This is a genomic window from Pseudoalteromonas sp. M8 (assembly GCF_018141365.1).
Lineage (GTDB): Bacteria > Pseudomonadota > Gammaproteobacteria > Enterobacterales > Alteromonadaceae > Pseudoalteromonas.
This window is the reverse complement of sequence record NZ_CP047240.1, coordinates 3,097,699-3,213,041: the sequence shown is the minus strand read 5'-3', so window position 1 is coordinate 3,213,041 and position 115,343 is coordinate 3,097,699. Positions and strand designations below refer to the sequence as shown.

Below are 115,343 nucleotides of genomic sequence, written 5' to 3'. Positions count from 1 at the left end.
TCATGCGTTTCGATGTGTTGAAAATCTCCATAACTGACTAAATGAGCATTTGAGTTATATTCTTTATCAATATCAAAATGTTGATTTTGATACCATAAGGTGAAAAGTAAAGCGACTGAACAAGTAACCGCGCTCCACTGCCAAGTTTCTATACGACCCAAATAATGATGGGCAAAGCTAACTAGTCGCACCTTGATGCGAGTAGCCAAAGTTAACGGTTTTTCCTGCTTGTTAGCTTGGTAAGCCGCTTTTAACTTGGCGTCAAATTTGTCTAAATTACTCATGATCTTCACCCACTTGAGACTTTAGAGTCTCTTTTGCGTATCTAATTCGAGTTTTTACAGTCTCTTGTGTGGCCCCTACAATTTGTGCTATTTCAGCTAAGCTGAACCCTTCTAACTGTAAGCTTAGCGCCTCTTTTTGTAATAAAGGAAGTGTAGCAATTTGCTGGTATAGCCACTGTTCCTCCGATGTTTTTGTGAACTCATTGGAGTTGGTCATACCTACTTTACTATCTGTCAACTCAGAGAGTTTACCTGACGCCCTGATTGAATCGATTAGCAAGTTACGTGCAATGTGAAACAAGTAAGCCTTGGGGTGACCCTGTTGTCGATAAGCGCTTTTCTTTTCGATGACTTTTAGCCATGTTTTTTGACATATATCTTCTGCCGACGCCGCCTGTGTTTGTGTTTTTAGAAAGTGAAATAAATCACCTTGATAGCGCTCAATGACTTGCTCTAGGTATTTTACTTTACCCGTCGTCGCATATTCATAAAGCGGATCTTCTACGTTGCTGGTGGCGCGAGCACGCCACATTTTCAAGCTACTCAGCATAGGCAATCCTAAGTATCAAGGGTCAACAGACCCTAATATCAATAAGCTAAATTAACCTGAGCTTCGGATAATTAATGCCTTTCTAGCAGCCAGTTTTAGCGCTAACTGCGTTGAATTCACTTCCAATAGCCAGCTATTGGTGCATAAATTCGCCTTGTTATCCCTAAAACTGTCAGGCTAGATAAGGGGATAATTTAATGTGGTATTAAAAACAATGAGTTAGCTCATTCCTTATCCAAACCTCAGGTTAAATTAAGAAGTTTACTTCGTGACTCAGCGACTCAAATTGATTACGTATCAATGGCTGTTATTGTTCCAGTGTAAACTCTAATACAACGCGCTGAGCGTATTGCGGCTGCGGCTTTCCATCAACAATAAGTGGTCTATACTTCCATTTCCTGAGTGCTCTGACAGCAGCCTGATCAAATACTCTTTTAGGCTCCGCATTCGTCACTTTAACATCAATCACTTCGCCTTGTGGAGAAATGGCAAACTCCATTTCTACCCAGCCTTCCACTCCATCTCTAGCAGCCGCGGGCGGATAGTTAGGGTTGCTTCTAACAAGTGGAGTCGCTTGCCCATCGGTGGAGAATTGCAGCGTCATTGTGTTAGTAAACTTACCTAAATCTACGCTAGGTGTCTCGCTACTAATTTGTAGATTATCTCCTGTATCAACGATATTTTCAGTCGGTCTAACTGGGGCCGTTATTGGTTTTGGTGGTTCTGGCATTACCCTTTTTTCTTCGACTGGAGAGTCCTCTCTATCCGTTGCAATAGTAAGATCAAATACTTCTATGTCGACAATGGGGGAGTGAGTTCCTGAGAAACTAAGTTTTGCATAAAGCCAAAGGTGGCAAAAGTAATAATAACTGCGCCAACAAGCGATAGTGCGAGTTTTGGAATTCCTAAATTAGGCTGTTGAAGAGTGGCTAATGTCGTCATGATTTTATCCCTGTTATATTGTTTTCGTATATAAAACGTTTGGGTAACTGAAACGGGGTGAAAGTTTTTAGATTTTTTTTGATATGTATCTTGGTTTGGCTACAGGCCATGGATTACAATGCACGAAGAGCAGAGCACATTATTTAATTTTTCGTGATCATAGGTAGTTATGAAGTTAGTTGAGATCAATAAAGCGCGTTATCGCAAACATTTAAATCAAGTAATTATTGCTTGCGTTGTGGCGCTAGCACTCGGTAGTTTAGGGATTGCTCAGTTATTGATCCAATTACTTCCTGATGTAGATGGTAGCCATTTTCATTGGAATCTAACTGGTGTAGTAGTGACCTGCATCGTCATTGGGCTCGTGCTCAAAAAGCATAAAGCGCATCCCTTTATGACTGAAGTCAGTTATGTGTGGGACTTAAAGCAATCATTGAACAAAATCACCCGTAAAATGGCGAAGTTAAAACAGGCAGCGCAGCAGGGGGATGTAGATGCGATGACGGCGATTCAGTATAGCTATGCGGGATCTCGTCAGCTATGGCAATTGGATGACAACACCATAACGATGGATGATTTGGCGATGTGGCAAGCAGAGCTGGATTCACTGGCTAGCAAGTATCAAGTTGAAATAAAAGCAGAAAACTATAAAGAAACGATATTGAAACAGTACTAACAAAGCGGCTTGTTTCGGCGTTAAACTTTTTCACAATTTTTAATGTGACACTAATGTGTCAGAACGGTAATATAACAGTCAAATTTTCTATTAAAGGAACAATTTGAACTGTGCTATTGCGTCATCGATTTCACCAGTTCGGCTGGTTGGTTCTTATCAACTCTCTTTGCTCAATCTTAATTACCATAAATGTTGTAAATACCGATCTTGATGAATGAGTACTTAGGGGTCAAAAACACACCTGAAGATTATAGTACGGGTTATAACTTAACCGGAACAGTTAAAAAGAGAAACTGGCTATTACTCAGTAGCTACAATAAATATGCGATTGTGAGTAAGCAGCAAATTGTTGAAGTCTCGCCCATGGGAACTTATGAGATGCTCGATGAAACTAACCAGCCAGCTGAGCAAGAGCCAAACTTTGAATATATTCAAGAGGCAATGCAGCAGATAAGCCACTTTCAGTAGATAAAAGAGGATTAGGTGTGCTGGCGGACTGTCGTGCTAACTTGAGCGGTATAACTAAGCGCTTAACGAGTAAAATTGAAAGGCGTTTTTCTTGTCTTTTTTAACCGTATACATGGCGACATCGGCACATTCGATTAATTGGCTTAGCTCAACCGCGTCTCTTGGGTAGCTTGCAATACCTATGCTCGCACCAACTCGCAGTGGAAGTAATTTCCCTTCTGACGTTTGCCAAATCATCTCGGTGTTTATCGCCCCTAACAGGTTTTCAGCGATGCGCTGCAATTTTTCATTTTTAGCGCAGTGCAAGGCAATCAAAAACTCATCACCTCCCCAACGACAAACCACGTCTTGTTCTCTCACCTGAGCACTAATTTGAGTGGCGATGTGTTTTAACATAGCGTCACCGGCGTTATGGCCATAAATATCATTGATTGGTTTAAACTCATCTAAATCAATAATAAATAAGCTAAACGGAGTTTCGTTATCTAACCACTCGTTGATCTTGATTTCAGTACCATGGCGATTGTAGAGGCCTGTTAGCTTATCGCGGTTAGCCTTTTTATTGAGTTCTTGAAACACAGTTTTTCTAAGCGTGATATCTGATAAAAACACCTGTAAATAGAATTGCCCGCTACTTTCCACTCTAAGCATGATGACACTCAGCCAAACAGGTTGTTCGGTCATGGGGTTAATAAACTCAAACTCTGACTGAGTTGGCTGGTTAAGCTCCAAGGTATGCTCCGTAAAGGTGTAGAGAATATCCGGAGTTTTGCAGTAGCGACCAAAACTTTCGGGAAAATATTCATCAAGGTCAATTGCCATGCCTGCCAGCAAATCACAAGCGGCATCATTAGCTAAGATCACTTCACCTTTGTCTTTTACCAGTAGGGTGGGAGAAGAGGAGCGCTCAAACATCAGCCTAAAGCGCTTCTCAAGTATTTCAATATCAGCTCGCAGTTGGCGCTCTTGCTCGAACATGGAAGCGGTTTTAGCAATAAGTTGATTGGTATTGCTCGCAATATCACCAATTTCACTTGATTCATGCCCCCTAGGCACGACTAAATCCAATGGTGTTCCAGGAATAACCCTAGCAATTTGACTACTTAAGTTACTCAGGGGTTTTGTAACTATAAAATGTGTAACAACGGTGAAGATGACTAAGATTGGAATGATGACAACCAACAAAGTTTGAACACTTGAACGGGCGATATCTCTAGCACTTTGCTCGATAAAAACGGAATTTGGTTGAATATAGATCTCACCAACAATTTCACTCAATAAAAACGGATGATTAAGCGAAATAATGGTCGCATTTTGCGATTTAAATCCTACACTTTGAGCGAGCCACTTATCCTCACTTTTTATTGCGGCCGAAGAGATAACGTCGTTACTGACTAGGCCATTAATAACTTCTACAGCAAGGTCTTTGTCATTGAGATAAGTGGCAATAGAGGAAGACGACGACACGGTTTGGCCAATTTGCCCAATAATAGTATTAGAACGCCGAAGTTCACGCTCAACAATATGGTCGTGATATAACTTAGCGTAAAGCATTGAAAAAATAAAAGTCGAGACAACAAGCACGAGTGCTAGCCGCACGATCAGCCCATATTTAGTCATCGATTTGATAAATTACCTTCACATCACCCGTCACAAAGTCTGCTGGAACATAGCCGATTGCATTTGGCGTATTTCTGATATTTTCAAGTATAGTCGACGGTGAGGAAAATGACTGTGGGGGAGAAACTTTGCCGCTGAACTTTATTCTTGACCAATAAGCATTGATTTGGCTTTCATTGCGTCCTGTCAGTGCCAAGAAAAAAGGACCTCTTAAAGGGTGTGATTTTTCGTAGTCATAGGTCACGGCCATATCGCCGTTGGGAAAGGCAACGTATTTTCCCATGTACATGTCGATGAGTTGGCGCTGCGATATTGACTCGATGGGGTTGTCTTTGTTAACTATGACGGCAATATCAGCTGTTGCTGAAATTGGGTAAGAAATCAGGAAGAAAACAGCAGTAAGTAACCTTTTCATCAGAACACCCAATTAAAGCTAAGTGTGAAGGTGTTAAAAGAAAGGTCGGGATCACTAAATTGCTCAGTATCGTGAAGGTAAAAAGCGCTGGGCAAATGGTCCGCTGATGTATGCTTCCAATTGAACTTTAGTGCTAACGTCGGGCTCAATTCGCGTCGCCACGTTAGTGAGGTGCTATGCTGATCCAGTTGATAAAAACCAGAGTGCATGGAAGCAGCTTCGTATATTTGTATTAATTCAGGTAATGGGACGAGCGGACCGGGTTCTACACTTGGCTCATTATCGGACTTGGCAACTGAGTAGGTGAAAGACAAAGTGTTTAAATCGAAGCGCTTGCCTAGTGTGATATAAGCTGCTTTTAGGCGGTTGAGCACGCTGGAATTTGAATCCGTCAGCGATAATTCACTTTGTACCAACCACTTCGAATCATCATATCTCATACTGAGCGCGCTATAGGTGAAGCGCTTGTCGATAATATAAAGAGAGTCGATAAGCTCATTTTTGGTTGGCCAAACTTGTAGAGGAACTTGCGCGAGAGCCTCACGTAACTGCTTTTGCTGTTCATGCTCATTAGCTGCTTTTGTTGTTGTATAGTTGGCTCTAAACAGCCAATTTAACGTTTCGTACTGTACCGCTACACCCAAGATAGATTTAAGTTCTACATTCCAAAAAAACTTATAATCGCTGTAGATAGGCGATTCGGAGCGGCCCCAATATGCTTTGATGCTGGCGATGCCCTGATCAAGCGGTGCGCGATACTGCAAGTCAACGCCATCTAGGTTTTGGTGAGGAATAATAGAATAAAACTCGACAGGCGGATGTTCCATATCCATTGAATAGCCAATATCCCGATATTCAGTCATCAAAAATAGGTCTAACCCGGTGCGTCCGGCACGAAATTGCCAGTTCGAATTTAGATTGTAGCGTAGAAAAGCCAGTTTTATTGCATTGTTGACTCGGTCATCGTGTTGCTCTTTTAATAGCAGTTGCCCAACAAACTCTACATTATCATTTGCATGCCACTCTGCCTGTAGGCCCAAAGACGAAAATGAAAAGTCGAGCTCATCTTTTTCCACACCGTGCGGATGTGAGATGGATTCTCTGATTTTGGCGGTATAGGAGTCTGTTTTAACCGCCTTGAGCGTAGCAAAGCCACTGAAATCAATGTCAGAGCCGTAGCTGAATGTGGTTAAAAATAGTAGGCAGATAAAAACAGAGCGCATGAGTTATAAATGTTTTCGCTTTCCTTTTTATATAGCCTAGTTCGAATTTTGACATTTACCAATGCGATGTCCGCCTTGGCCTTGTATAATGAACTTAGAGACACCATATCCCATGTATGGTAGCATATTGTTATATTATCACATTAGGCAAGATTAAGACGTGGCAGAAGTAAGAGCGAGAGTCGGGCTGAATGTAGGGCAGCATAGTAATATCCCTGCAGAAATAGTTTCTTTTTCAGGGCTAAAAGATGGCCAAGAACATGTTGCGCTGGTATTTAATAGCGCAGACAGTCAGCAGCAAATTCCCCTAATTCGTATGCACTCTGAGTGCTTAACCGGCGATGTCTTTCATTCTTCTCGTTGTGATTGTGGCGAACAGTTAAATGAATGTATTGAGGCGATGCATAAACAAGGCGGCATTTTGTTATATTTGCGCCAAGAAGGTCGTGGCATTGGCTTGTACAATAAAATCGATGCTTATGTATTGCAATCACAAGGGATGAACACCTACGAGGCAAACAACCACCTCGGCTTTGAAGATGACTTAAGAGATTTCTCTGATGCCGTGTTGATGCTTCAGGCGCTAGGGTTAAACCACGTTAAGTTAATGACGAATAATCCAAGAAAGCTGAAGGCGTTGAGAAATGCGGGTATTACTGTCGATGAGGTAGTTGGCACTCAGGCGCATGTTAAGGCTGGGGTTTCTGGTAATGAACAGTATCTAAAAACCAAGATCCAACACGGTGCCCACATGCTGGATATCAAAAAGATATCAAAAGCGGATTAGCCGAAGCGTATATGCTTACTACAACAAGCCGACTAGATAAGTGCTTCGGTTGGCTTGTCATATCAAACATACTATTCTCATTACAACTCTCTCAAACTTAAGATGTCCAACATAGGTTATGGTAACCGTCAGTATTTGTTTAAAATATGCTAAAAAGCGCTGACAAATCCGCTTTTCATGCCTTTTCACTCGACGCGGTAATCAGTATAATCAAAGACGTTATAGCTTAAATTAAGTGGACTATGTCGACACCAATTAGAACATTCAAAGCAAGCATGGGCGTGCAGTGGCTAAAAGCCGGGTGGGCAATTTTCAAAACCCAGCCTATGACTTTCATGTTGATGTATATTTTCATGGCGGTAGTAAGTCTATTGCCCCTGTTCGCACCTATTTTTCATATCATCGCTGCCTTGTCTGGTCCTTTCTTAAGCGCTGGCTTCTACCTTGCAGTTATCAATAAACAGATCAATAAACCAATAAAGTTAGCTGATATTTTTGAGCCTTTTGCAGCAAAAGGCCGCCGATTACACTTGTTCCGAGTTGGTATTTATCAAATGGCAGGTGCGCTGTTGCTGACTATGGTTGCCGGTGTGCTATTCAGTGATGTGGCGACTGCGCTGGAGAGTGTTGGCCCAAATACCGAGCCGAATGAACTTATCGGACTTATCGCGAGCAATATTAGTTTTGCCGAAGTTGCCGTATTTGTGATTGCACAATCGGTCATTATGATGGCCTTCGCTTTTGTCGTGCCACAGGTGTTTTTCCAAGGTGAAAAACGTATTTTTCACGCGATGAAGTGCTCGCTTGCCGCTTTTTATCATAATATGGCCGCGCTGAGTATTTACGGCCTGGTCGTCGCAGCGTTTATCGTTGCGTCTATACCGCTGTCGATGATCCCGGCGATTATTATCATGCCGGTCGCCATGATAGGCTTTTTTGTTTCTTTTCAAGCGATGTTTATGCCAATTATCGTTGAAAAGAAGGAAAATGATGAAAATACTAACATCTCTCAGTCTGACTCAGGACGCTTTGACGCCTGATGGATGAACAAGAAGTTAAAAAGCTAAAAAACTATGCGGTTTGGTTATTGTCGAGACAAGAGTACTCTGAGTCTGGATTGACGCAAAAGCTACTGCAAAAAGGGGCTACAGCGGCAGTCGCGGAGCAATTGGTATCTTGGCTAAAGTCGCTCGATTACGTTAATGACGACCGCTATGCAGAGAGCTTTTTAAACCGTCAGATTGCAAAAGGACTTGGAGAAAAGCGTGTATTAATGGATGCAGGGCAAAAGGGTGTGAGCCGAGAGACTTTGCATACGCTAATCGCTGAGCGCGAAATTGATTGGTACATGCAAGCCGCAAAAACCTATGAAAAAAAGTACGGTCTTTGCGCACAACCGATAGAATATAAAGAAAAAACTAAGCGCGTACGTTACATGAGTTATCGTGGTTTTAGTTTTGATGAAATAGATTTTGCAATTGAAGCTGCAATGACTGCAGCAGAGCAAGAAGAAATAAAGGGTGAATGATCACATGCAGCATATGACTACCGCACAAATCAGGCAAAGCTTCTTAGATTTCTTTGCTAAACAACAGCACCAAGTGGTGCCTTCAAGCTCGTTAATTCCGGGTAATGATGCCACCTTACTGTTCACCAACGCTGGTATGGTGCAGTTTAAAGATGCCTTCTTGGGTGCGGAAAAACGCCCTTATACGCGAGCAACCAGTTCACAGCGCTGTGTTCGTGCTGGTGGTAAACATAATGACCTTGAAAACGTAGGTTATACCGCAAGGCACCACACTTTCTTCGAAATGCTAGGTAACTTTAGCTTTGGTGACTATTTTAAAACCGACGCAATAAAATTTGCTTGGGGTTTCCTTACGGATGTGATCAAGCTGCCAAAAGAAAAGCTACTAGTTACTATTTATCATGAAGACGACGAAGCATTTGATATCTGGTCAAAACAAGTTGGTGTTCCAGAAGACAGGATCATCCGTATTGCGACGGCGGATAACTTTTGGTCAATGGGCGACACGGGTCCTTGCGGTCCTTGCTCTGAAATCTTTTATGACCACGGCGAGCACATTTGGGGGGGACCTCCGGGCTCACCAGAAGAAGACGGCGATCGCTTCATTGAGATCTGGAACTTAGTATTCATGCAGTACAACCGTCATGCAGACGGCACAATGGAGCCGCTGCCAATGCAGTCGGTTGATACCGGCATGGGTCTTGAACGTATCTCGGCTATTATGCAAGGTGTGCACTCAAACTATGAGATTGACCTGTTCCAAGCGCTGATTAAAGCAGCTGCAAAAGTAACAGATGCACAAGATTTAGAAGATAAATCACTACGTGTGGTTGCTGACCACATTCGTTCGTGTGCGTTCCTTATTGCTGACGGCGTCATGCCATCGAATGAAGGTCGTGGTTACGTGCTACGTCGTATCATTCGTCGTGCAGTTCGTCACGGCAATAAACTCGGTGCAAAAGGGGCATTCTTCTATAAGTTAGTTGCCGCACTTGCTGAGCAAATGGGTGAAGCTTACCCAGAATTAGTGAAGCAACAAGCGATTATCGAAAAAGTACTACGTATTGAAGAAGATCAGTTTGGTAAAACACTAGACCGTGGTTTGACTATCCTAGAAGACAGCCTTGGAGGTATTGAAGGCGACGTTATTCCAGGCGATCTAGTGTTCAAACTGTATGACACTTACGGCTTCCCTGCAGACTTAACGGCAGATGTGGCGCGTGAGCGTTTTATGACGATTGACGAGCGTGGCTTCCAAGCATGCATGGAAGAACAGCGTAAAAAAGCACAAGCGGCTGGCAAGTTCGGTGCAGATTACAACGAGCGCTTGAAGTCTGATAAAAATACTGACTTCAAAGGCTATGATGCTGAGCACTATACCGGCACTGTGGTTGAAATCTTTAAAGACGGTCAACATACCAATACGTTAGAAGATGGTGAACAAGGTGTGGTTATCCTTGACCGCACGCCTTTCTATGCTGAGTCAGGCGGCCAAGTTGGTGATACGGGTGTACTAAAAGTGGCTAACGGCGAGTTTGTGGTTACTGACACGCAAAAGCTAGGTAATGCATTTGCACACCATGGTCATGTGGTTGGCCGTATTGGTGTTAACGATAAAGCCGATGCGCGTATTGACGCTGAGCGTCGCGAGCGAGTGAAGAAAAACCATACTGCAACGCACTTGGTGCACAAAGCACTGCGCGATTTGTTGGGTGACCATGTTACTCAAAAAGGTTCATTGGTACTGCCGGATCGTCTTCGTTTCGACTTTTCACATTTTGAAGGCGTCACTAAAGCGCAGTTGCAGCAGGTAGAAGATGCAGTGAACGCAGAGATCCGTCGTAACTTTGCTCTGCAAACTGAGTTGATGGATATCGATGCTGCCAAAGATAAAGGTGCGATGGCGCTCTTTGGTGAAAAGTACGATGATGAAGTTCGAGTCGTTTCAATTGGTGGGTACTCAATCGAGCTTTGTGGTGGTACACACGTGAAGCGCGCTGGTGATATTGGTCTCTTCAAGATTGTATCAGAAGGCGGTATCGCAGCGGGTGTTCGTCGTATCGAAGCGGTAACAGGTGCTGATGCTATCGCTTATGTTAATGAGCAAGAGCAAGTGCTTTCTGAAATTGCGGCTTTGGTTAAGGGTGATACCTCATCAGTGCTAGAAAAAGTATCTGCGCTACTTGAAAAGTCAAAAGGCCTTGAAAAGCAAGTTGCTCAACTAAATGACAAACTAGCAAGTGCTGCGGGTGCAACGCTACTTGACTCTGTAACCGAAGTGAATGGGATTAAATTACTCGTAGCGAACGTTGCAGGAGCTGAGTCTAAAGCACTACGTGGCATGGTCGATGACCTGAAGAACAAGATTGGCTCAGGTGTCATCGCGCTAGGTGTAGCAAATGGCGATAAAGTAAGCCTAATCGCTGGCGTAACGAAAGACTTAGTTGGTCAGGTAAAAGCAGGTGAGCTAGTTAATCACATGGCTTCTCAAGTCGGTGGTAAAGGTGGCGGTCGTCCTGATATGGCGCAAGCTGGTGGTTCACAACCAGAAAACCTAGACGCAGCACTAAACAGTGTTCCAACTTGGTTAAATGAAGTAACGCAGTAATCAGCAAGTGGCGCTGATTGTACAAAAGTTTGGCGGCACCTCGGTAGGTTCGGTAGAGCGTATTGAGGCGGTTGCCGAACACGTTATCAAAACACAACAACAAGGCCACCAAGTGGTGGTCGTGTTGTCTGCAATGTCAGGCGAGACAAATCGTCTCATTTCCCTTGCCCAACAAATCGATGCACGTCCGAGTTCTCGTGAGCTAGATGTATTGATCACCACCGGCGAACAAGTTTCTATTGCGTTATTGGCGATGGCCATCATTAAGCGTGGGCATTCTGCCGTGAGCTTACTTGCCGATCAGGTTGGTATTAAAACCGATAACATGTTCTCTAAAGCGCGGATCACAGAAATAGACACGACCCGCTTAAAGCAAGAGCTTGAGCATAACCGAATAACCATTATTGCCGGATTTCAAGGGCGCGATGAAGAAGGCAATATCACCACGTTGGGGCGTGGTGGTACAGATACCTCAGCAGTTGAAATCGCAGGGGCTTTGCAAGCAGACGAATGTCAGATATATACTGATGTCGATGGCGTTTATACTACCGATCCGCGCATAGAGCCAAATGCAAGGCGTTTATCACATATTACTTTTCCTGAGATGTTGGAGCTGGCCAGTGTGGGCGCTAAAGTTTTGCAGATCCGTTCGGTTGAAGCGGCTGGTCGATATAATGTACCACTGCGTGTACTTTCTTCGTTTTCTCCTGACAACGGCACCTTAATTAGCTATGAGGAAGGTAAGATGAAAAATACTAAAGTGGTCTCTGGGGTAGCGAGTGTCAAAGACGAAGCGCTTATCTTAGTTAACAATGTAGATGCAAAACCTAGTAATCTTGCCAATATACTTTCTCTTCTTGGTGAGCATAATATCGAAGTCGATATGATTAACCATTTGAACCACAGTGAGAAAAAAATAGACTATGCTTTTACTGTGCACACAAATGATTGTATTCTGGCGGAAGAAGTTTTAGCGCAACATGCACAAAATTTAGGTGGCGCAACCGTAGAGGTTAATGCTAACGTGGCAAAAATCTCAGCGGTTGGCATCGGGATGAAATCTCATTCAGGTGTTGCTGGTCTCTTTTTTATGGCATTGGCCGAAGAAAATATTCACACTCTATTAGTATCTACATCAGAGATAAAAATCTCGGCACTGGTAGAAGAAAAATATTTAGAGCTAGCTGTACGGGCTTTACATGCCAAATTCGAATTGGAAAGTACTGAGTAAAAGAAGTTTTTGCTTACTTTTCTAGGAACTTTTATTTAAAATGGATTTGACGCGGAATCTTTTAAATTTTGGAATAACAGGAGCAAGAGAATGCTAATACTAACTCGTCGAGTAGGTGAAACCCTGATGATTGGTGATGAAGTGACTGTAACAGTACTAGGTGTTAAAGGTAACCAAGTACGTATTGGTGTAAATGCGCCTAAAGATGTTTCAGTTCACCGTGAAGAAATTTACATGCGAATTCAGGCTGAGAAATCTAGCCCGGGCAATATGTAATTGACCAAATATTGAATTACGATGTTAGTTAACCTAGTTTGACTGGCATAAAAAAACCCCGCCACTGCGGGGTTTCTTATTTCTGGCTTTGCCCAGACAAAAAAGCAATCGCTTCTTCGTTAAGTCCAGATTTACTGATATAGCTCGGTTTGTTTTGGTGAAATACCAAAAAACCTCTACTCGTTTCAACGAGTTTATCTAAGTCGTCAAATGGGTAAGAAAATTCGGCATGTGTCGCTTTGGTGCTAATACCAGTTTTAGTGATTGAAACTTTGACGACATTGCCAGCAGCGCGAGAATACGACTGCCTTATCACCCACCAAGCTTTACGATAGTAGAAAGCGACGCATTCAACCACAGCCAATAGAATAAGAAAGTTCCCAACGTAGTGCTCCTGCAAACCGTAAATAGCAAACAGCCCCAGTGCAATTAGCAGTACAAGCAAGCCATATTTCGGTTTAACAGCAAGTCCATTGGCTTCAGATTCTTCAAAACACTCTCGATAATAGGCTTTATCTAACTTAAATTGGCTTTGAAAAGATAAATTTTCATTTTGTTCAAGGGAGGGCATAGACGTTCGTTGTGGCAAAAATTTCCCCTTATTATACCCATCTATATTGAAAAAGCTGTAATGCGAATAAATTGTTTGCAGTTCCCTTTTACTATATCCAGCGAAATACGCGTTATACAGCGTAACGTTTACGTAAACGTTAACTTTTGGTCAGTCCAATTTACAATTTATCTTGCGTAATCAAAAATCCATTCTATATTCATTAAAATCACTGTATTAGTCGGCGCTATTTTGAATATTTTTCATATTTATTACGTTGGTTTTCCATATTTATTAGTGATTTCAAAGCTAACTTACTGATTGTTTATAAGTTAAGTGTTTTGGTAATACCAATTTACAATGCACTTTACAGTGGAACATTTTTTGTTATAAGGTGAATAAATATCTACAAAAAGTGAAGGTTTATACCAGTTCGTTAACATCGAACAGGAAAACCAAACAGCAAGTAAGGGGTAAAAATGGATATTGGAGCGCAGCTACTGCAAGCAGGAAATCTCATGCTGACCGGTATGGTTGGTGTTTTTGTTTTTCTGTCCATTTTGATTTTTGCGATGCGACTGTTGGCCAACTTTGCTGCTCAATTTAAAGAAGTAGAGCCAAGTACCACAAGATCAAAAACAACTAGAGCAACATCGTCACAGGGTGTGCCACAGGCACATATTGCAGCCATTAGCGCTGCCGTTGTAGCCTACAGAAAAAACAATTAATAGGGGTTTTGCATGTCACAGTTAAAGCTAACCGAATTAGTGCTGCGCGATGCGCATCAGTCATTACTCGCCACCAGAATGCGCTTGGAAGATATGCTTCCTATCGCTGAGAAGCTCGACAATATGGGCTACTGGTCTGTTGAATCATGGGGGGAGCAACCTTCGACTCGTGTATTCGCTATTTAGGCGAAGATCCATGGGAGCGGATCCGTGCACTGAAAGCTGCAATGCCAAAAACCAAACAGCAAATGCTACTGCGTGGTCAGAATCTATTGGGCTATCGTCATTATGCTGATGATGTTGTCGAAAAGTTTGTTGAACGTGCCCACCATAACGGGGTAGATGTATTTAGAATATTCGATGCAATGAACGACGTGCGCAACTTAGAAACGGCTATTAAAGCGGCCATCAAAGTGGGCGCGCATGCGCAGGGCACGATTTCGTACACCGTAAGCCCTGTTCATACGCTGGAAATGTGGCTCACGCAGGCCAAGCAGCTCGAAGACTTAGGCTGTCATTCCATTTGTATCAAGGACATGGCTGGATTACTGAAACCCTATGATGCCGAAAAGTTAATCTCTGGGCTTAAAGCGTCCGTCTCTATTCCTATCGCAATGCAGTGCCATGCAACCACAGGGCTCAGTACTGCAACTTATCAAAAAGCCATAGATGCGGGTATCGATATGCTCGATACGGCGATTTCTTCGATGAGTATGACCTATGGCCATAGTGCAACAGAAACTATCGCGGCGATTGTGGAAGGTACAGAACGTGATACAGGGCTTGATTTACTGGAGCTAGAAGAGATCGCAGCCTATTTCCGTGAGGTGAGAAAGAAATATGCAGCTTTTGAGGGTAGCTTAAAAGGAGTAGATGGTCGTATTCTATCTGCACAAGTGCCTGGTGGCATGTTAACCAATATGGAAAATCAACTGCGAGAGCAAGGTGCAGGTGACAAGCTTGACGCGGTACTAAAAGAAATTCCAAGTGTGCGTAAAGAACTTGGCTACTTACCGCTCGTAACACCAACCTCACAGATAGTCGGGACGCAAGCGGTATTAAACGTACTTACCGGTGAGCGTTACAAGTCTATAACCAAAGAAACAGCTGGCGTGCTGAAAGGCGAATATGGAGCGACACCAGCGCAAGTCGACCAAGCTTTGCAACAACGAGTGCTTGAAGGCGCAGAGCCTATTACCTGCCGTCCTGCAGACTTAATTGAACCTGAGCTGGATAGTTTACAAAGCGAACTAGTCGCGACGGCAAAAGAGGAACAAATTACCTTAGCCGACGAGGTTATTGATGATGTGCTTACCTATGCATTATTCCCGCAGATTGGCCTTAAATTCCTGAAAAACCGCAACAACCCAGATGCGTTTGAGCCAAAACCGACGCTTGTTGAAAGCCAACAACAAAAAGCTGCAGCGGCGCCTGCTAAAACCAAGTCATCAGCTACTGAGCGTTACAGCGTAAAAGTGGATGGCAAAGTATACGATGTAGTGGTTGCGCCGGGAGGTGAGTTACAAGAAGTACAAGTCAAAGACAGTGAGCTCATTCCGCAATCAACTTCGGTGAGCTCCAGTGAAACTTTGAATGCCCCACTTGCCGGCAACATCTTTAAGCTTATGGTGCGCGCAGGAGATGAGGTGCAAGAAGGCGATGTAGTACTCATCATGGAAGCCATGAAAATGGAAACCGAGGTGCGTGCAACACACAGCGGCCAAGTCGCAGAACTACTCGTCTCTGAAGGCGATTCTGTCAGTGCTGGCGATGCCATCATGTCTTTAGCATAAGGATGTCGTGATGGAAGGGTTACTTAATTTATGGCAAGCAACAGGGCTTGCCAACTTCACCGTGCCTGCACTTTGCATGATGGCAGTGGGCTGCGGACTTTTGTATCTTGCGATCGCTAAAGGCTTTGAGCCGTTGCTATTAGTGCCTATTGGCTTTGGTGCCATACTCACGAATATTCCTGTCGCTGGGCTTGCCGATCCTGGTGGGCTCTTATACTACGTGTATTACATTGGTATCGACAGCGGAGTATTCCCCTTGTTGATCTTTATGGGGGTGGGTGCGATGACGGACTTTAGTGCACTGATAGCCAACCCCAAGATGCTGTTGCTTGGTGCCGCGGCGCAGTTTGGGATTTTTGCCACTTTGTTTGGGGCTATTTTGCTGAACTATATTCCGGGCTTTGAATTTACCCTGCAAGACGCTTCAGCAATCGCCATTATTGGCGGTGCAGATGGACCAACTGCGATATTTCTCGCGTCTAAGCTTGCACCAGAGTTACTAGGGGCAATTGCGGTGGCTGCCTATTCGTATATGGCGTTAGTGCCAATTATTCAACCACCAATCATGAAAGCACTCACGACGCAAGAAGAGCGTCAGATTGCGATGCCGCAGCTGCGCCATGTATCAAAAACCGAGAAAATCCTCTTTCCTCTGGCGGTACTGGGCCTAACGATACTGTTTTTACCTGCAGCAACACCTTTGGTTGGTATGTTTTGCTTGGGTAACTTGATGAAAGAGTGCGGTGTAGTAGACCGCTTGAGTAAAACGGCGCAAAACGAGTTGATTAATATCACCACTATTTTCCTCGGACTGGCGGTGGGTTCAAAGCTGGCCGCTGATCAATTCTTAACGGTTGAGACGTTGGGGATTTTAGCGCTAGGCGCTGTGGCTTTCGGAATTGGTACTGCAGCAGGTGTATTAATGGCTAAGGCGATGAATAGATTTAGCGATAGTCCCATTAATCCGCTAGTTGGCGCTGCTGGGGTATCTGCAGTCCCGATGGCTGCGCGTGTGGTCAATAAGGTTGGCCTTGAAAGTAATCCGCATAATTTCTTGCTGATGCATGCGATGGGCCCCAATGTAGCGGGTGTATTAGGCAGTGCGGTTGCTGCTGGTATTTTGCTTGCACTGGTAGGCTAATTTACACTTCTCCAACCATTTGCGTGGCGATTTTAGGTTGCCGCGCATTTTTATTTCTGGACTTTATATTCTTGAACTTGATAGTCTTTCGTCACTTTTAATTAACACGAACAACTTCAGATGAAGTTTTTAGCTCCTTTCTTATTTTTGTTACCCTGTGTGACAGTTGCAACGGAAACATCGACTTTAGTGGTAACACCGATAGCAGAGCATGTTTATAAACATGAATCTTCGCTACACGTTGAACCTTGGGGGTTAGTGGCAGGCTCTGGGCTGATTGTGGTCGACGGTCAAGATGCTTACATTGTTGATACACCTTGGACCGAGCAAGACACAGAAGCACTGCTATTGTGGGCCGAGGACCGCAAGCTCAATATTAAAGGGGCGGTGGTCACGCATTATCATCAAGATGCAAGCGGTGGCCTAGCGGTATTAAATAAACATCAGATCCCAACCTATGCATCAGCCCAAACTAACCATCTATTAGCCCAAAAACACAGCGCTATCGCGTCACATAATTTGCCGCAAGCCTCAGCAGCGATAAAGTCAGGTGTCGTTGAAACCTATTACCCAGGTGCAGGACACTCGAAAGATAATATTGTCGTGTGGCTGCCACAATCTAAGATTTTATTCGCAGGATGCTTTGTGAAAAGTGTGGTGAGTAAAAATTTAGGTAACTTGGAGGATGCTTCGGTTGATGAGTGGCAAGCGTCTATACACAAGGTATTGAGCCGATATCCGGAAGCAAACATGGTTATTCCAGGGCATGGTAAAGAAGGGGATTTATCTTTGTTGCACCATACCGTTAAGCTAATCAAAATCGAGCAATCAAAAGGTAAATAAAGGACTGACATGAAATTTATTCCATTTCGTAATTTACGCTGTCCGGGTTTAGAAACTGCGCTGTGGTATTGTCGCTTGTTGTTTTTAACGGGCGTAGCCTTGATAGTGCTTGGGGTTATCAAAGAGGGGATTGCAATCTATCATTGGCTAATCGCCATGATAGAGAATGGCGACGCGCCAATAAAAGCAGCCTATATCTATGACTTAGATTTGCTTTCCCACCCAAACTTTCATTTGATCATTGTTGGAGTGGTGAAGATCTACTTCTCCTGTGGCCTCGCGATTAAACTAAAAACAATGTCCCACGAGCAGGCGTTACAAAAATAACGAATACCACGTAAAGGAGTCTCATAGAGGAGTTTCTCAGAGAAATTTCTTAGACCCTTTTACGCGGCAGAGCTACTATTTAAAAATTAATACTCCAGCTGTCCGCCATTTTGGATAAAGGCGACATATTCGTTCCAAACATCTTCAACACTTCGGCCCAAGATATGTTGAAATGCAGCATCAAATGACCAGGTATAGTTACCCATATCTTTCGCCGCTTTATTAAACTTGTAGATAAACTCAGAGTCGTGCTGTTGTTTGACGTAATGTAAGAAAAACCCAGTTGTGGTGTAGCCACTAAGCCAGCGTTTAGCGTTGATGATATCTGGTGAGCGTGACTTATGAAAACCAGCACCGATCCGCACGGCATCAGCTAGACCTTCGGTGTATGCCCAGTTTGCCTTGCCATCACCATAGCTGTCATGAGTCAGCGGCGAGTTATTGTAACCATGGGTGACTTCGTGGAATAAAATGCCGTCGATTTCATCACGGATCACGGCATCGTTGTTATTATTATCGCGATAAATACGTTCTAAGTGCGCGGTGCTAACGACGATAGTCATCTCACCCGAACCGTCTTGCCCCATCTTATAGGCAACGAAATCCTTACCCCAATGATCTTTGGCTCTCAACTCAAACTGCAATTTTCTAAAACGCTGGGATTCACTGGCGTCGCGGTATAGCACTTTTGCTACATCCACACAGCGTTCGGCCATGTGTGCAGCTGGGTTTGGTATGATCCGTTTAAATAATGCCGAGCCTTGTGTTTCAGGGTTTACATCAACAAAGTTTACTTCCGGACGTTGCCACGTGTCGTTTGGTGGTGTGCTATCGCTACTGACGGCTAATTCATAATTGGCGCTTTGGAAACCGTATACAGAAACATAAACCGGCGCATTTGAGCTTATATCGCAGCGCTCGTTGGAGCTGGCATCATTGATACTTTGGCAGTCATAACTTGTGGTGGTCGGTTGGCTATTTGCTTTTAGGTATAGATCTGCATCACCGCTGCCAGTCAAGGTTGCTGTGATAGGAGCTGAGCTTGTAAATGGCCCAAAATGTGCCCATTGGCCAGGGGTAACGCTGCCATTTTGGTTAAATGGCAAGGTTGTACCACCGTTTGCCGGAGCACCGATAAATTCGATTTCTGCAAGCTGTAATAAATTGGCACCTTGCGTTGCGGTGACATTTAAGCGCACAAAGCGGTACGCTTGATTGGTACTGACATTGAACTGCTTAGTTTGATGTCTCGAAGCAAAACTTTGATTGTTTTGCGAATCTATAGTAAACCACACTTGACCGTCTTGAGAGCCTTGAAGCGTCCAATTTTTGGGATCTCTTTGTGGCGCATCGTTCGCAGAAGTGAGGGTGTAAGCTGTTAAATTCACCGCTTCGCTAAACGCATAACTTATCCAACCGGAAGCTGAAAAAGTAAGCCACTTGCTGTAGTGGTTATTATCAAATGCGTTGACTTTACCTTCATAGGGTTGGTTTTCTCCTGAAACGCTGATAGCAGCGGCATTGGCAGTTGTCAGATCGCTGTTTGCGTGCGCCGAGCTTAAGCCTAGGCTCACTAAAGCGGCTGCTATAAAAGAACGTTGGAATCGCGTTTTAGCTATAGTGATGTTCATGTTGACCTCTTTTGTATCGTTCCACTTTTTGCAGAAAGATATTGTTGGTGTTGTATCCATGGTTATTTTTATTTTGGTGTCCAAATAAGTTTGGAACGGTTTAATTGTTGTTGCTTTTATGTGCGTTTGTCAAATGGAAATTTACTTTAATTTAACGATAAGGGTGAAATTGTTGCTTCTCATTTAGGCTGAATTACGCTGCGAAGGCTAGCACTATCAGGCTTTACAGGGCGTGATGTTAGGGAATGTTATTTATTTTGAACTGTGTTTTGTTGGGGCGTGTTTGATTGATTTTTCGGGACTTTTTTTTTATTTGTAGTATCCTGGACAGCATTTTGTTTGCGCTGTTTCTTTTTTAATCGCTTTCGCTCTGCTTTAGTTACGTGTTTTGCCACCCATTTGGCAATCTTTTGCATGAGCATTGGAGGGAAGTCATGACCCATCCCATTGACCAGTTTTAGTTTGGATTTGCGAATAGTCGCGGCGGTTTGCTGGCCAGCGGCCGCGGGGAAAATAGGGTCGTCGGTACCATGGATCACAAGTGTAGGCGTTTTGATCTTTTCTAGCGTGTGCTTGCGACATTGGCTTGCGACAATCGCCGCAAGCTGACGCTTAAATCCTTGCGGGTTATGCGCGCGTTCAATACTGTGTTTGGCTTGTTGATGTAGCGTCCCTTCGTCTTGAGGGTAGGCAGGACTGCCGATCAGCTGGTTGAGTTTTATATTGTATTGAATGGCAGATTGGTGGCAGTCTGACTTTGGCCGTGCTTTTGCCAGTTGCAGCATGACTTTTACATTTGCTGCGGTAAACTTGGGATACGCTGAGGTTGACATAATTGAGGTCAAACTTACCACTTTCTTTTTATGCTTAGCAGCAACGATTTGTGCAATCATCCCGCCCATAGAAGCACCAACAAGGTGGGCGCGTTTAATCTTAAGTCCTGCCATCAAAGCAACAACATCTTCGGCCATATCTTCTAGGGTATAGGGAACAGAAGCGCGAATGGGAAGTTTTTTGCTCAGCATGGTTTTTATCACACTTGGTGAACCTAGATGATCCAAGTGGCTCGACAATCCCGTGTCGCGATTATCAAAACGGATCACCCGAAAACCTTTATTGACTAGCCCAAAGTACAATTCATCTGGCCAAATCGTCATTTGTGCCCCAAGACCCATTATCAAAATAATAACGGGGGCGTGATGCGCTCCCTCGTCCTGATAATGTATGCTGATCCCGGTTGCAATCTCGATATCGGTCATTGTCGCGAATGTTTAGCTTGACTTGAAAGGACTGCATTTAAGTATAGAGCGTAGGTATGAACTTAACTTTAAAATAGCAGTCAAAAAAGACGAAAATTTATTGCTAAAAGCCATTGCGCTTTAAAACATTTAGGTTAATATTCGCGCTTGTTGATGGTCTGAAATTATGCATCAACACTATCAATTTATATGATTCTTATTTGGAGTAAGTCATGACTAAAAAAAGCAAACTTCACCATGCTCATCAGCGTGGTGAAATTAAAGACAACGCATTAAAAGCGTTGGTAACCAGCCCGTTGTTTAAGGCGAAAGTTGAAAAAAGCAAAAAAGGCAAAGGTAGTTATCAACGGAGCGTAAAGCACAAAGGCCAAGAGCCTTACCTTAAGGCAGCCTAAGCTTTAAGATAAGGTTTTTTGCTGATACATTTGCTTGTCAGCTTGTGCGATTAAATCGCTGATATCTGTTATCGGGTGTTGGGAAAATGCTCGCCCGACACTACCTTGAATTGCTACTTTTTGTTTCCCATGACTAAATTGCAAGGTATTGAGTTGTTGTTGCAGCTGTTGTGCTTTTTCTTCTGCAGACTGTGTGTCGTCAAATAAGCACAGGGCTGCAAACTCATCGCCACCTAGGCGTCCTACAATATCTTGTTTTCTGATACTTGATGACAAAAACGTCGCAACATGGGCAAGCGCCTTATCTCCAGCATCGTGACCAAATTGGTCATTAATCAACTTAAACTTATCTAAGTCAATGTAAAATAATGCCAAAACACCACCACGTTTATTAAATTGCTCGACTAGCACGTTGGCTTGTTTGTACCAGCCTCGACGGTTAAAAATGGCGCACAATTGATCATAATTTGCTTCATTTTCAGCTTGTTGCTTTTGCTGTCTGAGTCGTCCAATGCGTTTAGATACCGCAACGGCAAGCAGTAAAGACTCAATGGCAAACGCAAAAATAAGTGCATACCGCTGCATAAATGGGCTATATCCCACTAACAGCACGCGAAATACCATACCGACTAATACTAGGCTCAGTGCCGCAAAAACCAAACTTGCTTCGCCAATTTTACGCTTGGTTTGAAGAGCAGATAGCACAAAGATAGTGGCGACAATAACGAGGGTGATATAGGCCATAATTTGGCTTAATAAGTAGGACAATTGTGCTTGTTGAGTGGGAATTTTAAGTATGCTCAGGAGCATCACGATACCCGCGGCACTTTTAAGTAACAACACGAGTTTTGGCCACTGTTTGTCAACAAGTAGGATACTCAACATAAACCAGGTTGCCGAAACCACAGTGAGACCAATACTAAGTAAATATGCGTGTTTGAGTAATGGCTTATACTGAGATGAAACAAAAAGATTTAATTGCCCTTCTTGGAATAATACAAATCCACAAAGGCAGAAGATATAAGCGCCGTAAAGCCTAAATATAGGATCATTGAGGCGACTACCCATGATCAATACATAGCAAATCAAGGTAAAACAAAGGCCATAAAATGCGCCCATGACTAGGCTGCTTTTTTGACTTTCCCAAATAAATTTCCCCATGCTCATCAGCCTAAATCTTGGCGTATGAATTTGCATAGAATCCAAGCTTAAGGTTGCTGTGTACTTACCTTTTGGAATGATAAATGCGGGTTGTGAGAACTTAACGGGCAAAGGGGCGTTGACTCGCCACTGATAGTGATTAAGGCCAACATCTACAAATGAAAAAACGCTGTCTTCATGTAAATTGCAGGCTATCGAGACGGTATTGTTGCCGCGTTCAATTTTGCTATAAGACGTGGTATTGATAGTAAGCAAAATTGAGTCATCGTGAGCGGTCGTGAGCGAGCAATTGTCATCAAGCGCAAAAATTGAGGGGCTAAACAAAAATACGGCGCCGTAAATAACAGCGAGTAGGAGCGTAAGCTTCCCACTAAAGTTGCTATGTATTTTGACGCCATTCAACCTAGACTGCAGCACAACCAAAACCTAAGGTTATTGTTGTGGTTAATGTAACAAACTTGTACGTAACTTAGCCAGTGTAAAATCCCTTTAACCAGTGACTTTTTATATTCTATCGAACAAGAAGCTAAACCAGGCAAAAAACAAGCAAAAGCTACTTAATCCAAATGCTAGGGTTCGTAACCGTAAATTGCTGCCTAGCACGTGCTCGTAGCTGTGCCAATATCTTGCTGCGACAAACACGGTGCTAAGCACAAACCAAAATTGTCCCGTCATTTGCTCAATATGCAAAAGTATCAGTAATGCGATAAATAACACCGGTTGCTGAAACTGGCTGTCATAGCTATTACCTAATAATCTTATGCGCTCGGGGAAGGCGTGTTTTTCAACATAGCGAATATCTTGAAGTGCAATATCACCATTTTTGACTGCGCGAATTCTACTCGTTGCGGTTAAAAGAAATAATAGCAGCGTTAGGCTAAGCAAAAATAAAACCGGAATATGGATCCACATAGTAAAGCTCCTGAATTTGAAAGAGGTTTTACTTTAACTAGATTGATTGCTAACTTATCGTGTCAATAATGACTAATTTTGGTTTGATATTGCCATGAAGGTGATTTTGCTTTGTCCTGAACATGTGTTTGCGAGCGCATTAACTGGCGTGATTGATATATTGAACGTGGCAAACAAAGTCGCTGGTAAGGCGGTGTTTTGCTGGCAGACGGTTGCGCTTTCAGGGCAAAAGTCGGTGATGAGTAGTCAGGGTTTAGAATTTGTTTGTCATGCTGAATTTAGCGCATTGGCTGATGCTGATGTCGTTATCTGGCTCGGCAGTCACTTTTCATCAGAGCCTTTGTTGTGGCAACAATGCCAACAAGTCAAAGCACAATTAAACAAGCATGGTATTGAATTTCATCCCACGACTTATCAACTTGCCGGATGTTGCGGTACCGCATTTTTAGCCACAGCAGGATTGTTGGATAAAAAACAATTTACGTGTAGCTGGTGGCTTACGCCTTTTTTTACACGATATTATCCCGTTTTAAAGCCCAACAGCCAAAAGGTAACAGAGCAAAGCGGTATGGTGTATACCGCGGGCGCAGCTCATAGTTACTTGCACTTGATGCTGCGGTTTATTACCGACGTGCTGGGTTCAGAAGTGGCAAAAACAATCGCCGCGTGGCTGGCGATACCAAACGAGCAAGCGAGTCAAAATGAGTTTGTGCAGCTCAGTGGCTTTTTACAACATAGAGATGCGCAATTGCTTAAGGCACAGTATCATATCAGCGATAATCTCGATGTTTCGCATAGCTTACAGAGCCTTGCGAAACATGCTTGTATGTCAGAGCGTACGTTAATTCGACGCTTTAAACAGCACACGAGTATGACGCCTTTTGAGTACGTGCGACTTGCGCGACTCGTTCGCACCAAACAGCTATTGCATAGCACTAATATGAGTGTGGAGCAGATAGCCAATCAGGTTGGCTACCAAGACAGTCAGGCTTTAGCGAAGCAATACAAAAAGCACTATAACCAATCGCTTAATCGAGTGAGAGGGTAGTCATAGTGGGTGTTAACCTTTCTCTTTGTGCAATAAATAACATCGGCTGTTATCGCTATAGTCAACTGCAAAACATGACTACTACAGGAAACCAAACTACGGAAATACTAACTTGGACATGTATTGTATGTTTACTTGTAAAGTTTCTCTGTTGCTTCTTTAAGTCCTGAATGGGGTAAAAATTGATCTGTGATTGTTAGAATCGAGTGCAGATTATTTTTTAATTTATCAAGCTCTATGTTACCTGGCTGAATAGCCGTTTGTAATAAATGAATGGCCATGTCAGCTAATAGAATACGCTGTTTTTCTAGCCATTCCTCATCGCCTTTGGTAGCGGGATTGCCAAGGTAGCTACTTTCTACCAAACTATGCAAATCCCAGCTAGTTTTGATTAACTTATTCCTTTCAATATCATTCACTGCCGACCTTCCGAAATATATAGATATAATGACTCCCACACTGTGCTAGCCTTCTCTTTTTCGTGGGTTAGCTTAATACAAAGCGAGGCCATAATTAATTTGTTAAATAACTAAACAGCTGAGGCTAGCATGAACGAACATAACATACTTTATATCTGAATTAATACACTAAAACATACAACGCAGTAGCATGTATTGAAGGCTATAGCGGAGCATAATTTGTATCTTTTGCTAGAGCACTATGCTTTAAAATTGCCATCTAAAAACGAGTTCGTTATTTTGAATGTAACTATCCTGATATTATTTGGGTCAGGCAATCACCACTAACTTCTACACATCCAAGGGTTGAGGAAACCAAACAATGTCAGCTACAAATTATGGTGGATGTCTGCGTTTAAATTCATTGCATATCGACTTATGATTTTCGGGTGTGATGAAGGGGGGAAATAAGTTGTCTGTTAGCTGTCCACAAAGCCATCAGAAACATAGTTGCTTGCAAGCACCACAAGAATTTATCAGCGCCTTGTATCTCCCTCATCACACCCGAAAGTAAATTGCCAATGAGTCATTTCAACGCATGGATGCGTGAAAAGCGGTGACAGGGCCAAGGATGGCCCTTACACCGCGGTGACGTTCATATTGGTAATTTACTTGAGGAGTCAGTGTGATGTTGGGAGTGCCTTTTCTTTTGCGCAACGATTCTTTGGGCATCAAAGAAAAGTAAGTCGTAGCCCATGGATGGGCGTCGAAATCCGTCAGGAGGACGGGCTGACTTTACGGTAAATTTCGAGCTACCAGTCGTTAGCAACATAAACCTCCATGTTTAATATCAAAGCGCATCCATGCGCTCCTCGTTCATTCTTTTTAAACGACGAAAAAGAACGAACCAAGAAAACGTCGCCCCAGCATCACACTTAATCCTCAAACCCTAAGCCGACATAGTGCAACCGTCTTGTAAGGTACGTCCCTGTGCCTGACAAGACTTGGCCGACATCCTGTCGGCACATTGCATATCGACTTATGATTTTCGGGTGTGATGGAGGGGGAATACGTTGCTTGTGAGATCTTCTACGATTTTTATGATTAAGTTGCTTTAAAGCATTGCAAAAACTATCAGCGTAGCCTCCTAACTCACAGTGTAAATAGTTTTGTGGGAGGCGGTTCACCCGCCGAGAAGTTATGCTTTTGTGGTGAGATAGAGAGGGTACAGTGTGATGTTGGGAGTGCCTTTTCTTTTGAGCAACGATTCTTTGGACATCAAAGAATCGTAAGTCGTGGCACTTGGATGGGCGTTGAAACCTGTCATCAGAGCATAGAGGTTCTACTTACTACAGCTTGTGAATACAAAAGCAAAAAAACCAGATAGAAATCTGGTTTTTTACACTTTTGCTGATTGCTTACGACAGTCTTGGCTCTTGGGAGTCGTTTGATTTTGCTGAGCATATCATCATGGTCAGTACCGCGCCGCAACATATCGCCCATGCGATATAGATTAAGCCTTCGAAATTATCGTAAATAAATGTCCATGATTTTAGGTTGAAGTATGACCACGCTATATTTTCTACTAGCCCCAGTAAGTAAATTAAGGAGGTGTACATGTATATCCAATGGAAAAGTCCATCAAAGTAGGTTAATTCAATATCATTAGATTTAGAAATTAACCGGGATAGCTGGACTCTAAAAATCATTACAATGAAAGCTATAACACTTAATAAAAGCTGTGTACCATAGACAACTGTGCCTTGCAGTAATTTATTCTCATCAGGTAGAACATAACTAATTATACCGCCCTCAAAAATCACATAACTAATTCCGGTACAGATAAGGATAAAGCTAGAGATATGAAGCACATTAATATTTTTGGCGTAAAAACCATATACCGTACTAACTACCAGTAGAGAAAGATAAAGAGGCATTACAATACGCGGATCCCACAATTGTATGTAGAAAAATGCTATTGTGGCAGTGCTAAGTAACACTAAGTTTGAAAGTTTCATTACTCATCCTTAAGAATTAATAGCTGGGTTATCGGATGCAGTGGTAGTTTCAACACTTTGTTCTCTCGGTGGTTTATAGGCACCAGTACCAGCAGTCACGACGAGACACATTTCTGATGTGAGACAATTTGCATATTTTTTCACGATTTGTCCATTTCTATTTGTATCACGCTGCGTCCTAGGGGGTTTAAAAGCAGTATTGCCGCCCGCAACCGAAGAGCATATACCAGTAGAAAGTTGACTTGTATTGTGGTTATCCATCTTTTCTCTGGGGGGATTATGCGTGCGGAAGCTATAAATAGAATCACAGTGTATTGATTTGGTACTACCTTTATTGAACAAAGACTTGGAGAATAAAAAGCATTGTATTAAGCCCAGAAAATTTACCTTTTTCATTAGTCATCATCCTGTATTTTTGTTTTTTCAGAGCCATTCATCGTACTACTCAGCTCTTTGATCTGATTAAGTAAAGATTTAGCGTCTATTTTGCAGAACATAAACCACTGAAAAAGTTGCTTTGATCTTATATCGCTTACGTCTAGCTCATAGTTACTAATGGTTTTACGATCGCATCCAAGCTTTTTTGCCATCTGTTCTTGCGAGATACCGGCCTTTCTTCTCATTGCTTTTAAATCATCGCCATTAATCACGTCCTTTTCCTTTTTTCTATGATGCGGAGACTTTTGCGCATCTAATTAAACATAATGTTAACAATAAAGTTGAAACATTAAAACAGAAAATGAACATGCTAAGTTTACTAAAAATTGATGAAGTTGTAGTCACAGCCGTGCCGGGCTATGGGTTACACGATATTTCTAAATATACCAAAGGTCAACAGGTGGTTTACATAAAACATGTTTTTGTATCCAAAATACATTCGCTAGTGAAACCAAATATAACTGCGGAAGAAATAGACTTTTTGCGTAGGCTCGATCAGGCACATCAACACTGTTACTTTTTAGTTTATGTAAAGAGCAAAACTACAGGGCGATATGATTCTGCCTTTTTTATGGATGACGCTGAGGCTATAAAGGGACTTGAAGTGATCGAGGTAGAACCACGCTTGAAGAATTTAGATACTATCTCACAAGTGATTAGAAACGTTTTACTGTAAAAAGTAGCTGTCTCCTCTTCGTTTTTAATTCTAGTCGGGTATAAGGTAGTCGTATTTTGCTCAATATCGCTTGTCAGTTAAAGTCCATATCACTTTGTCTAAATAGTAAGAGCAGTGATGAGAAGTGGGCATTGGAGGAATATTTTCCTCCATTCAGTCAGTTCAACTTGGTTAGCTTGACGCGAGGCAACGGGCACTTGGGGTTTCACCGGGTTCGATGATATTAATATTGACCTCTTTTAAGTCGCCAATTATGGGTTTTAAAGCTTTATCAAAACGATTTGCTGCGGCTTCGATTTTTTCGGCATAGTCGTCAATGGCATCAAAATTAGCAGCGTGACTTTCAATTACTGCCTCAATTTGCTTGGCCTTTTCTTCTTGTTTTGCCAGTAGCGCTTTATTGATCACAAGTCGATCGTCGTCTTCTTGTATGGCCTCTTTACTAATGACTTCCATTTCTTTGCTGAGCAGTGCGAGCTTGTCTTCAATATCTTTCATTGGTAACTCAGAAGCTGACATATTAAGCTCTGCCGCTTTGAGTGCTTTGTATGCGGCCACCTGTTCGGCGTCCATGGTGTGTTTGATTATTGGGTTACAGTCTTGGTAAGCGATAAGCCGGTAGCTGCCTTGTGTTTGCGGCTCGGTTGTATTTGCATTGGAGTAGCCAATGCAGGCACTCAAAGCCAGTGTTACCGAAATAATGAGTATTGATTTTGTGGTTTTCATAAGCACCTCGAAGGAATAAGTCTGATTTACAAAATTAGTCGCGGTGCAGTTTGAAAAGGTTGGTGTTAGATGCGCAAGTATTAGTAACAAAATATGAATCGGGCAGTGAGCTTAGAATGAGTTGCTACTTTTATCAGGCGCTTGGCATTGGTGCTGTGCAATTTCTTCGGCGTATTTGGCCTTAACTAGTTCAACGTAATGGTTGAGGTTTTTATCAGGACTTACGGTAAAGGTCAGCTCACTTTTATGTATCGCGGTGATACGGTCCAAGCGAAATTCACGGTAATCACTGCGGAGCTGACAAAATGCGACCAGCGTCCACTTTCCACCCCAATAAACCAATCCGAGAGGCTCGATAATACGCTGGGTTTGTTGCTTTGCAACGTCTTGATATTCAAGTTGTACACACTGCTTAGCCGCAATGGCGAGCCTGAGTGTAGCGCTAAAGGATTGTTGTTGTGGTCCGTGTTTAAAACTCGAAACCAAATAAGGGGAGTGGTCATGCTGTTGTTTGAGGTGAGCGGGTAGCACGGCCTCTATTTTGGCAATGGCTGCTTTTGCATGTGCGCTTAGTTCGGGATCCGTCCATGCTCCAACCATTTTACTGCCAAGTAATAATGCGGTGAGTTCATCATAGCTAAACATCATAGGGGGCAGTGGGTAGTCACCAATAATATAGCCGACACCTGCTTCCCCCTCAATTGGCACGCCAGAACTTTGTAAGTCCTGAATATCGCGATAAATCGTACGCTCAGATACCGTAAAGTGATCGGCCAATGACTTAGCGGTAACCGCTAATCGTCGACCCTTGAGCAGATCCACTAACTGAAAGAGACGTTCTGATTTATGCACGAATTTTCCTTGTTATTCAAATCTCAGATTGATTAACCGCTACATGGGGTTTGAGAGAGCACATTACTGTGACTAATGGTGACACTCTCGCTGTCTATGTATTGCGTTAATCTTTGGCATACTTCGGTTGTTGGGAATTGTGCCGAAACCGCTTTAGCATGCTCCATCGATTGCCAATAAATAATATCTAAATACTCGTCAGTCTGACTGTCTTTAGTCAACGAACGATATAGTAACCCAGGTTGCTGTTCAACCCACTCGGTAAAAGCTGGGTTTACACCCATAATGTCACTCTCTGTAGCACCAAGAGCCAATTTAAATTTTACAATCTCTACGACATTTTGTTGCATGGTCTTTCTCCTTTTTGAGTTCAAAAAGAGTAAACCACGATGTTGTGTCAGGGAGTGTCAGTAGTGTTTAAATATACAGTGCATTTTATATCTAGATCTGTATTAGGATTTAGGGTACTGCAATTGGCAGGATTAACCGTGTAAAGGATAAGGAAATGAAATTAAGTACAAGCATATTTGCAACCAGTTTGGTTGCATCCGCTATCTGCGCTTCCCATGTTTTTGCAAAGGATACAAATGACAGCGATGTCAAAAGGCTGCATGTCTTGGCAAAGCAAGTCGCATCACAAAGCGTCAGTGGGTCGTATACTTTTGCTATCAACTGTCATACTAACCCCAGCTTACTGAAACGTGCCGTTGAGCAAGTAAGTTGGCCTGTCGATGAAATTACCTTTGCTATTCAAGGACAATGTCAGGGCCCAATTAAGATCACGAGATCTGGTATCACCATTACTGGGTCTGATAATACCCAAGATGTTATCTCTGGGGCGCTAAGCGGCGTGCAGCCGACCATATTAGTGGAGTCTGGCTCGGCTAAGCTCAATAACTTAGGGCTTGTCAGCACCGCTCAGCAAAGTAGCATAACGGTAACGGCGCAGGGAATGGCAAGATTGGATAATGTCGCGACTCAAGTGCAAGGCACTGAGCCTGAATACCACTATATCGTGACAGATAATAGTAATCTTTACTTAAGTAATCTAAACCAAGCCAAAGTGAAAATAGCAGGGGGCGCTTTTGCTGAATTTGTAGCCGGAAATCAGGCGATGACAGCATATGTGTTTGACACCGCCAATGCTAGAAGTACCCAAGGGAACCAGTTCGACGCAGTACAAGTTGCTGGAAATGGCTACTTTTTAGCAGATGGGCAGTCGCATATAAACCTATTAATGATCTGGAGTAAAGGCGCCGCCGAAATCGACCAGCAAAGTAGTGTTGGTGAACTGATGATGGGCGGCCAAACCTTGTTTGCTGCTTATAGAAACTCGACCTTGTCAGGGCCTTACAGCTTCTTTGGGAACGTGGTTTTTGAGTTGGAGCACTCCTCTGCGACAAATTGGGTAACGCAAGAAAGGCCGCACTCGCTGTTTTCTGGTAATAATGCCGTCGTGAATGGCGAGCTATTTCCAAGTTGGAGTTGGCAAGGACAGGCACCACAACCTGAGTGACCTGAGCTTCAAAACAATGAGTTAGCGTATTTCTTATTCAAACCTCAGGTTGAGTAATTTATGCTACTACGCCGCTTGGTATTATGCTTTACTACTAAGCGGCAACGATTAACCTAAAGGCAGAAGAATAAGATGGATCATCAACAAGTACATGACTACTTGCTTGCAAAACCCTATACCAGCGTAAGTCAGCCTTTTGGTGAAGGCGTTGATGTATATAAAGTGAAAGACAAAATGTTCGCGACGTTGGCGCTTGGTAAAATGGGCAAAAAAGATGACGAGCATCCCCATTGGCGCGTAAATCTCAAATGCGATCCTGATGAAGCGCAAGCGCTGCGAGACATTTTTAGTGCGGTGTTACCGGGTTATCACATGAATAAAAAGCTGTGGAACACGGTGGTGCTCGATGGCTCCATTCCTACAGGAGAACTTGAGCGGATGATGGATAACTCATTTCGCCTTGTAGTCGAAAAAATGCCGAAAAAGCAGCAGGGGATTATCCTTGCGCAGCATCAATAGATGCACAAACGACTTGGTACACGGCGTTCACTTTAGGCTCTGTGAGCGCTTGATTTGCCACAACAAAATTTACGGGGAGCGAAAAGTCTAGCAAACTAGACAAGGCAACTTCTGCTCCTTGATCTGCAATGGCGTTGGCTTCAATAAAACTCACGCCGAGCCCTGCCTTAACTAAAGCCAAGCGGGAGCGCTCATCCGCAGCATTAATATTTACCGCGTTTACTTCGCTTAGCTGTTGATCAAGTTGCTTATCAAAAGGGCAGCCTTTTCCCATACGTATCCACGTCATCTGTGCCAATTCGGCTTTATGTGATGGCACAGGCCAAGATGCAGGATAAGCGGTGGTAACTGCAACTTCTGTGAGCGGTACAGCGCTAAAATGTGCAGGTACTTCGCCATAAATAACCCCACCATCAAGTAGCCCATCACTGAGTTTGTCGACGATGACACCACTTGAGAGTAATTCCAGCGAAAAAGAAAGACTTGGAAAGTGCTGGTTGAGGGTTTTTATCAGTGTGCCAAGTTCGCTCGAGGTGCCGATAGGGTGGTTCAAGCCAAGTCTGAACTCGCCTGTGAGCAGTGTTTTGGTTTGCGCTGCGGTGTGCATTAAATCATTTGCACTTGCAAGCGTTAACTTAGCTTTGTCTAGCAAGATCTTACCTTGTTCTGTGAGCTGCATCCCTTTACTCGAACGGTGAAACAACACGGTATTGAGTTCTTCCTCAAGCGCTTTGATATGGGCGCTGATAGCAGGTGGTGTGGTGTACAGTCGTTTCGCTGCTGCCGTTAGATTTTGGGCCTCTGCAACTGCAACAAACGACCTTAAATGGTAAAACTCCATTGCACTAAACTCAATTACGTATTGAATACCACCAGTTTAAATGAGCTTGCTGTGATTGCCTATTCTGAAATGATGAACATCGCCTTCAAAAAATATGAATTCATTAACGCCTATCAAGTGCGTAACGTAGTTGACCTCGGGTGAGGTTAAATAACCTGAGCTAGCTCATTCCTTATCCAAACCTCAGGTTAAATAATTATCCGCAGCTCAGATTATTTAGGACCCAAGGTATTTAAATAGGAGTTAAAAGATGAAAGTAGAAGTATCACAGTATTTTGCAATGAAGCTGGCTTGCGAAACGGATTGTGCTGATGTTTATCAGGCGATGTTAACGGGGCAGCAGGATTTTGTGCTATTTGATGTCAGGTCGAATGAAGCCTTTGCTAAAAGTCATGCTCAAGGCGCAGTCAATATGCCAAGCGCAGACATAAGCGAACTGACGATGGCTAAGTATGACAAGGTCACACCAATCGTGGTTTATTGTTGGGGTCCTGGGTGTAATGGCGCGACAAAGGCCGCGTATAAGCTTGCAAAATTGGGCTATCAAGTAAAAGAGATGATAGGTGGAATTCATTACTGGGAGGATTTTGAGCGTTACCCCGTTAATCGCCGAGTGTCTCAGGCACAAAGTTGATGTAGGTGCATTTTTCTTTATCTCATGATTATACTGTTATTCATTCACGGCACATTTATCAATGTGTAAAGTGAGTGAATAACGATAATAACAAGGGAAATATCATGTCGAAACTATTGTACTGCGCCATATTTTGCTCGTCTTTGCTAAGTCAGACATCCTTCGCCACTGACTCGGCCCAACATCAAGTTCAACAAGTTGCACAAAATCTTTTACCTAGAGTTCAGTTAGAAGGCCAAAAATATAAACCTGTAGATTTGCAGACGCGTCTTCAAGAAACGCATTTGCCGGGCTTAAGCCTTGCCGTGATCAAAGATGGTAAAGTGGTGTGGGCTGAGGGTTTTGGCATTGCAGATAAAAAGCAAAATCGAAAAGTGACTACTGAAACGCTGTTTCAGGCAGGGTCAATTAGTAAGCCAGTTGCTGCGCTTGCGGTATTAAAGTTAGCGCAAGATGGTAAAGTCGATTTAGATGCTGACGTTAATCAATATCTCACTTCTTGGAAAGTACCAACGAACGAATTTACCAAAGCCAATCCTGTTACTTTGAGACAGTTAATGACTCACACCTCGGGGCTCACTCAACATGGTTTTCCGGGCTACGTGCGTGGTAGTAAAATTCCAACTGACGTTGAAGTCTTAATGGGTAAAGGCAATACCGACTTAGTGACGGTTGACACTTTGCCAGGTAAAGCTTGGCGCTATTCTGGCGGTGGTTACACGGTAATGGAATTGCTCGTGGCAGATGTGACAAAAATGCCATTTGAAGAGTATGTCCAGCAGGCAATTTTAACTCCGCTAGGGATGCACAATAGTACCTATGCGCAACCATTACCGAAAACGCTATGGTCAAAAGCCAGTGCTGCGTTTGACGATAAAGGCGAGCAAGTTGAAGGGGACTGGCATGTTTATCCAGAACAAGCCGCGGCTGGCCTTTGGACCACTCCGGTGGATCTCGCTAAATATATTATGGCCGTACAACAAGCGTATGCAGGCAATACCGTGGGGCCCATCACACCAGAGCTGGCGAAGCAAATGCTTGAAGTTCATCATGACGTATGGGGTTTGGGACCAGAGCTTGAACAGCGAGAGCAAGGGCTTGTTTTCACCCATGGTGGTAAAAATAAAGGCTTTAGCAATCGTTTTGAAGCATTTGTGGAAAAAGATGAGGGTATGGTGTTGATGTCCAATGGCGACTCAGCGAGTACCGTATTTGGTGAGCTTCGCATTGCCATCAGCGAACATTACGGCTGGAATTTTATACGCAGTAAAAAGATAACCGCGATTACATTACCTGAGGCACGCGCAAAGCAATTGGAAGGTCTGTATGCTTATGAGAAAGATCATCAGTTTAAAATGAAAATCACCCGAGAGGGGACGCGATTTAACGTCTTAGATATGGCCCGGGATAACCTGATGGCGTTTGTTGCCACAGAGGAAGACACCTTGATTGAGCTTGAAGGGGGCGCAGATGTCACCATTGAAACGAATGATAAAGGTGAGATCATCGCGGTGATTTGGCGTGGCCTATATCGTTTTGAGCGGATTTAATCGGAAACTTCACTTCAACGAGTAGTCTGTCTCTGGTATTGGTATAAAATCCACCAAGCGTTTATGTACCGTTTTGACTGGTTAGATAGCAGCCAAAGAACAGGTGTCCAGCGGGGAGCAGCCCTTTCTGGCAACCTTGCTATCGAGTTGGTATTGGGTAACACGGCGACAGTTTACTCTATTTTCTGGTGCTCTATGGATTGCTGCCTTATGTGCTCAACCAACTGCGGAAAAAAGGTTTGAAATCCAGATTCAAGCTGGTGGTAGTGCTCTTTTATATCCACTTCAGTGCCTGAGAATTGGTTTTGAAAACGAATACGTTTTGCGATGTTATCGAGTGCATGACCCACACCAGCTACGGATTCATAGGTGGCAAACCAATCATTTTGTGTCATTGCGCTAACGACTCGTTGCATGTGCGCAGGCATGATGTGCAAGTGATCGTGCAGCAATGAAAAGCTCTGACGTTTAAAGTCATCAAGCGAGGTGCTGTGATATTGCTGCCAGTGCTTAATCAAAAAGTGGTCATATAACACATCCAGTGCAATGCCTGCAAAGCGGCGACGCGCGGGCGAAAAAAGTTGTTTAGCAGATTTTGTTATCGTGTGGCTATCAGTAAATTTATCGACTTGCATATGTGTTTGTAGACCAAGTTGCACAGGTTTGGGCAGTACTTGTATATTCACGCCTTTTTGAAAGTCACCGAGCAAGTTGCCAAAGTGCGATGCGGCAGTTGGTTTGGCAAAGTACAAATGCGCCAAATAATTCACAGAAACATCCCCCCCAATAATTCACTCTAAAACAGAGTATCGCATTTGTCCGCACATACAAATACCAGCATATATGAATAACCATTTAATTCAGGAAGGAGAAACATAGCTTAGGCTATGCTTGTCTCCATTACTCAGAACATCAGGGGAAGTGTGATGGCGCTAACGGCTGAATTGAAGCAAAAGACCAAGCGATTAGTAGAATCAAAAAATATGCTCAAAGGGATCACGGTTGCCTCTTTTTTAGAGTCAACCATCGTGCCTATTCCGCTTGAAGCTGTGATGGTGCCGCTAATGCAGGCAAGGCGAGAAAAACTATGGCTAATTGCGCTAATGGCGACGGTTGGATGTGTGATTGGTGCCTTATTTGGTTATGCGTTGGGGTACTATTTATTTGATGCAGTGGGGGATTCCGCTATTGAGCTGCTGTCGAGCCAGTCTCAGTTTGAGCAAGTGAAAGCGCAGATGCAAAGTCAGGGATTTTGGTTTGTGTTGACCTTAGGTATTGCGCCAGTACCTTTTCAGATTGCCATGTTAGCAGCTGGCGCCACAAAGTTTTCACTATTACAATTTCTAATTGCAACCTGTATTGCCCGTTCACTACGTTATTTTGGCTTGGCGGCGGTCGTTTACTTTGCTGGTGATCAGGCTGAAAAGCTAATTAAACAACATAAAATAAAAGCCGTTATTCTCACAACGGCAATTGTGCTGCTCGCATGGTGGATAACTAGTCGCTAGTAGGGCCTAGTATTTTCTATACAAAAATTTTGATTCATTTTGTGAGCGTGCAAAAGCGAGTAAATCATCGCTCAGTGTTAGTGGCTCAGACACCAGCATTTGATACTGTTGATAAAAGTTAAGAGGGGCTCCGGCGCGCTCAAATAATGCGAGGGCTGCTTTACCTTGCCGAGCATACTCTCTGTAATCTTTGGACTTATTCAGCAGTTGAATATAAGCAAGGTAAAAAAGCTCAAACTCAGCATGTCTTGCAGAGCCTGTCTGCTTTAACATGAGATCAATGTTGTACAGCAGCTCACTTTGGTGCTGCATTGTCTCAATTAATTTATTTTGATCTTGGCGGATCATTGAGGCTACTACTCGTTCTTCAAAGTTATTCAGTTGCTCTGTCACTGTGTGATGAAGCTGTATAAATTGCTCCGCATGTATGGTACTTAATTGCTGCTGAAGGTTGCGCAAAAGCAAACTTTCCTGCTTACCTAGTTGTTCAATTTGAGATTCAGCCACCGTCAGTACAGTTTGGTAGACTGCATTGTGCTTTTTACCTTCAGGAATAGCTGCAATCTGCTTTCGAATCGCTTGAATATGAGCGTTGATCAGCGACAATTTTTGATTGACGTCGATTATGTTCCATTCACTAGGAGGTTGGTTAAAGAAGCTCGTGAGTGCAATTTCATGCCGGTTTGATGCAGAATGTAACTTTACCAATGTATCAATCAGCTCGGTCAGAGGGTAGTCGGCAGATAAGGTGCGCAGCAACGTATCCGCTTGTAGTGAATTGTTAAGTGCTTTTGATTGCGCGGCTTTTATCTGAGCCGTAACGATATCAGCGTTTTCATAAGCAATTTGTGCGTCTAGTAGTAAAGCTGAGGCATTTTGTGTTTCTTGATATAAGCTTTGCCATGTGGCGCTGTCGTATTCACTGAGTGTCTTGAGCGCCTGTGCTTGTGCTTCTATGTCTCTTTGCTGTTGAGCTTGTGTGAGTGCTTGCTCGGTTTTTGTTATTTCGACCGGTGTACAAGCCACAAGTGTTGCGAAACAGAGAGGAGGGAATAGTTGCTTCATATCGTTATTGTTTTGTATTCCTTTTGTCTAACGTTAGCATCATCACTGCAATGGGGCAATATTCCTATATTGGGTATACATTTCGATATTTGCCCACACTTGCATTGTTCAATGGTTGTCTGATCTGCATTTTGCTGGCTGTCGCTGAGTAATAACCCTGCTTATAAAAGTGAAGTGCATTGTCTTGCCAATCCAGCTCGAGAAATTGACAGACTTCCTTCATCACAGCCTGAGGCATTTCTACCAGCGATTCATAATTCACAAATTTAATTTGAGTCGGATGTTTTTGTGCGGCATCTTGCAAAAACGCATAAGTATTATCATACATAGCTTGAATATCTTGCATCCGGTATGAGTAGCCATGAAAGGGGCTATTCGTTTGATATAATTGACGGAAGTTTGCGATACAAGTATCTGTTCTGTCTCGTTTCATCACGACAAATTTCGCGCGTGGAAACGCCTTTGCAAGCAAATCGATAAAGAAAAAATGAAATGGTTGTTTGTCTATAAAACGTTGAGCACCAGCAATGGACTGCGCGGTGAAGAGACGGTATTGCCCAATGGCGTTAGCCTCTTTATAGGCGTGGCTGATATATTGAATATTACTGTTGTAGTCACGAGAAAACCTAAGTGCTTGGGGCAATACACTGGTTTCTCCCAGCGGTTGTAGCGACAATTGCGCTAAGATCTGCTCCATTAAACTGGTGCCTGAGCGTGGTAGCCCAATGATAAATACAGGTGCAAGCGTTTGCTCTGGAGCAAAATCAATAGGCTTGTCTAGAAGTTTGCCAAGTGCTTGAAAATAGCCAGTCATTTGTTTAGATGAATAGGAAACCTCGGTACTTATCGCTTGTTTACTGGCCACAAAGCTTTGCCATGCCTTGGGATAATTTTCCTGCTTTTCGTATTCGAGCGCCTGCGCATGGTAAAGCCGTTGTAATGCAAGAGGCGCAGTTTGCGCTGTTATTTCAGTTGCTAACTGAGTGATGCGAGTCGGTGCTAATTCTACAGGAGTAAGCTCTGAGTAGGCTAACTGGCACTTTGCATTACTTGGGTTTGTTTGCACTAAAGAGGCAAGCAGCGTCCGCGCTTGTGCTAATTCACCAGACATCTTTAAATGCATTGCATAGTTGAGCGCGATTTCAGGACAGTGTGGTGAGCGTGTATAGGCATGGCTAAAATGCCAGCCAGCGTCAGTATATTGATTTAATCTCAGTAATATATTTGCGAGAGTATCGTGCTCAGATCCCGACAACTGTGTGTTACCTAGCAAATGCAGAATATAGCGCTTTGCCACTAATGGTGCTTGGGTAAAAAGCGCAAGTTTGGCAGCACTTAGGGAGTAAAGTGCGCAGGGAAATAAACTTAGGCACTTGTCGTAAATTTTTAGTGCTTTGCTGAGGTTACCGAGAGCGATATTCAATTCGGCCAATAAGGCGTACGCGTGGTGATCGTTGGCATTGGTATTAATGCGAGCGACTAATGCGTGATGCGCCGCTTGAAATTGGCGTTGTTGAATATAGCTTTGGATCTGATTGTATGATGTCATCGCAACGTATAGAGAGTGAAGGTAACTTCACTCTCTATTTTAGTTTTTTGCTGATTATAACTCAAACTGGTAGTTAAGCTTGACCCCAACGGTACGAGGTGTTGTGACATAGTGTCCGTACACTCGTTGCTGCTCTGGCAAGGCTTTGTTTAACGCCGCGAATTTAGCTTCACCAGCCCAAGACTTGTCGCGTCTTACCGAGGTGAAAGCAAATTTGTCAAACAGGTTGTCGACATAAAAAGTGACGGCCCATTGCTCGCTTGAAAGCTTCGCACTGAGGTTAGACAAGGCAAATCCTGATAATATCTCTCCGTCAGCTTTGAGTCCGACTTTCGTGTATACGTCACTCTGTGCGGTTACTCCATAATTAACGTTAAGCATTTTGTTGTCGAACACTTCCTGCTCGTAGCTTAAACCGAATGAGAACTGCTGTTTTGGCGCGCCAGGTAGGCGGTCACCATCTGTACCGTCATAGTACGGCTGGTAAAGCGCGATTTCTTCAGCGCTATAGTCACCTTCCTTGAATACCGCAAACAGGGCTGGTGCATCATCAGTGAGCTGTGCTTTTGCATAAGAATAGGTTGCATACACCGTCCACTGGTCGTTCAACATAGCCCGGGTTGACAACTCAATCCCACTAGAGTTCGCAGAGCCAGCATTAGAGGTAATGATCTCTTGGCCGTTTACCGTCACGGATGAGATCTGTGCATCTTCCCAATCAACACTGAATAGTGCGGCATTAAAATGTAGCTTGTTATTTAGCCATGTAGACTTTAATCCCAGCTCATAGTTAGTGGTGGTATCTGGTTTATAGCTAAGCTCATGCGGCAGTGCACAGATGATCTGTTGCTCAGGTAGTGTTTCTGGACAGGACTCCAAACCGTTGCCACCGCCTAACCTAAATCCTTCACTGACAGTGAAGTACGTCAGCAGTCCATCTTGCCAAGTGTAATTGGCATTAAACTTAAACAAACTACCATTGTCTTTGGCACTGACTTGTTCAAATGAAATTTGTTCGAGGCTTGGCAGGCCCCCAGAATAGAGCGGGGTTTCTGCAGCTGACTCAGTTTTAACATCATAGCGATAGAAACGAGCGCCCACTGTGATATTAAAATCATCTGAAAATGCGTAGCCGATTTCGCCAAACAATGCAGACTCTTTGCTGGTGGCATTGGTAAGTGCAATATACTCAAGGTCTTGCTCAATATTGTCGATTTCATCGCCCCAAAACTCCGTAAGTCCTGGCGTGTACTCTCTATCGTCCGAGCTAATTTCTTGTTTACTGTAATATACCCCAGCAATCCAATTTAGCGCGTCATCCCCTTTAGAGACTAAACGGATCTCTTGGGTAAAAGTGTCTTGATCTGTGGTGTCTTTGGTCAACGCGGTGAAACTAGGAAAATCCGCATAACCCGGCCAAATATCATAAAGTAGATCGGTTTGATCTCGTTGGCCTTGTTGTTCTTTACTTGACCAACCGGATGCCGAAACTAAATCAGCAAACTCTAAATCGGCGTTGATTTCAAGGCTAAGCAGGTCGTCTTCTTGTTCGTTAGGTTCAAGCACGCGGTAGGCTGACTCGTATGGTTTGATCGTATCGGCAAGCGGGTGCTGTGCCGCAAGGCTTTGATATTGTGAAATTGAGTTAGCGCCATTTTCTTGCTTCTGGTGAAAATAGTTCAGCGTGGTATCGATATTCTCACTCACCAACCAACGTAGAGAAACCCGTGTGGTCGTAATGGTCTCATCATTTGCATCCGCAACTGCGTTGATGTTTGCTTTTACATCCTCAGCATTGGACCAATCAGGAGCTGGGTTTGAAACGCCAGCTTGCTTAACCACATACCTGTAATCCATAAAACCGGGGTTGTGATAGCGGTTAATACTTGCACGAACGGCTAATTCATCCATCACTACAGGCATATTGAAGACAGCACCCACTTCATGACCATGGCTGTCACTATCATTGATACTGAATAAATCACCACTTAGTTTACCCTCAATAACGTCAAGCACTGGCGCTTTAAGCATGGTTCTAATCGCACCACCTAGCGTGCCTGCGCCGTAAAGCGTACCTTGTGGGCCAATCAAGACTTCAACACGTTCGATATCGGTTAGTCGCAAATCCACATTGATTGGGATTTCGCCGAGGTAAGTTGCCACGGTTCCCGAGTCAGAGGCACGTTCTGACGAATTAGTATTCAAACCACGAACAATAATAGGTGAACCTTCACGGCCACCTTGTTCTGTGATTGTCAAACCTGGGACCCATCTTGCTACGTCTTCAAGGTCGCCAATATTTTGGTCGCTCATTACATCGCTGTCGACGGCGGTAATGTTTAATGGCGCTTCTTGAACTGTGCCTGCGCGTCGAGTTGCTGTTACTTGAATTCGCTCATTGACTTTTCTTGAGCCTTACTTTCTTCTGCTTGTGATTGATTAACAACAAAAAAACTCGAACTAACAGCTAGTGCGACTAAGCTTGGATGGAGCTTACTCATAAATGGTGGAACCTCAAATTTAGAATTAAACGTGACGAAATTTCAATATTTATAAATGGGTAAGTATGCAGTAGCACATTTAGTCCCGAGTTTAGAGAAAATTTCATACAGCTGGCGGTAAATAGACGGGCAATACTTTGTATTTACTTTAGGTATTTAACCACCCTGAAACTGCGGCGCATGCTAACATGTTTATTCGTGTTTTGTGAATAATTATTTTGATTTTTTGAAATGGTTATTTCTTTATGGAAGACGGCTATTTGCGAAAATTTTTAAATAGCTTAGAGTATTAGCTCCGTATACTTCTTTTATACATCGATAATATTAAGGAAAAACAATGAAAAAGCTGATGTTTGCATTGTTGGCATCTTGTTCGTTACTCGGTTGCTCTGACAGTGAAGTTGGTGATGTATCTCTTGGTCTATTTACGCTCAAAGATATAAAACTAGACTCTATGGTTGACCCTGTTGTAACGGGCGTGACCTGCCATGTCGCGAGTGTTGAAGATAACTTGAGTTTTTCGGACCCTAGCGATAGCTCTATTTCTTGTCGTCAAACGAGCGAAATAACACCGGCAATGCTAGCAAATATAGACAAAAGCGATTCTGGTGAAGTGGTGTTCAAAAAATCAAAAAGTGTGTTTTTAAAGCAATGAAAGTGAGAAGGATCTTTGATGCAAAAAACCAAACTTTAATGTACTTAGCCTATACCACCAAGGAAACCTCTGGCAGTTTTAAGCATAGCTTATCAACTGTGCCACTATGGGGAACTCAGGCTTATCAAGGCGATAAAACCAATTAACTCGAATGTTCGCTAGCACATAAACCCACACGCTTCGATAATTGCATTTAATGAGTTATTTTTTGTTTGAATTAAACCTTTTTGCTCACGATTTCGACTAAGCTTAGTAGTGATAATGTTAGGAGAAATCGTGATGTTAAAAACACGCTTTTTAGGGAAAACGGTCAATATTGCATTTGCAGTGATGACTGTATTGTTTGTTATTTTAACGTTAACAACTGATGCACATAGCATCTCATCTCAAGCTGCTCAGGTTGAGATGTTTAGCCAAGACGAGGTAATCTCTGAATCCAAATCTAAGTAAATTTGGGCCGTGATTTATCTTGTTTTGCTGATTAATGTCATTCGAAACGATGAAAATATAATATAAATATTGCGCTCGGCTCAGTCTCTGTCGCGCGTGGTGTTAAGTACATAAATTTGCATGAATTTTTTATGACATACATTCATGCTTCACTTACGCGCTGTATAGTGTATAAACTCTAAACCGCCATCTCTGACGCTTCTCATTAATAGTCTTAGCTAGGCTGCCAGCAAAATTGTAATTAATTTGTTGCGTTCTCCTCAGTCTGCATTAGCTTTAATTAGGGACTAAGAAAAAAGCAGCGCAGTTTGCAATCGGATATTTGCAAGTTTCTGTTTTAAAAAAACTCGAATTTTAGCTGACGCACTCTCTATTCGTCTGACTAAAACGCTTACAAACAAGGAAGAAATATGGCACGCCAATTTGATAACTTTTATAGTCATGGGGCAATTAGCTTTAGTGACTTTGTTAATTGTGTTTCTAGCTTATATACAGGTCCAGCTTGCTTGGATGACAGTACATTGAGGCTGCTGGCTGAAATGTTGTATCGGCTATCGCAAAATAAGCAATTTCTCGCGGCACAAGTTGCGGGTAGTAGTAATTACCAACATCATGCGCGAGGGATGGTGGACAATGATGATCTATATGTACTTTATGAAAATAAACGACCATTTTTTAAAGTATGTGCACAGATTTGGCATCCAACGCCAAAGCAGGGAACTCAGCGCTGCTTTATTCCACAAGTGCGGGACTACAATTTTACGGCATTGACGACCTGTTATTTTGGCCCCGGTTGTGGCAGCAAGCTCTATCAATATGAATATAGAAAGGACTTACAGCAAGGCGATCACTGTGATTTGCAGTTTGGGCAGTTTTATCAATTTACCCCTGAATCTGTACTCTTTACCGAAGCATCGAGAGATGTCATAGCCCAAGCTTTACCCAAAAGTTTGAGTATCACCATCAGCTTACAGTTAGAGCAAAGGCCACATGCTTGCTTTGTGTTTGACAAGTCATCTGGTCGCGTGCAGCGCGTTATCGTTGAGTTACCGTCGCAATGCGCTAATACGCCAAAGCCCCTAGTGCTCGAAAGCTAAGCTAGTTTGTTGGAAAAAGCTCGGAAAAGTCAATTAATTTGCAATTTTCCGTCTTTTATAGCTGTAACAAAAACGCAAATATGTTACTTGTAGTTGCATCTATGAGAATAGCGTGAGCACTTTATTGCAGTCTCATATTCTTAATAAAGTGCTTATATCCATTTGCTTTTTCAAATTGGTATGACTATTCCATCAGCAGCCAGATCTGCACTGGTATTTTAGCTTTGACAACAACCTTAATGGAGCGGCGTAATAATGAATAAAATAAGCTTGGTAGCACTCTCTGTTGTGCTAGGTTTGAGCGGATGTGCTCAAGACAAGCCAACAACAGAAACTACATCTGTTGCTAAAACCACTGAATCAACTCTCTCTCGTGCAGAAATCGACAAAGTCGTAGAACAGTACACCAAGCAGTTTATTAACCACGAACCCGCACTTGCCACTTCGCTCAAATTATCAAGCAGTGAATATGGTCACTACGCCAATAGACTGCCAGATTACTCGGTTGTCGGTATGCAGGCGCTACAGGTGGATATGAACGCAGCCGCAGATAAATTAAAACAATTACAATCGGGCGTGGCGAACTCTGATGACTTGTTGCACCTTAAAGTAAATGAAGTTATTGCCCGTTATTATGCCGGCGATAAAGGCTTCTCAGCAGGTTATATTGATACTTGGGGCGGACACCTGCCATACATTGTTAACCAGTTGTCTGGCCCATTGTTGGATATTCCTAATGTGCTAAAAGATCAGCATGGAATTGAAAGTGAGCAAGATGCAAAAGACTATGTTGCGCGCCTAAATGCCTTTGTTGAAGTCACGAAGCAAGTTGCAAGCAAGGTAAAAGCGGATGCCAATAAAGGCGTAATTTTACCAAAAGTATTATTTCCAAACACGCTAGGTTATTTAGATAACTTCACGGCGCCAAGTGGTACAGAACATCCTTTGGTTGCGTCGTTTAAAGATAAACTTGCGAATATTGATGGTATTACGAATAAAACCGCCGCTGATTATGTTGCACAGGCAACACAAATAGTTGAGCAAAAGCTTTATCCTGAGTTTAAAAATGTGTCTGCGATTATGCACGCGCTAGAGAGCAAAGCGCCTGAAAATGTCGGTATTTGGGCCCAACCAAATGGCGAATCTTTCTACCAGCATGAAATCACCTATTTGGCAGATTCTGATATGAGCGCGGAAGAGATCCACCAAATTGGCCTTGCTGAGGTGGAGCGTATTTCAAAGCGTATGGACGAAATCCTTAAGCAAAATGGCTATTCACAAGGTACTGTTGGTGAGCGGATGAAGCAGCTTAATGAAGAGTCGAGATTTTTATATGCAGATTCTGACGAAGGTCGTGAAGCGTTATTATCGTTCTTGCGTGGTGAAATAGGGACAATTTTACAAAAAGCGCCAGATTATTTTTCTACAATTCCACCGCAACCTGTTGAAGTTAAACGTATACCAAAGGCCGTGGAAGCAGGTGCGCCAGGTGGTTACTACAACGGTCCATCGCTTGATGGCAGTCGCCCAGGGGTATTTTCAATCAACCTAAAAGACATGAAAGCAGTACCAAGCTTTGGGATGAAAACCTTAACGTATCATGAGGCGGTTCCTGGTCACCACTTCCAAATTGCGCTTAATATGTTGCAAACAGAAATCGGTTTGATGCGTCAAAATGCCTCATTTAATGGTTATGTTGAGGGCTGGGCGCTGTATTCAGAGCTATTGGCATACGAAATGGGGATGTATAAGGACGACCCATTTGGAGACTTAGGTCGTCTGCAAGCTGAGGCATATCGTGCGGCTCGATTGGTGGTTGATACGGGCCTACATTATAAAAAGTGGACACGCGACCAAGCGATCACGTATTTTGCTGATGCAACTGGTACGGCGATGAGCGATGTGGTATCGGCTATCGACCGTTATATCGCTTGGCCAGGACAAGCGCTTGGTTATAAGTTAGGTATGCTTAAATTGGTTGAACTTAGAGAGCATGCTAAACAGCAACTGGGCGATAAGTTTGATATTAAAGCATTCCACGACGTGGTGTTGCTAAAGGGCGCAAGGCCAATGGCGCTTGTTGAAGAAGATATCAAGACTTGGATTAATTCTCTGAAGTCGTAAATACACTTTTCGGCTTGAAGTCAGTGAACGATGCTGGCTTCAAGTTGACGTTATTTAAAAAACCTTATAACACTCGTTCATACTAACCGTACTTAAACTCACTATCATAATTTGCAATTCGGCTTTGCCACGGCATTTTCAATAATTTCTTTGCTGCGATGTATATCTTTCTTTTTCAGCTCAAGTCCTGCTTCATCTTCATTTTTGATCGGTTGATAAGCGAGTTTTGCATAAAGCGCAAAGTGATCTGACCCTATGTTGTTGAGCCTTTTAATATCGATCACTGTGAAATGGTGACTCGAAAACAAATGATCCAGCGGCCAACGTGCAAACGGGTACTGTGCATGAAAAGTGTTAAACATGCCTCGGCCAACTCTCGGATCAAGAAGCCCACTTATTTTCCTAAATAATCTCGTGGTTGGTGACCAAGCAACATCATTGAGATCGCCAGTGACAATGGTGGGCAGTGGCTCATTTATGACGCGTTTGGCGACAACCACCAATTCCGCATCTCGCTCAATTGCCGTTTCGTTTTCGGTGGGGCTTGGCGGTGCCGGATGCAAAAAATGGGTTTGGAGCATGATATGGGGAGCGATCCTGAGTTTTGCATGTATCGAAGGTACGCCTTCTTCAACGATATACTCACATTTTGCCTCGTCTAGCGGGTAGCGAGAATAAACGTGCATGCCGTATAAATTGGATTGTGGACATTTAACGCTGTAGGGCAGTATGTCCAGCAATGAGTCTAATTGTTGCTCCCATATCTCATCACTTTCTAACGTGACTAAAATATCAGGTTGATGTACCCGGACTTGCTCCAGCAGCAAATTAAACTGTCGATTGGTTTGCAGTACATTGGCGGTGATCAAACTAATTGTGTGAGTATTGGTTGTCGCTTTTTTTACCTCGACAGGCCAAAGCGGGGTGTAGGGTAAAATCCACCACAGTTGAAAACTTAAACAACCTAATAGAGAAATGGCAGCAAGCGTGGCTACACTTTGAAGATTAAGATAGAAAATGGACAGCAGTAGCGTAAATGCGGTAATAACAACGAGCTGAAGCCGCGGGAACTCCATTGCTCTCACACTCCAATGCGGATGTTTAGCAAGTGGCAATAGCGTAGCTAGTAGGATAAAACCACACAGCGCGACGATAACCCAAGTCATGAAATTCCTCAGCAAATAGATGAATTTAAGAAGTATATTTCATGTTAGCTGAAATCGCTGTGAATAGCATCGGGTCTAGGCGCTTGCCTAAACCCGATACTTGTCAGGGATATCTATACCAAATAAGTCGAGATTAGTTTTGGTACGGAGTGTTTTCCGCAAAATATTCATGGCTGTCAGCATTTTGAATTGCTTGACTTGGATTTGAGTTTGCTAAGTTTTTCGCACCAGATTGGCCATAAACGATGTCATCTGTACCTGCAACGGCATTAAAGTGACTTAGCTCATGAACAATCGTGCCTGCGCGTGAATCCGTACCTAGCTCATTTGCGCTCCAAAATGCGCGACATAGATATACTTTGTATGGTTGATTTGGGTATACATAAGCAAAGTATGATTTGTTACAACTACAGTCAAAAGTGAGATCTTGGTTGTCGATTGCATCATTGATTGCGTTGAAGTTGGATTTCACGGTTGCATAGCGGCTGCTTGTCGCTGCGCCAAACCAAGTTTGATAACGCGTAGACGGGTTGCTCGCTGAGTGGCTATTTAAGTAAGCAACAGAGTCATTAGTAATTTGGTCCGCAGCATTCAGTGCTGACAAAATACTGGTTTTTTCACTGTTACTACAACGACCTGTAAAACAAGTGCCATCAGTACAGTCTGCTGCACCGGCGACTGGTTTTGCGTTAACTTGGAGGTTACCTTTGCTTAATGCTACACCTTCAAGCCAAAGATTGACCGAATTTGAGCTGAGTTCTGCTACATCGGCACGCATCATCGATTGCTGCCCCATCGTTCTTGTAGTCATGCTAGGGATTTCTTTTTTACCGAAAAGGTCAAATGATTCAACATCATAACTAATTTCGTAGTTACCTGGCTGGCTAAGATCATAAAGGCCCGAAAGCTCAAATGATTTAGTGAGCGTTTCGCCAGACTTTAGCTTGATAAAGTCAGCTTCGGTAGGAGCTGGGCGTTTGTAGTGAGGGCCAAAGAAATTAACTTCTTTACCATCACGCGTAATTTTAAAAATATGCTCTTCTTCGAGATCTGTATACCAGCTTAAGATTTTTTGGTTACCTTTACCCTGATTGGTGATGTTTAGCGTCGCAATAACATCGCCATTGCTTTTTGTGTCGACATCAACGCTTACCGCTAGGTCTTTATTCATTGCTTGAGCATTCAGTGATGCGGTTACGGCTGCTGCGAGTAACCCTGTAGATAGTGTGCGTGATAGTAGCTTCATTATTTCTTCCTGTTGAGGTTGCTACAGTCTCTCGGCTGGCAGGTACAAAACCAGTTGTGAGGACTGAGTTTACTTGTTGTCATTTCGTTATTTTTAAAGGTGAATTCACTCTTCACTTTTAATTAACAATAATATATTCTATGTTTCAAGCAGAATTTTCACAATAGAGCTAAAAAGTTTACATTAAAAAATTACCAATAATTTCAAATAACTGTAATGTTATTGAAAAGTATGGATAAATTTAATACAAAACTGGGGAGCGGGTAGTTGTGAATTTATTGTTTCATTCACATTGATTTACATTGTGGTGTTTGAAATGGTATTCCAACCGAAGTTGGAGTGGCACTGATGTTATCTAGTTAGCCATTATCAGTGCCAAACTGGGTCTTAGATTTCGGTAATGATATCGTCGATAGCAAAGCGAGATTTAGGTAATTTAGCATTAAAATCACCTTCGTCTCGATAGCCCAACGCGACAATGGCAAGGGCATCAAAGCCTTGCTCAGTTAACCCAAGTTCATTGCTGAGAATTTCAGCGTCAAAACCCTCAATGGGTACAGAGTCTATACCGAGTAGTGCAGTGCTTAGCAAAAATTGCCCAAGATTTAAGTAAACTTGCTTGCCAGTCCATGCTTTGATTGCTTCATCGCTGGTTTGATTTAAGCCGACAAAATAGCGACGGCCATTATTCATTTGTGCTTCTACTTCAGAGCCTTTTTCAAATCGGCCGTCGGCACTTTCTTTGGCAAGCACTTTATCTAAATGTGCATCATCTATATTTTGTTTTGCAGCAAATACAACAACATGTGATGCGTTAAGTACTTTGGCTTCATTAAATTTGTAATTCTCTTGTGTGCTTTTAGCCACCTGAGTTTTGCCTGTCTCAGTACTTGCGATGACGAAATGCCATGGCTGAACGTTGGTACTAGATGGGCTCAGCCTTAGTACTTGCTTAAGTAGCTCAATATCTGAATCACTAATTTTTTTATTAGGATCAAAGGCTTTTGTGGAATAACGATTGTGAATTGCATCGCGTAATGTGTACATAACAGACTCCTAAAATTGCTTTCAAGAGATAATAGGGTTTTACATAATCAATAAAAAGATGATAATGAGTTAAATAGTTTCAAAAATTTTTTGAAAATGAATACACAAGATTTAATCGTCGTGATGAAAACGGCTCAGCTTGGCAATATTAGTGCGGCGGCTGCGCAGTTAGATATGCAAGTTGCCACGGCGAGCGCTGCGATAAAGCGAGTGGAAAAGCACCTTGGCTTTCAACTTTTTGTGCGTTCTACGCGTAGCTTAAGGCTATCAAAGCAAGGTGAAACCTATTTGCCAATTTGCGAGCAGGCACTTGCGCTTTTGGCTGATGGCAAAAAGCAGGTGCTCGATAACGACAACGAAATTGACGGTGAGCTAAGGTTAACCGCTCCGTCAGATTTTGGCCGTAATATTCTCCTTCCTTGGCTAGACGAATTACTTGATGAATACCCCAAACTTGCCCTGAAGCTTATTCTTAATGATCACAATCTCGACTTTTATCGTGACGGTGTTGATATCGCGCTGCGCTATGGTGCGCCTGAAGACAGTAGCTTCTACGGCTTTAAAATTTGTGATGTGCCATTACTGCTTTGTGCCTCTACGGAATACTTAGAAAAACAAGGCACGCCAAAGGATCACGAGGAATTAAGCGAGCACCAAGGGCTATTCTTTTTGATCAGAGGCAGTAAGTTTGATACGTGGAAACTGACGAAAAATGAGCAAACTTACAAAGTGGTGCTTAAAGGGCGTAGAACCAGTAATGATGCGGATGTGGTAAAGCGCTGGTGTGCGCAAGGAGCGGGTATTTCATTGCGATCCGCGATAGACGTAGCAGACCAAATAGAACAAGGTGTGGTGCAAAGTATATTAAATGACTATCGCGTTGAATGTAAGCCGCTGTGGTTGATCTGCCCGTCAAAGCAAATGATCAACCCAAGTGTGAGAGTGCTGCGCGATAAACTAAGAAAGTACTGCCAAGCGCTTGTAGAAAAGGCCGAGCGGTATAAATAGCTCTAGGATTTGGCAGAGTCCGTATTTTTTAGCTTGTCGGGTAAGTGGGTTGGATAACCAAACAGCGCCAACCATTTGCCTTTTAAAGTGTTTGCTTGTGAAAAGCGGTGGAACATATGACGCCACTGAGCAAAGTTAACATCTAAAGGGGTCTGCTTTGGTGCCGCACCTCTTATTCCATAACAAATTGGTATGTCTTCACGCTCCTCGATAAAGGTGCCAAAAAGCTTATCCCAAATGATCAGCACCCCGGCAAAGTTTTTATCTATATAGTCAGGATTACTGGCGTGATGGACTCTGTGGTGGGAAGGCGTATTAAAAATTCGCTCTACCATCCCTAATCGATTAACCGTTTGTGTATGAACAAAAAATTGAAAAGCTAAGTTGATTGCGACGATGGTAAATACCAAGGTCGGGGTAAATCCAAGAAGTATCATAGGCAGCCAGAACAGCCACATACCGACAATTGGGTATAGCAAGCTTTGGCGAAATGCAGTGGTAAAGTTCATGTTGTTAGAACTGTGATGGACCACATGTGCACTCCAAAGCCAGTGAATACAATGTGATGCGCGGTGAAACCAGTAATACAAAAAATCTTGCAAGATAAACCCAAAGAGCAAAGTGAAGGTATTTAATTCGATTGTGAATAAGGCAAATTGATGGAGCCAGTAAAAGAGCGGCATCAGTACAAGTAAAGCCAACGCGTCGCTGCCTTGATGTAGCAACGCAAGTAGGGCATTGAGTAATGAATCTCGCCAATCATAGTGTTCGTGGTGCTTGATATACTCCCAGGCAACACAAAGTAAAAAGACGGGACTGAGTGCCAGTAAAATTAGCGATACATCAATCATATATAGCTCCTTCTTTAGCCATAGCTTTGGTACTTTATATGCACTAGCGTAACGGGTTAGCCATTGACAATCCTGCCAAACTGCGCCAACAATTTGTCCAAATACGACAAAAGGAACTGCAATGCACTCCACTTCGTTTGTATATTTTTATAGTGCGTGGGTCTATCTTCATGATTATTTTACCGATGACAAGAGACTGCAAGGCGAGTTTGCTGAGCTGGTAGCGTCACGGCCTGAACGTGTAACACTCGTTGAGTACGAGCGGTTGCTTGAGGTAGGGCAGGAGTTAAGCGGCGATCCCTTAATTGGTTTTGAACTGGGTAAAGCCATTCAGTTGCATGACTATGGGGCGCTTGGCTACTTGGTCGAAACCAGTAAAGACTTGCAGCAGGCTATAGCCTCATTATTGCATTACGACGCAATTGTCGCCGATATTGGCCTCGCCGTATTCACAAGTGATAGTGACAATGCCAAGTTAACTTGGCAACCAAAAACCCCGCTGGGTAAGCAAGCCATTTTGCGTAATATGACCGCTTGGGTGAGCGCTGCAAGGCAGCTTTTGCGTTCAACTTTATCGCCTAACCAACTCCAGCTTAGCTTTAGCGTGTGTGGCCTAGAATTACAGCGTTTGCAAAGTTGGTTTGGCTGCCCCGTATCACAAAACTGCCCTGAAAATACGCTGTCGTTTCCGTTAGATTTTCTTACCATGCCAGTCGCTACCGTCGACAGCCTAATGCACGAACATATTGAGCAAGCGGTTGCCAAAAGCGTATCAGCGCTTTGTGATAATCATGATTTAAAAACGCGTGTTGCCAATTTACTGGCGGCAAAGCACTCACTGACTGGAGTCAACCAAGCAAGTATGGCTAAGGCATTAAACATGAGTGTGCGTTCGATGCAGCGTAAGCTAAAAGCACAACACACCAGCTTTAGAACCTTACTCGACCAAGAGCGAAAGCATAGATTTGAACAACTCATCGACAACACCAGATTGCTCGATATTGTAGACGCACTCGGTTTTACAGAGCAAAGTGCGCTCAATAAAGTTTGTTTAAAATGGTATGGGAAGCCACCGTCAAAGCTAAAGTGAAGAACCGAAGGTAGGTAAGTTTTGGTTTGTTAGTCAAATTCCCAGCTTCGGTGCAAATACAGGGCGGGATCGAACTTTAAATTGACGAGTATTGGGGTTTTATGATCTGATTGCGCATCGCAATTTTTTAGGCCGTTACAATGAGCATCATCACGCACTTAGAGTGGATTGAAGATCCTAGAACCGATGTAAATATCAAACATAATCTTGTCGACGTCTTGTTTTTAACTTTGAGTGCCGTGCTTAGTGGCGCTGATGGATGGAAATCAATTCAAGAATTTGGTGAGTTGCAACTGGATTGGTTAAGGCAGCATCGTCCTTTTGAAAATGGCATTCCAAAACGTCATTGTATTACTAATATAATCAGGGCATTAGTACAGATTCTTTACTCAAGGCACTGTTAAATTGGATTAATTCTCGTCGTGAAGAAGCTCAAAAGCCACACATTGCGATTGATGGGAAAGTACTTAGAGGTTGCTGGAAAGACAATGTGTACAATGCGCTAAATGTGGTTAGTGCATTTGATGTTGATAATGGCCTAGCCTTGTATCAACAAGCTGCGCAAAAGAAGGGCCAAGAAGGTCAAATTGCCCGTGATATCATTGACATATTAGCGTGTAAAGGTTGCATTGTGACGCTTGATGCTCTGCATTGCCAAACGAAAACGTTGGAGACGATTGTAAAGAATAAGGGCGACTTTATTATCCAAGTCAAAGCCAATCAGCGTAATTTACACAATGCTATCGCTGAGCACTTTAAAGCTCACTTATGACAGCATGGGCTCACACGAAGAAGCACAAAGCAATGGTAATGCCCATAGCCGAGTTGAAAGTCGTCTAGTTATGCAGCTACCGATTAAATTATCACAGAAACTCAAAGAGAAATGGCCTCATGTCAAAATGGTGATTGAGGTTGCAAGAGGTCGTAAATTAGGCGACAAAACCAGTTATACCTCCCACTTCTATGTCAGTTCATTGGCGGTAGAGCCAGAGTTAGTGGCAAAAGCAATACGCGAACATTGGCACATAGAGAATCGGCTTCACTGGGTATTAGATGTTGTTTTCGAAGAAGATAAGTTAAAGGTATCAGACCCCGACGGGGCGGCACACATCGCTTTGTTCAACAGGGTATGCTTAAACATAATTAGGCAACATCAAGGTAAAAAAGACAGTTTAGCAGCGAAAAGAAGAGGAGCAGCTTGGAACGGTGATTTTAGGACGGAGTTACTCTTTGGTTAATCTATAAGCAAAGTGGAATCCCACCCTGTCTTTTGAATACACAAACTTTAGGTGGGTGTCAGCACAAACTGTATTATTATATTTTTATTGACAGCGACTCAGATAAGAGGTACAAATTTATTAGTTGAATTCCTACTTAACTATTGATAGAAATGTTTATTAATGCACAGGTAAATTTTGATACAAACTTTGATTATTTAATTGATGAAATATATAAAGAAAAAGAAATTGGATTATTAATAGAAAGAAGTAACCAAGGTGGTTGGCACTCTGAATACAAACTTCATCTTTCAAAAAACAAAGCATTCATGAGTATATCGAAAGAAATATCTGAGATATCAAATTTCATATTAAAGAATAAGAAAAAAGTTAATCATACACTTGAATTAAAACAAATGTGGGCAAACATAAACAAAAGTGGTGATTGGAATTCTCCTCACAATCATTTAGATTCTAAAAATGAGAATGCTAAACCAGGATGGTCTGGAGTTCTTTATCTCAATATTGAAGAGTCTAAGATGGATTCTGGTGGTGATTTAATATTATTTTTTATAAATGAAAAAAACATCGTTGATAGATACTTCCATAAACCAAAGCAAAACCAAATGATACTCTTTTCTTCTGACACTCTTCACATGGTTACACCAAATAAGTCGAATGAAGACCGAATATCGATTGCTTTTAATCTAGTTTGAGAATTTTAAAATGGGAAATACTGCTAAAAGACCTATTCTAGATGAGATTTTAAATTACGAACATGATGATCTAGTTATTCGAATGGAAAATAAGTACAATCTAAGCCACTTAGAATCCTTGAGGATTTTTGGTTTGTTAAAAAAATTTTTATGGCTTTGCAATGAATCGAACTTTGATAAAGAAATGGAACATGTAGATATCATCATAGATGAGCCATTAACCATGATTGATGAATACTGGCACAACTTTATACTTTACACGAAAGATTATGAATCATTTTGTAAAAAATATTTTGGATACTTTTTACATCATAGTCCCACCTCTGAGTCTGATAAAGAAAAGTTCAAAGCGGAACATAAAAACCTAAGTGATTCAGATAGTAGGAATAAAATAATTGAAGAAAGAAGAAAAGTATACACGTATGTATACAAAAAATTAGGGGAAGAAACCTTTAAAGATTTTTACTTTGAATTACCAAAAAAGTACGTAAATAGATTGTAACCATAAAATTAAACACAAAACAAAAGGAGATTTAACAATGAAAAAAGACGTCAACGTAGAAGAAAAGAAAACCCAAGAAGATAAAATTGCTTCTAAAATTGAACTTGTTGAAGAAGCTTTACTAAGAAATGTTAATGGTTCTGGTAAGGAAGTGTGCACGAAAAGTTGTGCAGCAAAGAAAGGTCAAGAGTTATGCGGTGCAGGAGGTTGGGAATAACAATTAATAAAAAGACTAAAATTTAGTTGACATTTGCCATTTTAGTTAAAATCATAATTTAAAGTTAACTAAGGTGGCATTTCCTATAGAACAGGGTAAGAGCATACTTTGGTAACTAGTCGCCCCTGAAATCAATTTAATTTATTGAATTGTAACTCCCCCAAAAAATGAAACAGTTCATAAGTAGAATTTTCCATTAACTAAAATAGGAAAATTTACTATGAGAAAAAGCAAGTTCACCGAAACCCAAATTGTCAGCATGATCAAGGAAGCTGAGTCAGGTATTCCTGTACCAGGAATCTGCCGTAAACATGGCATCGGCCAAAGTACGTTTTATAAATAAGTTTGTGCTTATAAGTTTGTGCTGACACCCACCTAAAGTTTGTGTATTCAAATACAGTTTGTGCTGACACCCACCTACATATTGACGTATTCTAAAAATGCCACTTAAGTTTTAATACTGAAATGTAGTGATAGGTGTCATCTTTTAGCCCTGTTCATAATCAATTCGTTTTATGTCGCAACCGAAAAAGCATAAAATCAGTTATTGAGGCTATAGTCTCGTATTATCTAGCTAATTTACCAATGCTTTTTTCGATCAATATAATACTTCATTGTCGAAAAAACATATGCCATTAAAAAAAATGCAGGTGTGGCAAAGATATCAGGTTTTACAACCCAAGTTAAGAAACCAAGAGATAAGCACAGAAACTCCATACTTAACACCTGCTTTCTTGCTTTTACACCCCAGAAAAACCATCGTATAAAAAGTGATTCTGATTTCCATAACTCTGAATTTTTGTCTATCACTATAATTTCCTCTTTTAATTTAGAAATATCTATTTCAAAAACAGAGGCGAGTGATTTTAGAGATTCAAGACTTGCTCTGTTGCCGCTTTCAATTCGTTGAATTGTTCTGGTACTTAAACCAGACATCATTGCAAGTTGCTCCTGAGACCAATTCCGTTTCTCTCGTAATTTTTTAACTATCATAAAATATCCTCTCCATCTGTGAGGAAAACTTAACTTAAAAACACTATTGGCGGCTACGAAATACACCCGACAGTGGCACGACAGTCTACAATTTAGCTACATGACGCTCAACAGCGTAAAATAAATCGCTGACACCCACTACTAATTTGCACCTTCCTAAGATACCGCCTACGCTTTAACTCTGCACTCAAAGGATTGAGGAAACCAAACTATGGCTACTGCCCGTAAAAAACAAATCAGTTTAACCGACACCAAATACTACCACTGTATCTCCCGCTGTGTAAGGCGCGCCTTTTTATGCGGTGAAGATAGATTTACTGGAAAATCATATGAGCACCGCCGTGATTGGGTTGAAGAAAAGCTCCTGATGCTGGGCTCCGTGTTTTGCATTGATATCTGTGCTTATGCCGTGATGAGTAATCACACCCACATTGTTTTATATGTTGATGATAAAAAGGCTAAGTGTCTGTCGGATAAAGCGATTGTGATACGGTGGCACAAGCTGTTTAAAGGCAATTGGATAACCCATAAGCTCGTTGAGGGAGAACCACTCAATGAATCGGAACAATTGATATTCGATGAGCATGTCGCCAAGTACAGGGAAAGGCTCGCAGATATTAGCTGGTTTATGCGAGTGCTTAACGAAGACATCGCCCGCCGAGCAAATAAAGAAGATAATTGTACAGGCCGTTTTTGGGAAGGACGATTCAAATCCCAAGCATTACTGGACGAGGCAGCACTGGCTGCTTGTTTGGCATATGTAGACCTAAACCCCATTAGAGCCAAAATCGCCGCAACGCCTGAAACCTCAGACTACACCAGCATCAAAAAGCGCATCGACCACGCTAAGCTGGGCAAACAACCAAAAAGCCTACTACGCTTTGCTGGTAGCCCGCGAAAACATATGCCTAAAGGCCTACCTTTTGAACTCAAGTCCTATATTGAATTAGTTGAGCTCACGGGCAAATGCATTCGAGTCGATAAACGCGGGTATATCAATGAAGCACAACCGATTCTTACTCGACTCAATATAGAACCTGAGAACTGGATAAAACTCACTACGCAGTTTTCTCGGGTATTCCACGGTGCTGTTGGTCGAGAACGGACAATAACCGCTTACTGTGAAACACTGCAAAAAAGACGGCGGACAAACCTAACAAACTGCGAGCGTTTGTTGGCTTAGCAAAACTCACATTCTCAACGCTAGAATTTCTTATTTCTGTATTTACAGCGCTTTGTCGTGCACGATAACTCGGTTTTGATGTAGAGATACGCTTGGGCGCTAAAAATTAGCCTATCTATAAACGTTTTTGACCAAAGTGATTGAAGTAATTTTATACCTTTTTACCTAAGTTTATTCAGCGTTGATACAAATAGTAGTGGGTGTCATCGATTCCTGTCATCGATTCCTGTGATCGATTCCTGTGGATGTCATCGATTTCCTAATCGATTTCTCTTGATCATCGATTCCATTAAACGAACCATATTGGTGAAAAAAGAACGTAACTATTCGAAGTCATATGAGCAACAATACTATAATTGATATTTTCGGTTTTAAGTCTAATGAACCCTAAAATAAGGCTATAAATTAAAAGGACTATGAGCGGCAATATCTGTTGGTTTTGGAAATGAAATAGTGTAAATAAAATACTAGGAATCCCTACAGCTCCAACAGAACCGAGCGTCGTACTAATCAACTTTTTAAATAACCACCCTCTAAATATAAACTCTTCCATTATAGGGGCAATAATGCAAATAGCAAATGCAGTTAAAGTAGCCTTCTCATATGAGTCGATGAATTCTCTAACTTCAAGTGAAAAGCCATCAATAGGAATATTATTGAAACTGAAAAAAACATCAAAAGAAAATTCCAAAAGCGCTGTAAAAATTATCACATATAAAATATAAGTTGACTTTACTTTGTTAAATTTTAAATAGGATAATGTTTCGTGAATGCTTTTACAGCCAGCGGCATATATTAGTAATGGAAAAAATAATATTGGAGATAAAATCGATGTCCAAAGCGCTATCATCACCTCTATCTGAGGATCTTTTGTTTCATAAATGTTCAGTCCATTTATAGCTAAGATAACAGATACAATAAAACTAAATAGTACAGAAGGTGCAAAACTTAATGCGATACACCACCCAAATATAGAGAAATCTAAGTTAGATTTCTCATGATACACGCCTTCAACCACAATAGCCCCTCTATTTCAAGCCTGAAATAGTTAAATCAACCAGCATTTTTATATATCTAAAAGTTACAAATTCGATTAAATGGACGAATGAAATTTGAAATTATATAGTATAATAGATGTGTTTTTAACAACTAAATAAGAGGCGGTTGAAACTTTACAGGCACCTATAAACTTATAAGGTGTTAAGGTAATTTATAACATTAAATATTTTTAAAATCGCTCCAGTTAGTTAAGTTTAACTATTCAATTAAGATTGTGGAGCGATCACTGTTATTAAGATTAATTAACTAAAATTAAGGTCTCCACCCTCCGGCACCATACCTATCTCCTCCTGCTCCGCCGTCCGATTCAAGAGCTAACCAACGTAACAGTTTAACAAGCCTACTACCACCATTTATTTGTTTAATTTCATTTGCTTTTAATTCACACATAATGTTATACTCCGTTTATCCGGCCTTGCTTTCTTTTTAGAAAAGAGTGTCGGGTGATTAGTTTGCTCAATATCTCATGATAATGAGCTGTTAATTAGGCTGGCTTTAGCTATCTCGCTAAAGTTGACTAAAGTCAGCCGTTTTATTTTCTAACAAGGCTGTTCGATATTGCCTAAATAGAAAAATCTTTTTATTTCGGTTCTTCTAAGTAAGGTATTAACTCACTCTTCCTTTTAGGCTATAAATGGGTTCTAACAACCACTCAATTAAAGCCCCATGCTCTTACATGGTACCAGCTTAAAATGTCACTTTACTTTTTGTTTATATGCTTGCATTTGCTACTTTGTTAATCTTACTCTTATTTTTTGTGTTATTTCTGCGACTGCAAGCTTTCACATTATATTTTTCTTCCGCGAGTATAGAGCCATTTACATTAATCTAGTCAATTCCAGTCGGGGACTCGCTGTGTACGAGTCCTAAGATGCGACTTGATAAAACTACCATAAAAATTCACAAGAACAAAAATCAATAAAATAAAATTTATCACATTATATCATAGTGTTAGTTGTGTTTGTTATAGAGCAATAACAACTAGATTTGCCAATCATAATAATTATTTTCAGGTATGTAGCCGACAGGGTGGGATTCCACTTCAGTTTTCAGTTTGTGCTAGTTCTAGTTTGTGTTGACACCCACCTAAAGTTTGTGTATTCAAAAGATGACAGCTTCAACTTTGAAGTGCCTTCCCTGTATCGGTGAAAATATGGGATGGGTATTATCTGTTCGCTCTCTTTTTAAACCTAAATTTACCGGCAACGTTATGTTGAAAGTCGAATAGTAGTGATTATTCTTCTTTAATCATGTTAAACCACTAGTCCTTTTTATGCTTTGCTTCTTCAGAGCAATATGATTCTTGATGCGTACTTTCTACGCAATGACAAAACCAGCTTTCAAAACGTTTGAGATAATAAGCTCCTCCGAATCCATCGTTCTTATCATAAACAATGTAATCAGTGCCGCCACCTCTAAGGTACTTCTCTCCGGTGCCAACATATTCCCAATAGGTTAAGGAAGTGAATAAATAATTGTCATTAACCAAAAAACCAAGAAAATTAGGAGTATGTTCATAAAGGTAAGTTTTGATCGTGACGTGTTTCATTCCCTCGGCTTGCAACCTTTGCTTGGTAAATTCTATTTCCTTTAATACTGATTGGACTACAGAATATCTTTCCGTACCACCATCGATTGAGCCGACTTGTTGCGGCGCTAATAAAGCTATCTCTATGACTATTTGCTTTTTACTCAACAGACACATCTCTGAGCTTGGATCTAAAAATCTGGCAATTACAGTACTCCAGCCATGTCTTCCTGCGACACCGATATATTTGATATTTATTTCTCGTTCAGATTCACATAGTCGACCAATGTCTCCTAACAAGTCATTGGATTTAATTATTTTTACTTCTCTACGATTGTGCAAAACAGCATCGTATATTTTGAACAAAAGCTCCAGCAAGATAAATGCAATAGGTAACATCAACCCTGTTTTGATGGTGTTGGCTACTTCAACTCTAAAAAATAATTCAGTTGGCAGCATGTCAACAACGACTGCAAGTAACAACAATAATATTAGTAGTTCTTTTTTAGTCGTTTCATACGCGATACGAAGTCGGGCCAGAAGATTTGCTTTCCTTTGCATGAGGAAGTCCTGTTATTTTATTTTTGATCAATTAAGTATTGTAAACTTTACTGATAATGCAATTTTTCTTCATCGTTAGCATTAATCTTATTTATCGAACCTTTAACTTATTTAACTGATTGAAAATAAAGGTTTTTATTCCAGCCGCCGACAGCAAGAAAGATTTATCTTGAGAATCAAAATTACTCAATTGCTAAGTGCTATATTTAAGATTACAACTACTCCACTTTTATGTGGGCCCTTGAATTTGCCCACTAACCCTATGTTAAATCGTGGGGTGCCTAAACCATCATGTACTGATGTGCTAACGCATCGCCACTTAAGGATTATTTAGATGCTATCTACTCTATTCGTTGTTGATCAAAATGCAGATGTACTGCCTTTGGCAAATAACGTAGTGACGTTTGAAACGTATTTGCAAGAGTACCCAAAGCTCGGTGAATCAAAACTTCGAGTGATTAATTTATGTGACTGTGACCGTTATTTAAGCCAAGGTTATTACTGCTCTTTACTTGCTGAAGCGCGTAATCACCAAGTGCTTCCGAGTCTAAAGGTTATTAATGGTTTACGTGATGGCGATAATGCGTTGTTTTTATCGCAAGCCTGGTTTGATAAGCGTGGGATCGCGATTACCGATGACGCTGAGCTGATCATTTGTATGGGCGAAACCCAACAGCCTGAATTTAGTAAGTTGGCGGCGTATTTATTTCAGCAATTTCCAGCGCCTTTACTAAAAGTGACATTACAGCAGCAAGATAAAGGCGTGCGTGTGCAGGTGCAGCGTCGCGACTTTTCGACTCTACAGGTGGCGCAGCTTGAGTTTTGTACTCAAGTATTAGGTCATGTGCATGCCACTCAGTGGAACAAGCGTAAGAGCCACAAAAAGTATCGCTGGGATATTGCGATGTTGGTGGACCACGATGAAAAATTGCCGCCAAGTAATAAAGGGGCGATCAGCCGCTTTGTTAAAGCGGGTGAAAAGCTTGGCATTAAAGTACATCCATTAGAAGCGGCTGAGTTATACAACTTAGGCCAATACGATGGGCTATTTATTCGTGAAACCACAGCGATTGATCACCATACTTATCGCCTTGCACAAGAAGCAGAGCAAAAAGATTTAGTGGTAATTGATGACCCAAGCTCGATCCTACGCTGTTGTAATAAGGTGTTTTTGCATGATGCCTTTAATTACAAGAAGGTGCCAAGTTTAGAAACGCGATTTGTGAGTCAGTGTAATGAACAAGTAATCGATAAACTCATTGCTGAGTTATCGTTACCTATGGTGCTTAAAATGCCTGAGAGTTCGTTCTCAAAAGGCGTATTTAAAGTAAAAACCAAAGAAGAGCTTGGCGAGCGTTTACAAGAGCTGATGAGCGTCTCTGCGATTGTGTTGGCGCAAGCTTACTTATACACGGACTACGATTGGCGTATTGGGGTATTAAATGGCCGTGCAATTTACGCATGCCGTTACCATATGGCACGTAACCATTGGCAAATCTATAACCACGAGTCAAAACGTAATTTCTCGGGTGGGTTTGACACGCTACCAACGTTTGAAGTGCCAAAAGCGGTGTTACGCGCAGCGTTAAAAGCGGCGGCAGTTGTGGGTAATGGTTTGTATGGTATTGATATTAAAGAGCACAACGGCAAAGCCTACGTGCTTGAAGTAAACGACAACCCGAATATTGACCAAGGGGTTGAAGACAAATATCTCGGTGACGAGCTGTACATGCAAGTGATGTCTGAATTTTCAAGACGCCTTGAAGCGAGAGGTAAAAAGTAATGTTGCAAGCCGCGTTGGTGCTTGAAAAGGCGACACAGCACGATTTGAATTCACTAAATGCGTTGGAGCAAAGCTGCTTTAGTGCGGATAGACTGAGTCGTCGCCAACTCAAGCATTACATCAGTTTTGAACATAGTCTGCTGCTCACTGCAAAGTTAGCAGGGGAACTTGTGGGCTATGGATTGCTTTGGTTGCACCAAGGAACGCGGCTGGCAAGGCTTTATTCATTGGCGGTATCGCCTCATCATCAAGGTAAAGGGATCGCACGCCAACTGATGTCAGAGCTTGAGGCCAGAGCGGGTGAAATGGGCTGGTTATATATGCGTTTAGAGGTGGCTAAACGTAATGACGCGGCCATCGGCTTATATAAACGCATGGGTTATCGGGTATTTGGCGAGTATCAAAACTATTACGCGGATCATGATGACGCGCTAAGAATGCAAAAATGTGTGCGTAAGCTGTCGCAAAAGGCGGTGTTGCATCAGGCACCTTGGTATCAGCAAACGACAGACTTCACTTGCGGACCGGCGTCGCTAATGATGGCAATGGCGAGTATAGATCCAGGCTGTATGGGCGATCAGGCCTTAGAGCTTGAAATATGGCGTGAAGCGACCACCATCTTTATGACCTCAGGTCACGGCGGCTGTCACCCATTTGGTTTGGCATTGGCTGCGGAGCGCCGTGGTTTTGCGGCAGAGGTGATGGTGAATACGGCGGGCCCGCTATTTTTAGATGGCGTGAGAAGCGCGCAGAAAAAGCAGGTGATGACCTTAGTTCATGAGCAATTCCGTCAAGAGTGTGAATATCGTGATATTGCTATTCACCAAGCCGATGTAAAGCTTGAACAGGTTGAACAATGGTTGTTACAGGGCAGTGCGGTATTGGCTTTGATCAGCACTTATCGGCTAAACGGTAAAAAAGCGCCGCATTGGGTGCTTATTACGGGGTTGGATGAGTTGTGCTTATATCTTAATGACCCTGATGTTGAGGACGACCAAAACCCTATCGACTGCCAGCAAGTACCAATCGCAAGGTCGGATTTTGAAAAAATGATGACGTTTGGCGCAAGCAAGTTAAGTGCGCTGGTGGTGTTGCACGAGTCATTTTAAATAACCTTTTCGGTTATAAGTCAAAGGGCCTGTTTTCGGCCCTTTGTTTTTAGCGCTAAACGGCGTTTATAGCGTTTTCAAAAACTCAACGATTTGCCATTTTTCATTGTCACTCAAGGTTGTGCCGTAAACGTGACCGCTATTATCATTGCCCGGCATCACTTCACCGCTGGCTTTGTTCACTTTGAACTCGTTCATGCCTTGATGAGTAATATAACCAACGTTGATAGGATCGAATTCACGACTGCCAACCCAGAAGGTATCTGGGCGCAACTCTGGTGATTGTAGTAGTGACCATAGGTTTGGCACAGAGCCATTATGTAAATAAGGCGCGGTTGCCCAAATTCCATTTAACGGCCTTGCTTTGTAGACACCCGCATCGTAAAAACCATCCACACAGTCTTCGTTAGTATTGGGGGTTAACTGTTGTCTATTTGCCAAATAGACTTTGAGGCGCTCTTCAATGGATTTTTTCACGGTGGTTTTCTTACCATCTGGCCCGGTGCGCTCTGCTATTAAGCCCGCTTCGATTGCTTTGATGGGATCTTTTAGCACTAGACCCACAACCCCGTTTACTGGGATATCGATAGCGCTATCCACCGCTTGGAATTTGTCTCCCGCGATAATGTCGGTTTTTGTGCCTTCCAAGAACAGTGTTTTTGCCATGTGGCAGCTTGCGTTATTAGACATAGTCGGATCGGTACCAATCTCTTTTACCGGTACTTTTACCGCTTCGTAATCTTTAAGTAGATTTTTCTGGTCAATTAATTGATGGCAGCTAGCACAATTTGCTTGGAATAGCATTTTTCCTTGTGCCGCCTTATTGGTGTCAATCCCTGGAAGGTATTGCTCAGGCCAAGCTGGTGGCAGAAGTGTTTTTACCCACGCTTCTAGTTGCCCTAACGCATGTAAGTCTACCGTTGAGCTATATCGAGCATGTTTCCCCCAAACGCGCTGCCAAACCGGTGCTTCTTCAATGGATAACGAACCAAACACACCGACAACTTCACCAATGTTGCGTACTAATGGGCCGACCACAGGAATATTGGGTGCGGAAGCATTCCACTGCACAACATTTGACTGGTGCGTCCCCCATAAAAATGGATAGGAGACGGGCGCGGTGGGCGCATTTTTATTGTTAAGGTCGTCAAGCGCAAATGCCGTACCGGCGTTTTGAATATTGCCAAACGCATCAAGTCGAGCATAGCTGGTAAAATCGTCTGGATAGTCTTCGGGTAAGTCATTAACGGTTTGTCGCTCGGCGGTTGCAAGCGCCACATGCTTGAGATCGTCTCGTAAATCATCAATCAATTCTTGCGATGCCCCTTCTTTTAATACGCGCATCGCGAAACGGCTAAACTTTTGATTATCGTTAAGGGTCGCTTCTAACGCGGCATTTAGGCGGCTAAAGAAGAGTACAAAGTTGGCGAGGGTGGGCGCACCTTCTATCAAGATTTTTGTGCCGTTATAGTCAATTTGGTTAGTGTGACATGCGGCACAGGTCATTCCGACCCAAGCTTGTCCCGTAGTTTGATTGTTATGCACGGCAAAACCGATGGGCAAGCCTGAAGGGTTATTGGCGGCGGTTTTACTGGGCAGGTAGCGCAGCATTTCCATATGTTCGCTATCGCGAAAGAGCTTTTTACTGTTAGGTTGCTCTAACCAAGTAAACCAAGTATAGGGAATGATTTGTGACCCTTGGCCTGTGAACCAAAAGTCTTGCCGAAGTTTATCTGACCATCCTTGATTGAGCCAAACTCGCTCAGGCACTTGACCAGATTCTGCAACTGGGTCGAGCGTTTCTTTTGGCACTGAAGGTTTTTTACTTGGTGAGCTACAACTTGCGAGAAACAATGTGCAAGCCACTGCTGCACTTACATATTTTATTACTAGTCTATTGTTCATGTTGAACTGTCCGTGACGGTGGAAGTACCAACTACCTTAGTACAAACTAATTAACAATCAAGTTACACGGCATTACACTTGCCGCTGATTCACAAGATGAGAAAGTCTCATCTTTCCAAATATGAAATATTTATGTAAATTTATTTGTTTACACTAAATTTACTTTATTTGTTTGGGAGCGGTTGTGCGTCGAAGTAGTTTTGCCATTTTTCATGTTATGGCGGTAATAGTTATCTTGGTTGGGTTACTGACAGGTCCTCGTTTAGGCATTATCAATCATGATTTTCTGGCGTTTCTTTCGCCTTTGCTTCCACAAGGCGCGTTGCTGTCAATGCATGTGTTATTTGGTTGCTTACTCACCTTGATTGCGATTGTTTTTACTTTGGCAACCATTCGCGCACCGTTTCGTGGTGCACCAAGCAAGTTTGATAAAGCTGTTAACTACATTGGGTATCTTGTTATTGTGCTGAGTATAGCCACAGGATGGTTACTTTGGCTCAATCCAGAGAGTCTAAGTTTAGTCATTCATGGGTTATCAGCGACAGGCATTTTTTTGTATTTGGTGTTACATGGCATAAAGCACACGGTGTTTAAGGGCAAGCAAGTACTGAGCGTGTTATTGCCCCGAAATGCGCTTATTTTGCTCAGTTGCAGTATTGCTCTGGTGTATTTTTGCGGCCTTGGCATAAAGCTTATTGTTGCAGATCAGCATTTACGGTTAGAAGTTGCGCCGCTATCAAGGCAAAGTCACCTTGAAATAGACGGTAAAGGAGACGAGCCTGAATGGTTGCGTGCTAAGCCTATTAAGTTAACTACATTTGGTGGTGCAAACTTCTTGGATGGGAGTAGTGAGGTCGAAATAAAAGCGTTGAGCAACCATGATGAAACCTTCTTTCTGATCCGCTGGCAAGATCCGACCGAAAGCCTAGAGCATCTGCCGCTGGAAAAAACCTCGGACGGTTGGCAAGTACAAGAAAATGGCTTTTATCGCTTTGACGAGCGCACTTATTACGAAGATAAGTTTGCCATCATGTTATCGACAACCTGTGAACTAGGAGGTGATGGCACCGTTCAATACGGCGATGCGCCGCTTACAGACAAGCCCCGTAACTGGCATGGCAAGGGCTATCACGCAAGTACGGACGGCCGCACGCGAGACTTATGGCACTGGAAAGCGCTGAGAACCAATGACATGTACTTGGCCGATGATAATTTTTTTGGGCCGCCTCAAAGCGTTGCTCTTGGGCAAAGACGCTACACCGCAGGGTATCAACCTGATGGCAAAGAAAGCGGTGCTTATGTGATGAACTGGCGCTGGTATTCACCAACTGAGGTTACGCCAAAGCGAATGCCAATTCCATCGCCGGATACCACTGAGCGCAAAGTCCTTGACTGGTTTGCCAGCGAAACCTACAACCCACAACGAGACATGGCGAAAATTGGCGAACAGCTCCCGTCCGTGTTGTACCGTTCAAATCGTTTTGAGGGAGATAGAGCCGATGTTAGAGCTAGGGGAGAGTGGCACGATGGCTATTGGACGCTAGAGCTGGTACGTAAACACCAAACGCATTCTCCCCTTGATGTTGAACTGCGCTCTGGTGTTTGCATGTGGGTTTCGGCATTTGATCACGCACAAATCGCGCATACTCGTCACCACAGAGCGATTCAATTGAGGTATATGCTATGACCGTAGCCTCACGTTTAATACTTAGTTTAGCGATTGCCGCTGTGGCGATTAGCTACTTGTTATTCAGCCCCTCTGAGCGAGAAATTCCAACTCATGCACGCTTTATTAAAGTCACTAATGACATGCAGTTTTTGTCTGTCTGGCAGGGTCCTTGGCATTGTGTCTATGACAAAAAGCTTAATCTGCTCTGGGAAGTAAAACGAGATGATGAGTCTATCCACGATGGCTATTGGAGTTACTCTTGGTATGACGGTCAATTTGGTCATGCTGATCAAGGTGATTGTTATTTCGAAGCATCCCACTGCGATAGCCAAGATCTGATCCGTAAAACCAACCAAGCTTCTTTATGTGGTAGTGCCGAATGGCGCTTACCTACACCTGATGAGCTACGCTCTTTAATTCAAACGCCAAATAGTCCCGGACAACCCCATATCGCAAGTGATTTTTTCCCACACATTAAAAATGGTGACTATTGGAGTGGTGAGGCTGGCGTGCCATTACCCAAGTCATTTAAGCGTGAAAAGTTAGGAGCAACGGCTGTGAATTTTCAATCTGCAGAGGCGCTTTCGCTCCCATACGCAAACGCCGCATTTGTCATGTTGGTGGCTACGCCATCAACACCACTCTCATTGGCTCAAAGTCGTGCTGAGCCTGTTACTCTAAACTAGGAACCAAGGAAATGAAATATACTCAAATGGCAACTTGTGTGGTTGCAGCAGGTCTATCTTGCAGCAGTTTTGCTGCGAGTGACTACCACCGTCTTGTGTGGGACACCAGTCCAAGCACTTCAGCAACAATAGGGTTTACACCTACATCAGGCACTAATCATATTGTTAAATATGGCAGCACAACGGATGAGCAGAGTTGGCAAAGTGCTGCGGTCAGCGCTACGCATACCTTTGACGGTGGCCTCTCAAGTTCATTTGTGAAATTAACCGGCTTAACCTCTGATAGTGCGGTTTATTATCGTGTTTGTGATTCACAAGGTTGCGGTCAGCGTTTGTGGTTCAGAACTGCGCCGCAAACGGCATCAGGGATCACTGCTGTAGCTGGTGGTGATACGCGCACGGGTTGGACAACACGCCGTAAAGGCAATGAGTTGATCGCTAAAATTCGACCGCTATTTATTATGCATGGTGGCGATTACACCAATGCAAACTCCGTTTCTGAAATGCGTGAATACTTAAAAGATTGGCAATTAACCTTTTCGGATGATTTGATTGATGGCCTTGCATACAAGCGAATTTATCCATTTGTAGCAACACATGGCAATCACGAAGACGATAACTACAAAACGCTATGCGAAGTATTTGGCGTAGATTATGACCAAGATGGTGCGTGTACAGCAAAAGATACCTATGGTGCTTTTAACGTGGCGGGGCTTTTAAGGGTTTATACCTTAAACAGCCAATTTAAAAATAGTGGCTGGTCGAGCTATGCCACAGCGATGAACAATTGGCTGAAAAGCGACTTACAGTCTCAGGGCAACAGCGCAACGTGGCGTATCGCTCAGTATCATAAGCCGATGTATCCTCACTATTCAGGTAAGTCAGACAACACCATATTACACACTTGGTGGGCACAAGACTTCTATAATAATGCGATGAACTTAGTGGTAGAGTCCGATACTCATATCAATAAACTGACTTACGCACTAACGCCTACCAGCAATGGCTTTACTGCAACGACCCAAGGCGGCACCGTTTATGTGGGTGAGGGAAGCTGGGGTGCACCAGCGAGAAGCGCCAATGATCCAAAAAGCTGGACTATCGACCTTGCGAGTATTCAACAGTTTAAAGTGTTGAGTGTGACAAATGATAAGCTTACTGTTCGAACTGCTGAGTTTTCAAGCAATGCAACTGCCTTATCTAAGGCGCAGCGAGATGCCGATCCGCTTGCGTTACCTATGAATATGACATGGTGGTATGCCGCCGAAATTGGTGATGAACTGAATCTGATCAAAGCAAGCAATAATCTATCTGTGATAGAAACTCCCATTATTGAGCCGCCAGCTGCAATTGAACTTATCAGTGGTCAAACACAAGCGAATGTCACTGGTGCTAAGTCTTCTCAGGTACTTTATTACATTGATGTGCCAGCAGGAGCAACGCAGCTAAGAGTTGAAACGGCGGGCGGCAGTGGGGATGTAGATATGTATGTGCGCTTTAATGCGGAACCAACGACACAAAACTACGATTGTCGACCCTATAAATCAGGTAATAATGAAGTCTGTACAATTACTCCAGTACAAACAGGTCGTTACTATGTCATGCTTGATGGCTATGAGCGTTATTCGGGCGTTGCGTTAACAGCTACGGTTTATACTGACACTCCTCCAGATCAAGGTAATAGCCAGCAATGGTTGGATCAATCCGCCAGTAAAGGTCAGTGGCAGTATTATACTTTTGACGTGGCACAGGGAACACAGAGCCTGCAAGTAAAGGCATCGGGTGGTACTGGAGATGCTGATTTATATCTGCGTTTTGGTCAACAACCAAATAGTAATACCTACGAATGTCGGCCTTATGAAAATGGCAATAATGAAACGTGCACAATCACCAATCCAAATGCGGGAACTTGGCATATTGGGCTCTATGGTTACGCCGCTTTTTCAGGGTTGACTCTACAAGCAGAAAGTCAATAACCCTGTAAATGAGAGCTTGGTGGTTATTGGTGTAACGATCAAGCTCATTTTAAAACTGACCGAATATTGAGAGTAGCTTGATCATTCACAATTAATGGAATTGAGACAATAATCGAGGTACAATAGCGCTGCATTTTTGGACATGCAATTGTCTTTATGCAACGACCTCTGACGCGCGCAATCGTTGCGGTTCGTAGGGAAGAATAAATTTACCACGTGTTTGGCTATGTTCCGTGGTGATAACAAGGATCACATTATGAATACAAAACTTCTCGTTGGCTTAGGTGCTGTGGCTATTGCCGTTGGTGCTTATGTAACCACTCAATCATCATCTTCTTCAAGCATCGCGATGGAACAACTGGAATATGTTCCGGCTGATACCGCGGTATTTTGGGGGCAATTAACGCCTTTTGAGCAACAAAAATATTTGTCTTTCATGCCTGAAGAGCTTCGACAGGTTCAAAATATCGAAGAGATAACTGGGTTGCTTAGAAAAGAAAATGATAAGCACTTGGACTTTGTAGCAACGCTACTAGAGCAATACAATCTAGCGATGACATCCCCTGAACAAATGAAAGCTATCTTAGGCATGGGTGATACGGTCAGAAGTGTATTCTACACAGTTGGTTTGCTGCCAACATTGCGCTATGAACTGGCGGATCCTGAGGCTTTTCAACGTACGATAAAAATGGCTGCAAAAGATGCCGAAATCACATACCAAGAAGATACGCTTGATGGTGTCGCATTAACGCGTTATCAGCTTGAGTTCGCGCCAGAAGCTAAAATTGAGCTTATCACATCCGTGCAAGGTCAATGGGTAACAACAACATTTAACACGCCAATTAACACCGAAGCGGATTTAAAAGTTGCTTTGGGTATTGCCAAACCAGCCCAGTCACTGGCGCAATCTGGCAAACTTGAGCAATACAATACGCAGTTTGGTTTTGATGGTTCGTCAATTGCGTTTCTGAACCATGTGGCTATCGTCGATGGTATTACTGCAAACAAGCAGTCTGATTTGACTCGTATGTTAAATAATCTATTGCAGCTAGGTGGTGGTACTGAGAAATTAGCAGCGGTACGTGCTCCAGAGTGTCAGGCGGACTACAGCGAAATCGCCAATCTGTGGCCTGCGACGGTATTGGGTACCAAGAATATCAAATTTACAAATTCCGCAATCGACTTTGAAGTTGATACTGTGGTGGTGGGTAAAGATGCTGAACTGATGAAAGCGCTTGGGTCTATCCGTGGTTTTATTCCTGCGCACGTCACCAACGGCGAAGAGAAAGTGCTAGGGTTTGGCTATGGTGTTGATGTTGCAAAAGTTGCACCGCTTGTAAACACCCTTTGGGGCCGCTTTACTAAAGCTGAATTCAAGTGTTCTGAACTCGTTGCACTACAGCAGCAAGCGAAACAAAACAGTCCAATGGCTATTGCGATGATGACAGGCATGGCGAACTCGGTTAAAGGCGTGAGTGCATCCGTTTTTGATCTTGTTATGGAGCCAAACGACCAAGGCATGCCAGAACCTAAAACGTTTGATGCGCTAGTCACATTATCTGCTGAAGATCCTTTAGTACTTGTTAATACGGTGAAAGGGCTTGCACCTATGCTGGGTCAAATTCAAATCCCAGAAGATGGTACTCCGGTTTCAATTAACCAGTACATTCCATCTCCGCAGCCATTGGGTATGGATATCAAGTTGGCGGTTAAAGGCGATCACTTAGTGCTGTTTACGGGTGAAAAGGCGACAATTATTGCTGAGAAAATGGCAAGCCAAGCACTAGAAACTAATGGCATGACGCATTTCAGTATGGATATGCAAGCGTTTTTAGCACCAATGTTAGAGGCGGCAAAAGCGACTGGTCAACCAATGCCCGAAGGTATTGATGCACTTTTACAGCAAAATATGGTGTTTGAGTTTAGTATGGATGTTGCAGATCATGGCCTTGTATTTGGCACTGATATGAAGCTGAAAAAACTATAACGAGCAAAAACCCAAATGATGTTAAAAATGCCGACTTTAAGTCGGCATTTTTGTTCTAAAATCACATTTACTTTATCAAAATTGGTAGCTTACTGTCGCTTTAATGTTTCTGCCAAGCTCTGCGGGGTCGTTCGCTTCACTTGCTGGCGCTCGCAAATAACGCTTATCCGTTAGGTTGTCTACACCCAGTCGGGCAGAAAAGCCTGATAATACTCCCTCACCTTGGTATTTTACGTTGAGGTTGTAGATAGTATAGGTCCCAGTACCGTATCCGCGTGTGATGAGATCTTCGCTAAGGCGCTGTTGAGCTCTGTAGTGTAACAATTGAAAACCCAGATTTAAATTACTGTTCAATTGATAATTGGTATTCCAAGTAAGCTTATCTGCTGGTGCTTCAGAATATGGCTGGCGTGTATGGTCAATAGTGCCTAAAAAGAAATTAGGTACACCGACGACATCCATATTCATAGAGGCGTATCCTAGGTAGATGTCTAATTTTTTAAATGAATACTGTGTTTCAATTTCAATACCGTGACTGAATAACTTGCCGATGTTTTTCGCACTATAATCACGGTGTGTGGCGACAGGGACCCCATTGCTGGGATTGGGACCGGGTGAGCCGAGCTGTTTATTGCCATTCTCATCGATGTAGTACATAAAAGGTACATTGTCGATGTAATTATCTACCTCACTATCAAAGTACATGACTTTTACACTGAAGTTATCAGCGAAGGATAAGTCTTGCCAACTCAAACCAAAACCAACTTCGTAGCTTTGAGAGTCTTCGGCTTTTAAATCTGGTTGCGGTTCGCTAAAGCAAATTTTTCCACCAATATGACATCTCCACTCATCTTTTTTATACAACTCTTGAAGCGAAGGTGCTCGAAATGCCTCCGCGGCTTTAGCGTAAAAATTAAGATAATCCGCGATTTTAAAAGTTACTCCTAGCTCGCTAGAGAGTTCAGAATCATCATTATCGGAATAGGCGACAAAATGGTTACTTGAGCGGGTGTATTTATCGAATCTCACTCCTCCTGTAAGGAGTAATCTCTCATTTAAAAACTGACTTTGATCGATAACAGAAATTGACCAATTGGAGGCATCGCTATCGCCATAGTAGGTTGACTTATCAGCAGGATTTTCGTCCCATTGCTGTTGGTCGAAGCTTTCGGATTCGTACTGCGCTTCAATGGCTAGCTTGTGCTTTATTTTCCCAGTGAATGTAGCCAAGTTAGCGACTCTCAAGCCTTTGCGCGTACTTTCTCCATTTTTCTCTCCATCATAGTTAATTTTGTTGCTGCCGCGTTCAATATAACCTTTGGTGATTTCATCATAGGTTTTTTGTGCAAAGAATGCTTGTATATCTAAGTCAAGCAACTTGCTAACACCTTGATACGTGTAGTTGAGCATTCCTTCCAGATAGTCATTTTTGTAATCTTCTGCAAGTGTCGGATAGGCCAACGCTAAGTCTATGCGCTGGGCATATGGCTGATCGATTGACTCGGTTTTACTGTAATCAATTTTACTGCTCAAAGTATGGTGTTCGTTGATGTACCAAGTATTTTTAAGCGCGAGGTTTTGACGTTTTGACTGATTCTTTATTTTACTTATCTGCTGGATACTTTCGTCTTCTGCGGCTTTGGTGTCTGCCACGACATCAATATCGTTAAATTCCACTTGGCCAAGAGACAAGACCGTATCACTGTGATCATTCAGGTGAAATAGACTGACGCTAATATCATTGGCATCCGATACAGATAAATGTGTGACCGAAGCTTTGACGCCAAATCCATGCTGGTCATTTAGGTAATCTGCAGCGTTTTTGGTTACGAGTCGTATACTCCCTCCGATGGCCCCTGAACCGACGGTTAAAGAATCGGCACCTCGTAATACTTGCACTTGCTTTAATTGATCTGGGTTTATTCCCAAGGAATTAATTTGCGCGATATTTTGGCTGCCATCCGAATCAATCTTACGTTTCACATTGTCTACAGAGATGTGTATTCGTTCACCGTACAACCCTCGAATGGCGGGTTGTCCAGAGAGCGGCGTCACGCTACCAAATAGTTCAACATTGGGGAGAGTCTTGAGTAATTGGTTTAAATCGGATGCTTGTTGCCGCGCTATTTGCTCTTCCGTTAGCGCTGAAACTGAAGCCGCTACATCATGGTTTAAGGTCGATAATTTGTGTCCCAACACCTCTATTTTTTCAATTTCGGAATTGGTTGGGGAAGACGGCTCAGCATATGCATTCCAGCCGCTGAAGGTTGCAAGAATGGATAAAGAGAGAGTAGAGAGTTTCATATTATTAATCCTTAATAAAAATAATTACCATTTGCAATTGCGGCGAAGATGTTAGTTGTTATAAGATCTAATTGCAATAAATAATGACTTATAGTTATATAGATAAAGGCGTTACTATTCTGACTTTTAAGGAAAAATATGAAGATAAACAATTTACTCTGTGGTTTAGTTATCACACTGCTAGTATCAACGGCTGATGCTAAAACAATTGAGTTTGGCGGCGGTGCGAACATGAACAAGCTTGTTGCGGCCGCAGATGTATTGAAAAACTCGGAGCAGTTTACGGGAAGTGAGATCACGCTGTCAGGTGAAGTGGTAAAAGTGTGCAAAAAGCGTGGCTGTTGGATGACACTGAAGGTAGATAATGGTGAGGAAATAAACGTAAAGGTACGGGATGGCGATATGGTTTTTCCAATGTCAGCCATTGGCAAGCGCGCTTATGCGACTGGTGTACTTGAACAGTTCGAGCTAGATATTGAGAAAACGAAGCGTTATTTGGCCCATAGAGCGCACGAAAACGGTGAAGCGTTTGATGCAAGCAAAGTCACTGAGGGGATGAGTCTAGTTAGGCTCAAACCGGATGCAGTAACGATTTTAGAAACGAAATAAAAGCTATTTCACAAGGACGGCGTACTCGAAGTTTGTACGCTGTGAATTTGGGCTGATCACCACTTGGTAAGTGTCAGCACCAAGCATCACATAATTCACCTTACCCACCTTTAGGGGTTTTGGTGTGCTATCTAAATCCATTATCCAGACACCAGTTTCGGTATCTGGTGCTAAATTTATTAAGGTTCTGCCGGCGTTATTTGGAATATATAAAGCGGCATTACTACTTTTACCCCAAATCGCTTTTAGTTTGTGGTTTTCCGACACCAATGTGTAATCCGCGGGGCCAGAAGGGCGCATATCGGACTGGCGCTTGACTTCACACTGTTCGCATTGAATTGAAGCTGCGGAAAGATGTGTTTGCAGCTGCCCGTCAAAGATAATGCCCTCAGAGGCTATTTTCCACAAAGGTTGGCCTTCACCCAACTGATGACACCCTGACACCAGTAAAGCTGAAAATACTAAGCAGTAATATTTGTTAACAATAGGCACCGGATCACCAAACGAAAACTAGTTAAACCGGTACAAATAGTAGCTAATCTTAAGCGTCAATATAAGGTCTTAACGTTAACGAATGTAAAAGGTTACTTCATCAATTATTAAGACTAACTGCTACAGCCGCTGCCACAACTTGAGCCACTATTACAACTTGAGTTTGAAGAACTCGACGAGGAGGTACTGCTGTCGCCACTGTCCATTGACGTACACCCGATGTGCCCCGCATAGGTTGTGCTGCTGGAGTCGCCTTTGGCAATGGGCTCTCGAAAATCAGTTGCCGAGTAGTAATAGCCATTTGGAATATTAAGTAAAGCGTCAACTGCGAATAATATAGGTAAAGTAGCCGGTCTGCGAGGAGATATTCCTTCGATGCTACAGCAGGCTCTCCATGTTTTACGCAGACTGAGCTGAGCTTTGTTTTTCCCTTTCATTGCCTCAGATGGACAATGATGTAAGAAACGGTCAAAGGCCTCATAGCAAAAGGAATGATACTCTTGTGTGTGTAAAATAAATTCATGCCACAGCGCATCGACAACCTGGGAGGGCATAGCTAAGGACTGATCTTCGAGCAATAAGTTCGCTTGGAAAAACTGCTTAAGGCCCAATTCAACCTGTGTAAGTTGCTCATTGGTAAGTTCAGGATAATGTTGACTGAGTTTGGGTCTTAAATGCGTGAGATCGTAATCTTGAATAAAACTACGTCTACGCGCCGTCATTTTTACTTTTTGATATTGTAATACACCAACAAAGACCACAAATACCGCAACAAGTAGAAGAAATCCAATCATGTTATTTCCCTATATTTTTGCGTTCTAGACTGACCGAATGTGTAGCGTGTGTCAATAACGGGAAATATTAGAAGCAAGATAGCTTGCCTCTAATTGATTTGATTGTAAGTTTCTTAAATACTCTGTTTGACGTATTCTCCGGGGGCATCGTAAATCCCCGGTTGTTCATCACTTTGCGCGGCACGGGCTGGAACTTGCTCTGGGTTTATTTGATGTAACCACTGTGCCCAATGCGACCACCATGACCCGCTTTCATGCTTTGCCGAGGCAAGCCACTCAGCGGGGTTCTCGTGGTCTTGTCCATCAAACCAATAACCATATTTGTTTGCACTTGGCGGGTTGACCACTCCGGCAATATGACCTGACTCCCCAAGCACAAAAGTGAGCGGGCTGCTGAGTCTTTTGGCGCCCTCAAAAGTGCCTTGCCACAGCGCAATATGATCGTCACGGGTAGAGAGAAAGTAGACAGGTTGCTTTACTTTACTGAGGTCAATTTTAGTGCCACGAATACTGACAGACTTGTCTTCAATAAGCTGATTATTAAGATATAAGTCCCGCAAAATAAAGTTGTGGCAGGCCGCTGTTAGATTTGTACTATCACTATTCCAATAGAGTAAATCTAAGTCAGCGGGCGCTTTGCCTTTGAGGTAGTTATTAACGAAGTAATTCCAATACAAGCTGTTTTCTCTCAGCATACTAAAAGAAGTACCGAGCAGATGCCCAGACATCACGCCATTTTGATTATTATACTGTTCTAGCGCATTAATGGTGGGCTCATTGATAAATGCACCAAGTTCACCTGGCTGCGAGAAATCTAAAATCGTGGTCAACAAGGTTGCACTTTTTACTCTTTGTTTCATGCGCTTAGCAGCAATATAGGCCATACATGAGGTGAGTAGAGTGCCGCCGATACAATAACCCACAGTATGGATTTGTGTTTCGCCTGTTTGTTTTTCAGTTTGCTCTAAAGCACATAACACACCGTCTACGACGTAGTCGTCAAACGCAATATTTGCCATGCTTGGATCTGGGTTTTTCCATGACATCATTAACACGGTATAGCCTTGTTCAAGTGCCCATTTAACCATGGAGTTATCTGCTCTCAAGTCCAAAATATAGTATTTATTAACAAATGGCGGCACGATAAGCTGGGGAGTCTTGTGTACTTGCTCCGTAGTCGGATGATATTGGATCAATTCAAACAAGTGGTTTTGAAATACCACTCTACCCGGTGTACAAGCTAGGTCTTCCCCGAGTGTATACGCATTTTCATTGGTCATGCTGACTCGGAGCATTTCAGTACTTTTGGCTAGATCTTTTTTTAAGCGCGCCAGTCCATCGAATAGATTTTGCCCGTTACTTTCTAACGTCAGCTTAAGTAATTCAGGGTTGGTTGAAACAAAGTTGCTCGGTGATACTGAATTAACGGACTGTCTTGCAAAAAACGCTAATCGCTCTTTAAGTTTTGGGTCGAGGCCTGGAGTATTTTCAATGGTGTTTTGTAGTGATTGTCCAAACCAAAGATAGCTTTGTTTAAGGTAGTTAAACCAAGGATTTTCTTGCCAATCAGGGTCTACAAAGCGTTTGTCTCCACGTTCTGGGCTAATAATGTCTTCTTTATCATCGGTAGTTTGTGGCATAAAACTGTTTTGAAAAATTGCAAACTGAGTCTGCCACCACGCATTTTGCTGTTTAATAAAGGTTTCCGGTTGCTGATTGAGTGCACTGAGCCAGCTTTGTAAGTCGGCTTGGTTTTGCTCATTTAATGCATTTTGTAATGGATTCTCTTTACCAAAATGTGTCGCTGCGAGCTGCCACAATTCTTGGTTATATTGCCACCACGCAGTTAACCCTTGCTCAATATTTTCTTGAGTGCCCATACAGGTAGATCCTTTGTGTTGTTTGAACGGGTAAGGCGACCTAAGTCGCCCAAAATTGCAGGTTATTGCGCTTTCGCGGTTTTTAGGGTTTCTTTGCCAAGAGATTCTAAGCTGTCTTTAAATTCTTGACCTAATTGAGAAAGCTTTTGACCATCTTGGATCATCTGTTGGCTTAGAGCGTTTAACGCGTTCAACTGACTTGCGTTAAAATCCATCATAGATTTTGCATCTTTGATTTCAGTCGCTTGCTTTAGCTGCTCAATGGATGTTTTAGTGATCTGTTCAGCCGAGTGCAGCTGAATTTTTGAGAGTGCTTCGATGTTTTTTGCTACGATTTGGTTAAACTGTACCGCTGGTGCAAAGAATTGCTCAGTTTGTTCGTTGAATGTTTTGAATAAATCGCTGTACATGGTCTTTTCCTTGTTATCGATTAAATTAACACAATGGATGATAGTGATCAGTTAGCACCACCGAACATCAGGGACAGCGCGCTCCCTCGGTGGTATTTAACCTGAGGTTTTTTAGGTTATTGCATATATAGGCCGCCATTGAGCGACAGGGTTTCGCCAGTAATGTAACCGGCTGTATTTGATGCTAAGTAAGCAACTGCGGCTGCAACTTCGTCAGGCGTGGCTAAACGTTGCATCGGTACTTGTGCTTTTATGCTATTTAATACGTCTTCACGCATGGCGCTTACCATAGGCGTTTCCGTGTAGCCTGGCGCTACTGCATTGACGGTGACACCGCTTCTCGCACCTTCATAGGCTAGCGCTTTAGTAAACCCAATCATGCCCGCTTTCGCAGCGGAATAATTTGCCTGCCCAAATTGACCTTTTAGGCCATTAACGCTAGAGATATTAACGATACGACCTTGCTTATTAGCGCACATTGCCGCAAAGATAGGGTTGGTCATATTAAAAAGGGAATTTAGATTGGTGTTGATCACCTCGCTCCATTGCGCGTGGGTCATTTTTTTAAACGCTGAGTCGCGTGTGATCCCGGCGTTGTTTACGAGTAAATCGATATTACCAAATTCTTGTAGGACCTGAGTCATCGCTGCGTGGCATTGCTCAGCGTTAGTCACATCCAAGAATAAAGGTTTTACTGCAGCTGGATTTATTTGTAGCGTGTTAAGCCAGAGATCAAAGTCGGCCTCATTACGCCTTTCGCTTGCTATCGCTATAACAAAAAAATCTTTTTCAATGAGTGTTTTCGTAATAGCAGAACCAATCCCACCAAAGGCACCAGTTACCACTGCAATTTGCTTGTTTTCCATAACGCTCCCGCGAAAAAAAGAGGCTATACCAACATACTTCCTAGCCGAGTTAGCTTATCGAGTATTTTTGCTGGTATTTATGACAAATTGGTCGCGAGTTGATGTCAGTTTGAAGACAGCGGAAACGAAATTAGGAACGCACAACATAAATTTAATTAAGTTTTTTCCAGCTTTTCCGATATGTATAACAATCAGTGTCTATCCCAAGGAGTGAAAATGGATATTCAAATACATCAAGGTGGCTTATCACCGTTAAAGCAACTGGCTGAGTTGAAATCACAGGGCTCGGCTCAAGCTGCTTCCAACCAGTTAGAATCGCAATCCCAAAGCGATGTGGAGGAAAAGCAAGAGGTACCCGCGATGCTTTCCAAAGAACTCGATGACGAAGCGGCTGGTTATAAGGAAGATAACCCTGTATTTAAAGAGGATTATGAAAACTTAGAAAAGGCAATGGATCTCATTCAAGCGCAAATTCGTAAGCTCCAAGAGAGAATTAATAAGCTAATGCAGTCCCAAGAGCAGCGTTTTTTACGGGTCGAACAACTCCCAGACGCGACTAATGATGAGCAGCAAGCTTTAATCGAACATGTAGGCAGTAAAAAGTATCGTGACCAAACAAAAGTAGATGAAGTGAAAGTGCTTGAAGAGCAGCTCTCTGAATTTAAACAGCAAGAAGCGGAACTTCGCATCCAGATGTTAAAGATGATTTTAGCGGAGCGGGAGCGATTAGAGGAGCTTAAACGTAAAGGAAAACGGTAGAAATCAGATAAAGGTCATTAATAAATCATCAGAAATTCAAGAGAATTTTGCTGAAATTGTTACCTTACCCACTCTCATAAAATAATCTCTAACAGAAGAAAGTGAGTAATAAAAATGAAAATAAACATTGGTTTAGCGCTGTTGATGATATCAATGTCTGCTAAGAGTTATGCGCAGCTTATATCCGGTCCTTATCTTGGCCAAACACCACCTGGGGACACACCTCAAGTATTTGCGCTTGGCACGGTGTCAACAGAGCACAGAGATCACAATGCGTTTTTCTCTCCCGACATGAAAACTTTTTATTTTACGCGAAAGGACCTGAACGTGAACCGTTGGAGTTTAATTGCATACGAGCAGCGAGGTGAACAGTGGTATGAAACGACTGTAGGTCCAAGAGTTGGCAGGCCATTGCTAGCACCAGATGGCGAGACCATGCATATGGGTAAATATATTATGACGCGTCGAGAGGGGAGCTGGTCTGAAGCCAAAAGTCTTGGTCCTATGTTTGATAAAGAAAGCTGGGGGATCATGCGGTTAAGTGCATCTGCGAGTGGTACGTATGTGTTTGACGATTATAAAAGTGGCGATGTTATTAGGATCTCTGAGATGAAAAATGGTCAACGGCAAAGACCGGTTAAATTAGGTCCTGAAATTAACACTGGCCTTTATAATGCACATCCATTTATCGCGCCCGATGATTCTTACATTATATGGGACGGGGTTCGAGATTCAGGGTTTGGTAACTCAGATCTTTATATCAGCTTTCGTTTGAAAGACGGTAGTTGGGGCGAAGTGATTAATCTGGGAGACAAAGTAAACACGAGTGCGCGGGAGGCGTCAGCGAGTGTAACGCCAGATGGCAAATATCTGTTCTTTAACCGTACCACACCTTCAAGAGATGCTGATATTTTTTGGGTTGATGCTCAGGGCATCGAAACGCTAAGACCTGCCAATTAACTTATTGGCATACAGCGCACAGTGATTACTTCGGTGTGCGCTTTATTCTTTTCTTTAAGTTAGTCAGAGTAAGCTGCTCAACAATGTTATCTACAAAATGAGCTTGATCTGCCGTGATGTTGAAGGGCAATGCTTTAAACCTAAACTCGTCACTAAATCCCTGGTCAATAGCCTGTTTGAAATAGTCCTGAGCCTTGTCATTTTGCTGATGGTAAAGGCTGATGAGGCCGAGGCTAAAGACCAATTCAGGGTCTTGGTTGCCGGTCTTTATCTGGTTGGCAATATCAGTGGTATATTTACTTATTGATTGATGCTTAGCAGTGAGGAGTGCCAAGTATAATTGACTGAATAATGCGTATTTACTGTGCTTTTCAACCGTCAGCGCTAAAACATTGGTCGCTTTATCATGATGATTGTTACTTAGATAAGAAAGGGCTGTGAACCAGTTTAATGTCTGGGAATTTGGCGCGGCTTTGGCTAATAAATTAAGTTGTTGGATGGCTTGTTCATGCCGCGCTTGTTGCTGCAAAAACTGGACGTGTTCTAGTTGTATCCAAGGAGATGCCTTTACTTCAGGACTGGGGTTGACAAGTACCTTGTTAAACCAGTTGGCCATATGCATTTTGCGCAGGCAGTGGAGGTAGCTAGCAACTACTTTGGGTTCGCTGGGAGAAGCCTCATAAGCTTGGCGTGCTAGTGGGTATGCATCAATGGTATTGCCTTGCAAGAGATAGGTTTCGGCCAGATGTGACTTTAACAAGGGCCAATTAGGCGTATTTGCTACGGTGTCATTTAGAATTTTTTGCGCTTGTTGGTAATGCCCTTGAAGAGAATGGACTTGAGCCAAAAGCAGTTTTGCCGACGGACTATCGGGTGTTAAATTCAGTGCTTTTTCTGTATTGTTCCGGCTTTTTGTCAGCGCGTCTGCAACCTGATTATATAAATTATAGTCGCTCAATAATGCTCGACTCAATCCCATATAACTCTCATCTACATCTTGTGATGTAGTGATGCTTTGCTGATACAGCGCTATCGCCCGTAAATTATCTTCTAAAGTTTGTTGGGTAAAGTGTTGCTGGGCGATGCTCAATGTTGCGTCATAGCTTGTTGAAGAAAATGGTGAGGTAAAAGGGGAGTGATATATACCAATAATGCACGCCAGAGCTAGGCCGATACTTCCGCCGGCTAGAGTCGTAAATCGCTTTACTGCTGGCGCTTGCGGTTTATGATTTATCTTATTAACGGTTGCACTAAAGCGGTATCCGAAGCTGCGTTCAGACACGATATATTCTGGTTTATTGGCATCATCTTCAAGGAGCTTTCGTAGCCTTGCTATTTGTTTTTTAATCGCATCATGAGTCACGACTCGACCAAGCCAAACTTGTTGTTCTAATTGCTGGTGGCTCACAAGGTGAGGTGCATGCTCAATCAGGTTCAGCAACAATCTATGCGCGAGCGGTGTCAGTACATGAGATACATCGCGATGACTGATGGTGCGAGAAGATACATCAAAATCCCATTTTTGATTCAACTGATACTGCAAGTTATAAATCCTGTATTTTTTATTTTATTGATTTAAATGCTTTTAATTGTTCTGTCACGCAATGTCACCAAAGCCCACTGGCAAGCCAGCATTAGACACGTAGAGTAAGACTCGTCATAACAATAAACAAGGATTTACATGAAAGCATTACCCCATTTACTGTTATTTTTATGCCTGTTTTCTATACCCGCTCAGGCGACGACTCAACTGCAAAAACAACTAGATGACTATATCGCGCAGTATCACCAAATTAAAGAGTTTGATGGTGCCGCTTTGGTTGCTCGAGGATCTGAGGTGTTACTGCAGCAAGGTTATGGATTTGCCAATGTAGAGTGGCAAATAGCAAATCAACCCAACACTAAATTTAAGCTAGCATCAGTGACCAAGCAGTTTACGGCACTTTTGGTATTACAACAGGTTGAGAAAGGAAAGATTGAGCTTGATGCCAACATTTCCAGCTATTTACCCACATACCGAAAGGATACGGGAGGCCAAATTACCATAAGGCAGTTACTTAATCACACGTCAGGCTTACCAGATGTGTTTCAACACCCCGAATTTCGTCAGGTGCAAAGTCACAACCCTTATAATCGCGATGAGTTTATCGACCATTTTTGCTCAGGAGACTTGTTGTTTGAGCCGGGTTCTGCGTTTCGTTACAGCAATGCCGGCTACACTATACTTGGACGTATCCTTGAGCTTGTGAGTGGAAACAGCTACTGGCAACTACTTGAAAAGCAAATATTAGCACCGCTAGATATGAAAGAAACTGGATTTGCCGATCATAAGCAGGTAATTAAAGGCCTAGCGAATGGTTACGATACCACGTTAAAGGGGTTCAAACATGCCGATTTTATTGACATGACAGTGCCTTTTTCCGCGGGCGCAATGTATTCAACGGTGCAAGATATGTATAAGTGGGAGCGTGCATTATACACAGATAAACTATTAACGCCTGAAATCAAGAGATTGTTATTTACCCCTTCCAAACACAGAAATTACGGATTTGGCTGGGAAATCACCAACAAAGGAGATGACAGTCAAATTAAAACGCTGGTTCACCATGGCGGTGGAATCCCAGGGTTTGGGGCAAAGATTGCAAGAGTATTGGAGGACAAAACGGTTATTATTTTACTGGATAATACAGGCGGCGCACCATTGACACAGATGGTTGATGGCATACTTGAAATCCTTGCAGGTAAAGCTGCAGCATCGCCCAAGTTAAGTCCATATCGGCTGCTTTTTGCAACGATTTTATCTGACGGTGTTGAAGTTGCGATTAAAAGTTATCAGCACCAAACTCGTGCGGGGAAGGGATTAAGTGAGCGCCAACTAAATCGCTTTGGGTATCAATTATTGGAAGTCGGTTATTACGACGCCGCAATTGAATTTTTCAAATTGAATGTTGCGGCACACCCAAAAAGCGCGAATACCTATGACAGTCTCGCTGAGGCGTATCTTATTAAAGGAGATAAAACCAATGCACGTGTTACTTACCTGCAGCTATTGCAACTAGATAGTAACCATGAGGCGGCTAAGAGATTTGTAGAATCCGTCCTAAAGTGAGCGCTGCAATCAACTTTTGCTATGTCTGTTACCGAGCATTGTTTTTTTGATGATAGAGTGCCTCAATTATATAGCGCCTAGCCGTACCTAGGCTTAGGCGCTATTTATCCATTATGGCGGTATTTTAGAGCGTAAACTTGTCGACTTGCGACTTTAAGTCGTGGGCAAGTTTACTCATTTCATTACACGCCGTCGCGGTTTGGTTGGCGCCTTCGGTCATTTCAACAGCCGAGTAATTGATAGTCTCGATATTTTTGTTCAGCTCCTCTGAAACCACAGATTGCTGATGACAAGCTGACGCGATCTGTGTACTCATGGCTGCGATGCTATCAATTTGAGATTCAATTTGATGGATCATATTGCCGGCGACTTCTGATTGCTCAACGCAAAGTGCAATACCCTGCTCACAGCTCTTGGTTGCCACGCCGGTTTCCTTCGACTTGGTTTGTAGGTCATTGACAATTTCGACAATTTGCGTGGTTGAATCTTGGGTACGTTGGGCCAGTGAGCGGACTTCATCCGCAACAACAGCAAAACCACGTCCCTGAGCACCTGCACGAGCAGCTTCAATAGCAGCATTTAATGCTAATAGATTCGTTTGCTCCGCGATTTCTCTGATTACGTCAACAACCACATTAATGTTGTGTGAGTTTTTTTCGAGATTATTGGCAAGTTCACCTGCAGATGTGACTGTTTGTGCAACGTCTGAAATATGATTGATATTTGATTTAAGTGCGTCGCTGCCTTCTCTGGCTTTTTCACTTGCCTGATTTGCTGATTCAGCGCCCATTTCTGTACTTTTAGCCACTTCACTAATCGCCGCTTGCATCTGTGTCATCGCGGATGCGACGGATTGCAGCTCATTTTGCTGTACATTCATACCTTGTGCATTCTGGTAAGAAATGGCATTTACTTCTTCTACTGCCGCAGTTAATTGAATGGCTGAGTCATTGATCATGGTGATCAAGGCGTGTAACTGTGAACGCATTTTTTCTAAAGATTGGGTCAATAAACCGAGCTCGTTCTTACCTGTATCTTCAAGTGCAATTGCGTGATTTAGCTCGCCACGGGCTATCTTACTTGCAAGATCCACGGATAAAGCAAGCGGTGTCTTAATCGCTTTACTCAAAAGTATGCAGATAATGACTATGGTTACTGCAACGAGTAATCCAGAAATCGCTAAAGTAAATAGGGTGCTATTAACTGCTGATATAGCCGAGCGCTCAGAATTTTCAACACTGCTATCATTTAATGCTTCCAGTTCACTCAGCTCAGACATGGCGTTGGCAAACACTGGATAGCTATCCAAAATAATACGATTTGCTTCTTTTGCGTTGCCACTTAGGATAAGGCTTTCGTAATGATAAGTCGCATTGACGTATCGCTGCCAAGCGGTAATAAACGCATTGAACAGTGCCTTTTCTTCTTTGCTGACTGGCAATGATTGATAAAATGCTATCTTGTCATTCAATGACTTCTTCAGATCTCTTAAAATAGCAAGCCAGTTGTGCACCTCTGGGTCTTCAGGGTTTAATGCAGTACTAAACTCATCTTTACGTATAGTTGCTAAGTCAATTTTAATGTCTTTAATGGTTTCCATAGATGGAATGCTGGTTCTGACAATGTAGTTTAGATTGGCATTCACTTCTTTCATTCCTTGGTAGCTCATCAGGCCTACGCTAATGAAAATGACAAAAAGTAAGGTGAAACTTAACGTTATTTGGTTAGATATAGATAGTTTTTTTAACTGCATTATTGGAGCTCAACGAAACCATTAGTGGTGATTGATATTTGAAGGGGCGGTATTGTATTTGAAAAGTGGGTGGTATTAGTAATTAAATATTTTTTGCGAATGTTTTCAGTTTGTATTATTTGTTGATTAAATTTGGTGTTTTGGGACTGTGGTTTTTTATTGAAAAATTAATATGGTTTTTTATTCTCTTTTAGTGGTTTTATTTTCGAAAAGCACGCTTTTTTAAAATTTGCTAAATTACTTTGTTTTTTTGTTTAAAGTCTTAGTGTTATGGGGTTTTATGGATAGTGTTTAATTATGAGATTGAAGTGTGGTCTATAGGTGAATTAAAATTCACCCTAAACTGAAGTTGTAAAAAACTGCATAATATTGATTTCGTTAACTCGCTATGAAGTAATAGAAGTATTTGAGCTATTTAGACTTCATACCTTTTATCTCGTTGCCTAGTCATTTCATCAAGTACCATTTGGATCATCTGTTGCTTTATATCAGCATGCTGTGATTTAAGTTCATCAAGTTGTTGGGTTAAAATCTCAATTTCTTTTTCTGTTTCATTATCGCGATACTGTTTTGCGCCGGTATGCTCATATCTCAGGATATTTTCTTGTGTTGTTGGGATATCAGCATCGCTTACTGTGGATACTTTTATGGCTCGTTGTAGAGGTGTTTTTTTTAACTCGCTAATAAGCTGTTGTAAATGTTGGATTTGCTCTTTCATTAGGGCTTCTGACTGCTCTAACATTTCATATTGTTGCTTAAAATTTGGGTTGTTACCTTTGTATTTCTTTGCCTGTTTGTCCATAAACTCAGTCAATATGGCTTCATTTGTAGGTTTTTCTTCCGTTTCTTCTGTGGAATTACTCGTGGCAGTAGGTGTTTCGTTGTTTGCGTTTGGTGCGCCGGCAAAGTGATGTGGCTTCATTTGAATTTCCATAACGTTATCCTTGTTATCTCTATTTCTAACTGTATCGGAGTATTTCCTGATTTCTTTAGCTGTTTGGTTAATCCCCGCTAAGCTAACAAGGTTGGATATAAGGAGTCAGTGAAATGAAGGTATGGTTGGTTATTAGTATTTTGTTTTTTAGCTGTAATAGCTTAGCTAAATGTGAAGATCAAGGGTTTAGACAGTTTGATTTTTGGCTTGGAGATTGGTCGGTAACGAGTTTAGGAGGCCTTGAGTCTGGGCGTAATCGCATTACCCGTGAGTATGATGGCTGTGTTATTAAAGAAAGTTATACCACTGAACTTGGGTATCGTGGTGAGAGTATAAATATTTATGATGCATCCACTCATCGTTGGCATCAAACTTGGGTGGATAATAGCGGACTGTTGTTACGGTTGGATGGTGAGTTTCATGAAGGGAAAATGGTATTACAAGGGGATAGGAAAAATGCAGCGGGTATTAAGGTGACGGATAAGATAACATGGACTGCGAACCCAGATGGTACGGTACGTCAGGTTTGGCTGAGTAAGCAAGGGGCTGAAAAGTGGCAAATAGTATTTGATGGGTTGTACAAAAAGGAGACTGAAAAATGAGAAAACTGATTATTAGCTTTATGTGGTTTGTTAGTAGTATTTGCTATGCCCAATCGGAAACGATCACACAGCAAGCACTGATGGTAAATCAAATGTCAGCAGACGCTTACACCATAGTGGACGTACGAAGCCCTGAAGAGTTTGCCGCAGGACATATCAAAGGGGCAATAAACATTCCTTTTAACGAGATTGAGACGCATCAGGAAGAACTGACTAAATTGACTGATACACCACTCGTTGTGTACTGCCGCTCTGGGCGTAGGGCTGGCATCTTTATTGAGGCACTAGCGCCAAAAGGCTACACCTTAAAACACCTAGAAGGTGATATGAATAAGTGGCTGGCGAAGTCTTTACCTGTGGTGAAGAAATAGGGGCTCCCTACTTTTTGAGTAAATAACCTGAGGTTTGGATAAGGAATGTTCCAACTCATTGTTTCTAAAGCACAACTTAGTTTTTCCTTGTCTAGCCAGAGAGTTTTAGGGAAAACACCGCTTCCGCGTCCTGCTCTCGCTAAGGTACCTACATCCTGTAGGCAAGGCGAATTTACGCACCAATAGCTGGCTATTGGAAGTGAATTCAACGCAGTTAGCGCTAAAACTGGCTGCTAGAAAGGCATTAATTATCCGCAGCTCAGGTTAAATAGTAGCGGGTAAAAACAAAAGGTAAACGGCAAAGCTTAATAAGTTTTGGTCACTACCACACTTGAATTGCGCTTCAAATAACGGCATATAACTAAAAAAGGGACTTGAAAGAGTTAGTAATATAAATGATAATCACTATCGTTTTCATAATGAAGTTAATTTAGGGAAAAACGATGTGCTCTTCATCTTCACGTACAATAAATAATTCTTTAAAACTCTCTCTTTGCGCCACTTTTGTGCTGTTCTCACTACACGGCAATGCACATGCCGCTGAAGTTGCTGATGATACGTTAGCTGCTGATGCCGCGGGTGATGGTAGGGCTCAAGAACTAGAGCATATTTATGTGACTGGTACGAGTGTAAAAAATTACACCGAGTCTTCGAACAAAGCGGCATTAAAAATGATTTTATCACAGCGTGAGACGCCTCAAGCGGTGACCGTTATCACAAATCAAATGATGCAAGATTGGCAGACGGTTAACATTGATGAGATCTTGGAACATGCAACGGGCTTTTATGCAAAGCGGGGAGCCAGTCTTGATAGGACACGTTTTTCTGTACGTGGCGGTGATGTCAATTTAATCCAAATAGACGGTGTGCAACAGTTCCCAGGTGGCCGAAGACCAAATGTAAATGGTGATGCGGTTGCTTATGAGCGTGTTGAGATTGTACGTGGTGCAAATGGTTTATTAACTGGCGTTGGTGACCCAACCGCGACCGTAAACTTAGTAAGAAAACGTGCAACAAGCGATGAGTTTAAGGGCAGTGTGGCGGTTTCGGCTGGTAGTTGGGATAATTACCGCGCAGAGGTGGATGTGGCGAGTGGGTTAAACCAAGAGGGCAGTATTCGCGGCCGCTTTGTTGCTGCACATTATGAAAGAGATTCCTACATTGAGCGTTATAGCCAGGAGAAGACGTCTATATACTCTACCGTTGAGGCTGATCTGACCGATTACACCTTATTGCGACTCGGTGTGGAATATGCTGATACTGCTTCAAAAGGGGCGATAAATAGCCACTCTCAACCTTACTTTTACGCTGATGGTAGTCGCTATCAGGGACGCCGTGGTGACACCGGGATGACGGCAAAATGGAGTAGCTGGCCAATCGAAGAATACACCTATTTTGTTGGGCTTGATCACGCGTTTGAAAACGATTGGCAACTCCATGCCATCGCGACTTACAATACCATTGAGATGCAAGGTGGGCTGCTGTTTTTCGTCTATCCTGATGGGCCTATTAACCCAGATGGTAGCAGCGATAATGGATTCGGTTACAGTGCTGTAATAAGTAGCTCCGAAGATGAACAAAAGACAATAGACTTGTCACTCCAAGGCCCGGTTGAGTTATTTGGTCGTACGCATGATGTCATTTTCAGCTACAACCAATTCAAGCGGGAGCGTACGTCATTTGGTAATGAAGCCAACCAGACTACTATTTCATTAGAAGGGTTAAATTTTCACGATTGGACAGGTGACGTGCCGCGCTATCCATTTAAAGATTTAGGCCGTGATAGTTTGACGGTAACAGACTCTAATGGTGGATTTGTGGCCGTGCGTGTTAACCCGCATGATGATGTTAAGCTTATTGTTGGCGCTAGGATCACCAATTGGGAGTACGATATTGACCTCTATGATCCTAATAACGGTAAGTTTCTTCGTAACCGCTATCACGAAAAGGTGGATACAGAAGTCACACCTTATGCCGGGCTCGTGGTTGATATTAATGAGCAATATAGTGTTTACGCAAGCTACACCGAAGCATTTCAGCCGCAAGCCTATTTTGATATCAATGATAAAATGCTCGACCCAAGCACCGGCGAAAGCTATGAGCTAGGGGTAAAAGGTGAGTTACTTGATGACACCTTGAACTTTACGGCAGCGGTGTATCGCAATGTTGAAAATGGACTTGCGATTGCCGATCCAAATTACCCAGACAGCTATCTAACTCCGCAGGGCAATAGACCATATATTCAGCGCGGTGAAGGCGATACGACAGAAGGCTTTGAAGTTGAATTTACAGGCTCTATCAATGAGCAGTGGAATATCAGCTTAGGGCTATCAAAACACAAAACTGAATCAAAAGATGGCAAAGAGCTGTTAACGGATCAGCCCAAAGAGCTCATAAACCTGTATACCACCTATGACTTTAGCGAGTTTGTTGACGGCTTGACTGCGGGGCTTGGAATTAATTGGCAAGGTAGCTTTTATGCAATACCACAAAGGCCATTGCCGGGCGGCGGTAGCGAGGCGTATAAGATCACACAATCTTCCGGAGCGTTACTTAATTTAATGGCAAGATATGAAGTGAGTGAACAGCTTAGTGTGTCGCTTAACTTCAACAACCTACTGGATGAAAGTTACTACAACAGTATTTCATCTTGGGACGGCTATGTAATGCACGGCGAACCGTTCAATTGGCAATTAGGGATGCGCTATAGCTTTTAGTGAGTCAACCTAAGCTTGGGTGACTTAAGCTTAAAATACGGAGTGCACCGCCGAGGCGGTGCATTTTTTTGCTTCAAAATAATAAGCAAATTGGCATTAGATTTTGCATTGTTCCGCAACTCCGTTATTATATGAATTATATATGATATGTATATGGTTTATATAAATGGGTATCGTAAAAATTTCAGATGAACTACACGATGAGATCCGTGAAGCAAGCACTGTGATGTCGCGCTCAATCAATTCACAGGCTGAGTTTTGGATTAAAATTGGGCGACTTGCCGAGCGCAATCCAACGCTTACGTTTACAGAGATCATTACGGCAGAAATGACGCGAGTGAAGTCACAACAGCCAAAAGGAAATTGAGATGCAAGAGGTTACCTTCAAAACCGCTGATGAGATCCAATTGATGCGCGAAAGCGGGCGATTGCTTACGCAAGTGTTTGACTATATTGATAGTTGGATTGAACCCGGAATTTTTACGCTAGAGATTAATGACAAAGTGCACAACTTTATTGTTGATGAGCTTAAAGCGCGTCCTGCCAGCCTTGGTCAATATGGTTATCAGTTCGTTCTTAATAGCTCTGTGAACGAGGTCGTGTGCCATGGTGTGCCGAGTAAATCACAAATCTTAAAGTCTTCTGATATTGTAAACATCGATATTACGCTTGAGAAAAATGGCTTTATCAGCGACTCCAGCAAAATGTATGTGATGCCAGACGCATTACTCCCAGCCAAAAAGTTAGTGGCAACGACTTACCAAGCGATGTGGGCTGGAATAAAAATGGTTAAACCTGGAGCAAAGCTTGGGGATATCGGTTCAGCTGTACAGCAAGTGGCTGAAAAAGCCGGCTACACTGTGGTACGCGAGTATTGTGGTCATGGGATAGGTAGAGAAATGCATGAAGCGCCAAATGTACTGCACTATGGCAAAGCAAATACCGGGATGACGCTAAAGCCTGGGATGACCTTTACCATTGAGCCGATGATCAATCAGGGTAGCGCAAAAATTAAAACCAAAAAAGATGGCTGGACTGTGGTAACCCGAGATAAAAAGCTATCGGCGCAGTGGGAGCATACTGTGTTGGTAACAGATGACGGCGTTGAAGTGTTAACCCTAAGAGCGGAAGAAGCGTAAGCAGTGCTGTACTTACGCTTGTTTTAATATCAAGTGGGTATAACGACCTAGAGATGCATAGGGCTCTTGGCGATTGTATTTAAGCTCTAAGGCGAGCAAAGCGTCAAAATCTTCATCCGCCTTACTCAACTCCCTTAAATAGTCATGAAAACAGCGAACACCGGTTTTTTGCATAACGCTGAGCTTTGCCTCATTAAGCCAAGTTGCCATATCAGTTTGGCTAATTGGTTTATTGGGACTGAGACCTACTTTTTGCTTTACCTTAAGGCCTTTTTGCACATAGTCGAAGTTACCGTACACCATATTGGCCATCAGATGCGCCTCATGGTTGAAATACATTAGCGAAAGCAAGCCAGTTTCGCTCAGCTGCGACTTTAGCAGCATAAGCGCACTTTGTTGCTCAACTAGCCATTCAAACACCGCATGGCACAATACTAAGTCGAATTGTCCTAAGTGCAGCGTATCGAGTGCTTGCAGGGGCGCGTGGATAAAATGCAGCTGGTCACTCAGTCCGGCTTCATCCGCGCGCGTTTTGGCAAGTTCAAGCATCTCTTCAGAAATATCAATCACAGTGACATGGTGGCCAAGCGATGCTAGAAAGAGCGCCAATTGCCCTTGTCCGCCGCCAACATCTAATATGCGTTTGCCACTTGATTGCGTTAACCAGTTAACTTGTGCGCTTAAGTCGCGCTTGAGCACCGCTTCTCTGATTTTGCCTTTATTGGTGCCATAGATATTGTTTTTAAACTTGTGAGTTAGTTCAGCAAAGTTTCTATCTGTCGGTGCCGGCTTTTGTTGCTGCTTTTTTCTAGCCATATGCAAGATCACTTAATTAAGCAAAGTGCTATTAAACCGGGTTGTCGATATCAATAAATTCAACATCCAAACCATATTGCGAAGCCAAATATTCACCAAGAGCCTTCGCGCCGTAACGCTCTGTGGCATGATGTCCAGCCGCGATAAAGTGGATCTGCTGTTCGTTTGATGAATGAATGGTTTGCTCTGATGCTTCACCCGTTAAGTAGGCATCAATGCCTTGGCTTGCCGCGAGATCGATAAAGCTTTGCCCACCACCTGTACACCAAGCGATGGTGCTGATCGGGTGATCGCCTGCAACATTTAAGAGCGGTTTTCTACCGAGTTTTTCTTCAACTAAAGCGGCAAAATCAACAGCAGTCATTGGCGTCGTTAATTTACCTTTTACCGCTACGCTATTTTTATTCCAAGGTTCAAGCGGTCTTTCATATTCAAGCCCAAGTAACTTACCGAGCTGGGCGTTATTCCCGAGTTCAGGATGAACATCCAGTGGAAGGTGGTAAGCGATTAAGTTGATGTCATTGGCAAGCAGGGCTTGTAGGCGGCGCTTTTTCATGCCCGTGACACATTGATCTTCCCCTTTCCAAAAATAGCCGTGGTGAACCAAAATGGCATCTGCACCTCGTTCAATAGCGGCATCAATTAAAGCTTGGCTGGCGGTAACACCTGTGACGATTTTTTGGATTTCGTCTGTCCCTTCTACTTGCAGACCATTTGGACAGTAATCGTTAATTTGAAATGGCTTCAGTAATTCCGTTAATTGATTCACTAATTTGGTTCGTTTCATAACACCCCCCTAACTCTCAGATAGCGCTAGTTTAACTGGTTTTACGATAGATCAAAAAGGGAGAATATCGTGGGGGTGGAAAAGAAAAATGAGCCGCTCGTCCATGAGTGAGCTCATTGGGCTAGTAACTGGTTTGTTATTAAGGGTTTGTCACCTCGACGTCTTGTCCTGTTTGCAGGCGCTCAGCACCGCGAACGGCGACTCTATCACCGGCATGTAAGATATCGCTGGTGCGGGGAGTAATTTCCACCCATTGGCCTTTGCCATTGCCGACGGTGACAGGAATTTGTTCGGCTTTATTTTGCTCATCTATTTTGACGATATGGGTGCCTTGTTTACGTAATATTAAGGCGTCCCGGTCAACCAGCAATACGGCTTGTTTGCTGGTGAGCGGCACCGCTACATCAACTAATTGACCAATTGCCCACCTATGGGTCTGATCTGCTGCCAGTGCTGCACGCACTTCAACGGTTTGTGAGCGCGGATCGGTTGAGGGGATCACCGCTGTGACTTTTGCTGACGTGTTATCTGGCTGCGATAAATCACCAGAACGGATTGGCAGCGCTATGCCTTTTTGCAAAAACTTTAAGTATTTAACGGGCACATATAGGCGAACTTCTAGATGATGGATATCTAATATGGTGAGCAGTTCGTCGGCGCGGTTTATTTCTCGACCCGCGCGCTTAAAACGTTCACTGATAACGCCATCAAATGGTGCACGGACCGTTGCGCGAGTCAATTTATCGTCAATAACCTTAAGTTCGACTTCTGCTAAGGCGATATCCGACAGCGCTAGGTCATGTTTATTTTGCATTTCATCGACTTGACTCTCTGCCGCACTGCTGGTTTTTGCGAGCTTCTTTAATCGAGTCAATTCTTGTTGATATAAGCGTAAATTGATCTTGGCTCGATTTAATAATTCGGCTTGGCGGGCCTTATCGAGTTCCAGCGGAAGTGTATCCATACGTACTAAGATTTCGTCTTTTGCGACACTGGTACCGGGTTCTGCTACGTACAACAAACGGCCACTAACTCCGGCGGTCAGCGTCACGTCGTCTTTCCCATACAGTGTGCCACTAACTTCAATTTCGCTCGTGAGAGGGGCTTTTGTCACTTCTGCGACGGTGACTGGCACCACGGCGATGGCTTGTGGCGCAACGATCCCAGCACATAGTGCTAGGGCCTGAAGTGTCTGTTTTATCGGGTTTTTCATTCTGTTCTCACTACTTACTGATTGGCAACTAGGCTGAGCGGGGCTTTGGCCGTTGATTTGTTTGTTTCAGATGGCGGAGTTTGCCGCCCAAGTTGCAATAAACTCGGCATCAACACTAAGGTAAATAAAGCACTGATAGCCATACCACCGACGATGACAGTCGCAAGGCCGCGGTAGATTTCTGAGCCTACGCCTGGCATGAGCATTAGTGGCAGCATGCCAAACAGACTGGTTAAGGTGCTCAAGTAAACTGGCCTTGCTCTTAGTAACACCGCTTGTCTGACCGATGCTTCACGGCTCATACCTGATGCCATCGCAACGCGAGTCTGATCCACCAGCAAAATGGCATTATTAACGACCAGCCCAAGCAAGATGATAAAGCCTATCATGGTCAGTAAATCCAAGGACTGGAAGGTAAAGAGGTTTAAGATATACAGAGCCAGCACGCCACCTGCGATAGCCAGTGGCATCACTAACAATACCAAGGCGCTGTCTTTGGCGGACTTGAACAGCGCGGTCATTAACAAGAACAAAATGAACAACGCGAGGACAAAATTCAACGCCATTTCTTCCATTGCGGAATTCATCTTTTGTGCATTTCCCGCCAAAATAGCACCCGCACTGGCCGGTAGGCTTGCGCGCACTTTTGGCATCACCTGTTCACTCAAGATGGTTTGCACTTGCTGCAGGCTCATATCAGCCGGAGGCGTGACAACAATGCTGACCGTGCGACGACCATTAACACGCCGCAGTTGCGTCGGGCCAACTGTACGTTCTATATTTGCCAACTCGCCGAGAGTTTGAATTCCTGACTGAGGGGTTACGATAGGCAAGGCTTTTAGTTCCTCAGGGCTTTGCCAAGGGATACCACGAAGAATAACGTTCATACGCTCGTTACCATCAAAATACTCATTGACGAATAATCCACCGGTATAAGCTTGTACCGCTTGAGATACATCTCGACGCGTTAATCCCGCTTGGGTGATCCGACGATCGTTAGGCGTTAATCTAAGCTCTGGCTCTGCCATATCCAATCGCGGCTGAGGTCTGGCCGTTGCCTCAGGGAGTGCGGTTTGCACAGCTTGTAGAGCCACTTGAGCAGCTGAGATTAAGTCGTCCATATTGGGACCTGTAAGGTCAATATTGATATCGCGACCATCGCCGCCATTGGCGACTTGGATCATGGAGCCGCGAAAGAAAAATACTTGAGTATCGGGAAGGTCAACGAAGATTTCTTCTCTGGCCACTTTCATCAGTTCTTCAACACGTTGAGGGTCGGCTGAATAGATAAAACCGCCAGCATTAGAGCCAAACGCATAGAAATTAAAGTCTTTAATACCAGGTTCTTTTTCGCCTTGGTAATAGGGCATTAAGCGTTTTTTCACGCGCAGCAGCAATTCTTCTTCCATAAACTGTACGTTGCCACCAGGTGGTGTCACTAGGTTAAAGAAAAAGCCATCGGTGGGGGCTCTTGGCATAAAGTCAGTTTTTGGCAGCATGGTCATGGTTGCAACCACCGAGCCACCCAGTAATACGCCAATCCAAGTAAGTTGCTTTACTCTGTTATTGGTCAACTTCATGATGAAGTTGGTGAGCTTTTGCCAGTATTGATGATAAGGATCTGGTTTTAGTTCAGAGTCTGGCCACAAATGGTTTGCCAGTGGAATAAGGGTAATAGCACACAACATTGACGCAATAACGGCAATCGAGAGTGTCAGTGCTAAATCAGAGAATAGCTGTCCCTCAATACCCGCCATAAAGAGAATAGGTAAAAAGATGGCGACGCTGGTGGTTGTCGAAGCAAATAATGCTCCTGTCACTTGGGCAGCTCCTTTTAAGGCGGCTTTTTTGTTATCGAATCCTTCAGCTCTTAAGCGTGAGATATTCTCTTGGACTATGATAGCGGCGTCTAGTACAAGGCCCACTGCAAATGCCAATCCCGCCAACGAGATCACATTTAGACTACGGTCAAAGATATTAAGTGCGAGAAAGGCGACCATCAATGAAATGGGGATTGTAGCTGCAATCACCAAGGTTGCTTTTAAGCCTCTAAAAAATAGCCACAGAATTAAACAAGATAAGAGTACCCCAAGGCCTAAGTTACTTTTTACTAAAGAAAGTGCATTTCGAATGTGGACGGAGGCATCAAAGCTGAGCTCAATCGATAAGCCATTTTCAGCCAGCGGCCCTTGGTTTAATTCATCAATTGCAAGGTTGATTTCATCAAGCAAGGCAACGGTATTTGCTTCGTTGGCCCGAGAGAGCCGAATATAATAGGCCGGTTTACCATTGCGGCCACTCATGCCCAAACGGTCTGAAAAGGTGCGCTCAACACTTGCAATATTACCTAAGTAGATTGGCCTGTCCCCAGAGTAGCCGACACGCATTTGAGCCATACTGGAAAGGTCATATTGGCCAGTGAATCGCACGGTATATTGACGACGCCCAACGTTGGCAAGACCTCCAGAAGTATCGCGAGAGCTTGCAAGTACATTACTGATTTGATCTAAACTAATACCAAGCGCGGCGGCTTTGTGCGGATCAAAAGTAACACGCAGCTCTTTTGGCCGCTCACTCGCTAGATCGACACGTGCCACGCCGGGAATACGTGCAAGTCTTGGTTCAATAAACTCGTCGATTTGCTTTTGAAACTGCGCCATATCAAAATCGAGACTATTTGCCTGATAGTCTTTGGGCGTGACCAACAAAGTGGCTGCTGCTTCACCGTTATTACCGCCGGCGAATACGACTGGGTCTAGCGCATCAAGTGGCAACGGTGGGGCTTGATTTAAGCTTGTTAGCACATCTAGCATCGCTTGTTGCATATTTGCACCCACCGCAAATGTTAGCGTAATAGAGCCATTACCACGATTGATGTTGGTATTAACCTCAAGTGCGCCAGGTGTGTTTTTTACCGCATTTTCTAGCGGTTCGATGATCACTGATTCTATTTCTTCTGGGGCGGCTTGGCGCCATCCCGAGAAAATCGTGATCTGTGGTTGCTCAATATCTGGCGTCAACTGAATGGGCAGTTTAAATATACTTAACAGCCCAAATAAAATAATCAACACCAAGATGACAATTACACTCGCTGGGTTTTTTAGCGAACTGCGTGTCACATTCATCGGTACGTTTCCAATCTTGCTTTTTCTGCATTGTAGTGTGATGTAAAAAAAGTGCCAGTAAGGTGAAATTTACGTTTGCTAAAGCTAGCGCTAAATTGGCAAAAATAAGCGATAAAGTGCGGTTCTGTAATACCTTGTAACGCTTTTTTATAGTTTGAAAAACTTTTTGATCTGAATTAAAGGCAATTGAACTTGCACTAGTAAGATCAATAGAAGTGGCTAAACTTAGCTGGGCATGATCAGTTCTTTGCAATAATTGATAAATGATGTTCAAAAGGAGGTTATATGTACGTTGCGTTGAAATGGGACCATATTATCGGGGCACATTTTGTGCAGTGGATTGTCGTAAAGTGCAATGGTATATCGGATAAATTTGGATTACCTCAAGCCTTACCACCTAGGCGTGATATTGCCTATTTCACTGATCCTCAATCGGCGGAGCAAGATGCTAAACAATTTGCGGATTACAAAAATACCGGGCAAATGGCGGATATTGAAAAAAAATACTCACCTAATTTGGGGGAGCACCATGGCTTTTGTCACTATGCGTGGGATCACACCTATCTCGGTGAATTAGTAAAGCACGCTGTGCTCTATTGGGAAGATGGCAAACACTTCTCACCTGAACCATATCGAAGCGATATTGCTTATTTTATTGATCCGCAAACAAGTGAAATGGATAGTATTTTCTTTGCACAATATAAACTAGAGCGAGCAAGGTTGCTTAGGCAGAAGCAAGACGCAGGCTAATACCAATTGGTATAGCATATCGACTCACCTCATCGATTGATGAGGTGAGTTTGTCTAAGCAGTTACTGAGCGTTGTCTATATCACTTTGCGCGTAAGTTGGGTAGTCACTTGGTTTAAAGCGATTGAGGTTATTGAGGAAACGACTGTCTTTAACGGGCAAGGTGGCGGAGCCATAATCATATTGATTGAGCTTTTCTCGTAATGCTGTGTTCGAAATTCCATCTCCAGCCATTTTGTACCAACTGATGATAGCGGGTGTGACAAAGCGGTGATAGTTGTTTTCAGCGATTTCGTTTGATTTGGCAAAGCGCAGTGCATGGGTCAAAATGCCGTCTTTATGATAGACAATTTTTAAGTGGCCATTTTCGAATGGTAGCTCATTAGCAGGTTTAGTGAATAAGTCGCCATGTGCGCTATAGCTACCATGTGTAACTATCCCATCTCGAGTCCATACCGCTGCATATTCCCAGTCATGGCGGTGACCACCACCAAAGTAGTCGAACACTTGGTCTTTTTTGAAGTAAAGTGCATAGAAGTGTCCACAATACTCGCCGTTAGTTGTTGTTTTACAGGCGTAGCGGTGCACAGTATTAGAGGTATTTAAAAATTGATTATCTCTGCAATCTCCTGTGATGCGGCCCGATGTTTTTAGCCCTGAATTTTGCGCGCCAGTTCTACTGATCCCAGCACTCGGCAGGCAACCATCACCATCAAAATCAAACACAGGTTCAGTACCGTTGATAATGTAGGGTGCTGGGAGGGCTTCGTCTAATGCAGCAAAGTCATTGGCGTAAGCATATTGTGCAGACGCAGCAATAATCGCGAGGGACAATAAAGGGAGTTGTGTTGTTGTCATACAGCTTTCCTTAATAAACGCGGTTGTGCCGTTTTGCACAACCGCTATTGATTAGAATCTAAGGTTAAAAAATAAGTATGACTTAAATGTATATTTAATGTTAAGTTTTTTGTTGGTTATTCAGCTTGTTTTGAAAGTCAGATCTGACAATTTCAAGTGCAGCCATGACTTCCTCCGCAGGAAGATCATGCTCCTCTAACAACATAATGAGGTCGACGGCAAGCTTTACATGAGTTGGCGCTTGTTCTAAAGGGGTACTCATACTTGAAATTGTTCCTTTTTAGCGATTTGTGAAATGGCAAAATCAATCGCACGCTCTACCGCCTGTTCCATTTTTACACGCTCGGGCTGAGGCAGGTAAAACTCCATGTCGACATCGTAGCGAATATAACGCGATGGTAGTTGGTTCAATACAGTACAACAAAAGTCAGCCATTACGTCTTCATCATAAATTTTATCTAACTTACGACGGACGATATGTTCGACGACCAGCTTCTCATAATAATTATGAATATCATCATGTAACTTCATACAGCCTCCTGCACACTCCTTTTAAGTTTATATCATAATAGCGGGGTTATCGAACAAAGCCAAAAAGGTTTGTTGATGTATATCTACAAGATGATCAACGTCGCGCTGGTAGCCCCCACCCAGAGCAAAAGCTAATGGGATATTGAGGTGATGAGCATACTCAAAAACAATCGAATCTCGAGCTCTAACACCTTGCTTTGAAACACTAAAGTGTCCTAGTTCATCGCCTTGATAGACGTCTGCACCAGCGTTATAGAGGATGATGTCTGGCTGGTATAATCGAACCGCCAGTTGTAAGGCTTCGCGGACGGTTGCCACATATTGCGCATCCTGTGTATTCACAGGTAAGGCAAAGTCCAAATCGGATTGCGGTTTAATGCGAGGAAAGTTACTTTCACAGTGGATGGAGCAGGTAATGATATCGTCTCTATCTGCAACGATCGTTGCTGTGCCATCGCCTTGATGTACGTCACAGTCAAAGATCAGCACTCGCTCAACCCGTTGATGGGCAATGAGCGTTGCCGCGACCACCGCCCAATCATTAAATATGCAAAAGCCGCTGCCAAAATCGCGATGTGCGTGATGATAGCCGCCGCTTAAGTTTGCTCCAAATCCATATTCGAGCGCATACTTTGCTGCCGCTAAACCGCCACCTAGAGAAATCAAAGTGCGTTCAACTAGTTGCTCACTCCAAGGAAAGCCCATTTTCTTAATTGCTTTTTCGCTCAACGTGCCGTTTAGAAAGCCATCAACGTAATTACTGTCGTGGCAAAGTTGCAGTGCATCAGCTGTGATTTTTTGCTCGGGTTCTTTGATAAATTTAGCAAATCTACTGGCGTTTATTCGTTGGTATAATTTTTTATACTTGCTGATAGGGAAGCGATGCTTTTCAGGCAGGCTCAACTCGCTATAAATAGGGTGGTAGTACAGCATTAACGGCTCTGACTTTTCTCAACTTCTTGAATTTTTTGCTCGGTGGCGGAAATGGCTTTTCTACAGCGGCCAAGGCGGGCATGAAGGGCTAATATTTCGGCATTGAGTTTGGCAGCTTGAGTGGGCTCTGCTTTGTCCATCTGTAGTCTTCTGAGATCAATCATTTCTTGCAGTCGACGCTCAAATTCATGATTTTGTGACAGCTCCTGATATAACTCATGGGACGACTGCATAATCTTCTGCACTGCCTTCTTATACACTTTGGTTTTTTTTGGTGTATTCAGTTTGTTTTCTTTCGCCCAGACCGGGGTTGATTTTAACACCTTCAACACGGCTTCCATTTGTGAACCTATCCGTTCGATGGCAAATGTAAAGGCGTGGCGCTGTTCACTTGGCGGCAGGTGGGACATTGCTTCTGCTATTTCTTCAACATAGTCGCTGAGCTTTAAGCTTTTAGTTCGAAATACACGGGCATCAAATAAGCTGGGCTGTGCCTGCATATAACGATTCTTATCAAACCATTTCGCGGAGTCAAATTGCGCTGCTTGTTGCTTTAAGCGGCTGACTTGTTGCTCAAGCTTGATAAGCCCTGTGCTCACGAGAAATAAGCCTCAAAAATGAGCTTGCCAGCAAGTACAATAACCACAGTGTTAAAGAGTGGTTTGATTAGTTTGTTGCCAAACTTAATCGCAGAATGCGCACCAAGCCAAGCTCCAAACATTAAAAAGGCGCCCATGGTGATACCCAGCATAAAGTTAACATGACCCAAGGCTACAAAGGTGATAAGCGAAATAAAGTTGGAAACAAAGTTCATTGAACGAGCAAGACCACAGTTTAAAAGTAAGCTCATTTTATAGAGCATACTGTTAGACGCAGTCCAAAACGTGCCAGTACCAGGTCCTGCCATACCATCAAAAAATCCCAACGATAAACCTTGCGCCCACTGCTTGATTTTGAGTGTTCGATTCGCTTCTGGCAAAGTATGGGAATCTGTTGGGCTTAGCCTACCGACTAAGCTATAAATTGCGACAGCGATGATAATAACGGGGATAAGTTTATTTAAAAACTCGATACTTAAAAAGTCGACAAGTAATGTGCCCAATACGGCACCTATCGCCGTGGCAATAATAGAGCCAATCCAAAAGCTAGGTTTGAATAACTGCTTTTTGTAGTAGGTAAAGCTCGCAGTTAAGGAGCCAAAACTCGCGGCAAGCTTGTTGGTACCTAAGGTTAAATGCGGAGGAAGGCCAGCAGTAAGCAAAGCTGGTACGGTTAGCAGCCCACCACCACCTGCAATTGCATCAATAAATCCAGCAGCCAGTGCGACTAAGCAAAGTAACCCCCAAGTTGTGGGATCTAAAGCGAGTTCAAACATTATTAATCAATTTGCCTTTTGTATGGTGGCAGAGTATCAAGCATGGCTTTGCCATAACGTTTTGTAACTAAACGTCTATCTAAGATGGTGATACGGCCGGAGTCTGATTCCTTACGCAGCAGTCTACCACAGCTTTGTACTAATTTCTTTGCAGCATCGGGTACCGTGATAGATAAAAATGGATTCCCACCTTTACTTTGTACGAATTCCGCCTGGGCTTCCTCAATAGGGGATGTTGGCACGGCAAAAGGGATCTTAGTCACCACGAGGTTCTCTAAGTATTTTCCGGGTAAATCTAGTCCCTCGGATAAGCTTTGTGTACCAAATAAGATACTGCCACGACCTAAGTCGATATTTGCTTTATGACGAGTGAGTAGGGCGTCACGGGAAAGCTCACCCTGTACCAAAATATTGAGATTTTTACCTCTTAATTTTTCTACCACATGATTCATTTGCCAATAAGAAGCAAACAGTACAAGGTTAGCCTTACTGGTGTCTAAATAGGTTGGCAGGGCATCCGCTAAATAATCGCTAAAGGCTTTATCCGTTGGATCTGTTTGGGTTTTTGGCAAATGCAATGTCGCTTGATTGGGATAATCAAACGGAGAATCAGCCTTGATATATTTAACACCAGGCTCTTTTGCCAACCCACTTTCGTGGGCGAAATGATCGAATGTGCCCAAAGCACTGAGGGTTGCGGAGCAGAGCACCGCGCCTGCACACTCTCGCCAGAGGTGATCCTTCAAATAATAGCCGACTTCAATCGGACAATCGCAAAGTAAATGGTCGTGATGGTGTTTGTATTCTAAGCGTTTTATCCACCTTGCATGTGGCACGCTGTCGCCTTTTCGAGCATAGCTAAACCAGAGTTTGTTGAGTTGCTCAAGTCGGTTGATATATTGACCGCTTTCAACCAATAACGGGTCGGCTAAAAAAGCTTGTACATCGCCGTCTGAAACATCGCCCGATAGAGCATCATGCATCTTGGTAAGGCAACGCAGTGCATCTTGCGTGGCATCCGCAATATCTTTTGCTTTTACGGTGAGCGCTTCAGGTACTTCGCCATGACTAAAGCGGTAGGTATCGTCATCGTTATAAGTAAAGTCGCTCTGATCGAGTATATCCCTTACCGCTCTAAGGTACTTCGCAGCGTCATTGGCTGCATCATTCAGTTTGAAATTCTGCCCAATGGCTTTTTGCGAAACCACGGTGTTTGCCATCTTTCCGCTAAACTTAAGTAGCTTTTCAAGCCACTCGATAGTGCCTTTAATCGTTGCCGCTGCAGAAGAAAAATCTCTGGTAATATGAGGCAGGTGGTGCGCCTCATCAATTACGTAAAATGTTTCTTCTGGTTCCGGTAATATCGTTCCGCCACCTAGTTCTAAGTCGGCCAGTAACAAAGCGTGATTAATCACCAACACATCCATTTGTGCAATCTTTTGTCGAGCTAAATGAAAAGGGCATAAGTGATGAGATTTTAGTTGCCGTTGGCAGGCGTGTTTATCACAAGCGATAACATTCCAAACTTTATCTGGAATTGTGTCTTCCCAGCTATCTCTATCACCTTGCCAGCGCTTTTCTTGGTAAGCAAGTGCTAACTCTCTTAAACACCTTTGCTCCATTTGAGAAAGCGGACTGCTGGTTGTCGGCATCATCGACATTTGCATCTCATCATCGCTGACGGCAGCCATCAGTTTTTGTACACAGATGTAGCGTTGACGGCCTTTTACGAGGTCAAATTTAAAGTCTATGCCTGAATGTTCTTTTAAAAATGGCAACTCTTTGTTGATCAGCTGTTCTTGTAAAGCGACGGTTGCAGTCGAGATGACGAGTTTCTTTTTACTTGAGAGTGCAACAGGAAGCGCGCCGAGTAGATAGGCTAAAGATTTTCCAGTACCTGTTCCTGCTTCAATCACGCAAATACGTTGAGTGCGGTGATAATCACCAGAGAGTGTTTTTGCGATTTCGGCGACCAGATAATTTTGACTCGGACGAGGACGAAAGCCATCTAAAGCGGAGGCGACATTTTGATGTGCTTGGCGGATGGTTTTTTTTAGTTTGTCTGAGAGCATAATCTATTTAGCCTAGAGTTCTGATATGAAGCAAGCCTACCACTTGAGTCTCGATTTTTAGTTAATCACTGCGTTAATGGATAGGTTTTATTCTGTTTGTGACTTTATGTTCAATAAACAGGTGGATATAATTACAGTGATTCGTCTATTTTAGGGTGGTATTGGAGTTGGCACAAGCGATATATCAGGGCTTTATTTTATCGAGACAGCAGATGCAGGTAAATGGCCAACTGCGCTTGTGTTATTGGCTCAAATCGCAACATCAGTTACTCAAGGTGTGGGTAGAGGATGAGCAGCCACTCTTTTTCATTAAACAAGATAAAAAAACGGAAGTAGAGCTGCTGCTAAGTCGCGCTCAGTTGCAGTTTAGCATCTCGCCAAGTCAACTAAAGCACTTCGATCAAGCTCCTGTTTGTGTTGTGAAATTTCGCACCTTGAATCACTTCTATGAGGCAAAACAGCTACTTGAAAATAAAATCGCGTTATATGAAGAGGATATTCGCCATTCCGACCGCTATTTAATGGAGCGCTTTATTCGCGGAGCTGCTTGGGTCAAAGGTAAAGCCACGCAAAAACCGGGCTATATCGAAATTACTCAGGCGCAATTTAAGGCTTGCGATGATTATAGGCCACACCTTGAAATGCTTTCTATCGATATAGAATGTAACGGCGAGGGGGTCTTATTTTCGGTGGGTTTAGTGACCGATACCAAAAAGCTGGTGATCATGATAGGTGAGGCGCAACATGCTGCCGTCAATGTCGTTTGGGTTGAAGATGAAATTGCGTTACTAGAAGAGCTGGTCAAGCAAGTGAATCGTTTAGACCCAGATGTGTTAATCGGGTGGAACGTGATTGAGTTCGATGCCGCAATACTTGTGGAGCGCGCGCAGGCTAACGGCGTCGCACTTGCGATAGGGCGAGATGGCGGAGCGATGTCAACCTTCAAAGGTAACTATACCCGGGTGTTTATTCCGGGGAGAGTGATGCTAGATGGCATTGATATGATGAAAAATGCGACCTATCACTTTGAAACATTTAAACTGAGCTTTGTGGCTGAGAAGATTTTGGGTGCTACCAAGCTTATCGCACAGGACGACAGGCTTGAGGAAATCATCAGGCAGTTTCATCATGATAAACCGGCGCTCGCAGCGTATAACTTACAAGATTGTCAGTTGGTGCTCGACATTTTTAGTAAACTAAACTTACTTGAATTTGCCCTCGCTCGAACTCAGTTGACGGGTTTGGAACTCGAGAAAATGGGCGGCTCAGTCGCTGCGTTTACCAACTTGTATTTACCGTTACTGCACCGTAGCGGTTACATTGCACCAAATTTATCTGAGCATGGTATTAACTTTGACAGTCCCGGCGGTTATGTCATGGACTCAAAGCCAGGCCTCTACCAAAATATTTTGGTACTCGATTTCAAAAGCCTTTACCCCTCAATTATCCGCACTTTTTGCATTGACCCTATGGGGTTAATAGAAGGATTACAGCATCCTGAACGTGCCATAGAGGGCTTTAATGAAGGTAAATTTAGTCGCACAGAACATCATTTACCGGGTTTAGTCGCCGCGCTCTCCAGCGCACGTGAACAAGCTAAATTAGACAAAGACATGATGCTCTCACAGGCGATTAAAATCATCATGAATAGCTTGTATGGCGTACTTGGTTCAAAAGGCTGTCGCTTTTACGATCCTCGTCTTGCGAGTTCAATAACGATGCGCGGTCATCAAATAATGCAACAAACGCGAACCTGGATTGAACAGCTTGGATATGAAGTGATCTACGGCGATACCGACTCAACTTTCGTCTGTTTACCCGAGTCTTTGCGTAGCGAAGCGTGCCAAGCAATAGGCAAGCAGCTGATGGTAGAAATTAACGAGCGCTGGCGCGTTTTACTGATGGAAAGCTTTGGTCTTCACAGTTATTTAGAAATAGAGTTTGAAACACATTATAGCCCATTCTTTATGCCCACCATTCGTGGTCAAGAAGTCGGCTCTAAAAAGCGATATGTTGGGCAGATCACAGCTCTTGGCAAGCAAAAGCTGGTTTTTAAAGGAATGGAGACCGTGCGTAGTGATTGGACGGAAATTGCAAAGGAATATCAACAAGCAATTATTCGCGCGCTGTTTGACGGGCTCGACACCGTTGAGATCACTCATCAATACATAAATGAGATTTTCGCTGGAAAAGTAGACGAAAAACTCATTTATAAAAAGAAGCTTGGTAAGTCTGTTGAGTTATATACAAAAAATATCCCTCCTCAGGTAAAAGCGGCGAAACAAGCTATCGAAGATGGATTGTTGCAAACTGCTAAAAAGGGGGCGCAAATTCCGTATTATTTAAGTACCGATGGACCCAAGTTCGCGCAGCAAGGCAAGCTCGTAGATATTGATTATTATCAGTACATTGAAAAACAAATTCTTCCTATATATCAGATGCTTCCAAATGCATCTAAGCTATCAATCCGTTCCGATGGGCAACAAAGTTTCGATTTGATTTAATAGGGATCGTGCTTTCAAATTGCAGCCACCTTCAAGTCCCAAAATTAATTGATCAGCAAAAACACACTAAAATGAAGTTCCTTTTTTGTTAACTAAAATAGTGTGTTTCACCTTATTTTCATATTTAGTCCCGTTTTTGTGGATTTTTATTTTTATCAAGCTCACGGTTATGTGGCTTTGTTGTTTTAATTCAGTATCTTATGTTGAGATTTATTTGTGCCTGCAATTGGTAATTGCAAAAAATGGTATAATTAACCTTGATCATTACTCGGGTGTTTGTTTAATATCTTGCCCCTAATGTTGCTAATTTAGAAATTAACAAAGCGACAAAATAATAATTAACACAAGCTGTTTACAATAAAACAATCCAGGGTGATTCACATGCTAAACAATAAGTTAACTAAGGCGATTCGCTTAGCGATCGCGTTTGGTGGCGCTAGCGCTGCCGTGTTTGCAACCAATGTAGTTGCAGAAGAAGAAGGCGCGAAAAGCGTTGAGCGTATTGAAGTTACAGGTTCTCGCTTAAAGCGCACCGACCTTGAATCTACTGCCCCAATTACTGTTATCGGCGGCGAAGCGCTTGGCGATATGGGTATCAGTAACGTTGGTGAATTTGTTCAATCAAACCCAGTTATGTCTGGATCACCAGCAACAACAACGCGTAACAACGGCGGTAGTGGTGGTGTATTTGTAGAACTACGTGGTTTAGGTTCAGAGCGTACGCTAGTACTTATCAATGGTCGCAAGCCTGTAAGTGCAGACTTCCAGAATATTCCTGCTGCGATGATCGACCGTATCGAAATTCTAAAAGATGGTGCTTCGGTTGCGTATGGCTCGTCAGCAATGGCTGGTGTTGTAAACATCATCACCAAAAAAGAACTTACTGGTGTTGAAGTTAAAGCAACAACGTCTTGGTATGACATGTTTAGTGGTGGTAAAGAGCAAAGCTTCCAACTAGTTGGTGGTAAAGAGTTCGATGCAGGTCATATCACAGTAGGTTTCGATTATACCAAGCAGGATCCAATCTATCAGGGTGATGTGAAAGATGTTAACTTCTTCCAATACCCTTGGCAGGTGCTCTCAGAAGAAGGTGCTAAGAGCTTTTACGAGAACGGTTTAATTCCAGATGGTGACAATGCGAACGTATTCATTTTAGGGTCTGGTTCTACTCCTTGTGGTAATTTCTACGTTGAAGGTAAAGGTAACTTTACCAACGACAAATGCCCAAGTGGTGGTGACGGTAAGCCTTCTCTAAGCGACATGCGTCCATTTGTTGGCGGTGGTGAAGTAAACGATACTTACAACTACAACCCAGTAAACTTAATGCAAACACCTTTTGAAGTCGTTAACTTCTTTGTTGATACTTCATTTGAGTTAAACGATGACCTTGTTGTATATACAGAAACACGCATCAATAAGCGTACCTCAAAACAGGAACTTGCGGCTGTACCTTTCGACACAGCCTATGACCCAGGCTATGTAGTTACACTGTCAAATGGTTCGACGGCTAACGGTGTGTCAGCTGATAACTACTATAACCCATTCGGTGAAGATGTTTATCGCTCTCGTCGTCGTATGCTAGAGGGTGGTCGTTACTTTGAACAAGATTATGTTCGTTTCCAACAAGTTGCAGGTCTAAAGGGCGCAATTAACGATAACTGGCAGTTCGATGCTTACTACAACTATGGTGCAAATAGCCTTCAAGATACTGACTTTGGTCAGCTATACGGTCCACACCTAGCAAAAGCTTTAGGCCCATCATTCAAAGATGACGCTGGCAATGTGGTATGTGGTACGCCTGACGCACCTATTTCTGATTGTGTATCGTTAAATGTATTTGGTGGCCCAGGAACTGTGACGCAAGAGATGCTTGACTACATTACTGCTCCACTAGGCGATCACTATAATGATTCATTCCACCAAGTTCGTGTTGACGTGTTTGGTGAGCTATTTGAAGTCCCAGCAGGTTATGTTTCAAGTGCATTTGGCCTTGAGTATTACACCACTGAGTTTGAACAAGTAAATGATTCTGGTAAGTTCTTTGATTCAGTGACTGGTAACACCAGTAAGCCACTAACAGGTCTATCTAAGAACTACACAGCTGCATCGGCTGAGTTCTTGATCCCACTTGTTCGTGATTTAGGTGTTGAATCTGCAGATTTAACGCTAGGTGCACGTTATGACGACTTTAGCACAACTGGTTCAAACTTCTCTTGGATGGCTAAAATTGAGTCAAACATTTTTGATGGCTTAAAGTTCCGTGCAAACTATTCCGAAGTATACCGTGAACCAACGCTAAGCGATTTGTATTCGCCAGAGCTTGATTCATTTGAAAGCGCTTCAGATCCGTGTTCTGCGGCAAACATTGGTGGTTTATCTGCAGCCGGTCAGGCTAAATGTCTTGAAATGGGGGCTCCAGCAGGCGGTCACAACAGTGCTGACGCGCAAGTTCGTACACGTTTAGGTGGCAACACAGGTGTTCAATCTGAAGAAGGCGAAACATTCACTATTGGTTTTGTGTGGGCTCCTGATTTTGTTGAAAACTTAGGTGTCACTATTGATTACTGGGATATCAACATTGAGGGTAAAATTGGTTCTCTAGCAACTGATGATATTCTGCAGGGTTGTTATGCTGGTCTTATCGAAGATATGTGTGCAAAAATCTCACGTGGCTTTGATGGTTCAGTTGACCGTGTAGACAGCCGCACTACAAACTTACAAAGTATGACTGCTCGCGGTATCGACCTTGATGTGAATTATTCATTTGACACAGACTTCGGTGCATTTGTTGCTAGCGTATCATGGACTCACTTCTTAGAGCGTGGAGAAGAAAACTTTGATGGTGAAACAGGTACATTTATCGTTGAAGATCTCGTTGGCAGATTTGAAGATGACACGTCTTACTTTGAAGACAAAATCTTATTCAATCTACGTTATGACCTAGACAACCTACGTGTTGTGTGGGCTGCAAACTATCAGTCTGGTCTTGAGTACGGTGATCTAACTTACATTAAGCGTGATAATTACGATTCACTAGCAGGTTTAGTTGCTAAAGTTGATTCATATGTGTATCACGATTTAACAGCACAATACTCATTTGACACGAACACAACGGTGCAAGCCGGTATTCGTAACCTAACGGACGAGCTACCTCCTTATATTGAAACAGCGTTCAATGCGAACACTGATGAAAGTAACTTCAAGCTATTCGGACGTCAGTTCTTCTTAGGTGTAACTCAGAAGTTCTAACCGAAATTTAGCAATTTTGACCCAAATCGGCCTCTGTTGAGGTCGATTTTTTGTCTCAAAAATAAGTCCGAGTCCGATCTCACTAAACACTTTTCCTTAACAACTCCAACAGCGTATTGATTGCTTTTACACAGTGATGCTTACAATGAACAACTGATACATAGCAACACTTGATGGTCTAGTGCGATTTTTGTCCCCATATTGTTGCGCAAAGAAGGAAAGTTTGCGATGAATAACAAAATGGGTAAAAAAAGTGAACTTATTTTTAATTTTATAACTTCATGAGTTATAAAGAGAAATTTGATATTTTATGTTAAAGTAGTGGTGTTTTACGTTTATTTTATGAAATGATTGTTGACCCTATGTTGGTACTAAAAGTAGTATAACCTTCGATACGATAAATCGACCAACTTTGGAAACAGGATTTGATTAATATTAAATTATTGTTTTCATATGGTTTTTGTATATATAAAAATAAAATCAGGGATCAATCATGTTTAATAATAAAGTAAGCAAAGCTGTTCGCTTAGCATTAGCTTTCGGAGCTGCATCAACAGCAGCATTCGCCAGTACAGCTGTTTCAGCTGAAGAACAGCAAGCCGAAGAAGGCGAGAGCGTTGAGCGCATCCAAGTAACTGGTTCGCGTATCAAGCGTTTTTCAGAAGTTGCACCTACTCCAGTTACTTCTATTACAGGTGTTGAGTTAGTAAACGCAGGTATTACTAACGTTGCAGACCTTCTTCAAAAACTTCCAGCTTCAGGTGTTGGTTCATCTCCAACAACTACTACAAACTCTATCTTCGGTGCGGGTATTAATACCACTGACTTACGCCAATTGGGCGAGGGTCGCACACTTGTACTTGTAAATGGTCGTCGTTATGTTGGTGCTTCTGTAGATAACCCTGCTGTAGACTTAAATGGTATCCCAACAGAAATGATCGAACGTATGGATGTTGTACACGGCGGTGCATCAGCAGTATACGGTTCTGATGCGGTTGCAGGTGTTGTAAACATCATTTTGAAGAAGTCTCAAGATACAATCGATTTTAACTATAAAAAATCTACTCCAGAACAAAGTGGCGGTGGCTCAGAATTCTTCTCATTCACTTTTGGTGATGAGGGTGAGAAAACAAGCTTTATTACAAGTTTGTCATACTCAGAAACAGAGCAATTGTCAGCAGAACAGCGTGACTTTTTACGTAACCCAGTAACGACTTTACGTAACCCAGACAACACAAGTGACAAAGATGGCTTGCCAGAGCGTGTACTTGCCGATGGTAAATGGGCGCAATACGGTGGACTTCAAACTTTAGGTATTTATGACCGTGCTGGTGATGCTTTTCTACCTGATGGTCACTTTGTATTTGGTGACAACGGGGAGCTAACTCCATTTGCGACAGGTGGAGGTCCACAGCCAGCTCCTAACGATCAACACCGTTATTTCGGTGATGAATTTGCTAATGGTTATAAATTTATTGAACACCAATATTTGGCAACGCCACTTAGACGTTTCAACGTATTTTCAAATGTTGTAAATAACTACCATGAAGACCACTCAATGAACTTCGAGATCTCATTCTCTAAGGCGAGTGCGTATTCTGAAAGTAGTCCAATTTTCTTATATAGTACCCTACGTGCGGATAACGCATTTTGGCACCCAGATGCAAAAGCACAGTTTGCAGAGGCAGGCTACGAAGATGACGACACAATCGGAGTCTATAAACTAGCTCAGGGCTTTGGTAACCGTACTTATGAAGATGATCGTACTTCATTAAACACGACGCTTTCTTTCCAAGGTGTTTTGCTAGATGACTATGATTATGAAGTCTATTTCAGCTATGGTCGTAATAAAAACGACACAGTTTGGAATGGTGAATTCCTAGAAGAAAATTACAATAACGCGATCGATGCTGTGTTGATTGATGGTGTTGTTCGTTGTGCTAACCGTAATGAAGAAGGTGAACTTTTAGGTGCGTTGGATGGCTGTCAACCGCTTAGTCTGTTTGGCTTAAACGGTGCTTCTCAAGAAGCGATGGATTATGTGACTACATCGGCTTCAATCTCGAAAGTGAAACAACAGCAAATTATCGGTGGTGTACTATCTGGCTATGCGTTCGAAATGCCAGCCGGTGGCGTATCGTTTGCACTTAGTGCAGAGCACAGGAAAGAAACTGGTTCTAACAAACCAGGAGCTGCGATGCAAAATAACCTAGTATTTGGTAACTTTGTATATGGCTGGGAAGGATCTTTCACGGTTGATGAGATTGGTCTAGAGACTTCAATCCCTCTACTAGCAGACGCGCCATTTGTTGAGTCGTTGAGCCTAGAGCTTGCAGCTCGTTACATGGACTACTCGTCTGTTGGTGATAATGTTGCTTGGAAGGTTGGTTTCAACTATGCGGTAAATGACCAGTTACGTTTCCGTGCGACTAAATCGCAGTCAGTTCGTGCTCCTTCATTATCACAAATTCATGCAGCGGGTACTCAGTCATTTGCTCCGTATAGAGATCCATGTGACCAAGTTGAAATTGCAACCGCTGATGCTGAAAAGAAATCGAATATTATCGCAAACTGTAAAGCCGCGGGTATCCCTAACCCAGGTCCTTTAGAGTCAAATTGGAGACCATCTGTTGATTGGCGTGGTGTTACACCTCCAAGTGTGAATTCTGGTAATCCAAATCTAAAAGAAGAGACTTCTGACGATACATTGTTTGGTTTTATCTATACACCGACAGAAGACTTAACGTTAATTGTTGATTACTGGAGCTTCGATGTAGAAGACGCTATTGCATCTCTAGGTGCGCAGCGTGTGGTAAACGATTGTTACGAGGCATCGAGCCTTGATAACACATCTTGCGAGTTAGTAGACCGTGACCCAGCGACCAAAGAGATCTCAATTGTACGTAATGCACCATATAACTTAGCGTCTTATGCACTTAAAGGTGTTGATATCGAGTCAACATATAAGTATGAGACTGAGTTTGGTTCATTTGATTTCCGTCTACTTGCTACATACTTAGAGCACCGCGAGTTTAACACTGACGTTGCGAACGAAGAGTATGAATTTAACCCAACAGTTGGCGAAGTTAGATACCCTCGCTGGCAAGGTAACTTGACGATTGGCTACACATACGATGATTTGTATGTTGGTCTAATTGGTAAGTATCGTCATTCGACAGTAAACGATAGAAAGTGGACTGCTGAAGTCAATAACTACAATGACGTTCCTTCATATACTGAGTGGACATTGAATGCTCGCTATACAGTTAATGAAATGATTGAGGTCCGTGCTGGTGTAGCTAACCTATTTGATATTACACCACCGAGAAATCCAGGAACATATGATGAAGGTGAGTTCTTTGATGTTTACGGCCGTCGTCTAAACGTTGGTCTTAATATCCGATTCTAAAAATGAATTAACATACAAAAAGGGCTAACTTCGGTTAGCCCTTTTTTATTTCAGTATCCCAACCATAATATTGTGGAGGTTGGACAAAAATAAGTTAACCTGAACTTGGGATAAGAAGTTAGTTATTAAACTAAAATACCTAAGGTCAAAAGCGTAATATCACTCTAGCCAGAAGTTATTTCTTAATACAAGGCAAATTTGTGCGTCAATAGCTGGCCTATAGCAAGCAAATTTAACGCAGTAGTAAGGGATAACAGCTGCTAGAGAACAAGTTACTATCCCGAGTTCAGGTTAAGTTAAGTCACATCGACTACTCTACTTGCTTTACGATAGCGTATTTTAAAACCACTCCAGGCTGGCAATTCCCACCTCTTTGGTGCGCCTTTCCTTGTACCGTTGATATGAGTAAGCTCGATTCTTTTTCCTTTAAAGTTATAGCTTACCGCCATAGTCAGCTCTGGAATTGACCAGGTTAGCGGAAACTTTTCAATAAACGGTGTTAATTCCCACGCTTCAATTTCTTTGAATAACAAGTCTTGTTCGCTGATTAGTTCTATATCGTCATAGCTTTCTATACCAAGGGCCGTTAGCTTGTCACTTAAAAAGGAGTTGAGTGTGGGCACAAGTTCATCGCGCTCATGAAATTGGTAGAACAATGCAGTTTGCTCAATACTGGCTTCTATTTGCTTGGCCAAACCTGAAAAGAGCGTATTATTATGGATAAGAAATACTAAGGCATAAACAACATCCTTAGGCTTTTCAAGGCGCTTAGTTTGTTGGCCTAAAACCTCGTCACTGTAATGTGTAATAAACTCACCCCAAAGCTCACCATTATCAATATGGGCAGAGCGCAATGTTTGGTTGCCGAGGCCCATTTCAAGTAATTGCTTTTTCGTTAGTAGCGCATTACACATCGCGAGCGTCTTGGCTTGTTTGGTACCTTTACCTGCGAGAGAAAAAGTATCTAATACCAGTAATGCTTCTGCCTGTTCCTGTACGCGAGTATGGTTTGAAGGCATGACTTCAGCTAGGCCATTGTTAAAGCCGTTGCGACGGTTTTGCTTATTAATATAAACCCAGTGTGGCATTAGCTTAGCTAACTCAATGACCAGTTTGTCATGGTCAAAACTGGCTGCCTTATCTAAAGGCGGTAGTGCAAATGCTTCACGCAATTGCGTGCTAAATTGCTGTGCTTCTGTGAGCGCCTCAGGCGTAATATCAATTAATTCTTCAGTTTGTCCTCTCACCACCGCGATAGCGATTTCTATATCTGAGCCTCGAGTAAATCGGCTATTTAATCTTGTTAAACGCTCTACATCATTAGGTAGCTGGTAGACTCGGGCTGGCACAGACAGTAGCGAAATAAGGTCAATAGCCGCTTGGCGTAGCGTGTTTGAAGCCAATTTATGGATCACATAACCAAACTCAAAATCGACGGGCAGCGGGTACAGCAGCTTGCCAAGCGGAGTTGCTATATTTTGTTCGTCAATGGCTTCTAATGTAATTAGCTGTTGTTTAGCTTTATTTAGTGAGCTTTCTGGGAGTGGGTCGATAAAATCAATAGACGAAATGCCCGTTGTTGCGCAGCCCGCCGCAAGTACAAGCTCTGCCAATGATTCTCTTTGGATCTCAGGCGGGGTGCTGTCTATCAATGGCGCGTATTGGCCATATAACCGGATACATAGTCCCGGTTGCGTGCGTCCTGCGCGTCCTAGACGTTGCTTTGCCGAATCTCTTGCAATCGCATCTAAGCCTAATACGGTTTTTCCAAGGCGCAAATGAGTACGACGCTCAAGCCCTGAGTCAATTACGCAAGTGACATTGGGAATAGTGAGCGAGGTTTCGGCAACATTGGTTGCGAGAATAATTCGACGTGTACTTTGTGCGGTTAATGCAATGCGCTGAGCTTCTGGGCTGCAGCCACTATATAAACCAACGATAGTCGCTGGCAGCGCTTTTACTTTAGCTAAGCTTGCTTGGATCTCGGCCTTGCCAGGTAAAAAGACCAAAATATCGCCCTGGCAATGTTCCAATGCGTATTGGCAAGCTGCAAAAACTCGAGTATCGAGTTGCTCTTTTTGGGGCATAGTTCTTGGATCGGGCGCGTGAAAACACTCTTCAACGGGGTAAATGAATCCTTCTGACTCTAAGATAGGGGCGCCTAAATAAGAGGCTAACTTTTGGCTGTTTAACGTCGCCGAGGTAACAATTAGCTTGTGCGATTGAGCCTGTTTTAAGAGCGCTAATAATAAGTCCATGTCCCAGCGTCTTTCATGAAACTCATCCAACATAACGACGCTGAATTCTGCAAGTTTGCTCTCAAAAAACCACCTTAATGCCACACCAGGCGTTGCATAAACTACCTGAGTGTCTGGTGAAAACTTCCCCTCAAACCGAATAGCAAAGCCCACCTTTTCGCCAAGCGGTGAGCCACTTTGAGCCGCGACATATTCAGCTAAAGAGGTACAAGCAATACGCCGAGGCTCAATGACTAATACTCTGCCATGTTGTGAGGCCCAGAGCGGAAGTTGGGTTGATTTGCCAGAACCTGTTGTGGCACATACAACAATCGCATTTTGTTCGCTTAGTGTTTGAGTAAACTGAGGCTGTAAAGATTCAATGGGTAAAGACATAGCAGTTCATTTGCATTTTTTCGCCATAGTAACAAAGTTTGCTTGAAAAAGTCGGAGTCAGTACCAATTAATATTTGACGGATTATTCAACCTGAACTCGGAATAAGAAGTTAGGGAACTGATATAAAATACGCCTTCTAACATTATTCAACTCTAGCCAGATGTTCTTTCTTAATACAAGGCAAATTTGTGCGTCAATAGCTAGCCTATTGCAAACAAATTTAACGCAGTAGTAAGGGATAACAACTGCTAGAGAACAAGTTATTATTCCTAGTTCAGGTTATTTTATAAAGGCCAACAGCCATGATAGAAATAGTGCTTATTATCGGCCTTATTCTATTTGTTTCTCTGTATTGGAACTGGGAAAAAATTCAAAGA

101 protein-coding genes and 5 pseudogenes (2 of these 106 only partly in view) are annotated in these 115,343 nt (G+C 42.8%); 53 read left to right on the top strand and 53 right to left on the bottom strand.

What is annotated here, in order from left to right; genetic code table 11:
- From GSF13_RS19285 to GSF13_RS19270, 4 genes are all read right to left on the bottom strand, one after another.
- Positions 1-284, bottom strand: partial view of a hypothetical protein gene (locus tag GSF13_RS19285; RefSeq protein ID WP_206473240.1) — the start only. The gene continues 322 nt to the left of window position 1, outside the view; 284 of the gene's 606 nt are visible here — the first part of the coding sequence; its start codon is at positions 282-284; its stop codon lies off the left edge, out of view.
- Entirely contained in the window at positions 277-834 is a 558-nt protein-coding gene (locus GSF13_RS19280) for an RNA polymerase sigma factor (protein WP_010606200.1), read from the bottom strand. The genes GSF13_RS19285 and GSF13_RS19280 overlap by 8 nt, the downstream gene beginning before the upstream one ends.
- Before the next feature lie 307 nt (positions 835-1,141).
- Complete coding sequence (locus GSF13_RS19275) at positions 1,142-1,564, bottom strand: energy transducer TonB (protein WP_211866721.1); 423 nt, start codon at positions 1,562-1,564, stop codon at positions 1,142-1,144.
- Positions 1,565-1,626: 62 nt separating this feature from the next.
- Positions 1,627-1,776, bottom strand: coding sequence for a hypothetical protein (locus tag GSF13_RS19270; RefSeq protein WP_211866719.1), 150 nt, complete (start codon positions 1,774-1,776; stop codon positions 1,627-1,629).
- Between the two features lie 169 nt (positions 1,777-1,945).
- On the opposite strand from GSF13_RS19270, the gene GSF13_RS19265 reads away from it, so the two are divergent.
- On the top strand, positions 1,946-2,452 hold the full coding sequence (locus GSF13_RS19265) for a DUF3087 domain-containing protein (protein WP_211866717.1): 507 nt from the start codon (positions 1,946-1,948) through the stop codon (positions 2,450-2,452).
- Positions 2,453-2,662: 210 nt separating this feature from the next.
- Positions 2,663-2,920 (top strand): hypothetical protein, encoded by a 258-nt coding sequence (locus GSF13_RS19260; protein WP_249122711.1) that lies wholly within the window; start codon positions 2,663-2,665, stop codon positions 2,918-2,920.
- Between the two features lie 54 nt (positions 2,921-2,974).
- Here the strand turns inward: GSF13_RS19260 and GSF13_RS19255 are convergent, their stop codons facing one another.
- The 3 genes from GSF13_RS19255 to GSF13_RS19245 are packed head-to-tail and all read right to left on the bottom strand — an operon-like array spanning position 2,975 to position 6,178.
- Positions 2,975-4,540 (bottom strand): sensor domain-containing diguanylate cyclase, encoded by a 1,566-nt coding sequence (locus GSF13_RS19255; protein ID WP_010606204.1) that lies wholly within the window; start codon positions 4,538-4,540, stop codon positions 2,975-2,977.
- Complete coding sequence (locus GSF13_RS19250) at positions 4,533-4,955, bottom strand: hypothetical protein (protein ID WP_010606205.1); 423 nt, start codon at positions 4,953-4,955, stop codon at positions 4,533-4,535. The genes GSF13_RS19255 and GSF13_RS19250 overlap by 8 nt, the downstream gene beginning before the upstream one ends.
- Positions 4,955-6,178, bottom strand: coding sequence for a hypothetical protein (locus GSF13_RS19245; RefSeq protein WP_211866709.1), 1,224 nt, complete (start codon positions 6,176-6,178; stop codon positions 4,955-4,957). Before GSF13_RS19245 ends, GSF13_RS19250 begins: the two co-directional genes overlap by 1 nt.
- Before the next feature lie 160 nt (positions 6,179-6,338).
- Here GSF13_RS19245 and ribA point away from each other — a divergent pair, with 160 nt between their 5' ends.
- The 6 genes from ribA (at position 6,339) to csrA (ending at position 12,608) form a co-directional block, all read left to right on the top strand.
- Positions 6,339-6,965, top strand: a complete 627-nt coding sequence (ribA, locus tag GSF13_RS19240) for a GTP cyclohydrolase II (RefSeq protein ID WP_010606207.1) — start codon at positions 6,339-6,341, stop codon at positions 6,963-6,965.
- A 242-nt stretch (positions 6,966-7,207) separates the two neighbouring features.
- A complete protein-coding gene (locus GSF13_RS19235; RefSeq protein WP_248298741.1) occupies positions 7,208-8,005 on the top strand; it encodes a BPSS1780 family membrane protein in 798 nt (265 codons plus the stop codon).
- Positions 8,005-8,493 carry a regulatory protein RecX gene (locus GSF13_RS19230; protein WP_010375943.1) on the top strand — a complete coding sequence of 163 codons (489 nt, stop codon included), beginning with the start codon at positions 8,005-8,007 and terminating at the stop codon, positions 8,491-8,493. The genes GSF13_RS19235 and GSF13_RS19230 overlap by 1 nt, the downstream gene beginning before the upstream one ends.
- 4 nt (positions 8,494-8,497) lie before the next feature.
- Entirely contained in the window at positions 8,498-11,101 is a 2,604-nt protein-coding gene (alaS, locus tag GSF13_RS19225; RefSeq protein ID WP_174169904.1) for an alanine--tRNA ligase, read from the top strand.
- 7 nt (positions 11,102-11,108) lie between these two features.
- The gene (locus GSF13_RS19220) at positions 11,109-12,332 is read left to right on the top strand and encodes an aspartate kinase (RefSeq protein ID WP_010606210.1); all 1,224 of its coding nucleotides are present in this window, start codon (positions 11,109-11,111) and stop codon (positions 12,330-12,332) included.
- A 90-nt stretch (positions 12,333-12,422) separates the two neighbouring features.
- Positions 12,423-12,608: a carbon storage regulator CsrA gene (gene csrA, locus GSF13_RS19215; protein ID WP_010375935.1), complete on the top strand. Its 186-nt coding sequence runs from the start codon at positions 12,423-12,425 to the stop codon at positions 12,606-12,608.
- A gap of 76 nt (positions 12,609-12,684) precedes the next feature.
- Here csrA and GSF13_RS19210 read toward each other — a convergent pair whose 3' ends face one another.
- Complete coding sequence (locus GSF13_RS19210) at positions 12,685-13,197, bottom strand: YcxB family protein (RefSeq protein WP_248298742.1); 513 nt, start codon at positions 13,195-13,197, stop codon at positions 12,685-12,687.
- A gap of 440 nt (positions 13,198-13,637) precedes the next feature.
- Here GSF13_RS19210 and GSF13_RS19205 point away from each other — a divergent pair, with 440 nt between their 5' ends.
- From GSF13_RS19205 to GSF13_RS19185, 5 genes and pseudogenes are all read left to right on the top strand, one after another.
- On the top strand, positions 13,638-13,886 hold the full coding sequence (locus GSF13_RS19205) for an OadG family transporter subunit (RefSeq protein WP_206473246.1): 249 nt from the start codon (positions 13,638-13,640) through the stop codon (positions 13,884-13,886).
- Positions 13,887-13,898: 12 nt separating this feature from the next.
- Positions 13,899-15,679: pseudogene (gene oadA / locus GSF13_RS19200) on the top strand (sodium-extruding oxaloacetate decarboxylase subunit alpha).
- Positions 15,680-15,689: 10 nt separating this feature from the next.
- Positions 15,690-16,820 (top strand): sodium ion-translocating decarboxylase subunit beta, encoded by a 1,131-nt coding sequence (locus tag GSF13_RS19195; RefSeq protein WP_039493572.1) that lies wholly within the window; start codon positions 15,690-15,692, stop codon positions 16,818-16,820.
- Positions 16,821-16,940: 120 nt separating this feature from the next.
- The gene (gene bla, locus GSF13_RS19190) at positions 16,941-17,663 is read left to right on the top strand and encodes a subclass B1 metallo-beta-lactamase (protein WP_102057295.1); all 723 of its coding nucleotides are present in this window, start codon (positions 16,941-16,943) and stop codon (positions 17,661-17,663) included.
- A gap of 9 nt (positions 17,664-17,672) precedes the next feature.
- On the top strand, positions 17,673-17,990 hold the full coding sequence (locus GSF13_RS19185) for a hypothetical protein (protein ID WP_010606216.1): 318 nt from the start codon (positions 17,673-17,675) through the stop codon (positions 17,988-17,990).
- An 86-nt stretch (positions 17,991-18,076) separates the two neighbouring features.
- On the opposite strand, the gene GSF13_RS19180 is transcribed toward GSF13_RS19185, so the two are convergent.
- The gene (locus GSF13_RS19180; RefSeq protein WP_206473250.1) at positions 18,077-19,621 is read right to left on the bottom strand and encodes a basic secretory protein-like protein; all 1,545 of its coding nucleotides are present in this window, start codon (positions 19,619-19,621) and stop codon (positions 18,077-18,079) included.
- Between the two features lie 248 nt (positions 19,622-19,869).
- Positions 19,870-20,880 carry an alpha/beta hydrolase gene (locus GSF13_RS19175; protein WP_206473251.1) on the bottom strand — a complete coding sequence of 337 codons (1,011 nt, stop codon included), beginning with the start codon at positions 20,878-20,880 and terminating at the stop codon, positions 19,870-19,872.
- A gap of 212 nt (positions 20,881-21,092) precedes the next feature.
- Between GSF13_RS19175 and GSF13_RS19170 the strand changes: the two genes are divergently transcribed.
- Positions 21,093-21,275 carry a ribosome alternative rescue factor ArfA gene (locus GSF13_RS19170; protein WP_206473253.1) on the top strand — a complete coding sequence of 61 codons (183 nt, stop codon included), beginning with the start codon at positions 21,093-21,095 and terminating at the stop codon, positions 21,273-21,275.
- A gap of 3 nt (positions 21,276-21,278) precedes the next feature.
- Here the strand turns inward: GSF13_RS19170 and GSF13_RS19165 are convergent, their stop codons facing one another.
- Positions 21,279-22,760 carry a diguanylate cyclase gene (locus tag GSF13_RS19165; protein ID WP_248298743.1) on the bottom strand — a complete coding sequence of 494 codons (1,482 nt, stop codon included), beginning with the start codon at positions 22,758-22,760 and terminating at the stop codon, positions 21,279-21,281.
- Between the two features lie 180 nt (positions 22,761-22,940).
- On the bottom strand, positions 22,941-23,348 hold the full coding sequence (locus GSF13_RS19160; RefSeq protein WP_174169910.1) for an MAPEG family protein: 408 nt from the start codon (positions 23,346-23,348) through the stop codon (positions 22,941-22,943).
- 94 nt (positions 23,349-23,442) lie between these two features.
- Between GSF13_RS19160 and GSF13_RS19155 the strand changes: the two genes are divergently transcribed.
- Positions 23,443-24,396: a helix-turn-helix domain-containing protein gene (locus tag GSF13_RS19155; RefSeq protein ID WP_206473257.1), complete on the top strand. Its 954-nt coding sequence runs from the start codon at positions 23,443-23,445 to the stop codon at positions 24,394-24,396.
- Positions 24,397-24,527: 131 nt separating this feature from the next.
- Here the strand turns inward: GSF13_RS19155 and GSF13_RS19150 are convergent, their stop codons facing one another.
- The 4 genes from GSF13_RS19150 to GSF13_RS19135 form a co-directional block, all read right to left on the bottom strand.
- A complete protein-coding gene (locus tag GSF13_RS19150) occupies positions 24,528-24,815 on the bottom strand; it encodes a hypothetical protein (RefSeq protein WP_010606223.1) in 288 nt (95 codons plus the stop codon).
- Between the two features lie 1,397 nt (positions 24,816-26,212).
- Complete coding sequence (locus tag GSF13_RS19145; RefSeq protein WP_010606224.1) at positions 26,213-26,812, bottom strand: hypothetical protein; 600 nt, start codon at positions 26,810-26,812, stop codon at positions 26,213-26,215.
- A gap of 9 nt (positions 26,813-26,821) precedes the next feature.
- Positions 26,822-27,208, bottom strand: coding sequence for a hypothetical protein (locus GSF13_RS19140; protein ID WP_010606225.1), 387 nt, complete (start codon positions 27,206-27,208; stop codon positions 26,822-26,824).
- Positions 27,208-27,462: a helix-turn-helix transcriptional regulator gene (locus GSF13_RS19135; protein ID WP_010606226.1), complete on the bottom strand. Its 255-nt coding sequence runs from the start codon at positions 27,460-27,462 to the stop codon at positions 27,208-27,210. The genes GSF13_RS19140 and GSF13_RS19135 overlap by 1 nt, the downstream gene beginning before the upstream one ends.
- 95 nt (positions 27,463-27,557) lie before the next feature.
- On the opposite strand from GSF13_RS19135, the gene GSF13_RS19130 reads away from it, so the two are divergent.
- Positions 27,558-27,926: a hypothetical protein gene (locus tag GSF13_RS19130; RefSeq protein ID WP_130125924.1), complete on the top strand. Its 369-nt coding sequence runs from the start codon at positions 27,558-27,560 to the stop codon at positions 27,924-27,926.
- Positions 27,927-28,097: 171 nt separating this feature from the next.
- Here the strand turns inward: GSF13_RS19130 and GSF13_RS19125 are convergent, their stop codons facing one another.
- The 3 genes from GSF13_RS19125 to GSF13_RS19115 form a co-directional block, all read right to left on the bottom strand.
- Positions 28,098-28,652, bottom strand: a complete 555-nt coding sequence (locus GSF13_RS19125) for a hypothetical protein (RefSeq protein WP_206473259.1) — start codon at positions 28,650-28,652, stop codon at positions 28,098-28,100.
- Positions 28,653-28,763: 111 nt separating this feature from the next.
- Positions 28,764-29,504: a YafY family protein gene (locus GSF13_RS19120; protein WP_206473261.1), complete on the bottom strand. Its 741-nt coding sequence runs from the start codon at positions 29,502-29,504 to the stop codon at positions 28,764-28,766.
- Between the two features lie 32 nt (positions 29,505-29,536).
- On the bottom strand, positions 29,537-29,854 hold the full coding sequence (locus tag GSF13_RS19115; protein ID WP_010606230.1) for a hypothetical protein: 318 nt from the start codon (positions 29,852-29,854) through the stop codon (positions 29,537-29,539).
- Between the two features lie 155 nt (positions 29,855-30,009).
- Between GSF13_RS19115 and GSF13_RS19110 the strand changes: the two genes are divergently transcribed.
- Both GSF13_RS19110 and GSF13_RS19105 read left to right on the top strand, forming a co-directional pair.
- Complete coding sequence (locus GSF13_RS19110; protein WP_206473263.1) at positions 30,010-31,020, top strand: hypothetical protein; 1,011 nt, start codon at positions 30,010-30,012, stop codon at positions 31,018-31,020.
- A 132-nt stretch (positions 31,021-31,152) separates the two neighbouring features.
- Entirely contained in the window at positions 31,153-31,539 is a 387-nt protein-coding gene (locus GSF13_RS19105) for an MmcQ/YjbR family DNA-binding protein (protein ID WP_206473265.1), read from the top strand.
- Here the strand turns inward: GSF13_RS19105 and GSF13_RS19100 are convergent.
- Positions 31,517-32,380, bottom strand: a complete 864-nt coding sequence (locus GSF13_RS19100; RefSeq protein WP_206473267.1) for a LysR family transcriptional regulator — start codon at positions 32,378-32,380, stop codon at positions 31,517-31,519. The genes GSF13_RS19105 and GSF13_RS19100 overlap by 23 nt on opposite strands.
- A 250-nt stretch (positions 32,381-32,630) precedes the next feature.
- Between GSF13_RS19100 and GSF13_RS19095 the strand changes: the two genes are divergently transcribed.
- Together GSF13_RS19095 and GSF13_RS19090 are read left to right on the top strand one after the other, a co-directional pair.
- Positions 32,631-33,014, top strand: a complete 384-nt coding sequence (locus tag GSF13_RS19095; protein ID WP_206473269.1) for a rhodanese-like domain-containing protein — start codon at positions 32,631-32,633, stop codon at positions 33,012-33,014.
- Between the two features lie 104 nt (positions 33,015-33,118).
- Positions 33,119-34,564 (top strand): serine hydrolase domain-containing protein, encoded by a 1,446-nt coding sequence (locus GSF13_RS19090; RefSeq protein WP_211866707.1) that lies wholly within the window; start codon positions 33,119-33,121, stop codon positions 34,562-34,564.
- A gap of 173 nt (positions 34,565-34,737) precedes the next feature.
- On the opposite strand, the gene GSF13_RS19085 is transcribed toward GSF13_RS19090, so the two are convergent.
- The gene (locus GSF13_RS19085) at positions 34,738-35,334 is read right to left on the bottom strand and encodes an ACP phosphodiesterase (RefSeq protein ID WP_211866705.1); all 597 of its coding nucleotides are present in this window, start codon (positions 35,332-35,334) and stop codon (positions 34,738-34,740) included.
- 156 nt (positions 35,335-35,490) lie between these two features.
- Here GSF13_RS19085 and GSF13_RS19080 point away from each other — a divergent pair, with 156 nt between their 5' ends.
- Positions 35,491-36,072, top strand: coding sequence for a VTT domain-containing protein (locus GSF13_RS19080; protein ID WP_102057285.1), 582 nt, complete (start codon positions 35,491-35,493; stop codon positions 36,070-36,072).
- Between the two features lie 6 nt (positions 36,073-36,078).
- Here GSF13_RS19080 and GSF13_RS19075 read toward each other — a convergent pair whose 3' ends face one another.
- From GSF13_RS19075 to GSF13_RS19065, 3 genes and pseudogenes are all read right to left on the bottom strand, one after another.
- Positions 36,079-37,137 (bottom strand): hypothetical protein, encoded by a 1,059-nt coding sequence (locus GSF13_RS19075; protein ID WP_211866703.1) that lies wholly within the window; start codon positions 37,135-37,137, stop codon positions 36,079-36,081.
- A gap of 64 nt (positions 37,138-37,201) precedes the next feature.
- Positions 37,202-38,686 (bottom strand): sulfotransferase, encoded by a 1,485-nt coding sequence (locus GSF13_RS19070; RefSeq protein WP_211866701.1) that lies wholly within the window; start codon positions 38,684-38,686, stop codon positions 37,202-37,204.
- 54 nt (positions 38,687-38,740) lie between these two features.
- Positions 38,741-41,187 (bottom strand): annotated as a pseudogene (locus tag GSF13_RS19065) (TonB-dependent receptor).
- 337 nt (positions 41,188-41,524) lie between these two features.
- Here GSF13_RS19065 and GSF13_RS19060 point away from each other — a divergent pair.
- The 4 genes and pseudogenes from GSF13_RS19060 (at position 41,525) to GSF13_RS19045 (ending at position 45,513) form a co-directional block, all read left to right on the top strand.
- A pseudogene (locus tag GSF13_RS19060) lies at positions 41,525-41,988 on the top strand (CreA family protein).
- 130 nt (positions 41,989-42,118) lie between these two features.
- Complete coding sequence (locus tag GSF13_RS19055; protein WP_157782802.1) at positions 42,119-42,292, top strand: hypothetical protein; 174 nt, start codon at positions 42,119-42,121, stop codon at positions 42,290-42,292.
- Positions 42,293-42,702: 410 nt separating this feature from the next.
- Positions 42,703-43,389, top strand: a complete 687-nt coding sequence (locus GSF13_RS19050) for a transposase (RefSeq protein WP_211866699.1) — start codon at positions 42,703-42,705, stop codon at positions 43,387-43,389.
- Between the two features lie 255 nt (positions 43,390-43,644).
- Positions 43,645-45,513: a DUF885 domain-containing protein gene (locus GSF13_RS19045; RefSeq protein ID WP_211866698.1), complete on the top strand. Its 1,869-nt coding sequence runs from the start codon at positions 43,645-43,647 to the stop codon at positions 45,511-45,513.
- Between the two features lie 104 nt (positions 45,514-45,617).
- Here GSF13_RS19045 and GSF13_RS19040 read toward each other — a convergent pair whose 3' ends face one another.
- The 3 genes from GSF13_RS19040 to nfsB all read right to left on the bottom strand — a co-directional run bounded on the left by GSF13_RS19040 (position 45,618) and on the right by nfsB (position 48,972).
- Positions 45,618-46,679, bottom strand: coding sequence for an endonuclease/exonuclease/phosphatase family protein (locus GSF13_RS19040; RefSeq protein ID WP_211866696.1), 1,062 nt, complete (start codon positions 46,677-46,679; stop codon positions 45,618-45,620).
- Positions 46,680-46,812: 133 nt separating this feature from the next.
- Positions 46,813-47,925, bottom strand: a complete 1,113-nt coding sequence (locus tag GSF13_RS19035; RefSeq protein ID WP_010606245.1) for a M35 family metallo-endopeptidase — start codon at positions 47,923-47,925, stop codon at positions 46,813-46,815.
- A gap of 387 nt (positions 47,926-48,312) precedes the next feature.
- Positions 48,313-48,972 (bottom strand): oxygen-insensitive NAD(P)H nitroreductase, encoded by a 660-nt coding sequence (gene nfsB / locus GSF13_RS19030; RefSeq protein WP_211866694.1) that lies wholly within the window; start codon positions 48,970-48,972, stop codon positions 48,313-48,315.
- 96 nt (positions 48,973-49,068) lie between these two features.
- Here nfsB and GSF13_RS19025 point away from each other — a divergent pair, with 96 nt between their 5' ends.
- Entirely contained in the window at positions 49,069-49,980 is a 912-nt protein-coding gene (locus GSF13_RS19025; RefSeq protein ID WP_174169926.1) for a LysR family transcriptional regulator, read from the top strand.
- Positions 49,981-49,982: 2 nt separating this feature from the next.
- On the opposite strand, the gene GSF13_RS19020 is transcribed toward GSF13_RS19025, so the two are convergent.
- On the bottom strand, positions 49,983-50,831 hold the full coding sequence (locus GSF13_RS19020) for a sterol desaturase family protein (protein ID WP_211866692.1): 849 nt from the start codon (positions 50,829-50,831) through the stop codon (positions 49,983-49,985).
- A gap of 121 nt (positions 50,832-50,952) precedes the next feature.
- On the opposite strand from GSF13_RS19020, the gene GSF13_RS19015 reads away from it, so the two are divergent.
- The 6 genes and pseudogenes from GSF13_RS19015 to GSF13_RS18990 all read left to right on the top strand — a co-directional run.
- Positions 50,953-51,921, top strand: coding sequence for an AraC family transcriptional regulator (locus GSF13_RS19015; protein WP_174169928.1), 969 nt, complete (start codon positions 50,953-50,955; stop codon positions 51,919-51,921).
- A 140-nt stretch (positions 51,922-52,061) separates the two neighbouring features.
- A pseudogene (locus GSF13_RS19010) lies at positions 52,062-53,159 on the top strand (ISAs1 family transposase).
- A gap of 152 nt (positions 53,160-53,311) precedes the next feature.
- Positions 53,312-53,854 (top strand): putative 2OG-Fe(II) oxygenase, encoded by a 543-nt coding sequence (locus GSF13_RS19005; protein ID WP_206473286.1) that lies wholly within the window; start codon positions 53,312-53,314, stop codon positions 53,852-53,854.
- Between the two features lie 10 nt (positions 53,855-53,864).
- Positions 53,865-54,356: a hypothetical protein gene (locus tag GSF13_RS19000; RefSeq protein ID WP_206473288.1), complete on the top strand. Its 492-nt coding sequence runs from the start codon at positions 53,865-53,867 to the stop codon at positions 54,354-54,356.
- Between the two features lie 37 nt (positions 54,357-54,393).
- Positions 54,394-54,573: a hypothetical protein gene (locus GSF13_RS18995; RefSeq protein ID WP_206473290.1), complete on the top strand. Its 180-nt coding sequence runs from the start codon at positions 54,394-54,396 to the stop codon at positions 54,571-54,573.
- A 220-nt stretch (positions 54,574-54,793) separates the two neighbouring features.
- Positions 54,794-54,913, top strand: a pseudogene (locus tag GSF13_RS18990) (transposase); the annotation flags it as partial.
- 239 nt (positions 54,914-55,152) lie between these two features.
- Here the strand turns inward: GSF13_RS18990 and GSF13_RS18985 are convergent.
- Positions 55,153-55,566 (bottom strand): helix-turn-helix transcriptional regulator, encoded by a 414-nt coding sequence (locus GSF13_RS18985; protein ID WP_206473294.1) that lies wholly within the window; start codon positions 55,564-55,566, stop codon positions 55,153-55,155.
- A 211-nt stretch (positions 55,567-55,777) separates the two neighbouring features.
- Between GSF13_RS18985 and GSF13_RS18980 the strand changes: the two genes are divergently transcribed.
- Positions 55,778-56,749 (top strand): transposase, encoded by a 972-nt coding sequence (locus GSF13_RS18980; RefSeq protein WP_211866690.1) that lies wholly within the window; start codon positions 55,778-55,780, stop codon positions 56,747-56,749.
- A 289-nt stretch (positions 56,750-57,038) separates the two neighbouring features.
- On the opposite strand, the gene GSF13_RS18975 is transcribed toward GSF13_RS18980, so the two are convergent.
- Positions 57,039-57,767, bottom strand: coding sequence for a type II CAAX endopeptidase family protein (locus tag GSF13_RS18975; protein WP_211866688.1), 729 nt, complete (start codon positions 57,765-57,767; stop codon positions 57,039-57,041).
- A gap of 1,302 nt (positions 57,768-59,069) precedes the next feature.
- Positions 59,070-59,897 (bottom strand): hypothetical protein, encoded by an 828-nt coding sequence (locus GSF13_RS18970; protein WP_010606540.1) that lies wholly within the window; start codon positions 59,895-59,897, stop codon positions 59,070-59,072.
- A 334-nt stretch (positions 59,898-60,231) separates the two neighbouring features.
- On the opposite strand from GSF13_RS18970, the gene GSF13_RS18965 reads away from it, so the two are divergent.
- Entirely contained in the window at positions 60,232-61,680 is a 1,449-nt protein-coding gene (locus GSF13_RS18965; protein WP_010606541.1) for a RimK family protein, read from the top strand.
- Positions 61,680-62,789 (top strand): GNAT family N-acetyltransferase/peptidase C39 family protein, encoded by a 1,110-nt coding sequence (locus tag GSF13_RS18960; RefSeq protein ID WP_211866686.1) that lies wholly within the window; start codon positions 61,680-61,682, stop codon positions 62,787-62,789. The genes GSF13_RS18965 and GSF13_RS18960 overlap by 1 nt, the downstream gene beginning before the upstream one ends.
- Before the next feature lie 66 nt (positions 62,790-62,855).
- Here GSF13_RS18960 and GSF13_RS18955 read toward each other — a convergent pair whose 3' ends face one another.
- Positions 62,856-64,694, bottom strand: a complete 1,839-nt coding sequence (locus tag GSF13_RS18955; protein ID WP_211866685.1) for a di-heme-cytochrome C peroxidase — start codon at positions 64,692-64,694, stop codon at positions 62,856-62,858.
- Positions 64,695-64,878: 184 nt separating this feature from the next.
- Between GSF13_RS18955 and GSF13_RS18950 the strand changes: the two genes are divergently transcribed.
- The 4 genes from GSF13_RS18950 to GSF13_RS18935 all read left to right on the top strand — a co-directional run bounded on the left by GSF13_RS18950 (position 64,879) and on the right by GSF13_RS18935 (position 71,012).
- Positions 64,879-66,381, top strand: a complete 1,503-nt coding sequence (locus GSF13_RS18950; RefSeq protein WP_227386950.1) for an ethylbenzene dehydrogenase-related protein — start codon at positions 64,879-64,881, stop codon at positions 66,379-66,381.
- Complete coding sequence (locus tag GSF13_RS18945; protein WP_174169930.1) at positions 66,378-67,049, top strand: DUF1566 domain-containing protein; 672 nt, start codon at positions 66,378-66,380, stop codon at positions 67,047-67,049. Before GSF13_RS18950 ends, GSF13_RS18945 begins: the two co-directional genes overlap by 4 nt.
- Positions 67,050-67,060: 11 nt before the next feature.
- Positions 67,061-69,025, top strand: a complete 1,965-nt coding sequence (locus GSF13_RS18940) for a pre-peptidase C-terminal domain-containing protein (protein WP_211866683.1) — start codon at positions 67,061-67,063, stop codon at positions 69,023-69,025.
- Between the two features lie 256 nt (positions 69,026-69,281).
- A complete protein-coding gene (locus tag GSF13_RS18935; RefSeq protein WP_010606547.1) occupies positions 69,282-71,012 on the top strand; it encodes a hypothetical protein in 1,731 nt (576 codons plus the stop codon).
- Between the two features lie 75 nt (positions 71,013-71,087).
- Here the strand turns inward: GSF13_RS18935 and GSF13_RS18930 are convergent, their stop codons facing one another.
- Positions 71,088-73,316, bottom strand: a complete 2,229-nt coding sequence (locus GSF13_RS18930; RefSeq protein ID WP_211866681.1) for a TonB-dependent receptor — start codon at positions 73,314-73,316, stop codon at positions 71,088-71,090.
- A gap of 138 nt (positions 73,317-73,454) precedes the next feature.
- On the opposite strand from GSF13_RS18930, the gene GSF13_RS18925 reads away from it, so the two are divergent.
- Positions 73,455-73,925: a DUF4920 domain-containing protein gene (locus tag GSF13_RS18925; RefSeq protein ID WP_010606549.1), complete on the top strand. Its 471-nt coding sequence runs from the start codon at positions 73,455-73,457 to the stop codon at positions 73,923-73,925.
- Positions 73,926-73,928: 3 nt separating this feature from the next.
- Here GSF13_RS18925 and GSF13_RS18920 read toward each other — a convergent pair whose 3' ends face one another.
- From GSF13_RS18920 to GSF13_RS18900, 5 genes are all read right to left on the bottom strand, one after another.
- A complete protein-coding gene (locus tag GSF13_RS18920; RefSeq protein ID WP_174169934.1) occupies positions 73,929-74,417 on the bottom strand; it encodes a hypothetical protein in 489 nt (162 codons plus the stop codon).
- Between the two features lie 113 nt (positions 74,418-74,530).
- On the bottom strand, positions 74,531-75,211 hold the full coding sequence (locus tag GSF13_RS18915; RefSeq protein ID WP_174169935.1) for a hypothetical protein: 681 nt from the start codon (positions 75,209-75,211) through the stop codon (positions 74,531-74,533).
- Between the two features lie 113 nt (positions 75,212-75,324).
- The gene (phaC, locus tag GSF13_RS18910; protein WP_211866679.1) at positions 75,325-77,091 is read right to left on the bottom strand and encodes a class I poly(R)-hydroxyalkanoic acid synthase; all 1,767 of its coding nucleotides are present in this window, start codon (positions 77,089-77,091) and stop codon (positions 75,325-75,327) included.
- A 62-nt stretch (positions 77,092-77,153) separates the two neighbouring features.
- Positions 77,154-77,501: a phasin family protein gene (locus GSF13_RS18905; RefSeq protein ID WP_017216260.1), complete on the bottom strand. Its 348-nt coding sequence runs from the start codon at positions 77,499-77,501 to the stop codon at positions 77,154-77,156.
- A gap of 116 nt (positions 77,502-77,617) precedes the next feature.
- Entirely contained in the window at positions 77,618-78,367 is a 750-nt protein-coding gene (locus tag GSF13_RS18900) for an SDR family oxidoreductase (protein WP_174169936.1), read from the bottom strand.
- Positions 78,368-78,583: 216 nt separating this feature from the next.
- Here GSF13_RS18900 and GSF13_RS18895 point away from each other — a divergent pair, with 216 nt between their 5' ends.
- Both GSF13_RS18895 and GSF13_RS18890 read left to right on the top strand, forming a co-directional pair.
- The gene (locus tag GSF13_RS18895; RefSeq protein ID WP_010606555.1) at positions 78,584-79,126 is read left to right on the top strand and encodes a hypothetical protein; all 543 of its coding nucleotides are present in this window, start codon (positions 78,584-78,586) and stop codon (positions 79,124-79,126) included.
- Positions 79,127-79,240: 114 nt separating this feature from the next.
- Positions 79,241-80,086, top strand: a complete 846-nt coding sequence (locus tag GSF13_RS18890; protein WP_211866677.1) for a PD40 domain-containing protein — start codon at positions 79,241-79,243, stop codon at positions 80,084-80,086.
- Positions 80,087-80,111: 25 nt separating this feature from the next.
- On the opposite strand, the gene GSF13_RS18885 is transcribed toward GSF13_RS18890, so the two are convergent.
- Entirely contained in the window at positions 80,112-81,629 is a 1,518-nt protein-coding gene (locus tag GSF13_RS18885; protein WP_211866675.1) for a winged helix-turn-helix domain-containing protein, read from the bottom strand.
- A 138-nt stretch (positions 81,630-81,767) separates the two neighbouring features.
- Between GSF13_RS18885 and GSF13_RS18880 the strand changes: the two genes are divergently transcribed.
- A complete protein-coding gene (locus tag GSF13_RS18880; RefSeq protein ID WP_211866673.1) occupies positions 81,768-83,195 on the top strand; it encodes a serine hydrolase domain-containing protein in 1,428 nt (475 codons plus the stop codon).
- A 124-nt stretch (positions 83,196-83,319) separates the two neighbouring features.
- Here the strand turns inward: GSF13_RS18880 and GSF13_RS18875 are convergent, their stop codons facing one another.
- Together GSF13_RS18875 and GSF13_RS18870 are read right to left on the bottom strand one after the other, a co-directional pair.
- Complete coding sequence (locus GSF13_RS18875; protein WP_211866671.1) at positions 83,320-84,948, bottom strand: methyl-accepting chemotaxis protein; 1,629 nt, start codon at positions 84,946-84,948, stop codon at positions 83,320-83,322.
- 415 nt (positions 84,949-85,363) lie between these two features.
- Complete coding sequence (locus tag GSF13_RS18870) at positions 85,364-85,882, bottom strand: hypothetical protein (protein WP_010606560.1); 519 nt, start codon at positions 85,880-85,882, stop codon at positions 85,364-85,366.
- A gap of 113 nt (positions 85,883-85,995) precedes the next feature.
- On the opposite strand from GSF13_RS18870, the gene GSF13_RS18865 reads away from it, so the two are divergent.
- From GSF13_RS18865 to map, 5 genes are all read left to right on the top strand, one after another.
- Positions 85,996-86,484 (top strand): hypothetical protein, encoded by a 489-nt coding sequence (locus tag GSF13_RS18865; RefSeq protein WP_211866669.1) that lies wholly within the window; start codon positions 85,996-85,998, stop codon positions 86,482-86,484.
- Positions 86,481-86,855, top strand: a complete 375-nt coding sequence (locus GSF13_RS18860) for a rhodanese-like domain-containing protein (protein ID WP_102057257.1) — start codon at positions 86,481-86,483, stop codon at positions 86,853-86,855. The genes GSF13_RS18865 and GSF13_RS18860 overlap by 4 nt, the downstream gene beginning before the upstream one ends.
- Positions 86,856-87,298: 443 nt before the next feature.
- Positions 87,299-89,572: a TonB-dependent siderophore receptor gene (locus GSF13_RS18855; RefSeq protein WP_206473319.1), complete on the top strand. Its 2,274-nt coding sequence runs from the start codon at positions 87,299-87,301 to the stop codon at positions 89,570-89,572.
- Between the two features lie 166 nt (positions 89,573-89,738).
- Positions 89,739-89,939 (top strand): ParD-like family protein, encoded by a 201-nt coding sequence (locus tag GSF13_RS18850; protein WP_010606564.1) that lies wholly within the window; start codon positions 89,739-89,741, stop codon positions 89,937-89,939.
- Position 89,940: 1 nt separating this feature from the next.
- Complete coding sequence (map, locus tag GSF13_RS18845) at positions 89,941-90,711, top strand: type I methionyl aminopeptidase (protein ID WP_211866668.1); 771 nt, start codon at positions 89,941-89,943, stop codon at positions 90,709-90,711.
- Between the two features lie 12 nt (positions 90,712-90,723).
- Here the strand turns inward: map and GSF13_RS18840 are convergent, their stop codons facing one another.
- The 4 genes from GSF13_RS18840 to GSF13_RS18825 form a co-directional block, all read right to left on the bottom strand.
- Positions 90,724-91,527: a methyltransferase domain-containing protein gene (locus GSF13_RS18840; protein WP_206473323.1), complete on the bottom strand. Its 804-nt coding sequence runs from the start codon at positions 91,525-91,527 to the stop codon at positions 90,724-90,726.
- A gap of 31 nt (positions 91,528-91,558) precedes the next feature.
- Complete coding sequence (locus GSF13_RS18835) at positions 91,559-92,314, bottom strand: Nif3-like dinuclear metal center hexameric protein (RefSeq protein ID WP_206473331.1); 756 nt, start codon at positions 92,312-92,314, stop codon at positions 91,559-91,561.
- A 139-nt stretch (positions 92,315-92,453) separates the two neighbouring features.
- On the bottom strand, positions 92,454-93,527 hold the full coding sequence (locus GSF13_RS18830; RefSeq protein ID WP_174169946.1) for an efflux RND transporter periplasmic adaptor subunit: 1,074 nt from the start codon (positions 93,525-93,527) through the stop codon (positions 92,454-92,456).
- A gap of 14 nt (positions 93,528-93,541) precedes the next feature.
- A complete protein-coding gene (locus tag GSF13_RS18825; protein WP_211866666.1) occupies positions 93,542-96,652 on the bottom strand; it encodes an efflux RND transporter permease subunit in 3,111 nt (1,036 codons plus the stop codon).
- A 285-nt stretch (positions 96,653-96,937) separates the two neighbouring features.
- On the opposite strand from GSF13_RS18825, the gene GSF13_RS18820 reads away from it, so the two are divergent.
- Positions 96,938-97,402, top strand: a complete 465-nt coding sequence (locus GSF13_RS18820) for a hypothetical protein (RefSeq protein ID WP_102057251.1) — start codon at positions 96,938-96,940, stop codon at positions 97,400-97,402.
- Positions 97,403-97,464: 62 nt separating this feature from the next.
- Here GSF13_RS18820 and GSF13_RS18815 read toward each other — a convergent pair whose 3' ends face one another.
- From GSF13_RS18815 to dinG, 7 genes are all read right to left on the bottom strand, one after another.
- Positions 97,465-98,259, bottom strand: a complete 795-nt coding sequence (locus GSF13_RS18815; RefSeq protein ID WP_010606571.1) for an NPP1 family protein — start codon at positions 98,257-98,259, stop codon at positions 97,465-97,467.
- Positions 98,260-98,359: 100 nt separating this feature from the next.
- Positions 98,360-98,521: a DUF2496 domain-containing protein gene (locus GSF13_RS18810; protein ID WP_010606572.1), complete on the bottom strand. Its 162-nt coding sequence runs from the start codon at positions 98,519-98,521 to the stop codon at positions 98,360-98,362.
- The gene (locus GSF13_RS18805; RefSeq protein ID WP_010606573.1) at positions 98,518-98,790 is read right to left on the bottom strand and encodes a late competence development ComFB family protein; all 273 of its coding nucleotides are present in this window, start codon (positions 98,788-98,790) and stop codon (positions 98,518-98,520) included. Before GSF13_RS18805 ends, GSF13_RS18810 begins: the two co-directional genes overlap by 4 nt.
- Positions 98,791-98,817: 27 nt before the next feature.
- Positions 98,818-99,723 (bottom strand): histone deacetylase, encoded by a 906-nt coding sequence (locus tag GSF13_RS18800; protein ID WP_206473337.1) that lies wholly within the window; start codon positions 99,721-99,723, stop codon positions 98,818-98,820.
- Entirely contained in the window at positions 99,723-100,322 is a 600-nt protein-coding gene (locus tag GSF13_RS18795; RefSeq protein WP_206473339.1) for a primosomal replication protein, read from the bottom strand. The genes GSF13_RS18800 and GSF13_RS18795 overlap by 1 nt, the downstream gene beginning before the upstream one ends.
- Complete coding sequence (locus tag GSF13_RS18790; RefSeq protein ID WP_206473341.1) at positions 100,319-101,098, bottom strand: TSUP family transporter; 780 nt, start codon at positions 101,096-101,098, stop codon at positions 100,319-100,321. Before GSF13_RS18790 ends, GSF13_RS18795 begins: the two co-directional genes overlap by 4 nt.
- 2 nt (positions 101,099-101,100) lie before the next feature.
- Positions 101,101-103,170, bottom strand: a complete 2,070-nt coding sequence (gene dinG / locus GSF13_RS18785; protein WP_102057249.1) for an ATP-dependent DNA helicase DinG — start codon at positions 103,168-103,170, stop codon at positions 101,101-101,103.
- 167 nt (positions 103,171-103,337) lie between these two features.
- Between dinG and GSF13_RS18780 the strand changes: the two genes are divergently transcribed.
- From GSF13_RS18780 to GSF13_RS18770, 3 genes are all read left to right on the top strand, one after another.
- Positions 103,338-105,674: a DNA polymerase II gene (locus GSF13_RS18780; RefSeq protein ID WP_211866664.1), complete on the top strand. Its 2,337-nt coding sequence runs from the start codon at positions 103,338-103,340 to the stop codon at positions 105,672-105,674.
- 381 nt (positions 105,675-106,055) lie between these two features.
- Positions 106,056-108,923: a TonB-dependent receptor gene (locus GSF13_RS18775; RefSeq protein ID WP_010606579.1), complete on the top strand. Its 2,868-nt coding sequence runs from the start codon at positions 106,056-106,058 to the stop codon at positions 108,921-108,923.
- A gap of 493 nt (positions 108,924-109,416) precedes the next feature.
- Positions 109,417-112,332 (top strand): TonB-dependent receptor, encoded by a 2,916-nt coding sequence (locus GSF13_RS18770; RefSeq protein ID WP_174169953.1) that lies wholly within the window; start codon positions 109,417-109,419, stop codon positions 112,330-112,332.
- Positions 112,333-112,628: 296 nt separating this feature from the next.
- On the opposite strand, the gene GSF13_RS18765 is transcribed toward GSF13_RS18770, so the two are convergent.
- The gene (locus tag GSF13_RS18765) at positions 112,629-114,965 is read right to left on the bottom strand and encodes a helicase-related protein (protein ID WP_211866662.1); all 2,337 of its coding nucleotides are present in this window, start codon (positions 114,963-114,965) and stop codon (positions 112,629-112,631) included.
- Between the two features lie 303 nt (positions 114,966-115,268).
- Here GSF13_RS18765 and GSF13_RS18760 point away from each other — a divergent pair, with 303 nt between their 5' ends.
- Positions 115,269-115,343 carry the 5' end (the start) of a M90 family metallopeptidase gene (locus GSF13_RS18760; RefSeq protein ID WP_206473348.1) on the top strand. The gene runs 756 nt beyond the window's last position, so 75 of the gene's 831 nt are visible here — the first part of the coding sequence; it begins with the start codon at positions 115,269-115,271; its stop codon lies off the right edge, out of view.

What these genes read in the sequence shown, in the direction of transcription:
- GSF13_RS19280 (WP_010606200.1), bottom strand. Translation starts at nt 834, where the DNA reads ATGCTGAGTAGCTTGAAAATGTGGCGTGCTCGCGCCACCAGCAACGTA.
- GSF13_RS19275 (WP_211866721.1), bottom strand. Translation starts at nt 1,564, where the DNA reads ATGCCAGAACCACCAAAACCAATAACGGCCCCAGTTAGACCGACTGAA.
- GSF13_RS19270 (WP_211866719.1), bottom strand. Translation starts at nt 1,776, where the DNA reads ATGACGACATTAGCCACTCTTCAACAGCCTAATTTAGGAATTCCAAAA.
- GSF13_RS19265 (WP_211866717.1), top strand. Translation starts at nt 1,946, where the DNA reads ATGAAGTTAGTTGAGATCAATAAAGCGCGTTATCGCAAACATTTAAAT.
- GSF13_RS19260 (WP_249122711.1), top strand. Translation starts at nt 2,663, where the DNA reads ATGAATGAGTACTTAGGGGTCAAAAACACACCTGAAGATTATAGTACG.
- GSF13_RS19255 (WP_010606204.1), bottom strand. Translation starts at nt 4,540, where the DNA reads ATGACTAAATATGGGCTGATCGTGCGGCTAGCACTCGTGCTTGTTGTC.
- GSF13_RS19250 (WP_010606205.1), bottom strand. Translation starts at nt 4,955, where the DNA reads ATGAAAAGGTTACTTACTGCTGTTTTCTTCCTGATTTCTTACCCAATT.
- GSF13_RS19245 (WP_211866709.1), bottom strand. Translation starts at nt 6,178, where the DNA reads ATGCGCTCTGTTTTTATCTGCCTACTATTTTTAACCACATTCAGCTAC.
- GSF13_RS19235 (WP_248298741.1), top strand. Translation starts at nt 7,208, where the DNA reads ATGTCGACACCAATTAGAACATTCAAAGCAAGCATGGGCGTGCAGTGG.
- GSF13_RS19230 (WP_010375943.1), top strand. Translation starts at nt 8,005, where the DNA reads ATGGATGAACAAGAAGTTAAAAAGCTAAAAAACTATGCGGTTTGGTTA.
- alaS (WP_174169904.1), top strand. Translation starts at nt 8,498, where the DNA reads ATGCAGCATATGACTACCGCACAAATCAGGCAAAGCTTCTTAGATTTC.
- csrA (WP_010375935.1), top strand. Translation starts at nt 12,423, where the DNA reads ATGCTAATACTAACTCGTCGAGTAGGTGAAACCCTGATGATTGGTGAT.
- GSF13_RS19205 (WP_206473246.1), top strand. Translation starts at nt 13,638, where the DNA reads ATGGATATTGGAGCGCAGCTACTGCAAGCAGGAAATCTCATGCTGACC.
- GSF13_RS19195 (WP_039493572.1), top strand. Translation starts at nt 15,690, where the DNA reads ATGGAAGGGTTACTTAATTTATGGCAAGCAACAGGGCTTGCCAACTTC.
- bla (WP_102057295.1), top strand. Translation starts at nt 16,941, where the DNA reads ATGAAGTTTTTAGCTCCTTTCTTATTTTTGTTACCCTGTGTGACAGTT.
- GSF13_RS19185 (WP_010606216.1), top strand. Translation starts at nt 17,673, where the DNA reads ATGAAATTTATTCCATTTCGTAATTTACGCTGTCCGGGTTTAGAAACT.
- GSF13_RS19180 (WP_206473250.1), bottom strand. Translation starts at nt 19,621, where the DNA reads ATGAACATCACTATAGCTAAAACGCGATTCCAACGTTCTTTTATAGCA.
- GSF13_RS19175 (WP_206473251.1), bottom strand. Translation starts at nt 20,880, where the DNA reads ATGACCGATATCGAGATTGCAACCGGGATCAGCATACATTATCAGGAC.
- GSF13_RS19170 (WP_206473253.1), top strand. Translation starts at nt 21,093, where the DNA reads ATGACTAAAAAAAGCAAACTTCACCATGCTCATCAGCGTGGTGAAATT.
- GSF13_RS19160 (WP_174169910.1), bottom strand. Translation starts at nt 23,348, where the DNA reads ATGTGGATCCATATTCCGGTTTTATTTTTGCTTAGCCTAACGCTGCTA.
- GSF13_RS19155 (WP_206473257.1), top strand. Translation starts at nt 23,443, where the DNA reads ATGAAGGTGATTTTGCTTTGTCCTGAACATGTGTTTGCGAGCGCATTA.
- GSF13_RS19145 (WP_010606224.1), bottom strand. Translation starts at nt 26,812, where the DNA reads ATGAAACTTTCAAACTTAGTGTTACTTAGCACTGCCACAATAGCATTT.
- GSF13_RS19140 (WP_010606225.1), bottom strand. Translation starts at nt 27,208, where the DNA reads ATGAAAAAGGTAAATTTTCTGGGCTTAATACAATGCTTTTTATTCTCC.
- GSF13_RS19130 (WP_130125924.1), top strand. Translation starts at nt 27,558, where the DNA reads ATGCTAAGTTTACTAAAAATTGATGAAGTTGTAGTCACAGCCGTGCCG.
- GSF13_RS19125 (WP_206473259.1), bottom strand. Translation starts at nt 28,652, where the DNA reads ATGAAAACCACAAAATCAATACTCATTATTTCGGTAACACTGGCTTTG.
- GSF13_RS19115 (WP_010606230.1), bottom strand. Translation starts at nt 29,854, where the DNA reads ATGCAACAAAATGTCGTAGAGATTGTAAAATTTAAATTGGCTCTTGGT.
- GSF13_RS19110 (WP_206473263.1), top strand. Translation starts at nt 30,010, where the DNA reads ATGAAATTAAGTACAAGCATATTTGCAACCAGTTTGGTTGCATCCGCT.
- GSF13_RS19105 (WP_206473265.1), top strand. Translation starts at nt 31,153, where the DNA reads ATGGATCATCAACAAGTACATGACTACTTGCTTGCAAAACCCTATACC.
- GSF13_RS19100 (WP_206473267.1), bottom strand. Translation starts at nt 32,380, where the DNA reads ATGGAGTTTTACCATTTAAGGTCGTTTGTTGCAGTTGCAGAGGCCCAA.
- GSF13_RS19095 (WP_206473269.1), top strand. Translation starts at nt 32,631, where the DNA reads ATGAAAGTAGAAGTATCACAGTATTTTGCAATGAAGCTGGCTTGCGAA.
- GSF13_RS19090 (WP_211866707.1), top strand. Translation starts at nt 33,119, where the DNA reads ATGTCGAAACTATTGTACTGCGCCATATTTTGCTCGTCTTTGCTAAGT.
- GSF13_RS19080 (WP_102057285.1), top strand. Translation starts at nt 35,491, where the DNA reads ATGGCGCTAACGGCTGAATTGAAGCAAAAGACCAAGCGATTAGTAGAA.
- GSF13_RS19075 (WP_211866703.1), bottom strand. Translation starts at nt 37,137, where the DNA reads ATGAAGCAACTATTCCCTCCTCTCTGTTTCGCAACACTTGTGGCTTGT.
- GSF13_RS19070 (WP_211866701.1), bottom strand. Translation starts at nt 38,686, where the DNA reads ATGACATCATACAATCAGATCCAAAGCTATATTCAACAACGCCAATTT.
- GSF13_RS19050 (WP_211866699.1), top strand. Translation starts at nt 42,703, where the DNA reads ATGGCACGCCAATTTGATAACTTTTATAGTCATGGGGCAATTAGCTTT.
- GSF13_RS19045 (WP_211866698.1), top strand. Translation starts at nt 43,645, where the DNA reads ATGAATAAAATAAGCTTGGTAGCACTCTCTGTTGTGCTAGGTTTGAGC.
- GSF13_RS19040 (WP_211866696.1), bottom strand. Translation starts at nt 46,679, where the DNA reads ATGACTTGGGTTATCGTCGCGCTGTGTGGTTTTATCCTACTAGCTACG.
- GSF13_RS19035 (WP_010606245.1), bottom strand. Translation starts at nt 47,925, where the DNA reads ATGAAGCTACTATCACGCACACTATCTACAGGGTTACTCGCAGCAGCC.
- nfsB (WP_211866694.1), bottom strand. Translation starts at nt 48,972, where the DNA reads ATGTACACATTACGCGATGCAATTCACAATCGTTATTCCACAAAAGCC.
- GSF13_RS19025 (WP_174169926.1), top strand. Translation starts at nt 49,069, where the DNA reads ATGAATACACAAGATTTAATCGTCGTGATGAAAACGGCTCAGCTTGGC.
- GSF13_RS19020 (WP_211866692.1), bottom strand. Translation starts at nt 50,831, where the DNA reads ATGATTGATGTATCGCTAATTTTACTGGCACTCAGTCCCGTCTTTTTA.
- GSF13_RS19015 (WP_174169928.1), top strand. Translation starts at nt 50,953, where the DNA reads ATGCACTCCACTTCGTTTGTATATTTTTATAGTGCGTGGGTCTATCTT.
- GSF13_RS19005 (WP_206473286.1), top strand. Translation starts at nt 53,312, where the DNA reads ATGTTTATTAATGCACAGGTAAATTTTGATACAAACTTTGATTATTTA.
- GSF13_RS19000 (WP_206473288.1), top strand. Translation starts at nt 53,865, where the DNA reads ATGGGAAATACTGCTAAAAGACCTATTCTAGATGAGATTTTAAATTAC.
- GSF13_RS18995 (WP_206473290.1), top strand. Translation starts at nt 54,394, where the DNA reads ATGAAAAAAGACGTCAACGTAGAAGAAAAGAAAACCCAAGAAGATAAA.
- GSF13_RS18985 (WP_206473294.1), bottom strand. Translation starts at nt 55,566, where the DNA reads ATGATAGTTAAAAAATTACGAGAGAAACGGAATTGGTCTCAGGAGCAA.
- GSF13_RS18980 (WP_211866690.1), top strand. Translation starts at nt 55,778, where the DNA reads ATGGCTACTGCCCGTAAAAAACAAATCAGTTTAACCGACACCAAATAC.
- GSF13_RS18970 (WP_010606540.1), bottom strand. Translation starts at nt 59,897, where the DNA reads ATGCAAAGGAAAGCAAATCTTCTGGCCCGACTTCGTATCGCGTATGAA.
- GSF13_RS18965 (WP_010606541.1), top strand. Translation starts at nt 60,232, where the DNA reads ATGCTATCTACTCTATTCGTTGTTGATCAAAATGCAGATGTACTGCCT.
- GSF13_RS18960 (WP_211866686.1), top strand. Translation starts at nt 61,680, where the DNA reads ATGTTGCAAGCCGCGTTGGTGCTTGAAAAGGCGACACAGCACGATTTG.
- GSF13_RS18955 (WP_211866685.1), bottom strand. Translation starts at nt 64,694, where the DNA reads ATGAACAATAGACTAGTAATAAAATATGTAAGTGCAGCAGTGGCTTGC.
- GSF13_RS18945 (WP_174169930.1), top strand. Translation starts at nt 66,378, where the DNA reads ATGACCGTAGCCTCACGTTTAATACTTAGTTTAGCGATTGCCGCTGTG.
- GSF13_RS18940 (WP_211866683.1), top strand. Translation starts at nt 67,061, where the DNA reads ATGAAATATACTCAAATGGCAACTTGTGTGGTTGCAGCAGGTCTATCT.
- GSF13_RS18935 (WP_010606547.1), top strand. Translation starts at nt 69,282, where the DNA reads ATGAATACAAAACTTCTCGTTGGCTTAGGTGCTGTGGCTATTGCCGTT.
- GSF13_RS18930 (WP_211866681.1), bottom strand. Translation starts at nt 73,316, where the DNA reads ATGAAACTCTCTACTCTCTCTTTATCCATTCTTGCAACCTTCAGCGGC.
- GSF13_RS18925 (WP_010606549.1), top strand. Translation starts at nt 73,455, where the DNA reads ATGAAGATAAACAATTTACTCTGTGGTTTAGTTATCACACTGCTAGTA.
- GSF13_RS18915 (WP_174169935.1), bottom strand. Translation starts at nt 75,211, where the DNA reads ATGATTGGATTTCTTCTACTTGTTGCGGTATTTGTGGTCTTTGTTGGT.
- phaC (WP_211866679.1), bottom strand. Translation starts at nt 77,091, where the DNA reads ATGGGCACTCAAGAAAATATTGAGCAAGGGTTAACTGCGTGGTGGCAA.
- GSF13_RS18905 (WP_017216260.1), bottom strand. Translation starts at nt 77,501, where the DNA reads ATGTACAGCGATTTATTCAAAACATTCAACGAACAAACTGAGCAATTC.
- GSF13_RS18900 (WP_174169936.1), bottom strand. Translation starts at nt 78,367, where the DNA reads ATGGAAAACAAGCAAATTGCAGTGGTAACTGGTGCCTTTGGTGGGATT.
- GSF13_RS18895 (WP_010606555.1), top strand. Translation starts at nt 78,584, where the DNA reads ATGGATATTCAAATACATCAAGGTGGCTTATCACCGTTAAAGCAACTG.
- GSF13_RS18890 (WP_211866677.1), top strand. Translation starts at nt 79,241, where the DNA reads ATGAAAATAAACATTGGTTTAGCGCTGTTGATGATATCAATGTCTGCT.
- GSF13_RS18880 (WP_211866673.1), top strand. Translation starts at nt 81,768, where the DNA reads ATGAAAGCATTACCCCATTTACTGTTATTTTTATGCCTGTTTTCTATA.
- GSF13_RS18875 (WP_211866671.1), bottom strand. Translation starts at nt 84,948, where the DNA reads ATGCAGTTAAAAAAACTATCTATATCTAACCAAATAACGTTAAGTTTC.
- GSF13_RS18870 (WP_010606560.1), bottom strand. Translation starts at nt 85,882, where the DNA reads ATGGAAATTCAAATGAAGCCACATCACTTTGCCGGCGCACCAAACGCA.
- GSF13_RS18865 (WP_211866669.1), top strand. Translation starts at nt 85,996, where the DNA reads ATGAAGGTATGGTTGGTTATTAGTATTTTGTTTTTTAGCTGTAATAGC.
- GSF13_RS18860 (WP_102057257.1), top strand. Translation starts at nt 86,481, where the DNA reads ATGAGAAAACTGATTATTAGCTTTATGTGGTTTGTTAGTAGTATTTGC.
- GSF13_RS18855 (WP_206473319.1), top strand. Translation starts at nt 87,299, where the DNA reads ATGTGCTCTTCATCTTCACGTACAATAAATAATTCTTTAAAACTCTCT.
- GSF13_RS18850 (WP_010606564.1), top strand. Translation starts at nt 89,739, where the DNA reads ATGGGTATCGTAAAAATTTCAGATGAACTACACGATGAGATCCGTGAA.
- map (WP_211866668.1), top strand. Translation starts at nt 89,941, where the DNA reads ATGCAAGAGGTTACCTTCAAAACCGCTGATGAGATCCAATTGATGCGC.
- GSF13_RS18840 (WP_206473323.1), bottom strand. Translation starts at nt 91,527, where the DNA reads ATGGCTAGAAAAAAGCAGCAACAAAAGCCGGCACCGACAGATAGAAAC.
- GSF13_RS18835 (WP_206473331.1), bottom strand. Translation starts at nt 92,314, where the DNA reads ATGAAACGAACCAAATTAGTGAATCAATTAACGGAATTACTGAAGCCA.
- GSF13_RS18830 (WP_174169946.1), bottom strand. Translation starts at nt 93,527, where the DNA reads ATGAAAAACCCGATAAAACAGACACTTCAGGCCCTAGCACTATGTGCT.
- GSF13_RS18825 (WP_211866666.1), bottom strand. Translation starts at nt 96,652, where the DNA reads ATGAATGTGACACGCAGTTCGCTAAAAAACCCAGCGAGTGTAATTGTC.
- GSF13_RS18820 (WP_102057251.1), top strand. Translation starts at nt 96,938, where the DNA reads ATGTACGTTGCGTTGAAATGGGACCATATTATCGGGGCACATTTTGTG.
- GSF13_RS18815 (WP_010606571.1), bottom strand. Translation starts at nt 98,259, where the DNA reads ATGACAACAACACAACTCCCTTTATTGTCCCTCGCGATTATTGCTGCG.
- GSF13_RS18810 (WP_010606572.1), bottom strand. Translation starts at nt 98,521, where the DNA reads ATGAGTACCCCTTTAGAACAAGCGCCAACTCATGTAAAGCTTGCCGTC.
- GSF13_RS18805 (WP_010606573.1), bottom strand. Translation starts at nt 98,790, where the DNA reads ATGAAGTTACATGATGATATTCATAATTATTATGAGAAGCTGGTCGTC.
- GSF13_RS18800 (WP_206473337.1), bottom strand. Translation starts at nt 99,723, where the DNA reads ATGCTGTACTACCACCCTATTTATAGCGAGTTGAGCCTGCCTGAAAAG.
- GSF13_RS18790 (WP_206473341.1), bottom strand. Translation starts at nt 101,098, where the DNA reads ATGTTTGAACTCGCTTTAGATCCCACAACTTGGGGGTTACTTTGCTTA.
- dinG (WP_102057249.1), bottom strand. Translation starts at nt 103,170, where the DNA reads ATGCTCTCAGACAAACTAAAAAAAACCATCCGCCAAGCACATCAAAAT.
- GSF13_RS18775 (WP_010606579.1), top strand. Translation starts at nt 106,056, where the DNA reads ATGCTAAACAATAAGTTAACTAAGGCGATTCGCTTAGCGATCGCGTTT.
- GSF13_RS18770 (WP_174169953.1), top strand. Translation starts at nt 109,417, where the DNA reads ATGTTTAATAATAAAGTAAGCAAAGCTGTTCGCTTAGCATTAGCTTTC.
- GSF13_RS18765 (WP_211866662.1), bottom strand. Translation starts at nt 114,965, where the DNA reads ATGTCTTTACCCATTGAATCTTTACAGCCTCAGTTTACTCAAACACTA.